The organism is Vibrio sp. 1F169 (assembly GCF_041439605.1).
Lineage (GTDB): Bacteria > Pseudomonadota > Gammaproteobacteria > Enterobacterales > Vibrionaceae > Vibrio > Vibrio tasmaniensis_A.
In genome coordinates, this window is the sequence record NZ_JBGOOI010000003.1 from 1 (window position 1) to 115,343 (window position 115,343).

102 protein-coding genes, 2 pseudogenes and 1 riboswitch (1 of these 105 running past the window's edge) are annotated in these 115,343 nt (G+C 43.5%); of the genes and pseudogenes, 63 read left to right on the plus strand and 41 right to left on the minus strand.

All coding sequences use genetic code 11. From position 1 onward, the window contains the following. Nucleotides 1-212: 212 nt before the first annotated feature. From ACED53_RS01750 to ACED53_RS01760, 3 genes are all read right to left on the minus strand, one after another. Nucleotides 213-1,373: a multidrug effflux MFS transporter gene (locus ACED53_RS01750; RefSeq protein ID WP_017099758.1), complete on the minus strand. Its 1,161-nt coding sequence runs from the start codon at nt 1,371-1,373 to the stop codon at nt 213-215. A 310-nt stretch (nt 1,374-1,683) separates the two neighbouring features. After that, the gene (locus ACED53_RS01755) at nt 1,684-2,064 is read right to left on the minus strand and encodes a hypothetical protein (protein WP_017088689.1); all 381 of its coding nucleotides are present in this window, start codon (nt 2,062-2,064) and stop codon (nt 1,684-1,686) included. A gap of 184 nt (nt 2,065-2,248) precedes the next feature. Next, on the minus strand, nt 2,249-3,961 hold the full coding sequence (locus ACED53_RS01760) for an RluA family pseudouridine synthase (protein WP_017099759.1): 1,713 nt from the start codon (nt 3,959-3,961) through the stop codon (nt 2,249-2,251). A 291-nt stretch (nt 3,962-4,252) separates the two neighbouring features. On the opposite strand from ACED53_RS01760, the gene ACED53_RS01765 reads away from it, so the two are divergent. Beyond that, nucleotides 4,253-4,705, plus strand: a complete 453-nt coding sequence (locus ACED53_RS01765; RefSeq protein ID WP_029225342.1) for an NUDIX pyrophosphatase — start codon at nt 4,253-4,255, stop codon at nt 4,703-4,705. A gap of 17 nt (nt 4,706-4,722) precedes the next feature. Here the strand turns inward: ACED53_RS01765 and ACED53_RS01770 are convergent, their stop codons facing one another. From ACED53_RS01770 to ACED53_RS01815, 10 genes are all read right to left on the minus strand, one after another. Continuing rightward, nucleotides 4,723-5,160, minus strand: coding sequence for a bifunctional diaminohydroxyphosphoribosylaminopyrimidine deaminase/5-amino-6-(5-phosphoribosylamino)uracil reductase RibD (locus ACED53_RS01770; RefSeq protein ID WP_017099760.1), 438 nt, complete (start codon nt 5,158-5,160; stop codon nt 4,723-4,725). Nucleotides 5,161-5,421: 261 nt separating this feature from the next. Further along, complete coding sequence (locus tag ACED53_RS01775; RefSeq protein ID WP_017099761.1) at nt 5,422-5,949, minus strand: DUF4823 domain-containing protein; 528 nt, start codon at nt 5,947-5,949, stop codon at nt 5,422-5,424. A 76-nt stretch (nt 5,950-6,025) separates the two neighbouring features. After that, on the minus strand, nt 6,026-6,613 hold the full coding sequence (locus ACED53_RS01780) for a nucleotidyltransferase family protein (protein ID WP_017099762.1): 588 nt from the start codon (nt 6,611-6,613) through the stop codon (nt 6,026-6,028). Beyond that, nucleotides 6,613-6,900 (minus strand): putative quinol monooxygenase, encoded by a 288-nt coding sequence (locus ACED53_RS01785; protein WP_017099763.1) that lies wholly within the window; start codon nt 6,898-6,900, stop codon nt 6,613-6,615. Before ACED53_RS01785 ends, ACED53_RS01780 begins: the two co-directional genes overlap by 1 nt. Nucleotides 6,901-7,838: 938 nt before the next feature. Next, complete coding sequence (locus ACED53_RS01790) at nt 7,839-8,696, minus strand: hypothetical protein (RefSeq protein WP_017099764.1); 858 nt, start codon at nt 8,694-8,696, stop codon at nt 7,839-7,841. Continuing rightward, the gene (locus ACED53_RS01795; protein ID WP_017099765.1) at nt 8,696-9,550 is read right to left on the minus strand and encodes an ABC transporter ATP-binding protein; all 855 of its coding nucleotides are present in this window, start codon (nt 9,548-9,550) and stop codon (nt 8,696-8,698) included. The genes ACED53_RS01790 and ACED53_RS01795 overlap by 1 nt, the downstream gene beginning before the upstream one ends. Then, the gene (locus ACED53_RS01800; RefSeq protein WP_012601023.1) at nt 9,547-9,918 is read right to left on the minus strand and encodes a GntR family transcriptional regulator; all 372 of its coding nucleotides are present in this window, start codon (nt 9,916-9,918) and stop codon (nt 9,547-9,549) included. Before ACED53_RS01800 ends, ACED53_RS01795 begins: the two co-directional genes overlap by 4 nt. A gap of 226 nt (nt 9,919-10,144) precedes the next feature. Continuing rightward, on the minus strand, nt 10,145-11,887 hold the full coding sequence (locus ACED53_RS01805; protein WP_012601022.1) for an EAL domain-containing protein: 1,743 nt from the start codon (nt 11,885-11,887) through the stop codon (nt 10,145-10,147). Between the two features lie 754 nt (nt 11,888-12,641). Further along, nucleotides 12,642-14,585: a bifunctional diguanylate cyclase/phosphodiesterase gene (locus ACED53_RS01810; protein WP_102579738.1), complete on the minus strand. Its 1,944-nt coding sequence runs from the start codon at nt 14,583-14,585 to the stop codon at nt 12,642-12,644. Nucleotides 14,586-14,747: 162 nt separating this feature from the next. Further along, entirely contained in the window at nt 14,748-15,305 is a 558-nt protein-coding gene (locus ACED53_RS01815; protein ID WP_017099767.1) for a hypothetical protein, read from the minus strand. Nucleotides 15,306-15,851: 546 nt separating this feature from the next. Between ACED53_RS01815 and ACED53_RS01820 the strand changes: the two genes are divergently transcribed. Both ACED53_RS01820 and ACED53_RS01825 read left to right on the plus strand, forming a co-directional pair. Beyond that, nucleotides 15,852-16,541: a response regulator transcription factor gene (locus tag ACED53_RS01820; RefSeq protein WP_029222829.1), complete on the plus strand. Its 690-nt coding sequence runs from the start codon at nt 15,852-15,854 to the stop codon at nt 16,539-16,541. Further along, nucleotides 16,534-17,883: a HAMP domain-containing sensor histidine kinase gene (locus ACED53_RS01825; RefSeq protein ID WP_017099768.1), complete on the plus strand. Its 1,350-nt coding sequence runs from the start codon at nt 16,534-16,536 to the stop codon at nt 17,881-17,883. Before ACED53_RS01820 ends, ACED53_RS01825 begins: the two co-directional genes overlap by 8 nt. 141 nt (nt 17,884-18,024) lie before the next feature. Here ACED53_RS01825 and ACED53_RS01830 read toward each other — a convergent pair whose 3' ends face one another. Beyond that, nucleotides 18,025-18,570, minus strand: a complete 546-nt coding sequence (locus ACED53_RS01830) for a GNAT family N-acetyltransferase (RefSeq protein WP_017099769.1) — start codon at nt 18,568-18,570, stop codon at nt 18,025-18,027. A 226-nt stretch (nt 18,571-18,796) separates the two neighbouring features. On the opposite strand from ACED53_RS01830, the gene ACED53_RS01835 reads away from it, so the two are divergent. Further along, complete coding sequence (locus tag ACED53_RS01835) at nt 18,797-20,062, plus strand: HD-GYP domain-containing protein (protein WP_017099770.1); 1,266 nt, start codon at nt 18,797-18,799, stop codon at nt 20,060-20,062. A gap of 149 nt (nt 20,063-20,211) precedes the next feature. Here ACED53_RS01835 and ACED53_RS01840 read toward each other — a convergent pair whose 3' ends face one another. From ACED53_RS01840 to ACED53_RS01860, 5 genes are all read right to left on the minus strand, one after another. Next, nucleotides 20,212-20,931 (minus strand): DsbA family protein, encoded by a 720-nt coding sequence (locus tag ACED53_RS01840; RefSeq protein WP_017099771.1) that lies wholly within the window; start codon nt 20,929-20,931, stop codon nt 20,212-20,214. Nucleotides 20,932-21,053: 122 nt separating this feature from the next. Then, nucleotides 21,054-21,578: a protein disulfide oxidoreductase gene (locus ACED53_RS01845; RefSeq protein WP_029225344.1), complete on the minus strand. Its 525-nt coding sequence runs from the start codon at nt 21,576-21,578 to the stop codon at nt 21,054-21,056. Between the two features lie 3 nt (nt 21,579-21,581). Then, nucleotides 21,582-23,645 (minus strand): protein-disulfide reductase DsbD, encoded by a 2,064-nt coding sequence (locus ACED53_RS01850; protein WP_032498994.1) that lies wholly within the window; start codon nt 23,643-23,645, stop codon nt 21,582-21,584. Between the two features lie 95 nt (nt 23,646-23,740). Further along, nucleotides 23,741-24,217, minus strand: a complete 477-nt coding sequence (locus ACED53_RS01855) for a hypothetical protein (protein WP_017099774.1) — start codon at nt 24,215-24,217, stop codon at nt 23,741-23,743. Between the two features lie 342 nt (nt 24,218-24,559). Continuing rightward, entirely contained in the window at nt 24,560-24,808 is a 249-nt protein-coding gene (locus ACED53_RS01860; RefSeq protein ID WP_009844760.1) for a hypothetical protein, read from the minus strand. Between the two features lie 252 nt (nt 24,809-25,060). Between ACED53_RS01860 and ACED53_RS01865 the strand changes: the two genes are divergently transcribed. Together ACED53_RS01865 and ACED53_RS01870 are read left to right on the plus strand one after the other, a co-directional pair. Continuing rightward, nucleotides 25,061-26,665, plus strand: coding sequence for a mechanosensitive ion channel family protein (locus ACED53_RS01865; RefSeq protein ID WP_017099775.1), 1,605 nt, complete (start codon nt 25,061-25,063; stop codon nt 26,663-26,665). A 180-nt stretch (nt 26,666-26,845) separates the two neighbouring features. Beyond that, the gene (locus tag ACED53_RS01870; protein ID WP_017099776.1) at nt 26,846-27,679 is read left to right on the plus strand and encodes a RecX family transcriptional regulator; all 834 of its coding nucleotides are present in this window, start codon (nt 26,846-26,848) and stop codon (nt 27,677-27,679) included. A gap of 94 nt (nt 27,680-27,773) precedes the next feature. On the opposite strand, the gene ACED53_RS01875 is transcribed toward ACED53_RS01870, so the two are convergent. Then, the gene (locus ACED53_RS01875; RefSeq protein WP_017099777.1) at nt 27,774-28,568 is read right to left on the minus strand and encodes a response regulator transcription factor; all 795 of its coding nucleotides are present in this window, start codon (nt 28,566-28,568) and stop codon (nt 27,774-27,776) included. A 304-nt stretch (nt 28,569-28,872) separates the two neighbouring features. Here ACED53_RS01875 and ACED53_RS01880 point away from each other — a divergent pair, with 304 nt between their 5' ends. The 3 genes from ACED53_RS01880 (at nt 28,873) to ACED53_RS01890 (ending at nt 31,449) form a co-directional block, all read left to right on the plus strand. Next, nucleotides 28,873-29,745 carry a DUF3187 family protein gene (locus tag ACED53_RS01880; RefSeq protein ID WP_017099778.1) on the plus strand — a complete coding sequence of 291 codons (873 nt, stop codon included), beginning with the start codon at nt 28,873-28,875 and terminating at the stop codon, nt 29,743-29,745. 155 nt (nt 29,746-29,900) lie between these two features. After that, a complete protein-coding gene (locus tag ACED53_RS01885) occupies nt 29,901-30,941 on the plus strand; it encodes a hypothetical protein (protein WP_009844765.1) in 1,041 nt (346 codons plus the stop codon). A gap of 196 nt (nt 30,942-31,137) precedes the next feature. Further along, nucleotides 31,138-31,449: a hypothetical protein gene (locus ACED53_RS01890; RefSeq protein ID WP_029222827.1), complete on the plus strand. Its 312-nt coding sequence runs from the start codon at nt 31,138-31,140 to the stop codon at nt 31,447-31,449. A 94-nt stretch (nt 31,450-31,543) separates the two neighbouring features. On the opposite strand, the gene ACED53_RS01895 is transcribed toward ACED53_RS01890, so the two are convergent. Further along, complete coding sequence (locus ACED53_RS01895; protein ID WP_017099779.1) at nt 31,544-33,391, minus strand: M3 family metallopeptidase; 1,848 nt, start codon at nt 33,389-33,391, stop codon at nt 31,544-31,546. Between the two features lie 221 nt (nt 33,392-33,612). Here ACED53_RS01895 and ACED53_RS01900 point away from each other — a divergent pair, with 221 nt between their 5' ends. From ACED53_RS01900 to dbpA, 3 genes are all read left to right on the plus strand, one after another. Continuing rightward, the gene (locus ACED53_RS01900; RefSeq protein ID WP_017099780.1) at nt 33,613-34,206 is read left to right on the plus strand and encodes a hypothetical protein; all 594 of its coding nucleotides are present in this window, start codon (nt 33,613-33,615) and stop codon (nt 34,204-34,206) included. A gap of 217 nt (nt 34,207-34,423) precedes the next feature. Then, nucleotides 34,424-35,332 (plus strand): aldo/keto reductase family oxidoreductase, encoded by a 909-nt coding sequence (locus ACED53_RS01905; protein ID WP_012601001.1) that lies wholly within the window; start codon nt 34,424-34,426, stop codon nt 35,330-35,332. 148 nt (nt 35,333-35,480) lie between these two features. Continuing rightward, nucleotides 35,481-36,860, plus strand: coding sequence for an ATP-dependent RNA helicase DbpA (gene dbpA, locus ACED53_RS01910; protein WP_009844770.1), 1,380 nt, complete (start codon nt 35,481-35,483; stop codon nt 36,858-36,860). Nucleotides 36,861-37,000: 140 nt separating this feature from the next. Here the strand turns inward: dbpA and ACED53_RS01915 are convergent, their stop codons facing one another. Then, nucleotides 37,001-37,174 carry a hypothetical protein gene (locus tag ACED53_RS01915; protein WP_009844771.1) on the minus strand — a complete coding sequence of 58 codons (174 nt, stop codon included), beginning with the start codon at nt 37,172-37,174 and terminating at the stop codon, nt 37,001-37,003. 261 nt (nt 37,175-37,435) lie between these two features. Here ACED53_RS01915 and ACED53_RS01920 point away from each other — a divergent pair, with 261 nt between their 5' ends. Next, on the plus strand, nt 37,436-38,272 hold the full coding sequence (locus ACED53_RS01920; RefSeq protein ID WP_017099781.1) for a DUF6279 family lipoprotein: 837 nt from the start codon (nt 37,436-37,438) through the stop codon (nt 38,270-38,272). A gap of 83 nt (nt 38,273-38,355) precedes the next feature. Here the strand turns inward: ACED53_RS01920 and ACED53_RS01925 are convergent, their stop codons facing one another. The 3 genes from ACED53_RS01925 to ACED53_RS01935 all read right to left on the minus strand — a co-directional run bounded on the left by ACED53_RS01925 (nt 38,356) and on the right by ACED53_RS01935 (nt 40,759). Then, nucleotides 38,356-38,979 (minus strand): PolC-type DNA polymerase III, encoded by a 624-nt coding sequence (locus tag ACED53_RS01925; protein ID WP_017098680.1) that lies wholly within the window; start codon nt 38,977-38,979, stop codon nt 38,356-38,358. A gap of 70 nt (nt 38,980-39,049) precedes the next feature. Next, the gene (locus ACED53_RS01930) at nt 39,050-39,451 is read right to left on the minus strand and encodes a PPC domain-containing DNA-binding protein (protein ID WP_017098681.1); all 402 of its coding nucleotides are present in this window, start codon (nt 39,449-39,451) and stop codon (nt 39,050-39,052) included. Between the two features lie 111 nt (nt 39,452-39,562). Further along, nucleotides 39,563-40,759: a DEAD/DEAH box helicase gene (locus ACED53_RS01935; RefSeq protein ID WP_010431064.1), complete on the minus strand. Its 1,197-nt coding sequence runs from the start codon at nt 40,757-40,759 to the stop codon at nt 39,563-39,565. 424 nt (nt 40,760-41,183) lie between these two features. Here ACED53_RS01935 and ACED53_RS01940 point away from each other — a divergent pair, with 424 nt between their 5' ends. The 7 genes from ACED53_RS01940 to ACED53_RS01970 all read left to right on the plus strand — a co-directional run bounded on the left by ACED53_RS01940 (nt 41,184) and on the right by ACED53_RS01970 (nt 49,605). Then, on the plus strand, nt 41,184-42,350 hold the full coding sequence (locus ACED53_RS01940) for an ABC transporter substrate-binding protein (RefSeq protein ID WP_029224023.1): 1,167 nt from the start codon (nt 41,184-41,186) through the stop codon (nt 42,348-42,350). A gap of 5 nt (nt 42,351-42,355) precedes the next feature. Next, nucleotides 42,356-44,056 (plus strand): ABC transporter permease, encoded by a 1,701-nt coding sequence (locus ACED53_RS01945; protein WP_017099428.1) that lies wholly within the window; start codon nt 42,356-42,358, stop codon nt 44,054-44,056. Next, nucleotides 44,022-44,672, plus strand: a complete 651-nt coding sequence (locus ACED53_RS01950) for an ATP-binding cassette domain-containing protein (RefSeq protein WP_012603669.1) — start codon at nt 44,022-44,024, stop codon at nt 44,670-44,672. The genes ACED53_RS01945 and ACED53_RS01950 overlap by 35 nt, the downstream gene beginning before the upstream one ends. Continuing rightward, the gene (locus tag ACED53_RS01955) at nt 44,662-45,279 is read left to right on the plus strand and encodes a CDP-alcohol phosphatidyltransferase family protein (protein WP_017099429.1); all 618 of its coding nucleotides are present in this window, start codon (nt 44,662-44,664) and stop codon (nt 45,277-45,279) included. The genes ACED53_RS01950 and ACED53_RS01955 overlap by 11 nt, the downstream gene beginning before the upstream one ends. Nucleotides 45,280-45,490: 211 nt before the next feature. Beyond that, nucleotides 45,491-46,147: a 5,6-dimethylbenzimidazole synthase gene (bluB, locus tag ACED53_RS01960; RefSeq protein ID WP_017099782.1), complete on the plus strand. Its 657-nt coding sequence runs from the start codon at nt 45,491-45,493 to the stop codon at nt 46,145-46,147. A gap of 139 nt (nt 46,148-46,286) precedes the next feature. Continuing rightward, nucleotides 46,287-47,942, plus strand: coding sequence for an ABC transporter substrate-binding protein (locus tag ACED53_RS01965; RefSeq protein WP_017099783.1), 1,656 nt, complete (start codon nt 46,287-46,289; stop codon nt 47,940-47,942). Nucleotides 47,943-48,138: 196 nt separating this feature from the next. Further along, on the plus strand, nt 48,139-49,605 hold the full coding sequence (locus ACED53_RS01970) for a hypothetical protein (protein WP_017099784.1): 1,467 nt from the start codon (nt 48,139-48,141) through the stop codon (nt 49,603-49,605). 119 nt (nt 49,606-49,724) lie between these two features. Here ACED53_RS01970 and ACED53_RS01975 read toward each other — a convergent pair whose 3' ends face one another. After that, nucleotides 49,725-51,356: an NAD(P)/FAD-dependent oxidoreductase gene (locus tag ACED53_RS01975; protein WP_017099785.1), complete on the minus strand. Its 1,632-nt coding sequence runs from the start codon at nt 51,354-51,356 to the stop codon at nt 49,725-49,727. Nucleotides 51,357-51,610: 254 nt separating this feature from the next. On the opposite strand from ACED53_RS01975, the gene fdxA reads away from it, so the two are divergent. Beyond that, nucleotides 51,611-51,934: a ferredoxin FdxA gene (gene fdxA / locus ACED53_RS01980; RefSeq protein ID WP_009844780.1), complete on the plus strand. Its 324-nt coding sequence runs from the start codon at nt 51,611-51,613 to the stop codon at nt 51,932-51,934. 97 nt (nt 51,935-52,031) lie between these two features. Here the strand turns inward: fdxA and ACED53_RS01985 are convergent, their stop codons facing one another. The 3 genes from ACED53_RS01985 to ACED53_RS01995 all read right to left on the minus strand — a co-directional run bounded on the left by ACED53_RS01985 (nt 52,032) and on the right by ACED53_RS01995 (nt 54,505). After that, nucleotides 52,032-52,766 carry an RNA methyltransferase gene (locus tag ACED53_RS01985; protein WP_017099786.1) on the minus strand — a complete coding sequence of 245 codons (735 nt, stop codon included), beginning with the start codon at nt 52,764-52,766 and terminating at the stop codon, nt 52,032-52,034. A 191-nt stretch (nt 52,767-52,957) separates the two neighbouring features. After that, nucleotides 52,958-54,010, minus strand: a complete 1,053-nt coding sequence (locus ACED53_RS01990) for an aldo/keto reductase (RefSeq protein WP_017099787.1) — start codon at nt 54,008-54,010, stop codon at nt 52,958-52,960. 348 nt (nt 54,011-54,358) lie between these two features. Continuing rightward, entirely contained in the window at nt 54,359-54,505 is a 147-nt protein-coding gene (locus ACED53_RS01995) for a hypothetical protein (protein ID WP_009844784.1), read from the minus strand. 349 nt (nt 54,506-54,854) lie between these two features. Between ACED53_RS01995 and pepT the strand changes: the two genes are divergently transcribed. From pepT to ACED53_RS02010, 3 genes are all read left to right on the plus strand, one after another. After that, on the plus strand, nt 54,855-56,087 hold the full coding sequence (pepT, locus tag ACED53_RS02000) for a peptidase T (RefSeq protein ID WP_017099788.1): 1,233 nt from the start codon (nt 54,855-54,857) through the stop codon (nt 56,085-56,087). A 76-nt stretch (nt 56,088-56,163) separates the two neighbouring features. After that, nucleotides 56,164-56,631 carry a DM13 domain-containing protein gene (locus ACED53_RS02005; protein WP_017099789.1) on the plus strand — a complete coding sequence of 156 codons (468 nt, stop codon included), beginning with the start codon at nt 56,164-56,166 and terminating at the stop codon, nt 56,629-56,631. A 211-nt stretch (nt 56,632-56,842) separates the two neighbouring features. Next, nucleotides 56,843-57,685 (plus strand): mechanosensitive ion channel family protein, encoded by an 843-nt coding sequence (locus tag ACED53_RS02010; protein ID WP_009844787.1) that lies wholly within the window; start codon nt 56,843-56,845, stop codon nt 57,683-57,685. Between the two features lie 116 nt (nt 57,686-57,801). Here ACED53_RS02010 and ACED53_RS02015 read toward each other — a convergent pair whose 3' ends face one another. After that, nucleotides 57,802-58,245 (minus strand): dCMP deaminase family protein, encoded by a 444-nt coding sequence (locus ACED53_RS02015; RefSeq protein ID WP_004731749.1) that lies wholly within the window; start codon nt 58,243-58,245, stop codon nt 57,802-57,804. A 259-nt stretch (nt 58,246-58,504) separates the two neighbouring features. Between ACED53_RS02015 and ACED53_RS02020 the strand changes: the two genes are divergently transcribed. The 3 genes from ACED53_RS02020 to ACED53_RS02030 all read left to right on the plus strand — a co-directional run bounded on the left by ACED53_RS02020 (nt 58,505) and on the right by ACED53_RS02030 (nt 63,824). Then, nucleotides 58,505-59,641, plus strand: a complete 1,137-nt coding sequence (locus ACED53_RS02020; RefSeq protein ID WP_029225346.1) for an efflux RND transporter periplasmic adaptor subunit — start codon at nt 58,505-58,507, stop codon at nt 59,639-59,641. 11 nt (nt 59,642-59,652) lie between these two features. Beyond that, the gene (locus tag ACED53_RS02025) at nt 59,653-62,805 is read left to right on the plus strand and encodes an efflux RND transporter permease subunit (RefSeq protein ID WP_017099791.1); all 3,153 of its coding nucleotides are present in this window, start codon (nt 59,653-59,655) and stop codon (nt 62,803-62,805) included. A 332-nt stretch (nt 62,806-63,137) separates the two neighbouring features. Beyond that, complete coding sequence (locus ACED53_RS02030) at nt 63,138-63,824, plus strand: MaoC family dehydratase (RefSeq protein WP_009844790.1); 687 nt, start codon at nt 63,138-63,140, stop codon at nt 63,822-63,824. A 175-nt stretch (nt 63,825-63,999) separates the two neighbouring features. Here the strand turns inward: ACED53_RS02030 and ACED53_RS02035 are convergent, their stop codons facing one another. Then, nucleotides 64,000-64,815, minus strand: coding sequence for a phosphate ABC transporter substrate-binding protein (locus ACED53_RS02035; protein ID WP_017099792.1), 816 nt, complete (start codon nt 64,813-64,815; stop codon nt 64,000-64,002). 253 nt (nt 64,816-65,068) lie between these two features. Between ACED53_RS02035 and ACED53_RS02040 the strand changes: the two genes are divergently transcribed. Further along, nucleotides 65,069-65,431: a DUF3024 domain-containing protein gene (locus tag ACED53_RS02040; RefSeq protein ID WP_012600988.1), complete on the plus strand. Its 363-nt coding sequence runs from the start codon at nt 65,069-65,071 to the stop codon at nt 65,429-65,431. A 258-nt stretch (nt 65,432-65,689) separates the two neighbouring features. Here ACED53_RS02040 and ACED53_RS02045 read toward each other — a convergent pair whose 3' ends face one another. Both ACED53_RS02045 and rnb read right to left on the minus strand, forming a co-directional pair. Then, nucleotides 65,690-66,496 carry a helix-turn-helix domain-containing protein gene (locus tag ACED53_RS02045; protein ID WP_371715234.1) on the minus strand — a complete coding sequence of 269 codons (807 nt, stop codon included), beginning with the start codon at nt 66,494-66,496 and terminating at the stop codon, nt 65,690-65,692. Nucleotides 66,497-66,610: 114 nt separating this feature from the next. Further along, nucleotides 66,611-68,617, minus strand: coding sequence for an exoribonuclease II (rnb, locus tag ACED53_RS02050; RefSeq protein WP_017099794.1), 2,007 nt, complete (start codon nt 68,615-68,617; stop codon nt 66,611-66,613). Between the two features lie 309 nt (nt 68,618-68,926). Between rnb and ACED53_RS02055 the strand changes: the two genes are divergently transcribed. The 9 genes from ACED53_RS02055 (at nt 68,927) to ACED53_RS02095 (ending at nt 82,434) form a co-directional block, all read left to right on the plus strand. Next, on the plus strand, nt 68,927-70,969 hold the full coding sequence (locus tag ACED53_RS02055; RefSeq protein WP_017099795.1) for a DEAD/DEAH box helicase: 2,043 nt from the start codon (nt 68,927-68,929) through the stop codon (nt 70,967-70,969). Nucleotides 70,970-71,701: 732 nt separating this feature from the next. Then, complete coding sequence (locus tag ACED53_RS02060) at nt 71,702-72,895, plus strand: acetate/propionate family kinase (RefSeq protein ID WP_009844798.1); 1,194 nt, start codon at nt 71,702-71,704, stop codon at nt 72,893-72,895. Between the two features lie 759 nt (nt 72,896-73,654). Next, nucleotides 73,655-75,691, plus strand: a complete 2,037-nt coding sequence (locus tag ACED53_RS02065; RefSeq protein ID WP_017099796.1) for a TonB-dependent siderophore receptor — start codon at nt 73,655-73,657, stop codon at nt 75,689-75,691. 225 nt (nt 75,692-75,916) lie between these two features. Next, entirely contained in the window at nt 75,917-78,040 is a 2,124-nt protein-coding gene (locus tag ACED53_RS02070) for a TonB-dependent siderophore receptor (protein ID WP_017099797.1), read from the plus strand. A gap of 87 nt (nt 78,041-78,127) precedes the next feature. Next, nucleotides 78,128-79,105 (plus strand): Fe(3+) dicitrate ABC transporter substrate-binding protein FecB, encoded by a 978-nt coding sequence (locus tag ACED53_RS02075; RefSeq protein ID WP_029225347.1) that lies wholly within the window; start codon nt 78,128-78,130, stop codon nt 79,103-79,105. Continuing rightward, entirely contained in the window at nt 79,102-80,157 is a 1,056-nt protein-coding gene (locus ACED53_RS02080; protein ID WP_029225348.1) for an iron ABC transporter permease, read from the plus strand. Before ACED53_RS02075 ends, ACED53_RS02080 begins: the two co-directional genes overlap by 4 nt. Next, entirely contained in the window at nt 80,157-81,128 is a 972-nt protein-coding gene (locus ACED53_RS02085) for an iron chelate uptake ABC transporter family permease subunit (RefSeq protein WP_029225349.1), read from the plus strand. The genes ACED53_RS02080 and ACED53_RS02085 overlap by 1 nt, the downstream gene beginning before the upstream one ends. 2 nt (nt 81,129-81,130) lie before the next feature. After that, nucleotides 81,131-81,895 (plus strand): Fe(3+) dicitrate ABC transporter ATP-binding protein FecE, encoded by a 765-nt coding sequence (gene fecE / locus ACED53_RS02090; protein ID WP_020477206.1) that lies wholly within the window; start codon nt 81,131-81,133, stop codon nt 81,893-81,895. A 152-nt stretch (nt 81,896-82,047) separates the two neighbouring features. Further along, nucleotides 82,048-82,434 carry a hypothetical protein gene (locus ACED53_RS02095; RefSeq protein ID WP_009844806.1) on the plus strand — a complete coding sequence of 129 codons (387 nt, stop codon included), beginning with the start codon at nt 82,048-82,050 and terminating at the stop codon, nt 82,432-82,434. Between the two features lie 106 nt (nt 82,435-82,540). Here ACED53_RS02095 and ACED53_RS02100 read toward each other — a convergent pair whose 3' ends face one another. Then, a complete protein-coding gene (locus ACED53_RS02100) occupies nt 82,541-83,473 on the minus strand; it encodes a LysR family transcriptional regulator (protein ID WP_017099800.1) in 933 nt (310 codons plus the stop codon). A gap of 206 nt (nt 83,474-83,679) precedes the next feature. Here ACED53_RS02100 and ACED53_RS02105 point away from each other — a divergent pair, with 206 nt between their 5' ends. Continuing rightward, on the plus strand, nt 83,680-84,705 hold the full coding sequence (locus tag ACED53_RS02105; protein WP_017099801.1) for a zinc-binding alcohol dehydrogenase family protein: 1,026 nt from the start codon (nt 83,680-83,682) through the stop codon (nt 84,703-84,705). Between the two features lie 151 nt (nt 84,706-84,856). On the opposite strand, the gene ACED53_RS02110 is transcribed toward ACED53_RS02105, so the two are convergent. Both ACED53_RS02110 and ACED53_RS02115 read right to left on the minus strand, forming a co-directional pair. Continuing rightward, nucleotides 84,857-85,477 (minus strand): CIA30 family protein, encoded by a 621-nt coding sequence (locus ACED53_RS02110; RefSeq protein ID WP_032498992.1) that lies wholly within the window; start codon nt 85,475-85,477, stop codon nt 84,857-84,859. A 30-nt stretch (nt 85,478-85,507) separates the two neighbouring features. Further along, nucleotides 85,508-85,774, minus strand: a complete 267-nt coding sequence (locus tag ACED53_RS02115) for a DUF3081 domain-containing protein (RefSeq protein ID WP_017099803.1) — start codon at nt 85,772-85,774, stop codon at nt 85,508-85,510. Between the two features lie 380 nt (nt 85,775-86,154). Between ACED53_RS02115 and ACED53_RS02120 the strand changes: the two genes are divergently transcribed. After that, nucleotides 86,155-86,571: a VOC family protein gene (locus ACED53_RS02120; RefSeq protein ID WP_009844811.1), complete on the plus strand. Its 417-nt coding sequence runs from the start codon at nt 86,155-86,157 to the stop codon at nt 86,569-86,571. Between the two features lie 174 nt (nt 86,572-86,745). On the opposite strand, the gene ACED53_RS02125 is transcribed toward ACED53_RS02120, so the two are convergent. Further along, nucleotides 86,746-87,645, minus strand: coding sequence for a DMT family transporter (locus ACED53_RS02125; RefSeq protein WP_017099805.1), 900 nt, complete (start codon nt 87,643-87,645; stop codon nt 86,746-86,748). Between the two features lie 42 nt (nt 87,646-87,687). Further along, complete coding sequence (locus tag ACED53_RS02130; RefSeq protein WP_017099806.1) at nt 87,688-88,662, minus strand: LysR family transcriptional regulator; 975 nt, start codon at nt 88,660-88,662, stop codon at nt 87,688-87,690. 100 nt (nt 88,663-88,762) lie between these two features. Here ACED53_RS02130 and ACED53_RS02135 point away from each other — a divergent pair, with 100 nt between their 5' ends. The 5 genes from ACED53_RS02135 to ACED53_RS02155 all read left to right on the plus strand — a co-directional run bounded on the left by ACED53_RS02135 (nt 88,763) and on the right by ACED53_RS02155 (nt 94,320). Beyond that, nucleotides 88,763-90,115: an MATE family efflux transporter gene (locus tag ACED53_RS02135; RefSeq protein ID WP_017099807.1), complete on the plus strand. Its 1,353-nt coding sequence runs from the start codon at nt 88,763-88,765 to the stop codon at nt 90,113-90,115. A gap of 235 nt (nt 90,116-90,350) precedes the next feature. Further along, the gene (locus tag ACED53_RS02140) at nt 90,351-90,596 is read left to right on the plus strand and encodes a hypothetical protein (protein ID WP_009844815.1); all 246 of its coding nucleotides are present in this window, start codon (nt 90,351-90,353) and stop codon (nt 90,594-90,596) included. A 381-nt stretch (nt 90,597-90,977) separates the two neighbouring features. Beyond that, the gene (locus ACED53_RS02145; protein ID WP_017099808.1) at nt 90,978-91,982 is read left to right on the plus strand and encodes a response regulator; all 1,005 of its coding nucleotides are present in this window, start codon (nt 90,978-90,980) and stop codon (nt 91,980-91,982) included. Nucleotide 91,983: 1 nt separating this feature from the next. Then, a complete protein-coding gene (locus ACED53_RS02150; RefSeq protein ID WP_009844817.1) occupies nt 91,984-92,421 on the plus strand; it encodes a PAS domain-containing protein in 438 nt (145 codons plus the stop codon). A gap of 855 nt (nt 92,422-93,276) precedes the next feature. Further along, entirely contained in the window at nt 93,277-94,320 is a 1,044-nt protein-coding gene (locus ACED53_RS02155; protein ID WP_009844818.1) for a GMP reductase, read from the plus strand. A gap of 113 nt (nt 94,321-94,433) precedes the next feature. On the opposite strand, the pseudogene ACED53_RS02160 reads toward ACED53_RS02155, so the two are convergent. Further along, nucleotides 94,434-94,520: pseudogene (locus ACED53_RS02160) on the minus strand (integrase); the annotation flags it as partial. Between the two features lie 35 nt (nt 94,521-94,555). On the opposite strand from ACED53_RS02160, the gene ACED53_RS02165 reads away from it, so the two are divergent. The 8 genes and pseudogenes from ACED53_RS02165 to ACED53_RS02200 all read left to right on the plus strand — a co-directional run bounded on the left by ACED53_RS02165 (nt 94,556) and on the right by ACED53_RS02200 (nt 102,273). Continuing rightward, a complete protein-coding gene (locus ACED53_RS02165) occupies nt 94,556-94,717 on the plus strand; it encodes a hypothetical protein (RefSeq protein ID WP_241816642.1) in 162 nt (53 codons plus the stop codon). 12 nt (nt 94,718-94,729) lie between these two features. After that, on the plus strand, nt 94,730-95,884 hold the full coding sequence (locus ACED53_RS02170) for a hypothetical protein (RefSeq protein ID WP_017100856.1): 1,155 nt from the start codon (nt 94,730-94,732) through the stop codon (nt 95,882-95,884). A gap of 157 nt (nt 95,885-96,041) precedes the next feature. Further along, a complete protein-coding gene (locus ACED53_RS02175) occupies nt 96,042-96,479 on the plus strand; it encodes a BspA family leucine-rich repeat surface protein (RefSeq protein WP_029225471.1) in 438 nt (145 codons plus the stop codon). 26 nt (nt 96,480-96,505) lie between these two features. Continuing rightward, nucleotides 96,506-97,552, plus strand: a complete 1,047-nt coding sequence (locus ACED53_RS02180) for a BspA family leucine-rich repeat surface protein (RefSeq protein ID WP_017100854.1) — start codon at nt 96,506-96,508, stop codon at nt 97,550-97,552. 210 nt (nt 97,553-97,762) lie between these two features. Continuing rightward, a pseudogene (locus tag ACED53_RS02185) lies at nt 97,763-98,020 on the plus strand (IMP dehydrogenase); the annotation flags it as partial. A gap of 535 nt (nt 98,021-98,555) precedes the next feature. Further along, nucleotides 98,556-99,779, plus strand: coding sequence for an ABC-three component system protein (locus tag ACED53_RS02190; RefSeq protein ID WP_017101505.1), 1,224 nt, complete (start codon nt 98,556-98,558; stop codon nt 99,777-99,779). Further along, complete coding sequence (locus tag ACED53_RS02195) at nt 99,779-100,285, plus strand: ABC-three component system middle component 4 (RefSeq protein ID WP_017101506.1); 507 nt, start codon at nt 99,779-99,781, stop codon at nt 100,283-100,285. Before ACED53_RS02190 ends, ACED53_RS02195 begins: the two co-directional genes overlap by 1 nt. Further along, the gene (locus ACED53_RS02200) at nt 100,285-102,273 is read left to right on the plus strand and encodes an exonuclease SbcC (RefSeq protein ID WP_102579841.1); all 1,989 of its coding nucleotides are present in this window, start codon (nt 100,285-100,287) and stop codon (nt 102,271-102,273) included. Before ACED53_RS02195 ends, ACED53_RS02200 begins: the two co-directional genes overlap by 1 nt. Before the next feature lie 99 nt (nt 102,274-102,372). Here the strand turns inward: ACED53_RS02200 and ACED53_RS02205 are convergent, their stop codons facing one another. Beyond that, nucleotides 102,373-103,047, minus strand: coding sequence for a glutathione S-transferase family protein (locus tag ACED53_RS02205; protein ID WP_017101508.1), 675 nt, complete (start codon nt 103,045-103,047; stop codon nt 102,373-102,375). A gap of 496 nt (nt 103,048-103,543) precedes the next feature. Here ACED53_RS02205 and ACED53_RS02210 point away from each other — a divergent pair, with 496 nt between their 5' ends. The 10 genes from ACED53_RS02210 (at nt 103,544) to thiM (ending at nt 112,400) form a co-directional block, all read left to right on the plus strand. Next, the gene (locus tag ACED53_RS02210) at nt 103,544-104,641 is read left to right on the plus strand and encodes a YdcF family protein (protein WP_017101509.1); all 1,098 of its coding nucleotides are present in this window, start codon (nt 103,544-103,546) and stop codon (nt 104,639-104,641) included. A 130-nt stretch (nt 104,642-104,771) separates the two neighbouring features. Beyond that, nucleotides 104,772-105,023 (plus strand): DUF2999 family protein, encoded by a 252-nt coding sequence (locus ACED53_RS02215; protein WP_004731647.1) that lies wholly within the window; start codon nt 104,772-104,774, stop codon nt 105,021-105,023. A gap of 247 nt (nt 105,024-105,270) precedes the next feature. Beyond that, on the plus strand, nt 105,271-105,999 hold the full coding sequence (locus ACED53_RS02220; RefSeq protein WP_029225550.1) for an AraC family transcriptional regulator: 729 nt from the start codon (nt 105,271-105,273) through the stop codon (nt 105,997-105,999). An 85-nt stretch (nt 106,000-106,084) separates the two neighbouring features. Continuing rightward, complete coding sequence (locus ACED53_RS02225; protein WP_017101511.1) at nt 106,085-107,002, plus strand: DMT family transporter; 918 nt, start codon at nt 106,085-106,087, stop codon at nt 107,000-107,002. A 98-nt stretch (nt 107,003-107,100) separates the two neighbouring features. Then, a riboswitch (TPP riboswitch) is annotated at nt 107,101-107,212 on the plus strand. 96 nt (nt 107,213-107,308) lie between these two features. Further along, nucleotides 107,309-108,217, plus strand: coding sequence for a bifunctional hydroxymethylpyrimidine kinase/phosphomethylpyrimidine kinase (gene thiD / locus ACED53_RS02230; protein WP_017101512.1), 909 nt, complete (start codon nt 107,309-107,311; stop codon nt 108,215-108,217). Then, nucleotides 108,207-108,986, plus strand: coding sequence for an ABC transporter ATP-binding protein (locus ACED53_RS02235; RefSeq protein WP_017101513.1), 780 nt, complete (start codon nt 108,207-108,209; stop codon nt 108,984-108,986). Before thiD ends, ACED53_RS02235 begins: the two co-directional genes overlap by 11 nt. Continuing rightward, nucleotides 108,979-109,794 carry an ABC transporter permease gene (locus tag ACED53_RS02240; RefSeq protein ID WP_017101514.1) on the plus strand — a complete coding sequence of 272 codons (816 nt, stop codon included), beginning with the start codon at nt 108,979-108,981 and terminating at the stop codon, nt 109,792-109,794. The genes ACED53_RS02235 and ACED53_RS02240 overlap by 8 nt, the downstream gene beginning before the upstream one ends. Before the next feature lie 116 nt (nt 109,795-109,910). Further along, a complete protein-coding gene (locus ACED53_RS02245; protein ID WP_017081987.1) occupies nt 109,911-110,867 on the plus strand; it encodes an ABC transporter substrate-binding protein in 957 nt (318 codons plus the stop codon). An 8-nt stretch (nt 110,868-110,875) separates the two neighbouring features. Next, on the plus strand, nt 110,876-111,544 hold the full coding sequence (tenA, locus tag ACED53_RS02250; protein WP_017101515.1) for a thiaminase II: 669 nt from the start codon (nt 110,876-110,878) through the stop codon (nt 111,542-111,544). 70 nt (nt 111,545-111,614) lie between these two features. Beyond that, complete coding sequence (gene thiM, locus ACED53_RS02255; RefSeq protein WP_029225551.1) at nt 111,615-112,400, plus strand: hydroxyethylthiazole kinase; 786 nt, start codon at nt 111,615-111,617, stop codon at nt 112,398-112,400. Between the two features lie 151 nt (nt 112,401-112,551). On the opposite strand, the gene ACED53_RS02260 is transcribed toward thiM, so the two are convergent. Beyond that, the gene (locus ACED53_RS02260; RefSeq protein ID WP_017101517.1) at nt 112,552-114,495 is read right to left on the minus strand and encodes a methyl-accepting chemotaxis protein; all 1,944 of its coding nucleotides are present in this window, start codon (nt 114,493-114,495) and stop codon (nt 112,552-112,554) included. A 259-nt stretch (nt 114,496-114,754) separates the two neighbouring features. Here ACED53_RS02260 and thiE point away from each other — a divergent pair, with 259 nt between their 5' ends. Beyond that, a protein-coding gene (thiE, locus tag ACED53_RS02265; protein ID WP_029225552.1) for a thiamine phosphate synthase crosses the window boundary here: on the plus strand, nt 114,755-115,343 show its 5' portion. Its footprint extends 29 nt past the window's final position; 589 of the gene's 618 nt are visible here — the first part of the coding sequence; it begins with the start codon at nt 114,755-114,757; its stop codon lies beyond the right edge, outside the window.

Below are 115,343 nucleotides of genomic sequence, written 5' to 3' on the forward strand. Positions count from 1 at the left end.
GACAGCTCGGAAGGATCCTTCAACCGATCACTTTGGCTTTAACTGATCGGCATTACTCCTTAATAGGAGCTTTTTTGTGCGTGAAACTCATGGCTTGAAAATTCAATGTACGTCTTCAAATACAAGAAAACCGCCTAAGTAGACGGTTTCTAATTTCGTTATAGCGTTTTTCAAGTTTATTGTAGTGTGAATGACAATTAGGCTTGAGAGCTTTAATTCAGCTTATTAGTCACGAACTCTTTGTTTCTGACCATCAGCCACATCAGGCCGCCTAGCGTACCGACGGATAATTGAATAAAGCCTAGGTTTTCAATCAGTGACTCTGGGCGTATTGAAACTAATACCATGCCAAGCGAACCACAAATCATGCTGAAGAACTGTATCAGTGCGACGGCAGAGCCCGTGTCATGATCTTGTTGATTCAACATCAAGTTGGTACCCGGTACTCGCATGATGATCGCCATTAATGTCGCTGGTGCAGCGATGAACATGAAGAACCAAGGGGACAGGTCGCCAATGGTTAGGGTGAAGATTCCCGCAAGCGCTAATAAAGCAAAACATCCTGAGATGACCTTTTGAACCGGCATTCGGTAGGACAACTTCATGTAAATTGTTGGACCAAATGAGGCGCACAGTGCATTGAATGCGAACGCGTAACTAAACTGTTGTTCGGTCAATCCAAAGTGATCGATGTAGATATAAGAACCCGCCGCAAGAAAGCCCATCAACGCCATCGGTATGATAGAGAAAATGACCAGCAGCTTGACGAACGAGCGGTTTTTCATGACCACGCCCATTCTTCCCCATGAGCGGAATATAGAACCTTGGTATTTGTTTTCGAGTGTTTCTCGGTAGCAGCAAGCTAATACTGACGCAAATGCACCAAAAATGGCGAGGGTGACAAACATCATTCGCCAAGACGTAATTTTCAGTAGAAAGGCACCAAATACAGGCGCAACCATTGGTGCGATGATCACCAGTGACATGATAGTCGCCATGATCTTTTCACGTTCTCGGCCGTCGTAAAGATCTTTTACAATGGCAGTCGCGATAACGGTGATGGCACTGCCCGCAAAGGCTTGGAATACACGAGCGCCAATTAACTGTTCGATGCTATTGGTCATCGCGCACAATATGCTCGCGACCATATAGCCCGCTAATCCAATTAATAGGATCGGCTTACGACCAAATTTTTCGCTGAGCGGCCCCCAGAATAAAAGGCCGATGGCGTAAGTAACGAAGTAGCTGCTTAGGGTTAGGTTGACCATTGATCGGTCGGTATTAAACACCTCGACCATCTGCGGAAGTGCAGGTAAGTAAAGGTCGATGGTCAATGGAGGGAAAGCACTTATTATGACGAGAAAAAATAGCATACCGGTCTTTCCCAGTACTGGTTGTGGTCTCTTCAAGGTGGCTCTCCGTTGTCCAAGATAGGTTTCTAATTGGTGTGATATTGATATACAGAAGGCTAAGGCACGTTAGACAAGAAGGATAGAGTCGTTCGAGAATATAGTGAAAGTATCGATGAGCTTATCTTTATGAGTTCGAATCTACGAAGTCGGTCTGCGCACTGAATTGTATTACAAAACATTATTACTTTCATAGCTAATGAGTTCAATCAGTTAGTAGCAGGGTAGCTTGTAATCGCCAACTGCACATTGTAATGATTATCGAGTTGGCTTGTTATCTTTTCTTTGGGCGCTTTTCGACTAAACCGTTACGCTCTAAACCGCGTCTAACACTGCTGCATAGCTTACCAAAACGGCGCAGTTCTTCGAAGTTGGGGCCTTGGCCAATGGAAATACTGTGCTCCCAGTACATCAACTCACTGTCGACCATTTCTAGTAGCTTTTTAGAGCAACCCGAACAGTTTCCTTTTGGCCCACAGATAAACGTCTCTGATTCGTAAAGTGGGAGTTCGTTTTTAACTTCTTCAATTAGGCTCAGCATTGCTGAATTTAGGTCTGGCTTTTTGTCTGTGAGTGGTTTCAAGCTTAGTGCTTGCGAAGTGATCACGGAAGACGTAGTTGTGTTGGGTTGTATATTCAAAGCAGCTGATGACATATCAAAGGCCTCAAGGAAAGAAGAAGAGGCGCATGCTACTCGTCACAAAAAAGTGGACCTTGATGTAGTGCAATAAGCGTGGAAAATTATCCGAAAGGGGTAGGAGAAAGAGGGAGGCAGAGTCACAAATGGCTTGTGACTCTGGTTTATCTCCTAGGCTCAACGCAGAAAATAGGCTTAACGCTTAGAATTCAGCGTCGAACTGGAATTCCATCCACTCTTTGGTGACTGGGTGGTGCAGTGCAAGTCTTTCTGCGTGTAGGTGCAGTCGGTCGGCTTTATTGCCATATAGGCCATCACCCACGATAGGCATGTTAAGCCCTTCTTGGTGTGAACAGTGAACACGTAACTGGTGTGTACGGCCTGTTTTAGGGTGCAGGTAAACCTTAGTGGTTTGCTCGTTTCGCTCAATCACTTCCCATTTGGTTTCTGCAGGCTTGCCGTGTTCGAAGCAAACAATCTGACGAGGGCGGTCATACAAGTCGCCACGCAATGGCAGTCGAATATAGCCTTCATCTTGGTCTAGCACACCTTCAATCATTGCGACATATCGCTTCTCAACTTCACGAGTAATGAACTGCTTCTGTAGGCTTTTGTTCGCACGTCGTGTTAAAGCAAATATCAGAATGCCCGAGGTCGCCATATCCAAACGGTGGATAACAAATGGCCCTTCAACATCTTGGTGCATTTCTTGAACACGAGTGTAAGCCGAATCTTTGATGGTTTTACCCGGCACGGATAGAAAACCTGCTGGTTTGTGTACCACAACGATGTGATCGTCTTGGAACAGGATATCGAGGTCTTTGCCTTCAGCTGGGTTTTCTAGCAATGGGTTGGGATCGACTTCTAAGCCTTTCATCATGTGACCTAAAATCGGTACACACTTACTTTGGCAAGAGGCGTAGTATTTCTTGTGCTTACGGATTTCCGATTTCGGTGAACGACCCCACCAAAATTCAGCCAATGCCAGCGGTGTGTAACCGTTCAAATACGCGTATTGCAGCAGCTTTGGAGCGGCACATTCGCCAGAACCCGCTGGTGGTATCTTGTTTGGGGTGTCTTCAAAGATCTGGTTCAGATCCTCAATGTTTCCTTCCGCATTTTGGAAAGCGTATTGTGAAAACAACTTGTGTTGAAGCTGATGAGAAAGGTGCGCTCTTTGCTCTTTTAGCTCAGCCAGTTGAGAGGTGAAAACATCACCTTTAGCCTGCAACACTTGCAGGGTCTGTTCCCAGTTGAGTTTTAGGTATTTCTGCTGGTTCTTGTCGGCAACACTGGCCTTGTTTAGCTCGTTATTTAGCTGTTCGAAAGCTTGCTCATCAAGGTTTTCTTTGCCTTGTTCACGTTGTTCTTTACGTGTTTTTCGGCCTTCTATAATTAATAAACGTTGCGCTTCAATCTCTTGTTCAGCTTGTGCTTTTTGTTGTGCCAGTTGCTCGCACAGTTCAAGGTAATCAGCGTTTGCTTGCAGCGCTTTAAATTTCGCATTCACAGCCATCATGTCGGCTGTGTCTTGATGGAAAAAGCTGTCGCTGCTCAACATGTCGAATACGGGTGGCACAAAATGGGGCAGTAGGTTTTGGTCTGCGATTTTTCCAGAGAAAGCAGAGAAGTAACCCAATTCACCTTCTGGGCTTTTCACCAGTAACACACCAAACATTTTGCCGCGACCAGCGTCAGAATCTAGTCCGAAGTCATGCTGCCAGTCGGTTTGTGTTTCTAGATATTGTTGAAGCTGATGAGAGGCTATTTCACACAGTGGGTGCGGTTCGTAGTAGAACGGGAATGTGAAACGCTCAGGCAACGAATATGACTCGATCGGCTGTTGAAAACGAGTGAAGCAATGCTCAGGAGTATGGCTGTTTTCTGAGTCGTGCGTTGGTTTTGATGAGTGCATAGTCGTATTAATACTTATATCGTGGTGATAAATGGTTGTGAGTCTACTGTGTATGTTTAAAGGCTTTAAACACAGTACAAGGCGGCGATTCTACTCTTTATCGAAATACGCCTCAAATAAGAAATGGTTCTATTACAGGATAGCTAAGCGAGATGGTTAACACTGAACCCATGAGTTATAGCTTGAACTTCATTAATTGATGAGTAACTTCTCGTTTCTAATCAGAGAAGGTAACTTAACCAGTGAAGGGTGGTAGCCTTGCCGCCCTCCTGTTCAACCTAAGGTAACGTTATGATTCCACTCAATACTTCGATTGTATCTGGTGTCGCTATTTCAGAGATCGACGGACAAATGAAAATGCTACTAATGAAACGTGTGAAGGGCGAGTTTTGGTGCCATGTCGCGGGCTCGATTGAAGCGGGTGAAACAGGCTGGCAGGCTATCGTGCGCGAGTTTGAAGAAGAGACCCAAATTAAAGTGGAAGCTTTGTATAACGCGCAGTTTCTGGAGCAGTTTTACGAGGCGTACGTGAATGTAATTCAGCTAATCCCGGTCTTTGCAGTGCTATGCCCGGCCAACCAAGCGATTGAACTGAATGACGAGCATACCGAGTATCGTTGGTGCAATTTAGAAGAGGCAAAAGCGTTGGCGCCATTCCCTAACCAACATGCCGTCTACGATCATATCTGGTCGTATTTTGTCGATAAGCCAGTCAATCCGCTTTACCGAGTGAAATTGAACTAATACTGGTTGTTTAAGATCTAGGACTTACCAAGGTAAGGGGTTAAAAAGGCGCTCACTTGTTCTTGGCATAGTCCTACATCCACTTTCACTCCGTGTGATTCAAGTATCGCCACACCACGACCATTATTGCGAGGGTCTGGGTCTAGCATCGCCACTACCACGTGTTTTACACCGGCTTTAACCAATGTATTGGCGCAAGCGGGTGTTCTGCCAACAAATGAACATGGCTCTAAAGTTACGTAAGCGGTAACGCCTTCCATTTCTCCGTCCGTTTCGCTGTCATAGCTATTCAGTGCTTCAACCTCGGCGTGGTTTCCACCGACCTTTTGCGTATATCCAACAGACACCACCTTATCGTTCTTCACCAAAATACAACCCACAGGCGGGTTTGGTTGGCAATCGGGTAGGGCTTGGCGCGAAGCTTCGAGTGCTTGCAGCATGTATTGTTGGTTCATGGTCGTTACTCAGTATGACGAGAGAGCGTAGCTGCTAGTCGCCACGCGCGGTTGATGAGTTGGTTAGTTACTAACTTACTAAGCTAATAAATTGATAAGCTAAGCAAGTGGGGGCATGTTCGATCTGATTGGGCTTTTAGTCAATGGTTTTACAGAGGCAAAGTTTGATTCGACATAGGTTAACCATGCTAACTACGGTGTCATAAGGTAGAGTTGATGTTGTCTACGCAATAGAGCTCAATTATTGAATCACCACGATAATTAATTTAATAGGCTAGCCATAAATTCGCTGACCGGCTCTGACAATAAATCTTGTGTGTGGTCACCGCCAAAGGTAGCTAGCCCGCTTTTTCCTTCGATTATGCCAGACTTAATAATTACTTTTGTTTTAACATCAACAACTGTAATTTTTACGCTTACTTTATCTGGCTTTGCTGACCATTCAGTCGCGCGATCTTCCCAGTGTAATATGGTAGGAAAAATTAAGTAGTCGAACTCATTGCTTTTCGCATATTCAAGGACAAAATTGTAGTCAGCTGCTTGGTTAGCGATTGCGACGTTGTTTAGTTTTGTGAATAACTCTGATTGAAGAGCTTTACTCACCATTAGTCCTGAGCCTGAATAATAGTGCTTCCCATACTCCCCATTCTTTGAGCGGCCGATTAAAACTGAATCACTTGTTTCAAATTTAGCTGTCGAGTTTACATCCGTAACCTGAAGTTTATGTGTATCAGCACACCCAATGATAACTAAGCTTATAAGTATCAGTAACGCACGTAAAATCGACATAATAGCTACCTTATATGGATGTGAGTTAATATTAACCATAGTTTATATTAAACATATTAATGTATAAAACTTGCGACTAATTAGTACGAGCGACAAAGGACCCTTTGAGACTCAAACAACCAATAGTTAACTTCGGCCAATGAGTTAACCAGTTTTTAGACTGAACTCGTTGATCAAACACGTCTCTGCTGCGATTGGGATTCGGTGTGATCTTTAAATCAAACAAACTCTCTAAACCAAAAGCCGAAATGCACTCGATTTCCCCTGTCGGGCTTTGCTTGACGGCGACTGCGGTTTCTTTCTCTGGCCAGTAACGCATCGCATCCAATGAGCTTTGATAGGGCTCATCCTCGTTTCGAGTATGCATGTTGGCTTGATTGCGAACTTGCCAATTTAATTCAGGCAACCGTTGTTGAAGTAGAGCCTCGTATCTAAGACCCGATTCGTAGAAGGTATCAATAGGATCAAAGTAGATCACATCAATATCATTAAGTGGAGTCGGGGAAGCATAACCATGTAGGTCGTCCCAAACTAGGTTTCTCACAAAGCCCGCAGCGACATAGCACTGCGGTAAATCCAGCTGAGCGACACAGTCTAAAACCTGCATTCGTAAGGGATCTTGTTTGATCAACGTGACGATGTGGTTGGCTAGCGGACGTATCATTATGATGTCGGAACGTCGGTGACTTGGTAATGACGTGTCACGTTCTTGGAGGTTTCACTCCATTCAGACGTTTTTACTCGCTGTTGGTGCGCTTCAAACGCCTCACGGCTAGTGAATTCTTCATACACTTCAAAACGATTAGGTTGAAGTGAGCTTTGACTGACTCGAAACACGATACAACCGGGTTCTGAGAGTGTGAGTTCCTTATGAACAACCAGCGCTTGTGTGACGGCTTCTAGGTCGTTGTCTGGCACAAGAATATGCCCTTGTAGAATGACTTTACTCATGATCACGTCCATTTAATTACGTCTATTTAATTTTGTCCGCTACGGCTTTTTACCCGTTACAAACATAATCCCATTTTGATGTTGTGACGTATAGGCTAATGTGGCGATTAATTGTTCACATTGAATATAGGATTGGTTACGCTGTAACCTTGCGAGTAAGGCGAGTAATAAAAGATAGGATGCTGGAACTAAATCCGCATTGGTCCGGTCTATTAAATTAGTATCATTGAACTGTATTGATACTGAAATGAATTTGTCATCTGAGAGAACTAACCTTAATTTTGAAGAGCGGCTCATAGGATTGAATTGAGCCATAGTTGATATATAGGTCATACTTTGATGTAAATGGTACTCAAAACTCTATAAATTTTGTGATTTGTATCATTGATCTGGCCATCAAACACCGTTAGATTCGAATGGTTGGCAATAAAAATAGCTCATGAAGAGCAGTTAAAGAAAAGGAAATATCCCTTATGAAAAAAATGAGAAGAGCACAGCTTCATCGCGTTCGCATCCAATACTGGAAAGACACAGCGAAAGAAGCCTCAAAGAAATAAGCTTTAAATCGTAAAGCTTTAAGAGAAAAAAGCTGAAAAGCTTAATCAAATGTAAAACGCAACAAATCGATTTCATTAGCACTCTCAAGGACCTTCATCTGGTCGGCGACTAAAGAAATCATTCTCCAAAGAGCTGACAGGCATTAACAACAATGCATTCAATGTCAGCTCATTAATACCTCCTCTTAGATTATCTTGTTGCTTCACTCTGTTACTCCTCACTAAAACCCCTTTGCACCTTTGTTCTTGTTACCCATCTCTGTCTTGGCAAAGTCGTGATCAAAAAAAGCTTCCGATTTCTCAGAAGCTTTGATTTAGATTTTGATATCTGGTGTGGTTACCTGCTCGGGAGAGATAACACCAACGTCAGGAGCGAATGCGTTAACGTTGGAAGAGCGTCTTCAAACTGACATCATCGGTTCGGTTCAGCTTTAGGCTCAGCAGATAGCCACCAACACCGATCAGTGCGTAAATACCTAGAGATAAAATCGGCGCTTCTGCAATCGCACTGAATGGGTTGCTTGCTATGAGCACATTCATTGGCAATGACGCGATGAGAGATAGGAAGTCATTGATGCCATAGAACCCAAACACGGCGACAGAGAGGAACTTAATCGCATAGCTTGAGATGAAAATGACAAGCAATGGAGAGTTTACCAGCTGCGAAATCGCTAGAGTGACGGTTGCCAGTGGCAATAAAACCAGTGCAACTAACATCATTCGTCCAAAAAACACGACCCAATTGCTCAGCACATAAAACAGTGATTGCTGCTCTACTATCAATGCCAATTGTTGTTCGCTTGAGACGTTCAATATCCAAAATAGGAAGTCAGCGAATAGAACTAATAGCGCGCAGATAGCCGGAATAACCACTAGACCGAAGCCTAGCTTCACGCCGTGAGTCATGGCATTGGATACTGGCATGCTTCTCCAAAACATCGAACTGCCTTCTTGGCGCTCTTTACGCAGTGTTTTAGGGATGTAAAGCGTCGAAAGTATGAGTGAAATAAGGCCAGCACCAAAGTAGATCACTGAGTTGAGGTCTTGTGCGAACTCTCTGTGTATGTCGCTTACGTCACCATTCACTTCCATTTGGAAGAAAAACTCATGCTGCGCTGCGCCATTGAAAAACAAACTAACGAACAGCAAGAAACCACATAACGCGATAAACAGAGGCAATCGAGTGTTAATTTTGTGCTCGATCAGTTCTTTTTCTAGCATATAAAAAGTTGGATGCATTATGCCTTCTCCGTCTGTGTTGCAAGGAATAGGTCTGCGAGACCAACGTTGTAGATGTTACCCAATGATTCAACTTGCGCTTTGTATTGACCTTCCAATAACCACTTAGTGGTTCCTAGCCCTGGCTGTGAGGTCAGTGGATTGAGTTTCTGAATTTCGCTTGAGTGGTTGTTTGCGACATCGATAATGAAATAGTCGTTCTCGATGTCTTCCATGCTCTTTTGCAGCACACAATGGCCTTGTTTTAGAATCAATACGTCCGTTAATAGGTGTTCAATCTCTGAAACCTCGTGGCTAGCGATGATCATCGCGCGTTCGCCGTCATGGAACCACTCTAGGAGGTGGCGATAAAAAGTATCGCGGTAGAGCAGATCTAGACCTAGCGTTGGCTCATCTAAGATCAACACTTGAGTGTCGGTCGCGATGATGATCGCAAGGTGAAGTTGTACCTTCATCCCTTTAGAAAGCTGTTTGATCGCTGAAGACAGCTTAACGTTGGTGCTACTTAACGTCTGTTCTGCTTTTTGCTTGTTGAAGCTTGGGTGCACGCCTTGGGTGTATCGAAGCAGTTGTTTAACGGTCATCCACTCGGGTAGCACATTAACATCTGAAATGTACGACAGGTGCAACATGAGTTCTGCATGCTGGTGGATAGGGTGATAGCCGTTAACTTCTATCTCACCTTGATAGCTGTGTCCGCCAAGCAGTGATTTGATCAGAGTCGATTTCCCTGCGCCATTGTGGCCTAGCAGACCAAGCACTTGCCCCGGTTTTAACTCAAAGCTGATGTTCTCGACACCCACTTGATTTGAATAGGTTTTGGTTACGTTTTTCACTGAAAGTAAAGTACTCATGACTTGTCCTTTATATGTTGTTCTAGCTGTTTCACGAGTTCTTCGACACTCATATCAATGATGCCTAGCGTCTCAGCGATGGCTGGGATCTGTGTGTTGATGAATGATTGATGTGCGGACTCTTTCAATTTTTGAAGTGCCCCTTCTGCGACATACATACCTTGGCCGCGTTTTTTCTCTACCAAGCCTTCATCCACCAGTAACTGGTAGCTTTTCATGACAGTAAGGTGGTTGATCTTGAGATCGGCGGCAACCGCACGCACTGAGGGCAATGCTTGTTGTTCTAACCAAACACCTTGAAGAATTTGGTCACTGATCTTTGCCGCTAGCTGCCTAAAGATCGGTTGGTCGTCTTTCCATTCGGTCATAATTAAAACTGCATGGTGATATACATGTGTATAACACTAAGCTTTTTATTCAGATTGGCAAGGTTTTTATAAAAATGAAGAGTATATTTTTATGTTTGAGAGAAATGTATTGGGTTATGAGAACGCTTGAAGCCTACTTCCTTGTGGGCTCTCAAGTCGTTGTATGATCAATGGCAATTAAACAAGAAAAGGGAGGTCATCAATATTTAAATGAGGTGGTAGATAATTACTCCTCCGAGTGACTAGGTCTACTGTACAGATAACCTTGATGTAGGTTGTAGCCTAACTGACATAAGATATATTGCTGCCTGCGCGTCTCGACACCTTCATAAATCATCGTGATGTTTGATAAGCGTCCAATCTCCGATATATTAAGCAATACTCCTTGATGATAATCTCCTGACTCAATGTCTTTAACAAAACAACGATCCAGTTTTAGGTAGGTCGGAGAGATAGCACTAATTATTTCAATGTTGTTGTTACCTGTACCAAAGTCGTCTAGCGCGATGGTGATTCCAAGATCTTTGATCATTTTGATGTTGTCGATGACCTCATAGCCATAGCCAATGTTTGAATACTCTGTTATTTCTACGACAAACTCATTCGCTTCCATCGTGACTAAATGCTCTTTGAGCTTTGTAAAGTTAGATCCCACCAACGCACTCGGGCACACATTGACACCGTAGATATCATGGCTATTGTCTAACTTCGCTTTTTTTACTGTTTCAATGATTAAAATAGTATGAAAGGTCAACAAATTAGTACGTCTCATGGTGTTGATGAAACTCAGAACGCCTACGTTACGCACTCTAGACAATAACTCGTAATATAAAACGCTATTGTCGTCAGTGTTGATTATGGGCTCTTCCTCGAAGGATATGTGTCGCCAACGAAGCAGGTAAATGCCAAAGCCAAGAATATATGAGCGATAAAGTAGCGTGGCGATCACCAGAGAAAAAATGACCCACAGAAGCACAATATCATCACTGTAGAAAGTGATGGTTGCACCGGTTGGAAGTGGGGCTTGATAAATAGGCTGACTGTTTTCGCCTAGGTTTAATATGTAGTGACCATTTTTTTGTATGGAAACTGAATCAACCAAAAGAGGGAGTAATGAGTTCTTATATCTAGCTTCAATAGACCATTTAGAAATACGCGCAATGAGTTCGATGTCCTCTTTGGGGTCTGAGAAGCGTGAATAAGCAAAATCTAGGCTATCGTCAAAATTTTCAATTTGGTCTAGTTCAACCATTTTTGATTGTGTTTTGGATATGTAGCATGAACCATATGGCGTTGTCATCAAAACAGAATCAAGGTTAAGTGAGTGCCTCAATGCGTACACTGCAACTTCGCTATCACAGCCATAGTTCATTACTTCCTCTACTATTTGCTTTGCGTTTTTACTGTATTCATCTGCAATTTTCGTTGTATAAAGGATTTGGAAGAAGTAGACAACGAACAAAAAAAATGAAGAAACGGTACAAACGGTTATAAAGCCTCTGATCAACTCTTTTTGGTAAGTGTTGAGCATCAGCTTCAACATCTCGATATGGCTGAGCTTGAATTGGTTGATGTTGTATTTTGGTGTTATACGGTTGGTTGTACTTTTATCTAGGTCGATAAAATAACCAACCTTATAAAGGTTCGAGATAAGTTCACTATTATTGTTAATTTTGGCTTTCTTACACAGATTCCTATACTTTTTTCTTATCGAAGCAATAATGTTCTTTAAAGCGTACAAGCTGAACTCTTCATCGAAGTGTAATTTAAATGACTTTTCAACATCTCTAGCAGATTGAGGGTTTGATATCGATGAATGCTCAATAAGATATTTGAAAACAAAACTTTCTTTACTATTAAGACTTTCCTCTGATATCTTATTACTGTTCCTTTTTATGTATATTTTTTCTTCATTATAAATTAATTGCAAGCTCTCATAGTTATTGTTTATATTGAAAGAACAATGCATAGCTTAACTCCTAAGCGATAGTTATTATATTTACGTGATTGATATGTGATGCTGAGATTTTCATTCAACCTAAGAGTCCTTTCTAAATAACATAACTAATGTCACTATTTCTCTCAAGATGTTGATACTAATCGCAGAATTTTGGGGTCAATAACAGGTTATAGAGATGTTCACCCAAAACTTGAATTTATAAATAAAAGTTGATGATTTACAAGGGGTAAAGTGGATTTATCCATTTATTTTGGCATTTATCCATTTCTAGGGGCTGGATTTTTACTTTTTGTCTTGTTCTGTAATTTTTGTCATTCCCTCTTTGGAAAGCTAATTTGGCTTTTGGTTTTATATGATTAAATTATTTATATGTCAGATCGCCCGGTTTTTTATGATTATCTCGATATGGTTTATTTATTGTTAATTTTGAGAATATAGTTTTATTTTCTATGTTAATTTGTATTGCACTTGTTTTTACTTCTGTAGTGGATTGTTTCTATAAGGATGGTTTGATTTTATTTTAATGTCATTTAAGTTTATGTAAATAAAGGAAATAAATTCAAGATTACCCGATCTATAAGAAAAGGTAATATCTAGCATTATTTTCCAGAGCATAGTATAAGTATAAATTATCTAGACTTGGGTATGACGTAAAAGTTACGTAAGCGGTATAGTTGATAGCATTTTCGCATCTACCACTTACATAATTATATTGTGCTTGGGGAATTTAATTGCTTTAGTAAGTAACCCCCTTAGAGTCGAGTTATCTACTAGACAAAAATCGCATTTCGACTTCATCGGGTGGGATAGGTTTGCTGAACAGAAATCCCTGTAAATATTGATATCCGCAACTGATTAAGAAAGCTTTTTGTGTTTCAGTTTCGAACCCTTCCGCAACCACCATAAGCCCCAATTTTTCACAGATAGCATAGGTGGCTTGGACAATCGCTTCGCTCCCTTTATAGGTGCCATGGACGAAGCTTTTATCTAGCTTAACGGTACTAATTGGCAAGTCATGCAACATAGAGAGAGAAGAGTAGCCAGTGCCGAAGTCGTCAAGGTGTAGCTCAACGCCTAACGCTGAAATATCGTCTAATGCTTGTCTGACTTCACCGTGTTTGAAGATCATTGAGGATTCAGTGATCTCAAGGGCGATACTTTTAGGTTGTATGTTGTAGAAGTTGAGCATTGCCGATAGTTGCTCTGCAAAAGTAGTGTGCATCTGAATACACGAGATATTGATGCTCATTACCAATTCATCATCAAATTTTCGGTGCCATATCGACAGTTGCTTAAGTGCAGAGTTAAGGACCCACTTTCCGAGTGGAACAATCTGTCCAGTTTCTTCCGCTAGGCTAATAAACTCATCAGGCTCGATGTTGCCCAGATCTTTATCCGACCATCTAAGTAGGGCTTCAAACCCTTTAACTTTATTGCTATTGGTGTCCATTATCGGTTGGTAATGAAGATTGAGGTCATCACCTTCTAGTGCCAGAGTTAACCTATGGCGTATCTCTACTTGCCGATGTAGAATCTGCGCTAAATTTGGAGTAAAAGTTTGGAAGCGGTTCCGACCATTGGCTTTGGCAACATGCATCGCCATTCCGGCCTGCTTTAACAATGATTCTTTATCCGTGGCATTATCTGGAAAATGAGCAGAACCTATGCTGCAACCTACAGATAAGGTGCCAATTCCTTTTATTTGGAAGCTTTTGTTCAAAGAATCGATAGTGCGAGAGCAGAGTAACGGGATATTTTGATTTTTTCGGGCGTGAGCAATCACGATGAACTCATCACCACCAAAGCGACCAATTGTGCATGTTTCGTCGAGGATCTGTTTAAGACGTTTGCCAACTTTTTTGAGTAGTTGGTCACCAACACTATGCCCATAAGTGTCATTCACCAACTTAAAGCCATCAAGGTCCACAAACATCAATTCAAAGGGCGAGCGACAGGCAATACTCGATTCGAGCCTTTTGGTGATCCCGCGGCGGTTGTAGAGCTCAGTGAGACAGTCGTGCTCTGCGTTATATCGAGCTTTAATCAAATTTTCTTTTTGTTTGGTGGTACAGGTTAGGTTTAATAGCAGTTCACTTTTGTCAAACAACCACTTTCCATGAACATCAAAGTGGTGGGTTTTATTTTCAATTTTACAGCTGACTTCCTCCAAAATGTCTCGACCTTTGCGAGCTGAAAATAACCATTGGTCTGCAACTTCTTCGCTTGAAACAAAATCGGATAGGCGACTAAACGGCGAGCCGTAGTTTTTAGAAAAAGCGGAGTTTGCACTCACTACGCTTCCCACTTTGTTGAATAAAAGAGAGAGGTTGGAACCATCAGAGTATGTGAGATCGCGTTTTAAGCTCTCTTCTTCTGCGATGACTTGCGCTAGCATCCCTGTTCGGCCATCGGGTAATGGGATTCCAGAGAAAAGACATAGTGCGCGTTTAGAAATGTATTTTGGGGTGAAGTTCCACCAAGTCTTTACACTTTGATTTCGCTGAAATTGTCTCTGATATTCTTCAAGCGTTGCTTCGATCGCTTTTGACATTTCAATACCAAAATCGCGTGAGGTCAGTTCAAATAGAGATTCAGACTCCCAAAGAGGGAGGGCACTGCTGTTTGCCCAGGTTATTCGCTTATTATCAATGTCATATATCCAGATAGGACACTTTAGATGTTCGAAAGGTTGGTAGCTGGTCATCATAATAAATTCGGGGAACTCATACTTTAATCGATTTATGCAGACAGGTGTCGTGCTTTGGCAGTGCATCTATCAAATTGAACTCTGACCTTTAACTGTCATGAAGAAGCTATGTGTTTAAGAAAAATCAGGAGTTAAAGAAGAATTTAGCGATAAAAATAGCGTTTAAAGATTCAGTGAACGGATAATTTTGGTTACTTTTCCTTCCGGGGTGCTTTCAATCGCATAGCCTTTATTGTCCCCAAAAATTTCCCCGTTGATGAAGTTCCAACCTATTGATGTCTTGACGATTTCTTTCGGGAAGCGATCGTCAAACATTGAATGATTTGTGTATACCGTCTCAATGGCTTCAAATAATAATTGGGCTTGATCTTGGTTAGTGACGATGAAGTCTTCTTTCAGGCACATTGTTAATTCTGGAAGGGGTTGAGTAGTGAAAGGTTCAGTCATCGCGCCGACTACCCCATTATGTGAATAAAAGCGATATGAACCAGAGCTGCTTTCGTTGCCATCTGGAGATTTAATGCTTGGGGTTGTTAGGTAGAAATTACAGTTGAAGACCATCTTTTGGATAATACTATTTTGTGGTGTGACTTGAATATCTATCCAAGAGCTTACTTGCGCTTTGATTTGATTCATCACCTCATGTTTATTAGGAGCAGCGGTGACTCGTGTTGCCAACAAAGCGGTTATGGTCAGTAACATTAAAAGCGATTTGTTCATCTTTAAGTGGCCTTGTGACAAAGTGACTTTTGTTTAATCAGTAAGTCACCGTTGTTTATTATTTGAGTTAATGATTAGCCGAATAAATGTTACTTGAAGAAGACTTTACTTGATAGAGGGGGAGAGAGCTTGATAATGGAACATGCTATTTGATTGGTTAAGTAATCGTTTTCTTCAATTTTTTAGAATACGATCGCGGTTTTAAAATCTGTCATTTTGTTGATTTGAAGTGTTACTAACTATTGTGTTATTAATGTTTAGCAAGTTTATTTGAATGAGTTTTGTAAATTCTTTTAATGTAAGTGTGCGTAAGAAGGTAAGCAAACGTAAGCATTTAAGCATTTAAGCGTTTAGATTTTCCGTTTTTGACGGGAAATTAATCAATAAATGAGCGATTTTGTTGCTGAACGATGGTTTGTAAACGTGTATGTACAAAAGTGATTAATATGTTTTGCGTACGGTAAGTTAGTGACTTCAATAACAATATTGATGATATATGAACAGTATATATACTGCCCTCGCTTTTAATAAATGCTGGTGATAGAAATGTCGAAAACCAAAGTGCTGATTGTCGAAGATGACCAGGCGATAGCGCGTTTAACTACGCTTTACCTCGAAGCTGAAGGCTACAATGTTAGCGTTGTCCATGAAGGGGATTTGGCCATTGAAGCGATCCGCAGTATTGAACCCGATCTCGTTCTGTTGGACTTGATGCTTCCAGGAATGAGCGGCGCACAGATTTGCCGACAGGCTCGCGAATTTTATAATGGGATTATCTTAGTATTGACTGCCTCTGCTGATGAAATGAGTGAGGTTAGTTTGTTTAAGTTTGGCGCGGATGACTACGTAGCAAAACCTATTCGTGGTCATGCATTATTGGCACGAATTGAAGCACTATTGCGTCGCGCAGCCCCTGTTGTTGCTGAGCCTGACACGACCGCTGAAACCCCAGGTGAAATTGTGATCAACAGTACAGCTCAAAGTGCCACTCTGTATGGACAGAACCTAAAGCTCACCTCTGCCGAGTTTGAAATTCTAAATCTTCTTGTTAATAACATTTGTCAGGTCGTTACTCGAGATCAATGTTGCCAGCTATTTAGAGGTATTGATTATGCCTTTAACGACCGCTCTATTGATATGCGCGTTTCAGGGTTGCGCCGGAAGCTGCGTATGCATGCAAAAGATAAGCAGTTGATCCGTACGGTTCGTAACAAGGGGTATATGCTGGTTGTATAAGTCTATCGCGGTGAAACTTCGATCTGTTTCTATGTTTACTCGTTTGTACCTTGGAATTGTGGCAGGGATGTCGGCAACGATATTTTTGTTTTGGAACCTTGGTGAAGGGCACATGCGGCGTACCCAGATCGAAATATTCCTTAATGATGGCATCTACTTTTCTGAGCAGTATGTTCGTCAACACAACCGAGAAAACTCGCTATATAAAGAACTCGACAGAACAGGCTACCAGCAATTTTATATTTTCAATTTACGCCTGTTGGAGAATTGGTCGGGAGAGGCTCCGTGTCAACGATGCGAGTTATTTACCACCTTGAATGGTGTACCGGTATACCTAAGTGAAAATAATCTCTATTCGGCAGTATTTCAGCTACCAAATTCTAGGTTTAGCTTTGCGTTCAGTGAGGTAGGCGATTTCTTCTCACCTGAAATTGAGTGGTATGAAGATTCAGAAAGAAACTTTCTTATCGGGCTTTTGTTGGCCGTTATCTTCGCTATTGGCGCAAGTGTTTACTTACCTGTTAGGCGTTTTCAAGAAAGAATAGAGTTACTTGTTGAGAAACAGAAGCAGTTTGGTAAGGGGAAGCTGAGTACTCGCTCTGACGTAGATGATATACACCCAGTGTCTGAGCTAGCCAAAAGTTTTAACTTCATGGCTGAGGAGATTGAGAGCAAAGTAAAACAAAGTCATATATTTGCTCAAGCGATTCCACATGAAGTCCGTACACCGCTAAGCCGTATTCAATTGGCGACGGATCTCTTAAGGCGGGAAGCTCCAGAGCATCATCAGGTTTTTTTCGATGATATTGATACCTACATCGGGGATATCAACGACCTCACGTCAGAAATTATCATGCTGTCGAAGTTGAATGTCATGGATAATTCTTTCTTCGAGCTTGTTAAAGTGAAAGCTGACCTTCGCGAGTATTGTTTAGATAGAATCCGTTACTCGGAGTTAGACAATGTTATTTTTGAGTCCAAAGTAAAGCTAGAGTGCAAAATTAAGTGTGATTGCTCGATGGCGCGTTTGGTTTTTGATAACGTGATTAAGAACGCTGGGAATTACACACAAGACAAAGTCTGGGTAACTCTGGACGAGAACTCAGAAAATTGGCTGGTTCTGATTGAAGACAATGGCTCTGGGATACCGGAGGACAGGCGTGAAGAAGTATTCCTTCCGTTTTCTCGCTTAGATTCTAGCAGAGCATCAGCAACTGGTGGGTTAGGGTTAGGTCTAGCGATCGCGATTTCAGCGGCTAAAAAGCTTTCTTGGGACATTCGGATCTGCGATAGCAATCGCGGTGGTGCTAAGTTCTGTATCTTAATCCCAAAGATCACGTAAATGATTTTAGTAAGAGACCAATTAGACTCTTAAAAATGAAAGCCACGGTTTAATATCGTGGCTTACTAATTTAATTAACTTACTAATTACCAATTATCATTCACTATCAATTGGCAAAATTTACCAAGTAGAAAATCAAGCTTAGATATTGTTGGCGCTTAAACGATGAAGGCCATAAATAGCATGATCTATGATACGGCCATTTAAGTTCTCGTTACGAGTTATGATACCTTCTAATGTGAAATGTAAGCGCTCACAAACCTTGCGACTACTCTGGTTGCCAGTTGCAGCTGATATCTCCACCTTTTCCATATCTAACTCATTGAAAGCAATATCAATGAGCTTCTCAACTACGCGTGTAACGATCCCGTTACCTTGGTAAGTCTCAGACAACCAATAGCCTATCGTGACTTTCTGTTTGCTGTGGTCAATGGTGTTAAAGCTACAGTTACCGACGATATTGTCTTTGTACACAATCGCACATGTCATGCTTTTGCCTTCCGCGTAATCATGTAGCGAGCGCTGGATGAAGATCCTAAAGTCCTGCTCTGTTTTGCAGTGCGGTGGCCATGCTAACCATTGGCTAAGATACTCATTTTGGTTTTGTGAAATTTCCGCGTAATGAAATGCGAAGTTCTCTTCAACCAGAGCGATGGATAACTCTTCATCGATAACTGTTTTAAACATGTTTTCCCTTTTCTTTTGGCTGATGATTTAAGTGTCTTTTGGTCGGCAGGTTATAATGTCACACAATTTTGAATATGCAACCACTTGTGGCACGAATTATTCGTGATACGCTAGATCTATCACGAAACACATTAAACCTTATAATAATTGCGGGTATGATCGTTAGTCATGTATTAGTATTAGCAGCCTAAATATATAAAAACTATAAAAATACTAGGCTTAAGTAATGATTCAACATTGCCAAGAGGTAACCGTAGACCTAAGAAAGGCTCTATTTGGTATTGCTAAGGCGCTTGATAACGTCGGTTTTGAAAGCAAAAACCATGGACAGAGGGTGGGTTACATCGCGTATCGATGTGCTCTGAGCGTGGGGTGGGAAGAGGAGCAGGCACAGCTCGCATTTTCGTTAGGGCTAATTCACGACTGCGGAGTGTCGCAAATAGACGAGCAACGTCGACTGAATTCGGGGTTTGTTCCCGACTCGACTTATTACCATTGTCAAAAGGGCTACCAAATTTTAAAGGAGTGCCCTGTTCTTTCTATATTTGCTAAGCCAGTTCTTTATCATCATACCCCTTGGTTAGATCTAAAGACTATGAATATCAGTGAATTAGAAAAGGAACTGGCTGCAGTTGTGATGCTTGCTGACAGAGTTGACTATCTATATGGCATAACAGCTTCTGATCGTTATGGGAACCTAACCCCAGACGGTAAAGCGAGCATTATTGGACGTTTGACTGAGCAAGCGGATGAGATGTTCGAAACCAATCTTGTACAGCACATGTGTGAGTTGGTCGATCTGGATGATTTTTGGTTCTCGATGGAGACCCCTTACATCGAGAATATGAGAGATAACTTTGAACCTGTGCCCTTTTTCTCTCAGCAAATGTCGCTGGATGAGACAGTCGCCTTTGCCGAGTTTATTGCTAATGTCGTTGATACGAAAAGCTCGTTCACTTTCAAGCACTCGTTGAAGGTAGGGCAACTTTCTGAATATCTAGCTAAACAACTTGGTTATTCACGCACAACGCAGAGAAAGCTCTATTTAGCTGGTTTAGTTCACGATATTGGCAAACTGCAAACCCCTGGTGACATTCTTCATAAGCCAGATTTGCTCACTGACGAAGAATACTGTTGTATTAAACGCCATGCGACAGATACTCGATTCGCGCTGCAGGAGCTATTTAGTTCGCCTCAGGTGTGTCAGTGGGCTTCCGATCACCATGAAAGGTTAGATGGTTCAGGCTATCCGATGGGTAAAACGGCTGAAGATTTAGATCAACCCAGTAGAATTGTTGCTGTAGTCGATGTATTCCAAGCATTAACCCAGTCTCGCCCCTATCGTAAAGGTATGACACTGGAAGAAACTCTAGCGATATTAACGGAACAAGTTGATAGTTATAAGTTGGATCGAGAAGTGTTTGAATGCCTTAGAAAGCACGCAGAGTACTGTTTTGAACTATCGACGGACAAAAGAATGTACGCGTTTTAACTTTGGTCGTTTTTAGGATTCAACTCACCTTTAAATTTAAGGTAAATGAAATATCTACTTTATTCAAACAATGAAAAAGCCGACTGTGGGTTGCGCGAGTCGGCTTTTATTCACTTCTCTTTCGAGTCTTTATCTCTATCTACGCACGATTACAAAGCGTCATCCACGATATCTTTAAGTCGGTCGTAAGGCACATATCCTGGTAAAACATCTCCGTTCATCATCATGGTTGGAGTGCCCGTTAAGCCGAGTGCACTGAAGGTTTGGTGGTTAGTGGTTAGAACCTGGTTTTGTTCTTGAGTTGTTTTTAGTTCCGCCTCTGTTCCCGTCTTCTTGGCAACGGCTTCTAGTGAGCTTTTCGAGTGAATACCACTTTTTGCCATCAGCAGTCTGTTGACTTCAGGGAAGGCTGCTGGGTTATCTTTCCATACTTTCATCGCGTATAGAGCCGCATTGGTATCAAGGCCATCTACTTGTTGCTGCTTAAATGACAAGTACACGTTGATCACTTTAATGTCGCTGTTTTCAGAGGCTAATTGAACCAAGCCTTTTTCCAAGCGCTTACAGTAAGGGCAGTTGTAGTCAGTAAAGTTAACGATTACTGATTTGCCATTCGGGTTGCCCGTGATTGGGTGAGCGTCATTGTTATATAACCAGTCGTGACTCTCAGCTTGATCTTTCTTTGCTTGCGCTTGGCCTGCGACATACTGCTCTAAACTGGTATGCAATCCTGAAATAGTAGAAGGATTCTCCTTCAGGAACTGGTTAATTTCTTCGAGTTGCTGGGTTTGTTCTGTGCTTAACTCTGCGAAGGCACTTGTGCTCATTAGTGAGCCTAAAATAAGTGTGCTAATCAGATGTTTTTTCATGTTGTTTTTCTCTAATTCTTGATAATCGTGAGCACGTTTTGGGTCGCGCTCACGGTATTATTGTTTGTTAAATTGGCTTTAATCGGTTCATTTGCTCTGCTCTGTTTTTCTTAGTGAGCGAGTTATGCAAAGTAGGTTCTTAACCACAGGCCGATAGGGGAAGTAACGCCGGTTGCGATGCTGCTGATCTTTCCATCTTTGATGATGACAATACTTGGCGTGACATTGACTCCCCAACTTCTGCTGATCGATCCAGAGAGATCATTGATAATAGGGAAGTCATACTCTTTGGCGTCTAAGAAGCGCTGAACACGTTCGTCAGGGCCAGATGAAAGTGCGACAGAAACTACTTGATGGGAGTCGCTGAAGCTATTAACCGTCGGGCTCACCAATTTGCACGCGCTACACCAAGTCGCCCAAAAATAGACAATAACGGGCTTACCGTTTTTGCTTAGCTCGATAACATCAATATCTTCCCCTTGGATCGACTGACCCACGATTGGAATCGCGTCTCCTTGAGGCATGCTTCTGCTGTGGTAAAAATCCATGGCAAACGAAACCACGCCAACGATCAGTATCATTGAAACGAGTTCCTTTCCCCACTTCTTAAGACGGCTTGGCTTTTGTTCGTTGTTGGGCGTCTTCATCAATTATCTCGCAGCGTCGATGGCTTGAACGACAGTGTCACTGTTGAGAATGACAGGCAGTGGAATACCGCTTTTATAGCTCGGACCGTAGACGATGTTAAATGGCACACCAAATCGCCCATTACTTTGTAAGTATTGAGTGACACTTTCACTTGGTGTTGTCCAATCGCCTTTCATCAAAACAATGTCTTCTTGTTGTAGGTGGCTGTAGACAGGATCTTGAAGAATGACGCTAATTTTGTTGGCTTTACAGGTGATACACCATTCAGCAGTCACGTCGACAAAGACTGTTTTTCCTTGCTCGACCAACTGAGGGATTTGTTTCGCATCCAGTTTCTGCCAATCAAGGTTATCGACAATTGGCGTTGCCCAGTTATCAGCAGTAACACTACCGACGATCAATGCAGCACCAAATACCAAGGTTGTGGTTGCCATGATAGGAATCAGTACCTTGCGTCCTAATTTCATGCCAATCCAAATTAACACTGAAACGACGATAAACAGTGACAACAAGATGGTTGGGAACTTGCCAACGAATGGGCTCAGCAGGCTTGTTAACCACAGACTGGTGATGAACATCATTAAGCCGAATACCAACTTAACTTTGAACATCCACGCGCCCGGTTTTGGTAGCAATTTAGTTAGGCTTGGGAATAACGCGAAGATCAACCAAGGTGCGCTCATACCAATACCGAGTGCGATAAAGATAGCCCACAACTCTTGGTAACTTGCGCCCAGAGCATAAGCCACTGCAGTTCCTAGGAATGGAGCACTGCAAGGCGTCGCCAGTAGTGTCGCAAACATGCCTTGGATGAAGTGACCGGAATGGGAATCATCGCCTTTGGTTGCCATCCAAGTGTTTAAGCCTGACGGAAGCCTGAATTCGAATAGACCGAGTAGGTTAACTGAGAACAGTAGGGTGATGATCAGCATGAACCCGATGAACCAAACATTTTGGAACTGGATTCCCCAACCAATCGCATTGCCACCCATTTTTAGAACGGTCATGCCTAGAGCTAGTAGCGCAAACGAAGTGATAACCCCCGCAGCAGACGCTAGGAATGAGAGTCGGATGTGGCGGTTTGAAGCACCTTGGTTCTGAATGATGCTGTTTAGCTTCATCCCTAACACGGGTAGAACACACGGCATGATGTTGAGGATCAAACCGCCCACTAACGCAAAGCCGAGCATGACTAGAAAGCTGTTGTTGCTTGTTTGGTAAGCTATCGGGTCTGACCCAACTTGCGCGGTCATCTCTTCTGCAAAGTTAGTATCTGAAACGGTAATACTCACTGTGCGATCCGTTAAGTCGACCTCGCCGATCCAGTTACTCACATCGAATACTGCGGTCATTGTATTGTCTGTGATGTGGACGGTTGGTGGAGAGAAGAAGTCATCAAGCACTTCTTGTCCATCAATCAATACCATCGGTTTATCCCAGCCTTCCTTACTTGTTAGCTGAGTCACCAGTTGTTGTTTGCTTTGATCCCAGAACAGGCCGTTCACTGAAGTACGGTTAGCTTCTCGTGGAGATTGGCTCATGCCTTGATTGAACAAGAACATCGCTTCTTCATCGAGCTCTAATGTTTGCGGATCAATCGGCAGCTCGATGTCGTAATCGGTTAACACACAGATATTGGTACACGACGGAAAGGTGAACGACGCCTTGAACAGTGCTGGCTTTGTGTTGTCTTTCAGTGTCAACGTAACGGGAAAGCTGACGTGTTTTTTGTAGCCTAACGTCATCACGTCGAGTTGTTCGTAGTACTTAGGGATCGGCCAATGCCACTCTACCGACTCTATGTTTGTTGAACCAGACCAGTCCCAACTTGGCGGGATACCACCTTCGCCGGGGCTACGCCAATAGGTTTTCCAATCGCCATCGAGAACGACATCAAGCACCGTTTGAATCTTAGAACCGTCGTCCGATTGTTCACCCGTCGACATCATTCGCATCTTGACTGGTGGATGTTCAGGCACGCTGAGCCAGCCCGTCGTCTGTGCCAAAGCAGTAAATGACGTCATAACCAAAAGGGCAGTGACTAGCGCTTTCGCGCATGTACGCATGCAGAATGCCAACGAATCGACAAACTTAGTTAGTAGTGTGTTGTACACAAATGTATCTCCAAAAAATAAATAAAAGGGTGTAGTAGCCCGGTTATTTACTCTCTAAATATACAGTGCTTTAGATGTAAGCGGTGTTTTGTAGGTCGAGAAGAGCGATGGTTATCTCTAGACAATCTCGATATGTGTGGTGATAGGCTGTACGCAACCGCAATAAACAGGATAAAAGGAATCAGCCAACCTGTTTTAGGTGTTGCGAAGGTGAGCATTTTGGAGCTTAGGCTGCACGCGCTAGAGTTTGGCGCTGACAGAGTTTTAGAAGCTTCTGAACCAAAAACGCTGGCATAGAGCTCAGACATTTTATCGAAAGATGCGCCGATTGCTTGTGGGTGGCTGGTTTCTGCGCCGACAAGTATTGATTGTCCAATTAGGGAAGCTGAAGTGGTTACTTTGTTTGCAGACAGCGTACTCGCCAGACAAGTTACGATAACCAGTCCGGTAAGGAACAGCGCCCAAAGCGAATGCTTTTGTCGGCGGTTCTGTGTGGATAAGATAAGTAGCGATGTGTTCAGCAAATCAGTCAGTAATCTAATCAGTTAATAGTTAATAGTTAATAGTTAATAGTTAAAGCGAGCTCATTGAATTACGGTTAGCTTAAATAAGATCTCTTCGAGTCACAAGTCATGAAATTGTTAAAGTGAAACGATGCATAAACGCGATATACCGTAGATACACGATGCATAAACAACAACTCACGCGAATACGACATTGAGTTCTAGATAAAGTTCACAACAACTGGAAGTTATCGCTAATTTATCCTGTATAGAATGCTCTATTCATCATGAGGAGATACAAAAAAGCCCAACAGATCGCAGATGGACATATTGGGCTTTAACCATTGGTGCTATTGGAAAGATTTAGTGAGAACGGCGAGGACCGTTGCGCACAAGGTCTTTACCATTTTCAAAGATTTCTTTAGTGATCCAGCGAGCGAGTAAAACCTTGTGACTGCTGTTGAATACTGCAACGAAATGACGACCATCAGAATTATTGGTGGCCATACCTACGCCTTCAACGTCTTCAAGACCTAAGCCCCCTGCTTCTACTGAAATTAGGAATTGCTCTAGCTCTTCTAGAGACTCAATAACATCAAGTTCGTTGTTCATTTTTATGCTCTTTTGCTGTGAGCCAACATAGGATTTAAGGCGATTTAGTACATGCACCTAAATGACGATATTGGCTGTTGTTCTTTGTTGGTTGCGTACTCTACAGGTCATAAGAGGGGATTGGAACTCTCAAATATTAGATACAGGCTGATAATTTGCAAAGTTTTAACACAACATACGTTTAAATGCTTGTTATCCATCTTCTTTTTACTACTATTTATAGGGTCAATTTAGACAATAATAGGAATTAGTATGATGAAGGTTTGGCGTTGTCTATTGTTAATGTTGGCGTTTGTCGCATTTGGAAGTTTTGCGCAAAGCGTCGATAAAATAGCAGAAGTACAAGACCAGCTAATGCTGGACCTAGCCACATTAGAAACAGCGCACGATGCTGAAAAGCCGTTTCTAGAAGACATATTGCGAAGAAAGAACCAAGCACTACGCAAAGAGATATCCTCCCAATTATCATCTGATAAGAAGCAAGGCTTAGACGCTGTTCTTGCCCAGCAAGTAGAGCTTTTACAGCATTTACTGTCATTGAACGAAGTTAAAATTGTCTCTATGAGCAAAGACAACCGTTCGGCTGAAGGGGATGCAAAAAAGCGTCTTGAATTGTTGATTCAAAAACGTATCGGAATGATGGATGACTACTATCAGCAACTTTCTAAGACCTTAAGTTGGTCAAAAGATCGAGGCGTTGATGTATCGGCTGCGGAAAGTCAGTTAAAAACCGCACTAGTTTCTCGTTCGCAATATCTGACAAATGCGATTCTCTACACAGACACGCAGCGTCAAGATTTAGAGCGCCGTTTGTCTTTTGTGAGTGAAGAAGAAAAGGCGACGATAAAAACTGAATTAATACGTTTCAGAGAACGAACCAGCGTTATGGTTGCCAGCTTAGAGAAAAGTATCTCCATGATGGTGCCATTTGGTGTGGATGTCACCTCGTACAAGCGTATTCTATTAGCGACCACCGGCGACATTAACGCTGATGTATTGGATGTTGATGTTGCACTGGAGTTGTTGGATGGTTGGCTTCGTTCATTCAGTTCATGGGCTTTTGAAAATACCCCTTCATTTATCGTTAAACTCGCGCTTTTCCTCGGTATTTTGTATGTAACTCGCCTTATTGCTAATGTGGCTCGTAAAACCGTTCGTAAGAGTGTTTCGCACTCTAAAATGGACTTCAGTGTATTGATGCAGGACTTCTTTGTATCAATTGCATCTAAAGCGGTCGTGTTTGTTGGTTTGCTGATCGCCCTGTCTCAAATAGGGATTGAGCTAGCACCACTATTAACGGGTTTCGGTGTTGCGGGTGTCATCATTGGTTTTGCATTGCAAGATACGCTGTCTAACTTTGCATCGGGCTTGATGATCTTGATCTACCGTCCGTACGATGTTGGCGACATGGTCAAAGTCGCTGGTGTTCAAGGCACTGTAAAAGACATGAGCTTAGTATCGACAACCGTTCAAACCATCGATAACCAACGCTTGGTGATCCCAAACAACAAGATCTGGGGTGACGTGATCAACAACATCACAGCAGAGCGTGTGAGACGTGTTGATATGGTTTTTGGTATCGGTTACTCAGATGATATCGATAAAGCAAAATCGGTATTGAACGACATCATTCTTGCTCACCCTCTAGTGTTGAAAAAACCAGAGCATATGATCAAGCTTCACACCTTGAATACGTCTTCAGTTGATTTTGTTGTAAGACCTTGGGTTAAGACAGATGACTACTGGGAAGTGTATTGGGATGTGACGGAAACCGTGAAGAAACGCTTCGATGAAGAGGGCATCACGATTCCATTCCCTCAACGTGATGTACATGTTTACAATCACGAAGAGAGCTAATCCAAAAAAACTAAGTACGGCTTAAGGTCGATTTCTACTTAATGTGATATCAAATGGACGCTGAATAAGCGTCCATTTTTATTGGCTGCCGCTTATGTTGATCTTCATTCTTTTATGTCACTCAACCGCCTTAGAATTAAGTTATGATGAGGTAGGCTTAGTTTGGACAGTTGAAAGCGAATGAATGATTCACAGCAAAAAACGAATAGTAGAAATACAACGGTAAGAAAAGCGACGCGAATTGAAAGTGTTATGAACTCTGCGATGTGGCATTTAACTCAGAGGGATATGACGGAAAGTGAGTTGGTAGCGAAGCTGAAAGTGAAAACCGACAATCAAGAATGGATCGATGAAACGTTGAATACTTTGAAGGGCTTTGGGTATCTCAAGTCTGACCAAGTGTTTGCTGAACAATTCGTAGAACAAGCGTTCTCAGGTGAATTTGGTTCTCGGTATATTGTTGAAAAATTGAAAAAGAAAGGCCTGATGGATTCAGTGATTTCTGATGCTATCCATAAGGTGTCTTTCGAAAAGTCTATTGATGAACAAACTATCTTGATAGACAGAATCAACCATTACTACACAAGCTTTACCATGAGCCGTGAAAAGCTGGTTGCGACGCTGCAAAAGCGTGGTTTTAGCTATCAACAAGTTAAGGTAGCGATTGACCAGCACCCACAAGCGCATGAACTGAAGAGCAATATTCAAATTAAGGCAGAGAAAGCCGATTTGGAAAAAGAAGTGCTTAAGTATGCTCGTAAAGGCAAAGGCTTGACTGCTATTCAGCAAGAGCTTAGACAGCGACAAATAGACACGAGCGAACTGTCATCGTTAGTCGATCGGTTAATTAACGAAGAGCAACTGGATTTTTACTCTTCGTGTTTAGAACAACTACAAAAGAAATCTTATGACCTCAACGATCACAAAGAGCGCTCAAAAGCTTACGCTATGCTAAGTCGAAAAGGCTTTTCGTCGGATGAAATTAAATTTGCTCTGAGTGAAGGTAACGAGTAACCAGTGTCCTTAAACTCAAGAAATACAGAACCTTGAGATATAAAGAGCTGAAGGTCATCGAACACAGAATGATTTACAGGGTCAACAGATTGCTTTAACGCGTTGTGTGCAGGTTTTCTGTAATACCTAACCCATTACGCAACGCGAACTGAAGAAGGTCATTGTGGTTGTTCAAATCGAGTAATCCAAGCATTCTGTACTTATGCGATTCTATAGTTCGAGAGCTTAGATGGAGCTGTTCCGCACACTCTTTTGCACTTAGGCCTTGAGCAATAAGGGCCAACACTTTGGTCTGCTTCTTGGTGAGTAAGAGTAATTTGTCACTGTCATCTTCTAGCCGATTCTCATTTTGCTTTAATGTTCTGGCTAGTGTTGAGTGCTGCCAATAACAGAGCCAAAGCTCACAGACTAATTTTAAGCGCTGGATGTCTTCGAGATCGAAAGTGGTATCGTTGTCGTGAAAGTTAGTAAAAGACAGTGCTCCCCAGCGTTGGTTAAAGAGTTGCAAAGGAATGATGCAGTGCCATCGCCCCCCTTCTTTGTATAACTGCTTTAATACGTAATTCTGAGTGTTCTCGAGGTCGTCTTTCGAAAACGCGAGATAAGTTTTTTTGGTCTTTAGCAGCTTTAAATAATCAAGATAGTTGCCACCAATGAGATTCTGTTTATTGACCGGGGGTATGTTCGCTTTCGATACTGAACAAGTCTTTCCGTCTTCCAGTAAGACCATTGAGTTAGGGTAGAGTGTTAAACGATCCATCCCAAACCAATCGAGTACGTCAAAGCTCGCTTCTGACCAAGTAGCTTGAAAACACTGAGGATCGCTATTGATGAGAGTCGTCGATTGCTTCATCAACAATTGTTCAAAATTTAGGTTAGTAGCCGACATACCTTTCCTCTATCAATATATTCATCAGGTTAATATACCGAAGACTATGCGTTCGTAAAGCACAGTGCAAGATAAGATGTTTACATTTTCGAGAGGTTCTAATTTTCGTTTTTTTATAACTCTTTAATCTAAATGTTAGGATGATAAGCGGTAGATCTACTGCATTAATTGAACGGTGTTTTTTAATAAAATCGGGCATTTATACAACCGAGTAAACACTGTGATAAGTTTAAGGGCGTTACTGAGTATTTCAGTCTCGATACTGACTTTTTTTCATCCTACTGCAAGCGCGAACGCATCCCCAATGTTTGTCTATGCGCAGTCACCTATTCATTCAAATGTGCTTTCAACACAACTTCGTTCTGCTCAGCCCAAAAGGGTGGGGACTATTGAGTTCAAGTCCTCTTATACCCAAGCCAGTATATGGGCACACACGAGTGCGTATTCGCTCGACTATTATCAAAACCAGTCAAATATTGCGATTGAGTGGCAAGCATCTCCAATTTGGAAAACCGAGCTGGATTATCGAGTTGTGACTGCAAAAGATAATGGTTTAGCCAGTTTTGTGATGGGTTTTCACGATCTGTTTGGTATTGGACAAAATGGCCGTGATGAAGTGGCTGAAGATCAGTTCACCATGGATTTTAATCATGCAGGGGTTCATGTGTCTGATTTTGAGGGGGATGATTTAACCAATGCGCTGACTTTTTACAATGAGCTTCTGTTGCATTCTAGAGGGCCGATGTCGCTCTCTGCTGGTGGCTCTTTATTTTACAACAACGTAAAAAGTGGCCGGTTTGCCAGAACTAGCTTCGAACAAGGCGTCCAATTTAACTACAGCTTTATCACCTTAAGGCATAACTTTTTTTCAACGGTAGGTTTGGTTCACCGTAACGGTGATGACTACTTAGTTAGTTTAGAGGGGTTCAGCGCAAGTTGGGCATTAGGGTATGAGTATATGTTTAATGCTCGGCACAGTTTGTTAGTTGAGTCTTTAAATTATCAAGGGTGGGCAACGGATGAACCAGATTTTTCAGAGCCGTCTAATGAAGTGGTGCTCGGTTATAGGTACCGATTCAATAGGTTTAGTTTAGAAGCCTTGATGACAGAGAATATTCGCAATATGGATAACAGCACTGATATTGGGTTTACGATTGGGTTGCGCTTCTCAATATAAAAGTAATATCAACATATCATTATGTAATTAAATTCATCGCAACGATAAAATTCCAGTAGTTTTACGGTATATCCACAACACAAATTTTTGAACAATAGCGCTACTCCAAAAGGCCGGACTAACAAGGCCGAATCAATATATAGGTAGTGGTTATTATGAAAAAGACATTAGTAGCACTTGCGATTGCAAGCATTTCAAGTTCAGCTTTCGCGGTAAATACAAGCAGCCAAAACAGCCAGAATGAAGACATGTTCGCATTTGATTCAATGCATAAAGATCAATTCTCAGTATCTGGTGCTATGGGTGTTGGCGGTTACTACGACACTGGTTCTAAAGCATTCTACGATGACTGGGCTACAGGCCTAACACTTGCAGTAAACTACCGTAACAACCGTATTGTTGGTTACTTCGAAACAGACTTGATGGTGAACTACACAACAGACAATAACGTTTCAGCGAATGATTCAGTTAACTACAAGTGGACAAATGGCATCGATACTGGCCCTGCTGCTGATGTAGACAAAGCTTGGCTTGGTTTTGACACTGGTTTCGGTATCGCTTCATTCGGTTGGGAAAATGATACAGCACTAGATAAAGTTGACGGTGCTGGTGATAACACTTACGAGTTTGGCGCTTCTGCTGGTGATGCTTCTGACGGCTTCAATGTTGTTAAGTTCCAGGGTGCAACAAGCGGTATCGCTTACGGTATCTCTTACTTCGAAACGAAAGATTCTCGTAACAATGATAAGTTCGACAAAGGTGTGAACGGCTACATCGGTCTAGAGCAAGAAGTATTCAACCTATACGCAGGTTACGAAAATCGTGATTACGAAGCTAATTACGAAGTTTACACGGTAACTGGTAACGTAAAAATTGGTGACCTAACACTAGGTATGAACTCTTGGATTGATGACGCAGATTCTGAGAAAGACACGGGTTACTACGTTTCAGGTGGTTACGCGGTTTCTGAAGACCTAACAATTGCAGCTGGTTACGCCTCTAACAGCAATGAACTTGATGGCCAAGCGGACGTAGATGCTTCTTACATCAACATCGCGGCAATGTACCGTATTGCAGACAACGCTGACATGGGTATTGATATCAAACAAGATATTGATGGTGCACGCATGGGTTCAACTAGCGCACAGTACGACGAAGAAACACACGTATTCGCAGCAGCTTACTACTACTTCTAAGCTCTTAATAGCTTAATAGCTTAATAGCTTAATAGCTTAATAGCTTTGAGAGCTTAAGAACTTTAAATCTGATTGCTATGGTGTGTCGCATGCCCGGTCGTTACACCATGTTCTCTTCGTTTTGCCGTTTAAGTATCCAACCGATATGTGGTTTGGCACTCAGTGTTATGAGTGGAATGATAATCTGGAGAATGTAATGGTTAAGAGCATTACTGCCAAGGGTGTTATTTACGGAAATGACACTCTGTTTACATGTAAACCGAATCGAAATGGATTATTTGAATTGGCGCGTAAACATGGAAGAGTTGCAGGTACTCGCCCGCAAGATCTCAAGAACAAGGTTTATGCTGAATCTCTTGATGAAGCTTGGAATTTACTCAAAACAGAAAAGTTTTATATTGTTTTGACAGGGCAGATATGTGGTATTCATAGGAAATCACTAAGAAGCCTTGATTCTGTCGACATTATTTTTGATGTTCAATCTCGTTTAAATTGTGTCACTGTGTAGGGTCGATGCTGTAAATAAAAAGGACGATTAAATATCGTCCTTTTTTTCGTTTGAGTTTTTTGGTTCAACCTTGCTTACAGATGCTCAGCACCCGCTATCGGCCGTATTGCCCAACGATAAAGTGTTCAAACTCATCACACATTTGAGAATTTGATTTGTCGTTATTCGCTAATTCAGTTGCTCCATCGACGATCGATATCTTCGCATTCAAATCAGCGACTGGTGCTCGCTCTCTTGTCGACAGCTGTTTGATTTTTTGATCTTCAATAGCCCAAGCTTCTTCTGGCGATAAGTTGCACTCGTCAGCGAGGTACTTGGCATTAAAACCTTCCCCAGTCAGGCTTTCGATTGTCCCATTATGATTCACACTATTGCCTTGGTGCCAATAGTGCTTAGCTAACAAAGGGCCGATCTCTGGGTTATCCGTTAAGTAGCCAAACTTATCGGTGAAATAAGCACGTGTTTGATACACCGCCATGTGTGCCAATAGGTAGCCCTGGTAAGCGCATGAGGCTTCATCCGACAGTAGATGTGGAATCGCCATCAATGGGCGAGGGCTACAAGCCAATCCCAGAATCGTTTTCTCGCTGCTACGAGCAAGATCAGTGATCTTTTCAGGGGTTAGATCTTCATCCGCCAATTCGTAAAGTGCTCGTTCGAAATAGGGAACAACAAGAATGCTTCGTTCTTGGTAGGCTCTGAACGGTTGTTTGTTATCGATGATGGCTTTGATTAGCTCATCAGCTACTGCTTGGCCTTCTGAATCCAGGGCATACTGTTTTAGCCAATCGGCGTCATTCAATAAGCTGTCACAGAACATGGATTGAGTTTCGGCATAAGCCATCGATGTTGGTGCAAATTCTTGAGAGAAACAAGGCGCGTTCATTTTAACATTAGCGAAATGCGCAGCGTGGCCGCCCTCGTGAAACAGCGTATTGATACCATCATAGCCGCTGCCGATTTGGTCGGGCTTGGCGTTGCTCGTGAAGTTAACTTGAGCGGCTACCCAAGTATCTTGGTCGTAGAAAGAAGGTATTGGCCCATGACAGAAACCGTTTGGATACTTTCCTTTACGATCAAGCAAATCTAATTTCAATGTTGCTTGTGAGTATTCGATATTAAGACGACCAAAAGACTCAACCCAGCGTCTCAGTGATTTTGAAAAGGGTACATAAGGGTCGAGATCATTCATAACGTCACCAGCAAAAGAGTAGGTGAAATTATGGGCTTCTAGAGCACTCTGACCTTTTTTCTGAGTTAAGCTCTCTAGGCTTTGTTGATGGTTATCTCGCGTGCGAACTTCAAAGTCATCCAGAATTGTAAACAGTTGCTCAGTTGTCATCTGCTCGGTTTTAACGACGGAATAATCAAAGAAGGTTTTAAACCCCAGTGATTGAGCAAATTGGTTACGTTTTTTGATGAGTTCAATGAAGCCGTTAGCCAGCAGCCACTGCTCTAAACCTAATAGTGTTTGGTGAGCTGAAAGCCTAACTTTTTCATTACTATTGGTTCTTATTGTTGAACCTAGAACCGGTAATGACCCTTCTGTGTGTTCGCCCGCTTCATTCACGTAAGTCATTACATGATTCTGTTTTTTCTCAAACAGTTCAGCCTCAAACTTTATGAGTTCGGCTTTAAGCTTCTGTGACTGCTCAGACTCAATAGCGTGAGATCTAAAGGTCGCTAACCAACCATTCAAGCCTGTTAGCGTGCTCTCTTTTTCTTGAGGGTCTTGAATTTCTTCGATAGTAGCGAGTTGCGTTTCGATAGCAGCAATTTGCTCGGCAGAGCTAAGAAATTCAGTCCACTGGGTCTGCGCGAGTGTCGAGCCATCATGGTCGTCACTGATCCCCATATAAGTATCCCAAAAGAAGTCTTCTTTCGCTTTATGAGTCGCAAGATACTTTTGGTTCAATTGGTTGAGATAGTTCGTTGCAGTCATGGACGTTCCTTGTAAATTATTCATTAATTTCAACATTATGACACATTCATGGGGTGTATTGTGTGACGACAGATATAACAGAGTGCAACTCTTCTTAGTATCAAGTTTGTTAATCTTATCTTTGAGCAATATTTTTAGTTTTATAGATGTAAATCGAGCAGTTGTTTGTTGATTGGTCACGTATAATGCACGCTCCATACCGCGTGAAATAAGCACAAATAATGAGAACTCTTCCTAGCTTAATCCTACCTTTGTTATTGACTCTGAATACCCTTTCATTTTCTGCGCAAGGGAGTGAAAGCTGGTGGTTACGGACGGTATTCAATAGCAACCCAACTCAACCGAGTTCTCAAAACTATATTAACGATATCGATCTTATGGATTGTGGCGAAGTTGAAGGCACTCTGTTGTGCAGTGACTTAACCCAATATTACGATTTGGATGTTTATGTTGAACTGGAGTTGGGTGACTCAAGCGTCGAAGTGGTTCGCCTTAATCTGCCATATTCGAACCTAAGTTACACAAAGCTTCAGGCATATCTTCGTCAAGATGGCTTTGCTCTCAGTTCAATTCGCATTGGAGAGGATGATTTTGATGTCGTCGCTCAACTCGAACAAGCGAAACGTGAGGGAGTTGGTTACGACAAGGTAGATAAACAACTCGTAGAATTCATCAACTCACCACATCATTCCTCTGAGCAAATGAGTGTATGGAATGTGCCTAGCTCTTCCTCATCTTCTTCTAGTTCTTCAGCCCCTTGGATTCAGTTACATAGTGATGGTGACAACTTAACGGTTGAACTAAATCGCTTTTAATTGCTCAAATTTATAGATGGTTTCGTCATTCATCAGAGTAAACAAGCCTTTCAGGAGAACGGCTCACGGGCAGACAGCAAGTTATAATTCATTTAAGTGTTCGTTTTTCTGTGGCTCTCACATTTTTAGTAAGCGTTTACCTTTGCCATTTGTTATACGTTGAGCCTTCGGTAAAACGAGCTTAGGATACGTTCAGTATTGATAAAGGAGACAACCCATGGTTGCAAAAGTAACGGTAGCGCCACAAGGCCCAGAACTTTCTGAGCTGGTGCAAGGATACTGGCGTACAGCTGAGTGGGGTATGACCCCGCAACAACGTCTGACTTTCCTAAAGCAGCACATTGATCTTGGCATCACAACGGTTGATCACGCGGACATTTACGGTAACTACCAATGTGAAAAGTTGTTTGGTGAAGCATTAGCGCTTGAGCCGAGCCTTCGAGATGATATTCAAATCGTCACCAAGTGCGACATCAACTTGTGTGGTGACCACACTCCAGATCGCAAGATCAATCACTATGACACCAGCGCGCACCATATTTACCAATCAGTAAATAACTCTCTAGAGCGTTTGGGTGTAACCGAACTTGATGTATTACTGATTCATCGCCCTGACGTATTGATGGACGCGGATGAAGTAGCAGAAGCGTTCGCTGAACTACATAAGGTAGGTAAAGTTAAGCACTTCGGTGTCTCTAACTTTTCACCGCGTCAGTTCGACTTACTGCAATCTCGACTAGGTAAGCCACTAGTGACTAACCAAGTTGAAATCAACCCATTGAACTTCGAAGTAGCTCATGATGGCACGCTAGATCAACTGCAGATGAACCGTATTCGTCCAATGGCGTGGTCTTGTCTCGGTGGTGGTAGCATCTTTAGTGGCGATTCAGCACAAGCGATTCGTGTTCGTAATGAACTAGAAGCCATTCGCCAAGAAGTGGGTGCAGATAGTATTGACCAAGTAATTTACGCTTGGGTTCGTCGATTACCCTCTAATCCGATTACTATTATTGGTTCCGGTAAGATTGAGCGTGTGAAAACGGCCGTTGATGCACTGAAAATCGAACTGACGCGCGAGCAATGGTATCGCGTTTGGGTTGCCTCAAAAGGTCACGGTGTGCCATAAGAAGTAATTCGAAAATGACGATAAGCCAGCCAACAAAGCTGGCTTTTTTGTGTTCGCCTAACCTATTTCTTCAAAACTGTGATTAAGGTGGAATAATTTTCAAAAACACTCATAATGCACTCTGTTTTTCACCAGTTGGATATTTCCATTGAGCACTTCAAAATTCTCTTCAATCGCCCTTAAGCCAGAGCTTCTAAATACGTTAGATTCTCTTGGTTATACTGAAATGACGCCTATTCAAGCGTTAAGTCTTCCTACTATTCTGGATGGCAAGGATGTTATCGGTCAGGGTAAAACGGGTTCAGGTAAAACAGCTGCTTTTGGTTTAGGCGTGCTGCAAAACCTACGCGTTAAGCGTTTCCGTGTTCAGTCTTTAGTGTTATGTCCGACTCGTGAGCTTGCAGACCAAGTAGCAAAAGAGATCCGTACTCTTGCTCGTGGTATTCACAATATTAAAGTGCTGACACTATGTGGCGGTATGCCAATGGGCCCACAAATTGGTTCATTAGAGCATGGCGCACACATTCTTGTGGGCACTCCTGGTCGTATCCTGGACCACCTAGAGAGAGACCGTATTGACTTGTCTGAGTTGAACACACTTGTGTTAGATGAAGCCGATCGCATGCTGGAAATGGGTTTCCAAGATGCACTAGATGCTGTTATTGAAGCTGCACCAAAAGATCGTCAAACGTTATTGTTCAGTGCAACTTTCCCTAAACAGATTAAATCTGTTGCAGACCGCATCATGAATAACCCTGAAATGGTGAAGGTTGAATCAACACACGATCACTCAAGCATCCAGCAACACTTTTATAAGGTTGAAGGTACTGAAGCTCGTGATGACGCACTAGAGCTAATGCTTCTTCATCATCAACCAGAGTCAGCGGTTGTGTTCTGTAATACTAAGAAAGAAGTACAGAACGTAAACGACGAGCTAAGCCACCGTGGCTTCAGTGTTATTGAGCTTCATGGCGACATGGAACAGCGTGAACGTGACCAAGCTTTGGTTCAGTTCTCAAATAAAACCATCTCTATCTTGGTTGCAACAGATGTTGCTGCTCGTGGTCTTGATGTTGATAACCTAGATGCTGTGTTCAACTTTGAGTTGTCTCGCGATCCTGAAGTTCACGTACACCGCATCGGTCGTACTGGACGTGCAGGAAGCAAAGGCGTCGCTATCAGCTTCTTTAGCGAAAAAGAGATGCACCGTGTTGCTCAAATTGATGAGTACATGGATATGCCAATCGAACCGTCTCAGTTACCAGCTAAACCAATTGCTAAGCCGTACTACTCAAACATGGTAACGATCCAGATTGATGGTGGTAAGAAAGCGAAACTTCGCGCAGGTGATATCCTTGGTGCGTTGACAGGCCAAGGCGGTATTGATGGTAAATCAGTAGGTAAGATCAACTTGTTCGCGATGCGCGCTTACGTTGCTGTAGAAAGATCAATGGCTAAGAAAGCACTAGGCAAAATCGAATCAGGTAAGATGAAGGGTCGTCAATTCCGCGCCCGAATTCTGAAATAATTCGAGACTGAATCCCTTTGCTGCGATATGTCTAATTAACGAGATTGCTTCTTAATGACATTGCAGTAAAGGGTGTTCCACAAAATGCCACTCAAGTTTACTCTCTTAGGTTTATCGACCTAGTTCTCTTTACCAAAGCATTATTCATCGGGTCTTATCGAATAAAGATCGTTGATATGTTTTCCCTCGCTAAGATACCAAGTCATCGCTTCCTTTCGATTGTGAACCAATATCGTGATTGTGGTTATTGAACCATCGTCAAAATAACAAAGCTCATATTCTAAATCGCTTGGATGATCAGGAATAGCGGCCATAGCTCCCCTCCCAAATATCAATCATTTGAAATACGCCAACCCAACTCATTTATAGGGTTCGTATTGCGTCAAATGAGCAATAAAAATCAAGTTACATCACTGCCATTAATTATTTTTAGTTTAATCATTTGCCGAAATAGTTAGATTAGCAAGTCTGAGTCTCAATTTATCCGAAAGTTTTTACGAGAACCCGATTTTGTAGCTAATGTTATAAGATCGTCTTGAGGTTCGTTGTTGAGTAAAATGTTGTGAGAGGGTGTAATGAGAAAGTGTCGTTGGTTAGTCTTATTAAGCTGTTTTCTTTTCTCTGGCTGCGGGACTAAATTTGCCTATAACAATATAAGCTGGTTTGTCGTTAGCTATATTGAAGACTTTGTAACTCTTTCCAATAGTCAGGAATCAGAGCTCGAAGAGCGCCTCGACTTATTACAGCAATGGCATAAAGAAACTCAACTGCCGTTATATATTTCGCAACTGCAAGTGATCCAAAACACAGATCGTTCTGATATGAATTCTGCTTTTATCTCTGAACAAAGTGACAAAATTAAAGACCATATTCGTTCAATCGCTAATAAGTTCTCTCCTGATATTTATGCATTAAGTATGCAGCTTACCCCTGAGCAAGATAAGGAATTCTTAAAGAACTTTAGAGAAAAGCAACACGAGTATTACGAAGAAAGATTATCATTGGATGATGAAGATTCGAGAGAGCGATATCGGAGTCGAATAGAAGATAGGCTAGAGCGATGGTTAGGGACGGTATCGAAAGAGCAAAAAAAGATTATTCTTGCTTGGTCCCAAAAGTGGGTAAATACCAACGATAACTGGCGCCAATATCAAAATAATACCTACCAAGATTTATCGACACTGATGGAAAAAAAAAGCGACTTAGATATAGCTCAGCCGATTATTATGAACTTACTTTTGAACAATGAAGCTTATTATCCTAAAGAACTGGAGTCTAAGCTTGATAAGAATATGCAGACATCAGCCAATTTTTTAGTCGATATCGTAGAAAGCAGCACTAATAAGCAGTGGGCTTATTTCATGGGTGAATTAGCAAGCCTTAAAGGAACATTTGAATCACTGCAGGAGTAGAGTCTTCTTTCGTTCCAAAAGGCTAGTAGTTATCCATGTGACTAGCCTGTCAATCAAACTTGAAGGGGAGAGAGTTTAGATATTTAATTTCTGTTGCTCATCAGCAGCTTTGGAATAGAGCCTTTAGCGGTCTTAGATATTTTCTGCATCAGTTGAAAACTCGGCTGTTGAATGCCGTGGTCACTTTGAAGCTCATCAATCATCAATAACCACAACCGTGCTGTCATTTCTGAATCGGCTAACGCTCTGTGGAAAGTACCGTCGTTGTCGATATTCTTAAAGCGCACAAGGTCGCCTAGCTTATGAGTCGGCGCATCTTGGATTAGGCGGCGAGCAATCAACATTGAGCAAGCGAACTTGCCTGTGTAGTCTCGGCCAATAAAGTCTAATTCCGCATCGAGAAAGCGCTTATCAAACGATGCATTGTGAGCAACAAGTTGGCTGCCTTGGATAAAGTCTGCAAACTCATCCATCACTTCACTGCAACTGGCCGCTGTGCTTAACATACGGTTACTGATTCCGGTATAGCTTTCAATGAATCCACTAACACGAAACCCTGGGTTCATGAGTTGCTGAAAGGTGTCGACGACTTCGCCGTTAACTAATTTAACCGCACCGATTTCAATCGCTCGGTCACCCATGTTTGGTGATAAGCCTGTGGTTTCGAAATCGAGAACGATAACGGAGTCTGCGGAGTTTGGAGCCATCGTGTTTCCTAATTACTATTGGGTGGTATCGCTTTATATGAGGCGTTTGGTGCTGCTATCAGTGAAGCTATTATGTGTTACTGCTGATAGTGAGCTCAGTGTAACCCGTCGTATCATCATGCTCTCTGTTGAAGGTCAAAGTATCGTAACGGTGCACAATTAATTCAGCGGTGGTGGCGATAATCGTTCCCTCAAGCAGATGCCCACCAATCACATTGCCATTTTCATCAGCAACGGATAGGTGAACATGCTGGTGGTTCGGGGTTAGCGTCGCCATAAGTGACACAATTTCGAACGGAGCTATAATTAGCTTGGTGTTGTTTGCATTAGCCAGACGAATATTGAGTTGAGAAACACACCCGACACAAGACGCGACAGAGCCCGCTGAGATATTGTGCGCTGTCACTAGCTTTTGGATCTCAAGCTTTAGGTCTTGGCCTCGGGTTAATCTCGTTGCGATAGGAGTGATCATCTTATTGCCTCAATTTTATTTGTATTTCTAAGAGCAAAACGAAGCCACATGGGCTTCGTTTTATTTTCATTTTGGCTAATGCGACTTTTTCATTTCTATAGCTGAAATTACTTAGTCTTGTTGCTGCTCTCTTTTCTTCTTAGGAACGAAGTTCAATACAGAGATTGGCACTTCTTTGCGTGGTTCAAAACCTTCAACAACACGACGTTCAATCAAGTGACCAAGACGTTTTTCGATAATGCACAGGTTCTTGAAGTTGTCTTTCGATAGGAAAGAGATCGCTTCACCAGATGCATCAGCACGGCCAGTACGACCAATACGGTGAACATAATCATCTGCTGGGAATGGGATGTCGTAGTTTACTACGCGGCTTAGATTATCGATATCGATACCACGAGCAGCAACACCTGTCGCAACTAGATATTTTAGACGACCTTTCTTAAAGTCAGCCAGAATCTTTTCACGAATCGCTTGGCTACGTCCACTGTGGAAAGCTTCAGCTTGGATGCCACGTTTTTCAAGTTGGGCAACTAGCTTAGCCGCGCCGTGTTTGGTCTCGATAAAGATAAGCGCTTGGTCCCATTCACCGTCAGTGATCATGTGACTTAATAGCGCAGATTTGCGGTCTTTATCGACGGTTACCAACCATTGCTCAATGTTCGCTTTAGAAGCGTCAGTTTTGGCAATTGAAATCTCTTCCGCTTCACTGATTGCGCTTTTCGCTAGCGCACGAACTGGCGTTGATAGCGTTGCTGAGAACAACAGGTTTTGAATGTTTTGTGGCAAACGCGCGATAATCTTGTTGATGTCTTCGATGAAACCCATGTCTAGCATGCGGTCTGCTTCATCAAGAACCAGTACTTCAACTTCATCAAAATGAACGGCACGTTGTCCGTACATATCGATCAAACGACCTGGAGTTGCCACAAGAATATCGACACCTTCGATCAAGCGGTCTTTCTGGTGTTGGTAAGATACGCCACCGTACATCGCTAGTGATGTTAGGTTTAGGAACTTCGCGTACTTAGTAATGTTCTGCTCAACCTGAATCGCAAGCTCACGAGTTGGTGTCAGAATAACAGCGCGAATACGTTTTTTACGTTGTGTTTCACCTTTACTTAGCATTTCTAAGATAGGGAGAACAAAGCTCGCAGTTTTACCTGTACCTGTTTGTGCAGCAGCAATTAGGTTCTTACCAGAAAGCACAATCGGAATTGCTTTTTCTTGAATAGAGGTTGGCTTTTCATAGCCTTGTTTTGCAACGGCTTTAACAATAGGTGAGCTTAATCCAAGCTTGGAAAATGGCATAAGTTTCTCGGTATGATTTGGCTAAATAGCGATGGAAAGGTTCAACAATCTTATACAAGGATAAGATTAATGGCGGCATTCTACCATGTTGCTTGTGTACTACTAGGGCATGTTGACCTTTCGAGCTGATTTTTGCAGCGAGTTGTTGGGTATTTATACAAGGCAGAGGCTTTGATGTGTAGCTAGCCTACATGAGAAGCCGATAACGTAGTAGAAATGACCAGCAAACGCTGCCCGAAGGGTTCGGCTAAAAGCGTTTTACTCTTTGTTGAGGGAGATTTGCTTAGAGTGACTAGGCTACTTCCCCCTCGCCGCGATTATAACGCTTTTATCTCGAACAAAATTTAACCACGAAAGGTCAACACGCCCTAGGGAGTTTGAAAATACAATGCTCTTGCCCGTTCACTACCAAATGGAAAAGTTTATGAACAAGATAGTAAGTACGTTAGGAATCATGGCAACCGTTGCATACAGCGCAGCCATTTACGCTGATGAAGCAACATCAACCAATAGCTGGAACCAAATAGAACAGCAGGCAGAGGGACAAACTGTCTACTTTCACGCTTGGGGCGGAAGCCAAGAAATTAATCGTTACCTACAATGGGCAGGCAAGGAGTTACAAAGTGACTACGGTGTGACCTTAAAGCATGTAAAAGTAACCGACATTGCTGAAACGACTACTCGACTACTTGCAGAAAAAGCCGCAGGCAAGAACAGCGAAGGCAGTGTCGATATCGTTTGGATTAATGGTGAGAACTTCCGCTCGATGAAAGACAATGCGCTGTTATTTGGACCATTCACAGAATCACTTCCAAACTGGAAGTACGTTGATAAATCTTTACCAATTGATGTCGATTTCTCGGAGCCAACCGAAGGCTTAGAAGCACCTTGGGGCGTCGGACAACTTGTGTTCATCCACGACCAAGAGACACTAAACAATCCGCCACAATCGTTTTCAGAGATGTTGAGCTACGCTCAAGCTTTCCCTAACCGCTTAAGCTACCCTCGCCCACCTGAATTTCATGGCACCAGCTTCATCAAGTCTCTACTGATTGAGCTAACAGACAACAACCCTGCACTGGCTCAACCTGTTTCGGAAGACAACTTCCAAGAAGTTACTGCACCACTTTGGGCTTACTTAGATAAATTCCATAAAGTGGCATGGCGCGGTGGTAAACAATTCCCAGCGGGCACATCGGAAAGTATCCAACTTCTGGATGATGGTCAGCTCGATTTAGCGATTACCTTTAACCCAAATTCTGTCTATTCAGCACAATCAAGTGGCCGCCTAGCTGAAACTACCAAGGCCTATGCTCTAGAAAGCGGTGCTCTGTCTAACATTCACTTCCTTGCGATTCCTTGGAATGCTAATGCAAGTGCTGGCGCTCAGGTAACCATCAACTTCTTGTTGAGCCCAGAAGCACAATCGCGCAAAGGCGACCTCAATGTTTGGGGTGATCCTTCTGTATTAAGCAGCAAGTACCTGACTGGTAGCGCTAAGAATACTCAACAATTTAAATCGATTGATGAACCACACCCAAGCTGGCAAAACGCGCTCGAGAAAGAGTGGCTTAAGCGATACGGTAACTAAAATTCATGCTACGCGCTCTATATTATGTTGTTATAGCTGTGTGCATTATCCCTACGATTCCTGGGGTAGCGGGAGTAGTGGCCTCGTCACTGAGTTTCATCCCGCCCCTAGGTTTAGAGGAACCAACACTCAACGGTTTTAACCAAGTATTTCAATGGGAAGGGGCTTGGCACTCTATTGGTTTGAGCCTAGGTTCAGCGGTCGCCAGCAGCTACATTGCCTGCTTCCTGACCTTTTGTATTCTTCAGGCTTCTTGGGGAAGCAAGTTTTGGAGAAAGATTGAGCTAACGCTATCGCCAATGCTTGCCATTCCGCATGTGGCTTTCGCTATCGGCTTTGCTTTTCTGTTTAGCCCAACAGGGCTTGGCGCAAGAGCCGTGCATCACTTACTTGGTGAATCGGCTACAAGCTCTGAATTGGCTTTGCTGATAAAAGATCCTTACGCGTTTGGCCTAATCATTATGCTCGCACTCAAAGAAGTGCCCTTCTTATTGCTGATGAGCATTTCGATACTTCAACAAATCGATGTTGAACGCATCACTAAGGTCAGTGCCTCTCTGGGTTATAGCCGTGCTCAGATCTGGTGGAAGTGTATTTTCCCACAATGGTTTACCAAGCTTCGCTTCCCTATGTTGGCGGTGCTTGCTTACAGCGTATCGGTTGTCGACATCGCTCTGATCATTGGCCCAACCAATCCGCCGACCTTTGCCGTTTTGGTATGGCAATGGTTTAACGACCCAGACCTTAATCTATTGCCACGAGCTGCCGCTGGCGCCATCGTTTTATTCGGTTTAGCTTCGTTGATCATCGCCCTAGCGCGTCTAATCGAATGGGCAATTCTCAAGTACTTTAGAACTTGGCAATATTCAGGCAGAACAGGTATTAACCTTCCAGGAAAAACGATCTTCGCAGTGCTTGCTGCATTGTCACTACTGATCATTCCACTAATGGGGATTTGGAGTGTTGCCCAACGTTGGCGTTTCCCTGATTTACTTCCAAGTCGCTACAGCATGCGTTTCTGGGAGTTTGAGTGGGATGGCATCATGAGCACCGTCGGGCAAAGCTTGTGGATTGGCCTTATTGCCGCTTCCGTTGCTTTATTACTCGCGCTGGTAGCTCATGAGTACCGAATCAAATACAAGTGGCAAGTTCCGGGCTTTATTATCGCGATTCCCATGTTGATACCTCAACTCTCGGTATTGTTCGGCATGCAAGTGACCACGCTTTATATCGGCAGCAGCGCCTATGAATTTTGGGTAATTTGGGCGCATGTTTTCTTTGCTTTCCCGTTTGTGTATCTGTCTTTGGATGGCCCTTGGAAAAGCTTCAATGACGGCCTGATAAAAGCCTCGTTGAGCTTGGGTAAATCGCCATTTCAAAGCTGGTACTCCATCAAGCTGCCTATCTTGTTACCCGCTATTGCCTTTGCTTGGGCGGTCGGGATCAGCGTAAGTTTGGCTCAGTACTTACCCACCTTGATGCTCGGCGCGGGCCGTATTAGCACAATCACCACAGAAGCCGTTGCCCTTACCAGTGGTTTCGACCGCAGAGTGACAGCTATCTATGCCATTTGGCAGGCCCTATTGCCTCTGTTCTTTTTCTCTTTAGCGATATTAGTCAGCCGACTTCAACTCAGATATCGCCGTCTTACTTTTAAAGGTTTTCTAACGAATGAGTCTGCACCTCAACGACCTCGCCATCCGTAAAAACGATGGTGTATCGCTGTTTTCAGCGCTAAACGTAACATTAGAATCAGGCCAAGTATTGGCTTTGATGGGGCCGAGCGGCTGCGGAAAATCGACCTTGTTGGACGCCGTAGCTGGGCACTTAAATGATGAGTTTTCGTATTCTGGCACCGTTATTTTGAACGACATTCAGCTGGATGACCTTCCATCACATCAGCGTGAAGTCGGTATTCTTTTTCAAGATGACTTGTTGTTCCCTCACCTCAAGGTATGGGAAAACTTGGCGTTCTCTCTGCCTAATTCAATTAAGGGCTCCGCTCGTCAACAGCAAGCTATGGCTGCACTAAAAGACATAGAGCTAACTCACTTGGCAGAGTCTTTCCCGGATCAAATATCTGGCGGTCAACGTGCAAGAATCAGCTTAACTCGTATGTTATTAGCGAAGCCGAAGCTCGCCCTACTCGACGAACCGTTTAGTAAGTTAGACCAAGAGTTAAGAGCACAATTTCGCGATTGGGTCTTCGAACAGCTGACGAAAGCAAATATCCCAACATTAATGGTCACGCACGACGAAGCTGACGTACCTCAAGGGGCGCAAGTGCTGTCTTGGCCATGGAGAAGTCATCATGCTGGATAAGTACTCCATCAAGGTCATTAAGTGGCCATTAAACCAATCAGCTAAGTTGCTGAGTCAATTCGGTATCACGGCAAATCAAACCACCTTATTTGGCTTTCTGGTCGGGTGTTTAGCGTTTCCGGCGTTGGCATTTCAACAATACGAATGGGCGCTAGGCTTCATTGTGTTCAACCGAGTATGTGATGGGCTTGATGGGGCTTTGGCTCGAATCCAAGGCATCAGCGATGCGGGCGGTTTTCTCGACATCAGTCTCGATTTCCTTTTCTATTCGTTAATTCCTTTTGGCTTTGTTATTGCGAACCCAGAACACAACGCCATTGCCGGTGCGTTTTTGATCTTCTCTTTTATCGGTACTGGCAGCAGCTTTTTGGCGTTTGCCGTGATGGCAGGCAAACGAGGCATCGAAAACCCAGTCTATAAGCATAAGTCTCTGTACTACATGTCAGGGCTAACCGAAGGCACTGAAACCATCGCTTGTTTCATCGCGTTCTGTATTTGGCCTCAACACTTTGCTGTTATCGCCTACACCTTTGGCACCGCGTGCTGGCTAACTACATTCATGCGAATTTACTTTGGATTCCAGACACTCAAGGATCAAACTAGCTAGGGCGTGTTGATCTTTCGAGCTGATTTTTGCAGCGTTTTACTCTTTGTTGAGGGAGATTTGCTTAGAATGACTAGGCTACATATCCCTCGCCGCGATTAAAACGCTTTTATCTCGAACAAAATTTAACCACGAAAGGTCAGCACGCCCTAGCAACATAGACACTTTAGTTGGATAATACTGGCTCAATAAGACGACGATAAGACAGGGATGTATGGAAATTACGCCGAATGAACGCGATGCAGTATATAAAACGATTTTTTCTCGCCGAGATGTTCGTGGTCAGTTTCTTCCTGATGAGATCCCAGAAGACGTTTTGATGCGTGTGCTAACCGCAGCGCACCATGCTCCCAGTGTTGGCTTTATGCAGCCTTGGGATTTTGTCGTTGTCCGTGATATCGAAACCAAGCAACAAATCAAAGCCGGTTTTAATCAGGCTCATGCGGAATCCGCGGAAATGTTCACCGATGAAAAGCAGGCAATGTATAAGCGTCTAAAGTTGGAAGGCATCGTCGAATCACCGATCGGTGTCTGCGTGACTTGCGATCGCAACCGAACCGGAAAGGTCGTGTTAGGTAGAACCATCAAACAAGAGATGGATCTGTACAGCACCGTGTGTGCGGTTCAAAACCTATGGCTGGCAGCTAGAGCCGAAAACCTAGGCTTAGGGTGGGTGAGTATCCTGCATGACTCAACACTGCGAGACGCATTAGATATACCAGAAAACATCGATATTGTGGCGTACCTGTGCATTGGTTACGTTGACCACTTCAAAGATAAGCCAGAACTTGAAACCATGGGTTGGTTACCAAGAAGAGACGTGAATTCAGCGATTCATGAAGGTAAGTGGAGCCCTAGTAAAACGGAGTGATTAAAGGCTTTTTTATCTAATTTATTGATATTTAAAGCCAAAACTTGTTATAGATATTTCAGTGTAAAGTTGAATTTATAAATTCATACTGATATTAATGACATTTGACATTTGACATACAGCTCTAGTCTGGAATTCAATGAACGACGCTAACTTACGTAGACTTCAACAACTTATTGCAAAGTATGAAATAGGTGAAGAGTATCATCTAACGATCGATGATCTCGAACACTCGCTATCGACTTCTCGCAGAAACACTTCGATCATTCTTAAATGCTTATCGGAATATCGCTGGATTTGTTGGATTCCGTCTAAAGGGAGAGGGAAGCTTAGCCAATTTAGAATTTTGGTCAGCTTTCCCGAAGCATTAGAACAAGTGTTAGCGCTTCAGTTAGAACAGGGGGGCTTTAATGTTATTCCCCGTCTTCTAGAAAGCTATGGTGATGCGGCAATAAAGGCACTGACGCTAGCGACTGAAAAACATAGTCTGTTCAATCAACAACATGACCATTTACTGATCACTCAATATCCGTGGGTCGATAACCTTGAGCCAGCCAAAACATACCGAACTGGTGAACATCACATCTTAAGAAGCCTCTACAATACGCTACTCGTCCAAGATCATGATGGAAATCCCCAAGCGAGCCTCGCGCACCATTGGAAGATGGAAGGGCGCTTTCTGCATTTTTGGTTGAGACCGAATGTGTTATTCCATGACGGTGAAACTTTAACGGCCAAAGATGTTGCTCAATGTTTGTTGCAGCTAAAAAATATTGAAGGTCCGGTACAGTCTTTATTTGATCAGGTCAGTGATGTTCAAGTGGTGGGTGATAAACAACTGACTATTGAGCTGACATACGCAAACCCAATGTTTCTCCATGCTTTGACTAGTCCACACGCGTCTATTTATCGTCGTAAGCGTACCTATTTTTCGAGTGGCCGCAGTGCCTATATCGGAACAGGACCTTTCTCATTGGATGATTGGAACGAAGAGCGCTTGGTTCTTAAACGTCACCGAGGTTACTTTGCTCAAAATGCCTTGTTAGAACAAATAACGCTTACCGACATAGAAGGTTTAAATGACCACACTCTGAGTTTTAATCAATCTGGCGTCGCTGAAGAAACCACCATCAATGCACTTTCGTATCTTGCGGTTAATCGTAGAGAAAAATCAGGTATAACCCCTGAAGAACTCGACAGGCTGGTATCGTTTATTAAGTCCAGTAGTAAAGAGTTCGATGCTGATATGGTGGCCGATGACTTGTCTTTCTCGCTTAGCGAACTAGCGTCCAGTAATCCAATTCCTAATTTGACGGGCACTGTTGTCCTAACACGACCTAGAATGACGATTCCTTTACTTCAAGAGATGGCTGATTGGCTACAACAAACTATTGTAAAGACAGGTGTTGCTATTGAAGTTGTTGAGCTTCCCAACATCAGTGACTCTAGCTCCATGAGTGAGTCGGCAGACTTGTTATTCATTGAAGAAGTTATCGAACAGCCAGCCGATTATGGCCTTTACGATTGGCTACTTGCTTCATCTGGGCTTAGATTCATTTTCAACAGTTCTGAGATGAAGGCGCATTGCGAGAGAGTTAGAGCCGCTGTGAGTGGCGAGAACCTAATGAGCGACTTGAAAGAGATTGAAGATTCGCTTTATCAACAGAAGTTACTTTGTCCGTTATTTCACGGTAAAGAGAAGGTTTTTAATAGTGTTGAGGTTCATGGCGTAGAGGTTAACCAAACCGGTTATAGTGATTTTTATAAGCTTTGGATAACTTCGAGCGAGAAGTAGTTAGTCCATTTTTACTCCATTTACCCATTTTTTAGTTTCTGTTCAAAATGAAAACATGCACGAATCGGCTAGCACTCTTTCATGTTTCTTTTGAATACCAATCGTTATTATGGCTGGTCATGACTATCACAGTCATTCTCGGTCATCCCCCAATGGCAACCCTACTTATTAATGTATTTTATTAGGATCTCATCGAATGAAACTTAAGCTTATTTCTATCGCACTTATAGCTGGTGGTCTTGCTGCTTGTGGCGGGGGGGGAGGCGGTGGTAGCAGCAGTACAAGTGCTCCCGCTCCTCAAACAAAAACCTTACAAGGTGTTGCCATTGACGGGTATATTTCCGGTGCAACCGCGTTTCTAGACATCAATTATAATGGTGTATTGGATGAGGGAGAGCCAAGTAGTATCACGGACGATGAAGGCAGTTATCAATTGTCTTTAACTGGTTCTAACTCTGACTGTATGGACTATGCCCCAATTGTAGTGAATGTTCCGGTTGGTGCTATTGATGCGGATAGCCCTAACTCGCCGATTACTGAACCTTATCAATTGGTCTTCCCACCAGTAATGACAGTGAGTTCTGACCAAGAAATTAAATCTACTACGCCACTTACTACCGTTTTATGGAATCAGATCCAAGCCGACCTATATAAAGGTGGTTTAAACAGTTGTTCCGCTTTGAAGCAAGCTGTAAACACTCAAAATAGCATTATCCAAAATGTGAAGGAACATGATTTCCGAATTGCGAATCGATATAACATTGCAGTGAAAGACTTGTATGGCGACTTCGTCAAAGCCCAAAACACTGAGCTTTATGAATTAGCGCAGAAAATGATGCCAGCCATTAAAAAGTCGTATCAAGAGACTAAAGATATTCAAAAAGAAAACCCCAAAGCTCAGCAAGCCTATGTTGATTATTATTGGGAGCATTGGGACTATTCTAAAAAGAACGAAATTAATAAGTGGTATAAAGTTAAAACAGTGATGACCGCTGACAAGCTGATTGTTATTGAACATGAAGTGTCAGCTGATCTACAAACAGAACTAGAATTAAATAAGCACATTGAGCGTAATAGCCAGAAGAAAAATGGTTTGGAATATGACAAGGAAGCTTGGTTTTCATTGAGCAGTGATGGAACGCAGCACTCGTGTTCAGTTCAGGAAACAATTAAACAACAGGTGCAACCCAATTCACTAACCACCTTTGGTGTAAAGAATAGTGGTTGGTCTCAACAGCCTGATTGGGAAAGCTGTTCCACTCAAAGTGTGGGTAATGGATTTAGCCAAACTTTAACGTCAGATGTTGTTGGTGATTATAAAGACCAGTTTACTCAAACTCAGGTGAAGTACCATTATGGTTCAAATGCTCCTTACCCTGAGTGGGTCAATTTAGGTGATACTTTATCTAATATCTCACGAAGCGACTTTGATGTATTAAACTATCTATCAGTTGATTTCAATGAGAACACTGCACACGGTTCAGATAGTTGGACTCGTCATAAATATGCGCACATTGAAAATACACCTTTTGATTATACTCAGACGATAACGTCTAAAGATTCTCAAGGTAACTGGACTAGAGGTTATTATTACCAGAATGGGACAAGTCTGTTTGAGTGTTCAAATGATGGTGTGAACTGGTCAAAAAACACTTGTAAGTAAAGCCCGTCGATACCGAGTAAATCTAGATAATCCGTATGCAATAAAAAATCCAGTGTCTACAAGACACTGGATTTTTAGTTTTGGTTAATCGCAATTTAGCTTTGCTTTATCGAAAGTGCCTAAGCGATCTCAATTTTCTCAGCTTGGTTTTGTTCTACCATTGACAGTGCCAGCGCTTCCGCCGCTTTAATACCATCGATACCAGCAGATAGGATACCACCCGCGTAGCCTGCGCCTTCACCAGCAGGGAAGAAGCCCTTAAGGTTGATGCTTTGGTAGTCTTTACCACGCTTGATACATACAGGAGAAGACGTACGAGTCTCAACACCGGTTAGTAGGCCATCTGGCGTAGAGAAACCTTTGATCTTCTTCTCGAACGCTGGGATTGCTTCACGAATCGCTTCGATAGCAAAATCAGGCAGCGCTTTTGAAATGTCTGTTAGGTGGATACCCGGTGTGAATGATGGTTTTACTTCACCGATTTCACTTGGATCGCGACCTTTTAGGAAGTCACCGATTTTCTGTGCAGGGGCGTCGTAGTTCTCGCCACCTAGAACATAAGCGGCACTTTCTAATTCACGTTGTAAACGGATACCTGCTAGTGCATCACCTGGGTAATCTCGCTCTGGGTCGATCCCCACAACGATAGCACTGTTTGCGTTACGTTCTGCACGAGAGTATTGGCTCATGCCGTTGGTGACTACGCGGCCTTCTTCAGAAGTCGCGGCAACCACAGTACCACCCGGGCACATACAGAAGCTGTATACAGTGCGGCCATTTTTACAGTGGTGAACGAGTTTGTAGTCTGCAGCACCTAGGATAGGGTTGCCTGCGTTCTTACCGAAGCGAGCTTCATCGATCATCGCTTGCTTATGTTCGATACGGAAACCAACAGAGAAAGGCTTAGCTTCCATGTAAACGCCACGTTCGTGCAGCATTTCAAACGTATCACGAGCACTATGGCCAACAGCCAGTACAACGTGGCGAGATTTGATCTCTTCCCCGTTAGAAAGCGTCAAGCCAGTGATTTGACCGTCTTCCATGTGAACGTTATCAACGCGAGTGCTGAAGCGAATTTCGCCACCTAGCTCAATGATAGAAGCACGCATCTTCTCGATCATGGTAACCAGTTTAAAGGTACCGATGTGTGGCTTACTTACGTATAGGATTTCTTCAGGCGCACCTGCAGCAACGAATTCTTCGATTACTTTACGGCCGTAGTGCTTTGGATCTTTAACTTGGCTGTAAAGCTTACCGTCTGAGAATGTACCTGCGCCGCCTTCACCAAACTGTACGTTTGATTCAGTGTTCAGTGTACGCTTACGCCAGAAACCAAAGGTATCTTTCGTACGTTCACGAACTTCTTTACCACGCTCAACGATGATTGGATTGAAGCCCATTTGAGCAAGCACTAGGCCTGCGAACAAACCACAAGGGCCAAAACCGATAACGACAGGGCGCTCAGTTTGGTTCTCAACCGCTTTAGCCACGAATTTGTACTCCATGTCAGGAGTCACTTTTACATGCGGGTCGCTAATGAATTGCTCTAACAACTCAGCTTCGTTTTCAACGAGAACATCAAGCGTGTAGATAAGTAAGATTTTTGATTTCTTACGAGCATCGTAGCCACGTTTAAAGATATTAAAAGAAAGTACCTGATCAGAATTAATGCCAAGCTTCGCTTCAATAGCGTCTTGAATGGCTGATTCTTCGTGGTCTAGAGGGAGTTTAATTTCGGTTAAACGTATCATTTCGATGTCTCGTCTTTATAGGTGTCTTAGCTAGACCGCTTCTAAACGCAGAGTTTGATGAAAACGCTGATGTTGAAAGAAGCGATAAGCTCACAATGGCGCGCATTTTACGAGAAATTGATTTATCTGTCATACTAATTTGGAAACATGGAGCAAATAGACACGATATTAGAGCCGTATGATGTTGAATTTTGCCTTGGGATGAGTATTATCCTCCATTCTTCAATTTTGACTAACTTATAGAGCAGAGCATCATGGCATTTGTCGTAGGCGATAACTGTATTCAATGTAAATACACAGACTGTGTGGCGGTATGCCCCGCAGATGCGTTCCATGAAGGCCCGAATTTCATGGTAATCAACCCAATCGAATGCATTGATTGTGGTTTATGTGTACCTGAATGCGATGCTCAAGCGATCTTCCAAGAAGATGATCTGCCAGAAGATCAAAAGATCTTTATTGAAGTGAATGCCGAGCTTGCCGAAATCTGGCCGGTACAAACTGAAGTTAAAGCACCGATGGATGAAGCTGAAAAGTGGAATGGTGTCGCTGATAAGTTGGCAATGCTAGAAAAGTAATTGTTGAAAAGAACTCAAATAAAAAGGCGTACTGATTTAATCAATACGCCTTTTTTAATATCTGAGCAGTGTCGACTGGCTCGTTAGCTTATGAAATTTAGCTATGCTGACGACGCATGTTGTCGAGAATAATACCTGTCGCCATTGCTACGTTCAGAGACTCTGCGCCACCGAATGCAGGAATCGTAATCTTATCCGTTACGTATTTAGCCGCATGTTCGCGAATGCCGTGAGACTCACTACCCATCAGTAAAATACCGTTGGCAGTAAATTCCGTCTTATGAACACTTTCACCTTCTAAGAACGCTCCGTAAACAGGTAGGTTCGCTTGCTCTAAGTATTCAGGTAAGTCTGTTTGGCTTACGTGTACTCGGCCAAAGCTGCCCATGGTCGCGCTGATCGTTTTCGGGTTGTATGGATCTGCACAATCGCTGCTCGCAACGATATGCTTAATGCCATACCAGTCAGCTACGCGAATAATCGTACCTAGGTTGCCCGGATCAGATACACCATCCAGTGCAATCATTAACCCAGTAGCTTTTGGTAATTCAAACGTTGGGATCTCAACAACAGCAATCGCTGCATTGTTACTCACCAAAGTACTCGCTTTGGTCAGGTCATCCAGTGAAGCTTCAACACAATCAAACTCAAACAGTGACGCGTGATTTTCAGATAAGAAATCAGCCGTAGCAAAGACGTTCTTTACGACTAAGTCACTATTGAATAGCTCAAGTACGTTTTTTTCACCTTGAACTAGAAACAGGCCGTGGGCTTTACGTTGTTTCTTTTGGCCCAAAGCACGAAGGAGTTTTAATTGGTTTTTTGAGATCATGTTTTTATCCTAGATATAAGCCCGCGCATTATAGAGCAAAGGTTGGATAACCAAAAGCGTGATAACTCAATGCGATCCACTAAAAAGCAAAAGCAACCCACTTAAAAAAGAAAAGCGCACTAAATAGCGCGCTCTTATCTGATTTAATCATCTAACATTAAGCTGAACCCAAGATTAGCTGACCTGTATGATTAATATGGGGCAGGGTAGCGCTTAAACACGGTGTTGATATCGGTAAGGATCTCTTCTGACAACGGTTTGCTGAACGCTGCTACGTTCTCTTTCAGTTGTTCCATGGTGGTTGCGCCAATAATAGTGGAGGTGACACCATCAACTTGATTACACCACGCTAAAGCTAGTTGGCTCGGTGTAAATCCGTGAGCGTTCGCAACTTCGACATATCCTTTTACGGCTTCATTGGCAGACTCAGTGTCGCGGAAAATGCCTTTACGCTGCATGTAAGTCCAACGGCTTCCTTCTGGTCTCGCACCATCAATGTATTTGCCACTCAGCATGCCCGCTGCTAACGGTGACCATGGTAGGTAGGCGACGTCTTCGTGCACACAGTTTTCAATCAAATAAGGCCAGTCTTTCGCGTGCAGCAGGCTAAATTCATTCTGAATAGAGACCATTCGCGGTAAATCATGCTTCTCACTGAGTTTAAGGTAAGTGTTAATGCCCCAAGTGGTGTCATCAGACAAACCAACATGACGGATTTTTCCGGCTTTAATGCAGCTCGCTAGTGCTTGGAGGATCTCTAGCATCTCCGCTTCATGCTGCTTTCGGTCGATATCACTGAATCGAATATGATTCGGGAAATGCTTGCCAAAGTGAGGCGTCGTTCGGTTTGGCCAATGCAGTTGGTAAAGGTCGATATAGTCCGTTTGTAAACGCGCTAGTGAAGCGTCAACCGCTGCAATTACAGCTTCCCCCGTGATTGGCCCGCCATCTCGAACCCAAGGCAATCCCGGACCTGCAATTTTGCTGGCGATGATGACTTCTTGGCGGCGCTGCGGATTGCGAGCTAACCAGTTACCTATGATTGCTTCCGTTTTACCGTAGGTGTCTGGAGACGGTGGTACTGCGTACATCTCTGCGGTATCGATAAAGTTAATACCTTGGCTTAGCGAGTATTCGATTTGTTGGTCAGCTTGTTGTTGCGTATTTTGCAGCCCCCAAGTCATGCTGCCAAGGCAGATTCGGGAAACGGGAATTTGACTACTTCCTAGTTTTGAGTATTCCATTAAATTCGGGGTTCCTGTAGTGAGGCTCGTTAGTGCTCGCAGTGTGGATATTGAAAAAGGGCGAGTGAGGAATGAAAACGAATATAAATTATTAGCACAAAATGGCAACACAGGGTATGGCTTGGGCAAGTTTAATGAGTCATTTCTCATTGCAACAAATGAGTCTGCTTGATGATTGAGAAGCAACATACAAAAGACGCGATAGATAACAAGGTGTTAATAGATCAGGCGCCTGAATGAAGCTGCATTGGGATAAGAGAAAGGTTCAGAGACAAAAGAGCTCTACATCAACGAGAAGTAGAACTCTTTTTTAGGGGTTCTATAAACAAGTTCTGAGTATTGATTAAGTTACGAGGTCGCGTTGGTGTCAAAACCACCTTGAGATTGCGCCTGTCTTAGAGCTTCCTGCCTTTGAACTTCTTTCTCAGTTAATACTGGTTGAAGCGTTTCCTCAGAGGCTTGAGGAGAGAAAATGAAATATTTATTAATCGTCATAACTGTGTCTCCGTGTAACGTATGACAGATTCTGCATCAGGGATAAATTGTGATCATCATCCACTTTGTACTTTTTTTAGGCTGAGATCGGAGGGCGTAGAATGCGTACAAAGCGATCGCTTATCATCCGTATGCAATGTTGAACTGACGAAACCCTCTGTTTTCAAGTATAGGAAGCGCATCTAATTTCGCACAACAATGATTTAGAGCAATTACATACATGGTCAGGGGCGTAAGATGAAAAGCCTCGCGACTGACTCTGCGTACGTATTTGTCTAAAAATACATCGCTTATCTATCTTAATAATTAGGTCAGTAAATCAATTACTTAATCCATGGTGAGATGAATTATGGAAAAGCTTGTAGAACGTTTCCTGAATTACGTTACTTTTGATACTAAATCCGATCCTTCTAATCAGCAATGCCCAAGTTCACCGGGTCAAATTACTTTTGCTGAAGCCTTAAAGTTAGAATTGGTTGCATTAGAGTTAGTTGATGTGTCTTTAGACGAAAATGGCTATTTGATGGCGAAACTGCCGTCGAATGTCGATTATCCAGTGCCTGCGATTGGCTTTGTGGCGCATATGGATACCGCTCCTGATGCTTCAGGAGCAAATGTGAAACCACAAGTGATTAAAGATTACCAAGGTGGAACGATTGAATTAGGTGAAAGTGGCGAGAGTTTGAACCCAAGCCAATACCCAGACCTTGATTCTTTACATGGTCACGACCTTATTACGACTGACGGCACAACTCTGCTTGGTGCCGATAACAAAGCGGGCATCGCTGAAATCATCAGTGCGATTGCTTACCTGAAAGCGAATCCAGACATCAAACATGGCGACATCTGCATTGGTTTCACACCGGATGAAGAGATTGGCCGCGGTGCGAACCTGTTTGACGTTGAAAAATTTGGCGCCGAGTGGGCGTACACCATCGATGGTGGGCCAGTAGGGGAGTTGGAATTTGAGAACTTTAATGCCACGAGCGCTGATGTTATCTGTCATGGCGTGAACGTTCACCCAGGTACCGCCAAAGGTAAAATGGTGAACTCAATGAACATTGCAGCGCAATTCCAACTGATGATGCCTGCGCAAGAAACACCAGAGTGCACAGAAGGTTATGAAGGTTTTTACCACCTGAAGTCGGCTGAAATGGGGGTGGCTCGCTCTGAACTGGGATACATCATCCGTGATTTTGAACGTGAGGGTGTAGAAGCGCGTAAGGCATTCATGCAACAGAAAGTGGATGAGCTGAACGAGCGCCTAGAGAAAGGCCGTGTTGAGCTGGTGCTAACCGATAGCTACTTCAATATGAAAGAGATGGTTGAACCGCATCAACATATTATTGAATTAGCGAAGCAAGCGATGATTGAGTGCGATGTTGAGCCAATGATCAAGCCTATCCGAGGTGGTACAGACGGTGCTCGCTTATCTTTCATGGGGCTACCGTGTCCGAATATCTTTACTGGTGGCTACAACTTCCACGGTATTCACGAGTTCATTACCATTCAAGGCATGGAACAAGCGGTAGAAGTGATCGTGAAACTCTCTCAACGTACCGCTATTCACTATCAAAAATAGCCGCCTAAAACGCGATATCTCTTTGTATTTTTGAGAGTATTCATTAATACTCTCTTTAAGCATAAGGGAGTACGCGATGAAAAAGTTAGTTTTACTTTGCACCCACTTAGCCGTGGGTGCTTTTGGTTTTGGGCTTGGTGTCTACGCACTACCTATCTTGATTGAGCCTGATTCTCCTTCCTCAAGTTCTGTTGAAGCGATCAGTCAGCAGGCGATCTATACAGGTGAGTTCACCAAAGACCGACAAGACAGTGACTTTTTGCATTGGGGAGAGGGCATGGTCTCTGTCTCTGAAAGTGCGATAGCTTTTGAAGGTGAATTGGCGCCGGGGCCGGATTATAAGGTTTACCTATCACCTAAGTTTATTGAAACCGAACAGGCATTCAATGACAGCAAGAGTGAGTTACTGAGAGTCGGAGATGTAAAAACATTCGATCGATTTATGGTTAACCTCCCAGAAGGTACTGATCTTAATCGATTTAATACGGTTGTGATTTGGTGTGAAACTTTTGGCCAATTTATTACTTCTGCCAAGATAAAATGATAGCCTTACTAGGGCGTGTTGATCTTTCGAACAAAATTTAACCGCGAAAGGTCAACACGGCCTAATAGCTGATAAAAGCATGAAAAGGAGCGCTCTATTTTTGAGTGCTTTTTTATAATGCGTTTATTGGATTGAGTCAGTCGCTGTAAAGCTCATCGCTTTAATGATCGTCGTTATAAAGCTTAATTGTTGTAATACAAAGGAATAAATAATGGAAAAGATGTGGCAAGTAATAGATTTCTTACTCGCTAATAAGTTTATTTTTAGTGTGCTGATCATCTGCATTATATTAATAATCCGACGAATCACTTTGTCTCGAATCCGTGGTGATGTCGCTTTTCTTAGTGAAGACCAACGTAACTGGATGTCACGTACCAAAAACGGCACATTCGCGATTATTGTTGTGACGTTATTCGTGCTGTGGAAATCCGAAATCAGCGAATTTGCGCTGTCTGTTACCGCTATTGCGGTTGCGATAGTCGTGGCTTCAAAAGAGATCATTCTCTGTTTTACTGGCTCTATTCAGCGTGCGAGTTCTCGCTCATTTCGAATTGGTGATTGGATTGAAGTGGGCAAAATCAGCGGTGAGGTGATTGAGCACAACTTGATGGCGACTGTGATTCAAGAAATCGATTTGTATCATGGGCAATATCACTTCACTGGCAAGACTGCCACGCTGCCTAATAGCATGTTCTTCACTTATCCGGTAAAGAACCTCAACTTCATGAAGCGCTATGTTTATCATAACTTTTTTGTGACGGTGAAAGACTTTGTAAACCTATACCCTATGGTGCCGGGTCTTATCGTGAAAATTGAAGAGCATTGTGAAGAGTTTATCGATGTTGCCCGTCGTTACAATGGTGTGATTGAGAAGCACGCTGGGGTTGACCTTCCTGGCTCTGAACCGCACATTCATATCACGAGCAGCTCAACGGGTGAGCAAGAAGTCCACTTTATGATCTTCTGCCCGACAGAGAAAGCGATTCACCTTGAACAGGATATCCGTAAAGATTTCATGGAAGCTTACGCGTTGGCATTTCCCTCAAGTGACTAATACGATGCTGGAAGCTAACAAGTCCGAATAAAAAGAAAGCCGAGAGCGATAATATCGACTCTCGGCTTTTTTGTATTTGATATCTAGACTTAGACCTTGAGACCTAGCGTTAGAGATTAATCTAGGTCAGCGAGTGGCAACCAGTCTACTTCTACACCAGCTTGCTCAAACATATCTTGGCTTATCTTGATCTTATCTCCCCAACGAGAAAGGAAATCTTCACTTTGCTCTGGGCAATGTACCGCTGAAATTCCAGTTTGGATGATTTTTGCTGCACAGTTTGGACAAGGGAAGTGAGTGACCCAAACTTCACAACTGTCTAAATCACGTTTAGCAAACAAGATTGCATTTTCTTCAGCGTGAAGTGTCTTGAGGTATTTCATCTCGCGATCGTCAGTATCCGCACTATCAGACACGCCATGCGGGTAGCCATTAAAACCAACGGAAACAATACGGTTGTGCTTAGTGATTACGGCGCCGACTTGAGTTGAAGGATCTTTACTCCAAGAACCGACCAATTCCGCCATTTGATAGAAACGTTTAGCCCATTTTGAAATCATGAGAATTCCTTAACAATTAAATGTGAATGCTTATCTGTCTGACAATACATGATGTTAGACAATATCCATAGAGAACAAAAGCTGAGAGGTTGATTTACTTAGAAATTGTAACGCGTTTGTAATTACTTTATAAGCACTTAGTTTCAATTAACATATTGATACACTTTGGTTCGTTATAATTGATATTCCTCGGACAATAGTAACGGGTGTGTTACGTAAATTTTATACTGTTCAAATACTAACAAGTGACGGTATAACCATGCGTAAAAAGTTGATCCTTACGGCTCTTGCAAGCTCTCTTATTCTTGCTGGATGTGGGCAAGATGCTCAAAATGCCAAGCAAGCGCCTCTACCTCTCGTAGCAGTACAGGATGTTAGCGTTGTTTCTCACCAGCAAAGTAAGTCGTACATCGGTCGTATTGAAGCCGTTGAAGACACGGCTATCACAGCGCAGGTTTCTGGCTATCTACAAAGCCGTCATTTCAATGAAGGTCAAATGGTCGAAAAGGGCCAATTACTGTACTCCATTGAACCCTCTTCATTTGAAGCTGAAGTAGCAAGCGCAAAAGCGTCTGTTGCTCAAGCGAACGCGAACCTTAAAAAAGCCGAGCTTGATTTTAACCGAGGTAAGAACCTTCTCCCTAAGGGGAGTATTTCTCAATCGGAATTTGATGCATTGACAGCAAACTTATTGGGTTCTCAGGCACAGCTTGAAGCAAGTCAAGCACAACTCAATGCAGCCAATGTTCAGCTTTCTCATACCAAAATTATTGCGCCTTTCTCTGGACGAATCAGTGACACCAAAGTGAGCACGGGTGACTTGGTTTCACCGTCGTCAGGTGTATTAACTACGTTGGTTAGCCTAGATCCAATCCATGCATCGTTCAGCATCAGTGAGCGTGAGCGTATTGAGCTGGGTATGGATCGCATCGAAGGAGATGGCAGTAGCGATTCTGCAGGTGTTGAAGTTCAGATCATGCTTGAGAATGGTGAAGCGTTCGAACATCTAGGTCAGCTTGATTTCTTGGGTAACCGTATCAACCTCAATACTGGTACGATCGCGATGCGCGCAATTGCTGATAACCCGAACCAGCAATTACTTCCAGGCCAACACGTTCGCGTTGATCTACGTGAAAAGCAATCTATTGATGTTGTGACTATTCCGCATCGTGCGGTTCAAACCGACCTAGAAGGTGACTTTGTGATGGTATTGGTTGAAGGTGAAGCCGCACCCGTTGCTGAGCGCAGAAACATTGAGATGGGGCGACAAGTTGAAGGTGGTGTGATCGTTCATTCTGGTCTAGAGAAGAACGACGCAGTGATCACTCAAGGCCTACAGCGTGTACGTAATGGTATGTCTGTTCGTATTCAAGCTTCTGCTGAACAAGCTGAGTAAGGGGGCTATTTATGTTAAGTCGTTTCTTTATTCAAAGGCCTAAGTTTGCCCTTGTCATATCCATAATATTAACGCTGGCGGGTGCGATCTCTCTCGCTATCTTACCAGTGGCCGAATATCCAAAAATTAGCCCACCATCGGTCAGTGTGTCGGCATTCTACACGGGTGCCAGTGCTGAAGTGGTGGAACAGGCGATAGCCGACCCCATAGAAACGTCGGTTAACGGCGTTGAAGATATGATCTACATGTCTTCTAAGAGTGCTAATGATGGTTCATATAACCTTAACGTGACCTTTGATGTTGGTACTGATGCTGATATGGCTCAGGTCAACGTTCAGAACCGAGTTGCTCAAATCGAATCAAAGCTTCCTCAAGAAGTTAGAATGGTGGGCGTCACTGTTAAAAAGCGTTCACCTGACCTTTTGATGGTATTGAACTTCTATTCGCCAAACGGTGAGTACGACGATCAATTCCTGATCAACTACGTGAACTTAAACATTAAAGACCAATTGGCTCGTGTAAAGGGCATTAGTGAAGTTAATGTGTTGGGTGGTGGTGAATACGCGATGCGTGTTTGGTTAGATCCTGAGAAAATGGCTAACCTGAATATAACCACCTCTGACGTGAATCGCGCGTTGGCGGAGCAGAACGTTCAAGTCGCTGCAGGCCGTATTGGAGCTGCTCCTTATAACGACGCGCAAGAAGTGCAGTTCAACTTGGTAACAAAAGGCCGACTAGAAACGGCTGATGAGTTTGAAAATGTTGTGCTTCGTGCAAATCAAGACGGTTCAACGGTTTACCTAAAAGACATTGCACGTGTTGAGCTGGGTAAAAAGTTCTACGATGGTAATGGTAAATACCGTGGTCAAGATGCTTCGATCGTAACGCTGTCACTTCAGTCAGACGCTAACGCGCTGGAAAGTGGTAAAGCGGTAATGGCGATGCTAGACAATCTAAGCAAAAACTTCCCTGATGGCGTTGCTTATGAAGCGAGTTATGACACCACACTCTTCGTTGCTGAGTCGATTAAGGGCGTAGTCAAAACACTTATCGAAGCAATTTTGCTGGTTATCGCAGTAACGTACTTGTTCTTGGGCAGTGCCCGTGCAACCTTGATTCCTGTGGTTGCGATTCCGGTATCTTTGATTGGTACTTTTGCGATCATGCAGATGACCGGCTTTACCATTAATACAGTAACCCTGTTTGGTTTGATTTTGGCGATTGGTATCGTAGTAGATGATGCGATCTTGGTTATCGAGAACGTAGATACTACGATGGCCAAAGATCCTACCATTTCACCGCGAAAAGCAACGCTTATCGCAATGAAAGAAGTAACGGGGCCAATTGTTACCTCAACCTTGGTTCTGTTAGCGGTATTCATCCCAGTAGCGATGCTGCCAGGTATTACCGGCATCATGTATCGTCAGTTCGCTCTGACTATCTGTATCGCGGTTGTTATCTCGTCAATTAACGCACTGACCTTGTCTCCTGCATTGTGTTCATTGGTTCTTAAACAGGGTGGTGGTAACACAGCACGTTGGTACCAAGCGTTTAACCGTGGTCTTGAATCAGTAACCAACAAATACGGTCAAATTGCAGGCTTCCTTGTGAAAAAGGGGGTTCTACTGTTTACCTTCTTTGTTGTGGCACTAGCGGCGGTAACTTACTTCGCGAAAACTACATCTACGGCATTTGTACCTCAAGAAGATAAAGGCATCTTGCTGGTTAACGTGCAGCTTCCTGACGCGGCATCACTGTCTCGTACAGAAGATGTGACTGAGCAATTGCTAGAGATGGTTGAGCAAGAGCCGGGTGTTGATGGTGTAACACTGGTTAACGGCTATGCATTCATGACGGGCGCTTCTGCTTCGAATGGTGCCTCGTTATTTATCAAACTGCATGATTGGGATATGCGTAACGCACTGGACGGTCAACATTCAGCGCAAGCTATCTCACAACGTATTAACGGTCGAGCAGCAACAGAATTGCCTCAAGCGATTGTATTTGCAATGGGACCTCCTGCGGTTCCGGGCATGGGTGCTGCGTCTGGTTTTGAGTTTGTTCTCGAAGATACATTAGGTCGTAGCCGCACGGATCTAGCGATGGTCATGAATGACGTGATTGCTGAGGCAAACAAACAGCCTGAGATTTCACATACCTTCAGTACCTTTCGCGCTAATGTACCTCACTACTATGTCGATATTGATCGTGAGAAAGCGCAACAACTTGGTATTCCGCTGTCGGAAATATTCCAAACGCTACAAGGCAATCTTGGATCAATGTACGTGAATGACTTTACCATGTTTGGTAAGAATTTCCGTGTCACCATGCAAGCAGACAGTGAACACCGTAGCAGCATGGATGACCTACAACGATTCCACGTACGTTCGTCTAATGGCGAGATGATCCCGTTAAGCACATTGGTGACTTACGACCAGATCTTCGAGCCGGACGTAGCATGGCGTTACAACATGTACCGCAGTGCGGTGATTCAAGGGCAACCAGCACCGGGTTACTCAAGCGGTGATGCGATTGCTGCAATGGAACGTGTTGCGGCTGATGTACTGCCGCAGGGTTATCAGTACGAATGGACAGGCATGGCTTACCAAGAAGTACTAGCCGGTAACCAAGCGATCTTTGCTTTTGCACTGGCTCTGATCTTCATCTATCTGTTCATGGTGGCGCAGTACGAGAGTTGGACAATCCCTATAGCGATTATCTTAGTGGTACCGGTTGCAACCTTAGGTTCTTTCTTGGCGCTGAACCTGACAGGCACACCGCTGAATCTCTATGCACAAATTGGTTTGGTTCTCTTGATAGCTTTGGCCGCGAAGAACGCAATCTTGATTGTGGAATTCGCAAAGGTTGAGCGTGAAGAGAAAGACGCACCGATTGAAGATGCGGCGGTGAAGGGCGGTACGCTGCGTTTTCGTGCTGTGAACATGACGTCTTGGTCATTCATTTTAGGTATATTCCCGCTTATCTTCGCTGCGGGTGCTGGTCACGTGAGTCAAAACTCATTGGGTATTTCTCTGATTGGTGGCCTGCTATGTGTGTTGTTAGCGGGTACGTTCCTAATCCCTGGCTTCTATGCATTCGTGCAACGTAAGCGTGAGAAGGCACACGGTGGCAATACCAAGTTGATTCCACTGGACGATGAATAGGGAAGTTAGTGTCTTGTAGGATGAGCCCTTTACAAGGTTTCTCCTTGGTAATTAATTTCTTGTAAAAACGAAGGCTTAGCATTGTGCTAAGCCTTTTTTATTCCACTTGTGAATAAAGAATCTGTTTATATAATGAAATGTTTATTATAAGGTAGAGTTAATACTCCAATTAAAGCTCTCCAATAAAATGGTGTTTTATTCTTAAGTTGTTGTTTTTGTTGGATATATAAGTGTTCAGCTAACACTTGTATGCTCGAAAGTATTTGCACAATAGTGTGAAGTGTTTCAAAATTACCAAGTTATATTGAAATATTTTGTGCATTGAGGTTCTTATGAAAGTCATTGATTTATTTAAACACCGAGGCGACAGCGTGTCTTCGCAACACTCAGAGTTTATGCAATGGATGTCTCCAGCTCTTAGAGATTACTGGGGAGACTTTCTGAATCGCACGCAAAATAGTCATTTCTTTGCGTGGGTTCGTGATCACCACAAACCTGCTGTCAATGAAGATGCGCCAGAGATGCCTGTTGAACCACAGATCGTACTTAAGCCAGAAGCACAACTTGTATTTGATGAGCTTGAACAGCAGATCGGTGAAGTGATCCATACTGGTGATTGGATCAATGTAAGCCAAGACAGAATCAACCAGTTTGGCCTCGTTACTGAAGATATGCAGTGGATTCATACAGAGCCTTCTAAGGCTGAAACAGATTCTCCGTTCAAAACAACCATTGCACATGGTTTTCTGACTTTGTCTCTGCTTCCTCGACTGACAGACAGTGTTGATCCTGACAAATCTCAATTCCCAACGGCGAAGATGGTTGTAAACATTGGTCTTAACCAAGTACGTTTCCCATACCCTGTAAAATCGGGCAGTAACGTTCGCGCTAAAAGTACGCTAACAAAAGTAACGCCAATTAAGAAAGGCCTAGAGATTGAACGCGAAATCCGCGTAGAGATCGAAGGCATCCGTCGTCCTGGTGCTGTGATTGTTTCGGTGATTCAACTTCACTTCTAGAGCTTTTTTATAAGTAGAATTGCTTTTAGCGAAGATTATAGATTCAAAAAAAGAGAGAGCTTAAGGCTCTCTCTTTTTGTTTTTGTCTATCAAGGCGATATCATCAGCATCCTAACAACATCACAAAAGTCGTTATCTTACTTGATACGCGTGTAGTTACTTAATGCGTTTATAGTTACTTGATGCGCGTGTAGCCGTACTCTTCGATAAGATCTTGCCCTTGTTTTGACTTCACGAACTTAATGAAATCTTTGCTCTCGTCAGAAACTGATTCAGTTTTGTGCAGCAATAAGAATGGGCGAGCCAATTCATAACTGTGGTTGGCGATGTTCTTAGATGTCGGCTCAACGCCTTCAAATGTGATTGCTTTGATCGAACGGTCGATAGAGCCAACAGAGATGAATCCAATCGCATGTGGGTTATGGTTAACAATCGTTTTTACCATGCTGTTGCTGTTTACAACCAAGTTATTTGGGTTGATGTCAGACACTAGACGGTCGTTAATGATTTTTGTCAAACCAAGTAAGCTCTCGAAGCTGTAACGTGAACCAGAAGAAGCTTCACGAGTTACAACTGCGATAGGTTGATCCGCACCACCTATGGCTTTCCAGTTTGTGATTTTTCCTTTGTAGATATCGAATAGCTGTTCACGTGTAACGTTGCTTACACCGTTTGAACGGTTAGTCACGACGGCTAGGCCGTCAAAGGCAATTGGAAATACCTTCAATTTTTCGCCCTGTTCGTGGTCAGTTAAGTAACGTGAGCTCATACCAATATCAGCGACACCTTTATTGACCATGGTAATACCCGCTGTAGAACCGATGCCCTGAACCGCAATATAGTTATCAGGGTGAGTCTTGTTGTACTCCTCAGCCAATACATCCATCACACGTGATACCGAAGTGGAGCCCGAAATATTGGTTTCTTGTGCAAAAGCAGCGTGAGAAGACAGGGCTAAGGATAAAAGAGAGGCAAGCGCGACTCGTAACATAAACAACTCCTAATTAATAACATTTGCCGGCTATGATAGGTCGGTTATATGACAATTTTGTGAAATTCTATCCGCTCAATGTGTCGCTATTAGCTTGATGAGTGAAAGCTAGTTGGGTTTACAAAAGCAGGATTCGTTTCTGGGAGCAGGACGGGTATTTTGTTTGCACTAGTTCGCTAAAATGTTGGTTGAGTCCTAAGCTAAACAAAGGAATTCACTACTTAGAAGTTTCTATGAAGTTACAAGGGGTGTTATGTCCGTCATTCATATCGAACTGAATCGTCTTTTAATTGGAGCTGAGAAGCTCTGTACATCTAGAAATCGCAGTTTACCTGTCGAGCTAGGCAAATCCCTTTATGAAGAGTGTGAGGGTGGTGTGCTGTTTTCTCAGGCTCATTATCTGCTCGACTCATCTCATAGCGATTACACAAATGAGATCGCCTGCGTTAGTTTTGATGAGTCACTGTCATGTTGGTTGGTAATGGTGCCGCTAGAAGGTGATGTAGAAACCGATTCAGTAAATTGGGGGCCTTATCCTTACTTACCTCAATCGAAGGATCTTGATGCTATTTTGTCTGAAATAGAAAAAGACCCTAAATCGTACTTCTGGTCGTGATTATTCTGTTGAGATGTTTGCGAGGGGCTTGATACCTAAAACGAACAACTTTTTTTTAACTCACCACATTACAACCTATCTGAGTCACTAAAAACAGTCTACGTTAATAAAGCTTATCTGCGTCAGTAAAACGATCTATGTTACTAAAACTATCTGCATCACTATAAATGATGGATGTCACTTCAAATTATGCCAATAAGATTGCGTAGTTATACCAATCACAGTGAGTAAGTGATCAGTGATTTACTACGATTGGTATTAATAAGATTGTGAAACCAAAGACCGGAAATCTTTTGGTGTTTTGCCGTGATAGGTTTTAAAGGCGGTACTAAAATGCGCCGCACTTTTAAATCCGGATTCATAAGCAATTTGAGTAATCGATTTGTTCGATGTTCTGAGCTGTGTGGCTGCGTGGGCGATTCGCTTTATCTTCAAGAGGTTTGAAAACGAAAGGTCTTCCGCCGATAAACGGCGTTTAAGTGTGGCTGGTGACATCCCCATATAGCTGGCTAGGGTATCGAGTGAGATATTATTTTCTATATTCTGTTCAATGTAATGGATGACCTTTTGTGTCACCGTCAATCTAGAGATCCGGCTAATAATCGCTAATAGTTCCGGATACTGCTCAACCATTAAAGACAGCAAACCTAAGCCTAGTTGGGTGAGTGCGTAATCATTCTGAGTCGATGAATTGGCCAGAGACATGATGAGCTCTTTCAATTGGCATATTTCGGTATCCGTTTGATTGAGCTTAATGTACTTATCTGGAGTTTGAGTGGATTCTAAATCACTGAACTGATTTATGAACTTTTGGAAAATTGCCAAATCAAAATCTAAGCAAATCGCACTAAACTCACCATTTTCAGTGTCGACCGTGATGTCTTTAATCTGACCAGAATTGTAAAGCGTGAAATCTCCAGCTTTTAACGAGGCTTGAGTGCCATTGGGCAGCATAAAAGATATGCTTCCTTTCGATACCATAAAAATACCGTTTTTAGAGGCGGGGTAGCGTTCGCGTTTCCTGGGAATAAAGTTTCTGAATTGAGTGACCGTGATTGATGGCATAGTGAGCTTCTTTGGCGTTGTAGATTAATTGCTTTTTTTAGTATTGTTTGAGCATGAGACATTTACAAAAAAGGCGCTAATAACTAGCGCCTTTAGAAGTAAACCTATCAGAAATTAGGCTTCGGTTTCATTTGTTGTTTCAGGCTCGCTAGGCAAGTCCGCAAAAACTTGTGTAGGTTTTGCTACCAAGTTACGGTTTTCCTGATTAACTTCTGAGAGAACTACTTCTAAAACGTCTCCCAGTTTGTATACCATTTCTTTATCGATAGATACAGTACCCATATCACCGTTGCACTCTATTCTCTCTTTATTATCAAGAATGAGAGAGCCAGGGATAAACGCCGCTGCACCATTATCAAGTAGACGTACCCGCATACCTGCGCGGTTAATATCGAAAATCTCGGCTTGGAAACGAGTTTCTTCTGCTGGAGCATTCGCTAGAGTGCGAGCATACAGCCAATCACCTACATTACGCTCAGCCATACCGTGGTGACGGCGGTGCAGGGCAAGTTCATCACCAATGGTTTCGTCTGGTGTTTGAATCGGCGCTTTACCTAATATGTGTGCTTTAAGCATACGGTGGTTAATCATGTCACCGTATTTACGAATTGGAGAAGTCCAAGTTGCGTAAATGTCTAATCCCATTGCGTAGTGCGGCGCAGGTTCATTGCTGATCTCGCTGTATGCTTGGAATTTACGAATACGGTTGTCGTAGTAGCTGTTGTCTAAAGAACCTAACCAACGACGCAGAGTAGCAAAACCTTCCAGAGAAACGATCTGCTCTTCTGTAAACGGCGTTTCTGCTTCTGGGTTAACTAGCTCCAGAACGTCTGTTAATTTCTCAGCTTTAAAACCAGAGTGACAGTTAAAGACACCTTGGTTAAAGCTCTCTTTTAATACTCGACCCGCACAGATGTTCGCGCTGATCATAGATTCTTCAACCAACTTGTTCGCACTGCGACGCATGTCCGCGTGGATAGCAACAACATCGTTATCTTCGCTTAGTTCAAAGCGGTAATCAGGGCGATCTGGGAACACAACCGCATTTGCAGAACGCCACGCTGAACGTGCTTGAGCAAATTGGTGAAGGTCAGAAACAATCGCAGCAATCTCTTCTGACGGTTGCCATTTCTCTGATGCACCTGTTTCTAGCCAGTCTGATACGTGGTCGTAAGCAAGACGAGCGTGAGATTTGATGTTTGCAGCGAAGAAGTTAATGTCATCACCGATAACACCATCTTTAGATACCGTTACTGTGCAGCAAAGTGCCGGGCGAACTTCGTTCTCTATGAGTGAACATAAGTTGTCAGCTAGATCGCGAGGCAACATTGGGATGTTACGACCAGGCAGGTAAATAGTGAAACCACGCTCGCGAGCCACTTTATCCATTGCATCATCTGGAGAGATGTAAGCGGTAGGATCAGCAATTGCGATAGTCAGTTCAAAATCACCGTTCTCTTTCTTCTTAGCGTAAAGCGCATCGTCCATATCTTTTGTGCTTTCGCCATCGATAGTCACAAAAGGGACGTGAGTCATGTCTACACGTTCAAGATCAGCGTCGTCTTTGATCTGCCAGTCGTCGATGCCTTCAGGTTCGCTGTTTGGTAGGTCATTTTGCGCTAGCGTTACCCACCAAGGCGCGATTTTGTCGTCAGCGTCTGTGATTTTCTCAGAGATTTGAGCCAAGAAGCCGTTGTCACCTTTTAACGGGTGTTGAACGATATGAGCAACAACCCAGTCGCCTTCTTTAAGCGTTTCAGGGTTCAAGCCCTTCTTTGCTTTCGCTTTAAGCTGCAGTTTTTTCAGTTGCGGGTGATCTGGAACAACGTTCAATCGACCTTTGAAAAGCTTAACTCGTGCAATAAAGCGAGTAAGACCCTGTTCAATCAACTCCTCTGGCTCTGCAACTTCGCGCTCTTTCTCTGTGCGAATGATGGCAATCACCTTGTCACCGTGCACACATTTTTTCATGTACGGCGGTGGGATGAAGAAGCTAGTTTTGCTATCGACTTCGAGAAAACCAAACCCTTTTTCAGTGGCTTTGATCGTACCTTCCTTTTTAGGGAGGGTTTCTTGGATTTGCTGTTTGAGTTGAGCGAGTAGAGGATTATCTTGAAACATTTTGACTTTTATCTATCGAGGACAATTGAGCACACTATAATCATTGCGAGGCTTGATTACTACTTAAAGGCGAAGTGAGCGTTAATTAATTGCCCTCTTATTTAACTAGGTCAATTTGCTAGAAGTTTGGTGCTGTGACGAGATATTCATCAAGTTTTGACGATATGATAGCCAGTGTTGATGTGAAACCGAAAAATATGTGATGTATTTCAATTTTTTCTGGCTTTTTTTATGCATTTAAGGAATAATCCGCCTCCCTTAGACGTCCCTAATGGCTTGAAGTGTTTTATTACTGCTTCGTAACTCTGAATGGAATCAGTATCTGATTGGATCAGTATTGGAATTGATAGAGCTCCCGGGACCTTTTGTTTACTTATATATAGTGGGATCCCAATGTCCGAATCTGTAATTCAATTTAATGAATTAGCCCTAAACGAAAACATTCTTTCAGCTCTTGATAGCATGGGTTTCGTTTCTCCGACTCCAATCCAAGCAGCAGCTATTCCTCTTCTTCTTGAAGGCCGTGACGCACTAGGTAAAGCACAGACTGGTACTGGTAAAACAGCAGCATTCTCTCTGCCTTTACTTAACAAAATCAACCTGAACCAACATAAACCACAAGCAATCATCATGGCTCCTACTCGTGAGCTAGCGATTCAAGTTGCTGCGGAAATCAAAAACCTAGGCCGTGATATCAAAGGTCTTAAAGTTCTTGAAATCTACGGTGGCGCTTCAATTGTTGACCAAATGCGCGCTCTAAGCCGCGGTGCTCACATTGTTGTTGGTACTCCAGGTCGTGTTAAAGACTTACTAACTCGTGACCGTCTACACCTAGATGAAGCACATACATTTGTTCTTGATGAAGCAGATGAAATGCTAAAAATGGGCTTCGTAGATGACGTTACTTGGATCCTAGAGCAAGCTCCAGAATCTGCACAACGTGTACTTTTCTCTGCGACTATGCCTCCAATGGTTAAGACTATTGTTGACCGTTACCTACGTAACCCGGCTAAAGTTGACGTTGCTGGTACTAACCACACAGTTGACAAAGTAGCGCAGAACTACTGGGTTGTTAAAGGCGTAGAAAAAGACGAAGCAATGTCTCGTCTTCTTGAAACTGAAGAAACTGACGCGTCAATCGTATTCGTACGTACTCGTCAAGACACTGAGCGTCTAGCTGATTGGCTATCTGCACGTGGCTTCAAAGCTGCTGCACTGCACGGTGATATTCCTCAGTCTCTACGTGAGCGCACTGTTGATCACATCAAACAAGGTGTTATCGATATCCTAGTTGCAACTGACGTTGTAGCACGTGGTCTTGATGTTCCACGTATCACTCACGTATTTAACTACGACATCCCATTCGATGTTGAATCTTACATCCACCGTATTGGCCGTACTGGTCGTGCTGGACGTAAAGGTAAAGCGATCCTACTAGTTCGCACTAACCAAATCCGTATGCTTCGCACAATCGAGCGTGTAACTAAGTCTCAAATGGAAGAAATCCAACTTCCACAACGTGACGAAGTTGCTGCTGCACGTGTTGCTAAGCTTGGTGCTGAGCTTGAAACTGAGAAAGAGAGCAAAGCTCTAGAAAACTTCGCAGGTTTAATCTCTACTCTGCAAGAATCTCTAGAAGTTGATGCTGCTACTCTAGCTGCAATGCTTCTTAAGCGTCAGCAAGGTAAGAGCCCTCTATTCTACGTTGGCGAAGACCCAATGATCGCTGCTATTGAGCGTGATAAGAACCGTCGAAAAGAGCGTCGTGAAGATCGTGACAATGGCCGTGACGGTGGTGGACGTAACTTCAATACTCAAGATTGGGATACGTACCAACTACAAGTTGGCCGTGAGCAAGGTGTTCAGGTTAAAGACATCGTTGGCGCACTAGCAAACGAACTAGGCCTAACTAAAGGTTCTATCGGTGCTATCAAACTAGACCAAGGTTCTACTTACGTTCAACTGCCAAAAGCAATGAACTCTGAAACTGCTGGTAAGCTAAGCAAACTTCGTATTCGTCAAAAAGAAGCTGGCGCTGTAGTTGTTGATTTCAACGACTTCCGTGAGCCTCGTCGTGGCGGCGGTGGTCGTGATGGCAACCGTGGTGGCGGTCGTGGCGGTCGTGATGGTGGCGGCTACCGTGGTAACCGTGAAGGCGGTCGTGGTGGATACCGTGGCAACCGTGATGGTGCTCGCGATGGTAACTCTGCTGGCGGACGTGACGGCGAGCGTCGTTTCGACCGTAACCGTGGTGGCGATCACCGTGGTAACCACCGTGGCGAACGTGGCCATGGCAACGCAGCAGGCAATGGCGGCAACCGCGGTCGTCGTCCAGAGCGCAACGAAGGTTAATCAACCTTTAGTTTAAGTGAAACTTACAAGCCAAGTTCTTATAGGTGAATAGCTTAAATAGTGAATTTAAAAGCCGAGCTTAATGCTCGGCTTTTTTGTGCCTGCTATTTGAACTTTAGCTTTGGTTGGTTCTATATATGTGGCAGCTTACTTCAACTAAACTTCGTCCCTATATTAAATGTTAGCGCTTAAACTTAGCTGTATCGCGTTCTAAGTCTATATTGAAATAACGTGCTACAAAGATACTAAAACAATGAGTGAAGGCTATCTAAGCGACGTTACAGTTCATTTATTCGTAGAGTTGTACTCGAATGCAATTAAAAGAAGATCGGATTTTGTCGTTCACTATTCCCAACTCTTGTGATCTTTTTGATGCAAACATTGAGCAATTGAGAAATCGAGCAAAAAGTAATCGGTAATGATAAGCAGACAAAAGGGAAGGGGCTAGGCGGATTACGTGCATTGGTGCGATTCACTCTAGTTAACTTAATCGAGTGAAAAACTAGTGTGAGCAGTCCTTTACTTCGTTTATTGACCAACTGTCATATTCAACTATTTTTTAATTTCGCTCTCGAAATAAATAAACTAATGACTCAGATCAACTTAATTGTGTTCATTTGGTGCTTTTTGCAAAACAAAAGTTGAAAGATTCAAAAATTATTGAATAATGGGCTTAACTAAAATTGAAGTAAACACTTCATCCAATTCATACTGAAACAGGATCCATATCCAATGTCTAATTCGTTTGTTCTGGTTATTAACTCGGGTAGTTCATCCCTAAAATTTGCTGTTATTGATTCTGTTTCTGGTGAAGCCGTATTGAGTGGCTTAGGGGAGTGTTTTGGTCTTGAAGATGCTCGTATGAGCTGGAAGTATCAAGGTCAGAAAACTGAAATTGCCATTCAAGGTGAAGATAACCACCACAAAATTGCCATTGGCAAACTGGTTGGGTTGATGGAAGATCTAGGCTTCACTGCTGATATAGTGGCTATTGGTCACCGTATCGTTCACGGTGGCGAGAAGTTCACTCAAACGGTTCGAATTACTGAAGAAGTAACGAGTGAGATTGAGAGCCTATCTGACCTAGCTCCACTTCATAACCCTGCAGGTGCTATCGGCATCCGCGCTGCGATTGAAGCTTTCCCTTCTTTACCTCAATTTGCTGTATTTGATACGGCTTTCCACCAAACAATGCCACAACGTGCATTTACTGGTGCAATCGCAAAAGAACTATACACAGACTTCGGTGTTCGTCGTTACGGTTTCCACGGTACGAGCCACTACTTCGTTAGCCGTGAAGCTGCGAAAATGGTCAACAAGCCAGTTGAACAAGCTAGCTTCATCTCTGTTCACCTAGGTAACGGTGCATCTGTATGTGCTATCAAAGACGGTAACAGTGTTGATACGTCAATGGGCTTCACACCGCTTTCTGGCCTTATGATGGGCACACGTTGTGGTGATTTAGATCCAGGTATCATCGAATACCTACTTAAAAAAGGTTGGTCACAAGAGCAAGTCTTTAATTCTCTAAACAAGGAGTCTGGCTTCCTTGGCGTGTCTGGTCTTACGAGCGATGCTCGTGGCATCTTAGAAGCGATGGAAGAGGGCCACGAAGGCGCTAAGCTTGCTTTCGAGGTGTTTACTTACCGCGTTGCTAAATACGTTGCTTCTTACCTTGCAACGCTAGACTCTTTAGACGGCATCATCTTCACTGGTGGTATCGGTGAGAACTCTCTACCAATTCGTCGTGAGATCCTAAGCAACCTTAAGATTCTTGGTTTTGTTGAAGACGTAGCAGGCAATGAAGCCGCTCGCTTTGGTGCAGAAGGCATCATCGCTAAGTCTGAAATGTTAGACGCGGTAGCAATGGTTATTCCAACCAATGAAGAATTCGTAATTGCTCAACAGTCGGTAGAACTTCTGTAATCCAAGCAGCCGCTTAATAAAATATAGACAATGTGAAAGCGAGCCCTAGTGGCTCGCTTTTTTTATTTTCTTGTTCGGGATGAGTTGTAGTAGATCTGCTTGTTACCTGTCTCCTCTATTCGTTATCGAAGGAGAAAAAAGGCTACGAATGTAGCCTTAGAGTCATCTTGTATCGAAGCCCGCACCACTCGAGGGTGATACGCGCTATGACGATGTCGTAAGTTATGTCGTTTTGAGGGGAATGCTCGTTAGTTGAATTCCCCGTTTCTGCGAGAACGCTAAAAGACGAGAATATGGCATGCCTTCTTTGCTAATCATGTTTGTCAGTCAACATAGGCTACTGAGCTTGGTTCTTTGTAGATACAATCAACTCCAGTCACATTTCCGTTGTTGTCTTGAATTATTGAACATTATTTTGAGGTGTGACCAGTTAATAGGCACGCCGTACTAAAGGGTATTAATCCCATCCGTTACCTGGCTCAAACCTTTCTTTATTTGCTTTCTTTCTCCTTATCGAAAAGTCTTTTTTCTGAGTATTCCCAACCGTCGAACCTCGTTTTTACCTACTTTTATACGACATTATCCAATGTCTTAAGAGGCTTGTTCTTTTTATGATTTTGTTTTTATTGATTATTTTGTAAATAGCAATGTTGCATATCGTGCTGGAGGGGTAGGCAGCAAAATATATATTGCAAATATAAATGATATTTGTTCTTATTCGCGTCCATTGTGATTTATAAACTAAACCGGAATTAGAATATGAACGTTAGATTGGCTTTCACCCCTCTCGCCTTGGCAATTGGAGGTGCATTAACCACAGTGGCTACCGTGTCGAATGCAATGGCTTCAGAAGAAGTAACGGTGGATGAAACCGTGCAAGTTATTGGTCATCAGTACGAAGGCTACGCGGAGCACATGCCGCAATCGGGTACCAAAACGGATGTCGAATGGCTCGATGTCCCACAAGCCGTATCAGTGGTTACTAAAACAGAGATGGAAGACCGTGGTGCGGTCCGTTTAGTGGATGCTCTTGATGGTGTTGCTGGTGTCAATAATACCTTAGGTGAAGGCAGTCGAGATCAGTTCGTTATTCGTGGTTTTGATGCGCTGAATGACATGTATCGCGATGGCATGCGTGATGATGGAACTTTACAGTCGTATCGAAGCCTATCCAATATTGAGCGTGTTGAAGTGGTAAAAGGCCCAGCAGGAGCTCTGTATGGTAGAGGCTCTGCCGGCGGTATCATTAACTTAGTCACCAAGCGAGCGAATGGTGACACATTTACCAATGTGAACGGCAGTGTTGGCAGTAACAGCCAATTTGTAGGGCAGGTGGATAGCTCAATGGCGTTTTCAGATAAAGTCAATGGACGTATTAACCTGGAACACCGACAGGCTGATTCGTATGTTAACCATGTCGATTCGAATGATTTCTTTATCGCACCAACTATTCGAGTGCTGCCAGCTGAAGGGCATACCGTTGACTTAGATGTCGAATATGCACACCAAGAGCTGGTGCCATATCGTGGTGTTCCATCCAAAAATGGCAAACCTGTCGATGTCTCTGAGAGTTCTTTCTACGGTGGCACTAACGATTATCAAGAGTCCGATAGCCTGCGTGTTGGCATTAATTATGAGTGGAGCTTGAATAGCGAGTGGGTATGGACAAACCGAGCTGCATACAATCATATCGAACTTGAGCAAAAGGGCACGCGTCAAGGTACTGTGGCGGGAGATAAAGTTTCTCAAACCGTGAACAATTTCGGTTATGACCCTCGAACCACAACGACGATGCAATCCGAATTAGTGTGGGAAACCGATTCTAACCAAATGATGATTGGTGCGGATTATAACCAGATCAATATCGATTTAACGCTAGCAAGCGATAAAACCTTACCTCCGAAACACATCTATAATCCCGTCGTAGGAGCAACGCCTGATCCGGGTTTCAAGCCTTTCCGTGATAACACAACGACGACGACGGGTATCTACCTTCAAGACGTTTACACCTTGGGTGATCTATCGGTGATAGGTAACGTGCGCTATGACTCTATGGAACTTGAGCAGCAAAAAGCCGGGAAAGCCCAAGAGAAGCTAGATGATAACAAAGTGAGCTACCGTGGTGGCTTGGTCTATCGTATCAACAACGATATGTCGGTATACGCAAGCTTAGCTCGTTCGTGGCAATTGCCTTACTCCGGTATTTATATCAACCCTAAACTGGCTGAATTCTTCCATACCGATCTAAAAGAAGTGGGTGCGAAAGCTTACTTACTCGATAACGCTTTGATGCTCAATGCCGCTATTTTCCAAATTGATCAAGAACAACCACAAACCAATATTAATGGCGACGTTATCAATAAGATTGAAGCACGTCACCAAGGTATTGAACTGGAAGCTCGCGGTCAGATTACAGAGTTGTGGGATATTTCAGTTGGTTATAGCTACTTAGATGCAGAAGATAAAGATACAGGTAAAAAGCCGAATGATGTATCCGATCATCTGTTCTCACTCTGGAGTACTTACCAATTATACGAAAACTGGCGTTTGGGCGGTGGTGTGAAATACGTAGGGGACCGCTACGCAGGTAACAATGAAGCCGTCGCATTAGGTGATTACACCACTGTTGATTTGATGGCAGCGTACACCACGGGTCGTCACAAAGTTCAAGCGAACGCTTATAACGTACTTGGCGAGAAATACATTCTCGGGGCAACCAGTGGTAAGTCGGGTACTAACCAGATTGGTTACGGAGCGCCAGCTGAATTCATGCTCAGCTACGGCTATCAGTTCTAAAAGCGAGTTCTGCTCGAAGATTTAGTTTATTTCTAAGCGTTATTACGTTTCTAAGAGCTAGTACGTGATTAAAAGCTATTTCAACAGAAAAAACTATTGATTTGTTCGCTACGAGTGAGTGAACAGTTGGCCTCATTTTGAGGTCGTTTAGCCCAATGGGTCAAAGCGTTGGCATAACTTAAAAGCACAGCCTTTGACCCTAATTTGCCTACTTAGGAGATTTTCATGCCTTACCAGAATTTGGATGGTAAACCCCACGCGCAACATAAACTGCGCTTGACCGTACTTGCAACAACCATCGCTTCAGTGACTTCCATGAGTGCATTCGCTGCGTCTGATCCGCAAACGACGACCATGGAAACGGTTGTCGTGACGGGCAGCTTGATCGGTAATTCAGAATTAGAAGATGTGAAAGAGTATCCGGGAGCGCGTACCGTTCTAACTAACGAACAAATTAAAAAGACTGGCGCACTCTCTATTGATTCAGCATTTCAAAGTGTACCGGGCATTAAGGTTCAAGACGAAACGGGCACGGGTGTATTGCCTAACATCTCGGTGCGCGGCTTGAAAGCGAGCCGCAGTGGTCATGCTCAATTTCTAATGGATGGTGTACCACTGACTCTTGCGCCTTATGGTCATACCGGACAATCTATTTTCCCAGCAACGCTATCTATGCTTGACCGAATTGATATCGTACGTGGTGGCGCTGCTGTGCAGTACGGGCCAAACAACGTGGGTGGTGTGATCAACTTGGTGACTAAGCCTATTCCACACCAATGGCAAACGGAAATCAGTAATCGCTTTACGGTATTTGAAGATGGTAATACACCACTGAATGATTTTTACCTACGTACCGGTGGTTGGTTAACCGATACGCTGGCACTTCAAGTGGAAGGTAACTTCCTAAAAGGTGAAAGCTTCCGTGATCATTCAGATACGGATGTAAAAAACTTCCAAGCGAAGTTGCAATGGTTACTCAGCGATACCCAGGAGCTACAAGCATTCGTTCAGCGTTACGATGCCGACACCCAAATGCCGGGCGCTTTATCGCCAAAAGATTACCAGAAAGATCGTACTCAATCGAAGCGACCATATGACGAATACAAAGGCACATCAACACGTTGGAGCCTGAAGTATTTGCATGATTTGAATATTGCAGATGGCGCAGAGTTAGAGGTTCTGACATTCGGTCACCACTCTGAGCGTTTCTTCCAATGGGGCTTTAATAGCGCAGGCGGTCACTGGGCTGATCCAGCATTACCATCAACAGATATTCGCACCTCACCACGTGAATTCGCGGTTTATGGTGTGGAACCTAAGTTAGCGATGTACTTTGACGGTAATACGGTGACGCAAAACTTGATTGTGGGTGCTCGCTATGTAAATGAAGATATCGATTACAAGCTAACGCAAACGCCAATTACTGGCGGAGTAACAAAAGTGCCACGTGATTGGAACTTGAATACCGATGCTTTCGCAGGTTACATCAGCAATGAAGTTGGCCTGTTTAACGACGTGCTAAAGGTTACTCCGGGTATTCGTTACGAATCGATTGATATGACCTTTAATGATTTAGGTAAAGCACAGAGTACAGACAACAAAGTGACCGAGTGGTTACCGGGCTTAACCGTGGCATACCATTTAACTGAGCAATGGGTTGGGTACACCAATGCGCAGAAATCTTTGCGCGCACCACAAATCGCTTACATCCGAGGTAAGGGTGAAGAGGGCAGTGAGCTAGCATGGAACTACGAGTTGGGTGCTCGTTACAATCAAGATTCAACTAGCTTTAATGTCGCGCTCTACCGCATTGATTTTGAAGACCAACTCCAATGGCAAAGCGGAACGCAGACCTTTGACAATATTGGTAAAACGCTTCATCAAGGTATTGAGCTTTCAGGTCGTTATGTTCCGCAGGCTATGCAAGCTCTGAGTTTAGGCGCGGGTTATAACTATTTGGATGCGACGATAGAGGCAGAAGGTGCAAACAAAGGTAAGCAACTTCCTTACACATCGGAGCATCAACTTAGCTGGGATGCGACTTACGCCTTTAGCAAGGTAGATACGACCTTATCTGGTTACTATTTCAGTGAGTCTTATTCTGACAATGCCAATACCAGTGCTGAAGATGCAACGGGTGCGAAAGGCAAAGTACCTGCTTACATGGTATGGAACTTAAACCTAGGCTCAGACTTGTATAAAGATGAAAACAGTAAGTTACGCATGAATGTTGCAGTGAACAATTTGTTTGCTGAGGACTACTACTTCCGCGGTATTGATACCAGTCCGGTTGGCCGCTATCCAGCGCCAGGGCGTTCATACACTTTGGATCTGAACTATCAGTTCTAATCGGTAATTGATTAAAAATAATAACGAATATAAGTCGCCAATATTACTGGCGACTTTCACGGTTCTAGTGTTTAAGGAAAAGTAAATATGGAAAACAGTTCTCGACTTTTATTTTCGAATCAATGGCTGCTGCCGAACGGACTGCTGTCATTCAAAAGGCATTTTTTATTCAGCAGGATAGCGATAACCTTAGCTTTGTTGGCTTTAAGCTTGTTCTCATTCTCCAGTTCAGCAAAAACGAGGATCATTCAAGATGAGCAAGGTCAGTTTGAGATAGCGACTACCCCGCAACGCGTTGTGGTGTTGGAGTTCTCATTTGTCGATGCGTTAGCTGCGGTAGGCGTGTCTCCGGTTGGTGTTGCCGATGACAATGATACTTCGCGAGTGATTCCGGCGGTGCGTGAATTAGTGCAACCATGGGAATCGGTTGGGATGCGTTCGCAGCCTAGTCTAGAAGCCATTGCGGTATTAAAGCCCGACCTGATCATTGCCGATGCAGAGCGTCATCGTACGGTTTATGAAGATCTACAGCGAATCGCACCAACTCTGCTGCTCAAAAGCCGTGGAGAGACTTATCAAGAGAACTTGGAATCTGCGCTTAAGGTTGGTATCGCCCTCGATAAGCAATCGGCAATGGAACAAAGAATTCACCAACATCAACAAGCCATGGTGGAATTTAAGAGTCATTTCTCGCTTAAACAAACTGTCCAATTTGCAGTTGTGTCGGAAAAAGGAATGTGGCTACATAGCCCTGCTTCGTATGCCGGAGGTGTACTCACCACATTAGGTATTGCTAGCCCAATAGTGGAGCCGACAAACAAGGCGTACTTACCAACCAGCTTTGAGTTGTTGTTGAAAACGAATCCAGATTGGTTGCTCCTTGGTGCTTACTCAGATCCAAATATCGTTGATGATTGGCAGAAAAACCCACTGTTTAATGTATTAACATCCGCGAAGAATCAACAAGTGGTAGAAGTGTCACCAGCACTATGGTCATTGAATCGAGGCATGTTGGCCGCAGAACAAATGGCGAAAAATCTAGAGCAGATCTTGGATCATTCATGAGTTCGATGTTGCTCTCTAGAGGTAAGCGACGTTCGCTTATAGTGTCGTGGCTTACGGTATTAGTGTCGTGGCGAGTCACGTTATTTACGGCTTTAGTGTCGTGTTTGGCGATGTCTGGTTACGTGGCCTCGATGCTAGGTTGGTCGAATTTCTCCCTAACATTGAGTGACTTAGTTCACTATTGGTTTGCGTTTGATGAGAGCAATATGACTCATCAAATATTGGCGACACTTAGAGCTCCAAGGGCTCACGCTGGGTTATTGATTGGTGCAAGCTTAGCCGTCGCCGGACTGTTGATGCAGGGATTAACACGTAACCCACTTGCGTCTCCATCAATTTTAGGTATTAACGCTGGCGCAGCCTGTTTTATGGCTTTAGCTGCGATAGGCATACCTGTGGTGAGTGATTTAAACCCGATCCTTAATGCTGTTCTTGGTGCATTGCTAGGCGGTGGTGCTGTGATGCTCCTCGGTGGCTTCTTCTCCGAACGTTCTCATCCGTTACGTTTGGTTTTAGCGGGTATCGCCATTACTGCTTTATTGATTGGGTTAACTCGAGCAGCGTTGATTCTAGCTGATGATATGGCTTATAGCGTGCTGCATTGGCTTACCGGTTCATTGTCTAGCGTGGATGAGGGACAGTGGCAACAGCTTTGGCCGCCAGCAGTGATTGGTTTGGTGTTGGCTGTTAGCCTTGCTCGTAACCTCAACTTATTGGCGCTTGGTGAAGAAGTGGCTGTGGGGTTGGGCAGTAATATCCGGCTTACTCGCCTCATGAGTGGATTGGCTATCGTGTTGCTTGCGGGTGCCAGTGTCGCTATCGCTGGTCCCATTGGCTTTGTAGGATTGTTGGTTCCTCATTTGGTTCGGCCCATGGTTGGGCACAATTACCATCTACTGATTCCTATCTCCGCAATGGCAGGTGCAGCATTAGTGTCTTGGTCAGATGCGTTGTCACGATCGATTGCTTTCCCGACTGAAACGCCCGTTGGTGTTATTACAGCCCTACTTGGGACACCTTGTTTTATTTTGATTGCGACGAGGAGATCTTAATGCACCATCACACTAAGATAGTTTTGTTATCAGGGATTCTCATATTAGTGGCATCTGCGGGCTTGTTTGTCGGTGCTGCGTCACTTTCTATTCCTCAAGTCATCGAACATTTGGTCGCCTTTTCCAGTGACGACTTTGTTATCCATCAGTATCGGCTACCACGTATGTTACTCGCGATAAGCGTGGGCGCAGGGTTGGGGCTATCCGGCGTATTAGTGCAAGGTGTGATACGTAACCCGTTAGCATCGCCTGATCTTATGGGCATTAGCGCCGGGGCAGGGCTTGCTGCGACTGCGAGTTTAGTGTGGTTCCCTAATGCGGCAGTTAGCGTACTGCCTGTGGTGGCGATGTTCGGTGGGGTATTGGCTGCTGGGCTGATTGCGCTATTGGCATGGTGGTCAAGGCCAACACCCGCCAAGTTGGCCTTGATTGGTATTGCAGTGAGTGCGTTTCTGGCGAGTTGTATCGACTTCTTGCTTGTCACTAACCCCATCGAGATCAACACTGCGATGGTATGGCTAACTGGCAGCCTCTGGGGACGAAATTGGCAGCAAGTTCCCTTTATTTGGGGAGCATTGCTCTTGTTGTTGCCAATGGCATTTTGGCTTGCTTGGCGATTGGATGTGATGGGGCTTGGTGAGGAAAGTGCCACCACATTGGGTACTAAGCCAAAACAGATACAAGCTCTTGCACTATTGGCCGCAGTGTTGCTTGCCAGCGTCAGCGTTTCAGTGGCTGGAACGATCAGTTTTGTGGGTTTATTAGCACCTCACTTAGCGCGCTTGTTGTTTGGGCATAATCATAAGTTGTTAATCCCGGCGTCTGCTCTGGTGGGTGCGATTCTGGTTACTTGTGCCGACGGCTTGGCAAGAGGTCTACAACCACCGATTGAATTACCTGCAGGGGTACTTACTTCTGTCATTGGCGCGCCTTATTTCATCTTTCTTCTCTATCGCTATCGAGGTTGGTAACCATGCTAAAAACGCAAAATCTTTCCGTCGCGTACGGCAAACAAACGATCATACCGAACCTTTCGGTGTCCATCCCAAAGGGAAAAATCACAGCCTTAATTGGACCCAATGGATGTGGTAAATCTACCTTGTTAAAGACGTTAGTCAGGATCAATAAGCCGGTGACAGGAGAGGTGTTATTTGAAGACAAACCGTTGTCGAGCTATGGCGATAAAGTGCTCGCGCGTTCGTTGTCGCTTCTGCCGCAAATATTGGTCAGCCCTGAAGGCATTTCGGTCAGAAAACTGGTTGAATATGGCCGTTCTCCTTATGTGTCCCATTGGGGAAGGTTAGGGCAAGAAGACCAAGCTATTGTCGAACAAGCAATGCGTGATACCGGCGTACTTGAGTTTGCTGATAAACCGATTGAGTCACTGTCGGGTGGGCAGCGTCAAAGAGCATGGATAGCGATGATAATAGCGCAAGACACAGATGTCGTGATGTTGGATGAACCGACCACTTATCTTGATATGTCTCACCAAGTTGAATTAATGAACTTGATGCAGCAGATGAATGACAAGGGAAAAACGGTGGTGGTTGTGCTCCATGATCTGAACCAAGCGAGCCGTTACTGCGATCATTTGATCGTTTTAGAAAGAGGTGGTTTAGTGGCTGAAGGCACCCCCGATGAGGTGATGACCGAGACATTGCTGAATGATGTTTTTGATCTCAAAGCGAGCGTATTTCGTGACCCTATATCCAATACGCCGATGTGTGTGGCGATTTAAGCAAATAGCCGATGATTAAAGTTGTCAGTATGGCTTGCTGTGCATCCGGTTAAAATAATCAGAGCGAATCAATTTTTGGTGTTGATTGAGATAGTATTTTGCTATAAAACGCGCATAATCTCGCTATACAACACTTAAAGAAGAAATTATCTATGACGACCTTTCAATACTACTTTCACCAACTGCCTTGCTTCGACTGTAAAAAAACGACAGTAAGTACTGATCTTGGTTGGTTAACGCCTGCGATGAAAGATACTGCTCTAGAGCAAGTGACAAAGACACTTGCGGAAGGTGAAGTTACGCCTGATCTTTCAGCAAATGTGGTTTGTACCAAAGACGAAGCTCGCGAGTATCTATTACTGAATTTCTTCGGTTATTCAGAAGAAGAGTTAGCGAGCGGAATTGAAGCTGATGATGAGCAAGAAGTCGCGGATGAAATTGCAGAACTTCTAGAAGAAGGCCAAGATACAATCACCTTCGAACATGAAATTGCTCTTCAGTGCTGTGCTGATTGCGATGTTGAAGAAGAGTCAAACTAAGCACTCGTATTAAAGTACATTTATCCATTAATACGGTGTGATGTTCAAATGAAGAAAGGCGTTAGTGGCTTAAAAGTTCACTAACGCCTTTTTTATCTCTAGATCGCTAAGACTTTTGAGTATCTATAATGCTTTGTTTGCTCAGTTGAGAAAGGATCTCTGCGGTTTTCTCGCGGAATAAATCTCTTAATAAGCGAACCGTTGGCGTGATGGATTGACGACTAGGGCACACTAACCACAACTCGGTTGGTGTTGGTTTAAATTCAGGCATAACTTTAACCACTTCGCCCGAAAGCAAATGCTTCGACATATCTAAACAAGACTTTATCGCCACGCCTTTACCGGCAACACACCAACGTCTAACAAGGTCAGCATCGTTCGATGCACGATTCCCTTTCAGCTTCACTTTGTGATCCTGCTTACCATCGTTAAACACCCATTCGTCTTGCAACATATCATGCAGCTGATAAAGCAAACCATTATGTTGAGCTAAGTCACTCGGGTGTTTTGGTGTTCCCATTTCAGCCAAATATTCAGGAGCCGCACACAATATTCTCGGCACATCGCAGATCTTGAAACCATACATGTTGGCGTCAGTAGGGGAGCCATAGCGAAGCGCCATATCAACGGAGTCACGGTAAAAATCGATATTACTGTCACTGATGCTCGTTCTAAGTGATGCTTTAGGGTATTCAAGCAAGAACACGTCTAACCAAGGTGTGATGAGGTTGCGGCCTAGATCCGATGAAAGCGCAATGCGGATTTCTCCATCGAGAATACCAAGCTCTTCGCGCATGCTGAGCTTGGCTTGCTCTAATATTTTCAAGGCCTGTTCACACTCAGGTAAATAGCGTTCGCCTGCTGAAGAGAGCCTTAAATGGCGAGTGGTTCTTACAAACAGTTCAGCGCCTAGTGCGGCTTCAACTCGTTTGACGGCAGCACTCGCGGTAGCAGTACGCATGTCTAGGTTGGTGGCTGCTGCGGTGATGCTGCGAAACTCCGCCACTTTTAAAATGACCTGTAAGTCTTCAAGAAGCATCTTATCTACCTGTGTTTGATAATGTTCTAAACATTGTATTGAAATCTTTGCTAATCACAAAGCGGGTTAACCCTTATTTACCTCTTCTAAGCTAACTTTATACGCTTAATTATCAAAATATATTTGAAAATTATTCAAATGTTAGACGGTTTATCTAGAGTGAGAATTGACTAAGATTAACTCGTCTAATTCAAGGAGAAAGCACAATGTCAGTACCATCAAAAATGAAAGCTATCGGATTTACTCAATCACTTGCGATTACAGAACAAGACAGTTTGTTTGAGTTTGAAACGAGCCTGCCAGAACTAAAAAATAATGACTTGCTGGTAAAGGTGAGCGCGACTTCTATCAACCCTGCTGACGCAAAAATTCGTATTCGTAATGCTAAGGATAAAACACTCGAACAACCTAAAGTGCTAGGCTATGACGCAGTTGGTGAAGTTGTTGGCAAAGGTGCTGACGTTGAAGGTTTCGAACTCGGTGACCGTGTGTATTATGCAGGTGATGTAACACGTATGGGTGCCAACGCAGAATACCAAGCTGTGGACTACCATATTACGGCTAAAGCACCTAAGAGCCTTTCTGATGAAGCTGCTGCTGTTATGCCACTAGCAACACTTACCGCTTGGGAAGCGTTGTTTGACCGCCTGCGTGTTCGCCCTGAAGAGAAAAAGTCTATCCTGATCATTGGTGGAGCAGGCGGTGTAGGTTCAATTACGATTCAACTGGCTAAGCAACTGACCAACCTAAATGTTATCGCTACAGCTTCAAGACCAGAAACCGAACAGTGGGTTAGGGATATGGGTGCAGACCATGTGGTGAATCACCGTAACTTGGTTGAGTCTGTACGAGAGCAAGGCATCCAGCATGTCGATTACATTTTTAATGTTGCGGATACTAAAGGGCACTGGGAATCGATGGTGGAGCTGATTGCACCACAAGGCATGATCAGTTCGATTGTGGAGTTCGATGGTGGAATTGATCTGTCGGCGCTTCAAGGTAAGTCTGTAGGTTTTGTGTGGGAGCTGATGTTTACCCGTTCACTGTTCAACACAGACGATATCCAGAAGCAACAGGACATCTTATTCCAAGCTGCGAACTTGATTGATGCAGGCCGCATTAAATCGACACTAACGACGACGTTGAATGGTTTTAGTGTTGAGACTCTGAAAGATGCGCACCAACGTATTGAAAGCAGCGCTTCGATTGGTAAAACAGCCATCAAATATTAACAGTTAATGATCTAGATCTTTGACGGTTTGAAGCATTGATCTTTTGAACACTTGAATAGAAAGCCCCTGATATCTATCGCGAATCGGTAAGATATCAGGGGCTCTTGTTCGTCTGTGGTTTATTCAGGCTTTACCTTATTCCAACAAAGCGTTACTCCGTTTCTTGCGAGGTTTTGAATTGAATCTGAAGTAAGTTTAGCTTGAAGGGCAGAGGCTGTTTGTCCGCAATCAAAAAGCCGATCTGTTTAATGTCTTGAGCTTTAAGCGCCGGAGCTCCGTTGAGTAACCGACCTCTAAACACCGCTTGAAAGTCCTTTAGTCGGAAGGCTTTCTTGAGTTGTTCACCTTTAATTGTCTCAAAGTTGTGCTTGTAGTTGGTCCTGTTTCCATCTATCCACGTTGTGAACCTTAATTGGTAAGTACGACCATCACCCACAAACGTCAAATCTAAGCTGTCCGTTTCAGAGCTTAGTGTTTTAACAGAGCGATTGATTGAACTGAAGCCACCATTGTTCTCTAGCGATAGTTCGCCCTTAAATTGACTCGTCTCGCCATCATGAATAAGACCGCCTGTTGAGATGCCGCCCATCACATTGTCGTTGGTCGCTGTCCAATTCTTCTGTTCGTTCGCTTGTGTAAAATCAATCATATCTATTCCTGCTACAGATACTTGAGACCATAAAAAAGAAAGGCTGAGTATTGCCCACAAAGAAGCGATTCGTTTGCGCAGTAAGTGCGTTTTAAAGTCAGTTTCGTGCATGATTTTATCCATTAGTTGCTAGGGCGTGTTGACCTTTCGTACTTACGGAGAAGGCTCTGTAGCAAGCATAGCTAGACAATGGTTGATGAAGTCTTCATAGTTCGACGCTTGGTCGTATTCGATTTTTAATGAACCGTGGAACATCAGGGTTACCGTAACGTCTCTGTAGCTTAGCCAACAGGTGTAACCGTCGTAATCGTGCCAAGCAAACATCTCATCTAATTGATATTTATTGTCCAGCTGTTCGCCCGTTGAACGAAGGTAATCGAACACTCTGAGAAATTCTTTGATGGTAATTCTGCTGTCCATGTATCACTCCCGCTACGCAGTCGACTAAAAAATGCTAAGTGCTTGTATTTCAATTAACTACGGTTTGGCTCTGCATTGCGATCACTGAGGGGAGGCCTGTATACAACATCCATTTCATCGGTTCACTTTGTGGGAGGTGTGGTTTGGAGAGAACACCTCCCATAAAGTCACTGTCATTAAGTACAAAGAACATAATACGAGGCAAGAGAGTTACATTGGATTAGGTCGTCTAAACTTACAGTTTGTATGTAGTCAAAACAGAACAACTTGGACTCTAAAGACGTTCTCGAAAATAAACGTAAATTAGTTCTTTACCTCAACTTAACTTGAGGTATTAGGATATGCAACGTTGCTTAAGAGAATACTTTAAGGAGAGAAGAATGATCCAACTTGAACATGTAAATTTAGTGGTTAAAGATATCCCAGAGATGCTGACTTTCTATAAAGCAGCTTTCCCTCATTGGTATGTTCGTGATGAAGGGCAAGGCGAATGGTCTGGCAAGCCACGTAACTGGCTACATTTTGGTGATGAATACCAATACATTGCGTTGAGCGATCACGGTGAAGGAGAAAACAGAGATTTGGCTGGGCATTCTGTCGGTCTCGCGCATTTTGCTTATGTAACCAACAATATCGAGAGCGTGATTGAGCGCCTTATTGATGCGGGTTTCCCTATTGCCAAACCTGGAGCTGAAGAACCTTATCGCAAAAACGTTTACTTTGTTGATCCTGCGGGCTTTGAAATCGAGTTTGTAGAGTACTTGAGTGATGATCCCAAGCTGCGTAATGCCACGTAGTAGAACTCGTAATCGAGTTGGTGTACTAGAGCAAGATTGTTCGAAATAAAACGTCTAAGAAAGGGTGCTAGGAAGACTCACAGAAAAGGGCATTGTGGAATATTCCGCAATGCCCTTTTTATATCTATTAGCTGATTGGCTAGCTGATATTTACTCTGCTAGTCGCTTAGTCGCTTACTTAGCTTTAAACGGTACTAACAGTTGTTTGCCAAACACATTGATCAAGGCTCCTGTTACGATCAGGCCACCACCTAGGTAAGTCCAAACTGATGGAATCTCATTGAAGATCCACACGCCTAACAGCGCTGAGAATACGATTTGAACGTATGAGTAAGCCGAAGCTTTACCGGCAGCTTGAGTTTGCATCGCTTTGGTTAAACCGTATTGGCCTATCTGAGTGAAAATCCCGACCAGAACCAACATAACGGTTAAGAATAAGCTCGGCCATACAAAGTCGTTCCAGATCAGGGCTGTTGAGATTGGAAGAGCAACCAGCGGGAAATAGAAGATGATCACCGAGCTATCTTCAGTTTGGCTAAGCTTTCTCACAATTACATAAGCAATTGAGCTACCAAACGCGCCAAATAACGCCACCATAATGCTGAACATGGGTAACTCGCTGTTTACGCCGCTGTTCATGCTCGGTTGTACCATCACTAGTAATCCCGCGAGGCAGAATGCAATGCAGATCATGGTCGACTTTTGCACGCGCTCTTTTAAGAACAACACGCCAAGCAACGCAGTAAACACGGGATGTACGTATTGTAGAATGGTTGCTTCTGCTAATGGCAAGGTGGTGACAGCGTAGTAAACACACATCAACGCCGCAGTACCGACAGCACCACGCACGAACAAGAGTGGTTTGTTATTACCCCAGATCGAAATGCCTTTTCGTTTTACGTCGATGTAGCTGATGATCAAAGAGACCAAAGCCCTTGCTGCAACGATTTCAAAGACAGGTATCCCGTAGTTGCTGATGTATTTCACACAAGCAGACATCAGTGCGAACCCAAAAGCGGAGAGAATCATGAACCTAACCCCAACAGGGATCATTGAAACAGAGAAAGAAGGCATAAAAATATCAATCGGGTGAGGGAAGGGGAATCATAGCTTAATTTAAGAGAGTCGACCAAAGCCTTTGTCTTGCTCAATTACACCAAACCATTGATATTGCTGTGCGAGTGATTTCAGCAACTCAATCTCTTTGGCTGTCTCTTCCCTCAGCCATTCAATAAGGTCATTGATGATAGGCGTGTGTGTACGCTGGTGCATGAAGTAAGTCCAAGCACTGTGTTGAATCTTTGCATCCTTAGGGCAGTACAAGAAGCCCCGTTGTAGATCCTGTAAAACCAACAGTAAATCCGTCACCGTGACGCCTTCACCTGACAAGCAAGCACTGAGTGCCATATCCAAAGACAAGAAGCTGGTATTTCTAACGGGCTTTTTCGGTGGGAACTCGACATCAGCCAGCCACACTTTCCAGTCGTGATGATCTAAGGTCGGGTGGAGTCTTGGTAAGGTTAAGAGCGAATCGAGGTCAGTATCTTTGTTCGTTAAACTAGTCGAACAGACCGGCGCCATAAACTCTTCACGTAAGAAGGTGATGTTAGGTGCCTTGTCATAGCGTTTTTTGAAGCGCGTGTGAAAGATCAGCAGGTCATATTCGCTGCTGTTGATCGATTCGTCTTCCTCAATCACAGGCACAATGACGATTTCATAATCTTGATAACGCTCGTTTAATTCCCGTACTTTAGAGATCAATACGCGCGTCGCGAAACTCAAAGTCGCTTTGATCACAATACGTTTCTGCTTTGGCTCGCCCCAAGAAGCAATAACCGTTTCGACATTGGCATAGCTTTCACGTAAAGCCACATACAAATCGTGACCTTGTTCTGTTAGTTCAATCGCTCGATGCTTACGAATAACCAATGATGCGTTTAACTCATCTTCAAGCTGTTTAATCTGACGGCTGATCGCACTTTGTGTCACATGCAGTTCATCGGCGGCCAACGTAAAGCTCATCAGCCTTGCAGCAGCTTCGAAGGCTTTTAAGCCATTATGGGATGATGGCAAGCTAGGATATGGGGTCATAATTCGTTCGCATGAGTTTATAGAATGTTAGAGTCGCAAATTTATCAATTGAACGCCAGCTTCATCGATCGTATTTTGGGCGAAATTACCTGAGGCGCTCATGAAAAAAATACTCACTCTTGCATTCCCTTTGATCATTTCACAGCTGATCTCTATGGCGTTAGTCCTTACTGATGTTTGGATGATGTCGCGTATCAGTGTGTCAGCCCTTGCGGCTGGTGGCTTAGGCGCCTCTATCTACTTTTTCATCTTTATTATTGCGAGCAGCACCGTGGGGTGTGTCGCGAACTTGATTGCGATCGCTTACGGTCAGCGCGTAGCTCGCCCTGAGTTTGGTAATACACAAATCAGATTGGCGGTGAAAGGCGCAACTATGTTGGTATTCGTGCTCAGCGTGACCTTAATGGCCAGCTTCTGGTTTGCTCCGTTGGTATTAGAAGCAGCCAAACAGCCACCAGAAGTGATCACTTTAGCAATGGAATATGTGCATGCCTTGAAATGGGTGATGCTGCCTTCGCTTATTTTGTTGGTACTTCGTGGCTTAACCAGTGCGTTTGGCAATGTGCGTTCTATTCTTGTGATGTCTATTATCACCGTAATTCTGAATGCGCCAGTGAGCTATTTCTTAACTTTCCAATTAGACATGGGTTTAACTGGTTTAGGGTTAGGTACGGCTATCGCGGCCTTTATCGTGATGGTTGGATACACGGTTTGGGTATTCAAGCGTGACGAATTCAAGCAGTTCGCCCCTTGGTTAAACACAGAAGAGTATTCAATCAAATTAATGAGCCCTTTATTGATGATGGGTTTGCCTATTGGGCTCGCTGCATTACTTGAACATGGCTTAATCTACGGTGGCACCTTAATGGCGGGCACGATCAGTATTGCTTCGTTAGCTCTTCACCAAATCCTGCTGCAATGCTTAAGCTTTACTTGGAACTTCAATTTCGGCTTCTCACAAGCTGCCGCTATTTTGGTTGGGCGTGACTACGGTGCGGGCAACTACGAAGGCATCAAAAGAACCTCGATTCTAAGCTTTATCTTGGTGTCGGTGCTGAGCGTGGCGCTGTCTGCCGTGTTTATCATATGGCCTGAAATGATCGCGTCTATCTTCAAGTTAGACGATGGTACGGGCGCAATGACTTCGCTATTGGCCTCTGTTATTTGGGTTGTCGCGTTGTGCTTCATCGTTGATGCTTGGCAGTTACTGGCAATTAACCTTCTGAGAGGCATGAAGATTGTTTCAATGCCAACCGTGATGACAGCCATTGGTTACTGGGTATTTGGCCTACCTGCTGCTTGGTATTTGATGCATAAGTTCCAGCTTGCAGGGATTTGGGGCGGAATCGGCGTTGGTTTAGGTGTAACGGGTATTCTGCTGCTTATCCAGCTGATGCGTGTCATTCAAAAGAACAGTAAGTCTCCGGATCTCTCGACTCATGCTTATTCGTGATCTGCTTGTGATGCTCGCTTTTACCACGGAACCTTGAACGATAAACTTTGTAATGCTGACCAAGAACTATCAATTACCAGTTACCAGTTTCTAATTACCAACAATGGGCTATAAGCTAAAAGCTAAAAGCCCTGAATTGCGTACTTCGTAATTTAGACCTTGGTCTTACAGAAACCGTAAGCAAAGGTGGCTAGAATGATTTAAGTCGCTCATCGTTTTATCAAGGAAAATGCAAATGGAAGTTGGATTGTTTTGGGCTGAGAAAGGAATGCTAGTACTTGGCGCTCTGTTTGTTTTGACGAGCATGATGCAGTACGGAAGACGCAGTAGTGATTGGAAAGGCGTGATTACTATGTTTTATAAGCGTATCCCAATGAATATTGCGGAATACAAATGGTACCGTCTGGGCATCGCTTTACTGGTGTTTGCTGTGGTTATTCGTTTCGCATTACTGATTCTATGGCCTACATATCAGTTTTAGCTCCCTTGTACTCATTATGTAAAACGGATAAAAACGTCAACCTGATAAACGCGTAGTAGGCGATCAGCACGTATAGACGTTCAACATGTATGGCCGTTGCGTGAATCGGCAAGTCGAGCCTTAATAGGCTACTTATTAAGGCTGTTATTCTATAAATCATCGCAGTCATTTCATAAAATAGTGCAATTACTTTATAAAATGGCTTGTTACTATCTCTGTAGCATATTGTTTTTCATAAAGAATAATCAGAGATAATCGAATATCCGCTTTTCCCATCAATCTGACTAATAATCTACATATAAATTCATTCACCCCGTACCTGATACGATAATGATCTGTTACACTCCTCGAAATTAGCTTTAATTTGTCGGTGGTGCATTTATGTCGTTCCCAGTTCTTATATGTGATGATTCTGCATTAGCAAGGAAGCAGATGGCTCGATCACTGCCTAGTTCTCTAAATGCAGATATAACTTTTGCTGTTCATGGGCTTAATGCACTTGAAGAGTTAGCTCAAAACCAGTTTAAACTGATGTTCCTCGACTTGACCATGCCTGAGCTAGATGGCTATGGCACATTGGAAGAGATGCAACGCTTAGGTGATAACACACCTGTTGTCGTTGTTTCCGGTGACATCCAGCCAAAAGCGCAGCAGAGGGTCATGGACCTTGGTGCTAAAGCGTTTTTACAAAAACCGATCGATAAAGAAGCGTTAAAAGGCATTTTACGTGAACTTGTTGAGCCGCCAACGCAGCCTCAGGTGGTTACCCCTAACGCTTTAGATCTTCCAATACTACGCAGACGCGATATCTACATGGAAGTGGCGAACGTAGCAATCGGCCGCGCCGCCGATGCACTGGCGCGCCATTTTGATGTATTTGTCCATTTACCACTACCGAACGTGAATATTTTGGAAGTGAGTGAATTGCACATGGCACTTCGCGACTTAGCAGACAACGACCAAGTGTCGGGTGTTTGCCAAGGCTTTAGTGGAGAAGGTATTGCAGGTGAAGCGTTAGTCTTGCTGAGTGATTCCAGTGTGAGCGATCTTAAAAAGCTCATGAAGGTGCCAACAGAAAGCGAACAGTTAGAAGAACTAGAGCTGTTGATGGATGTATCTAATATCCTTGTGGGTTCATTCCTGAATGGGTTAGGTGAGCAGTCAGAAGTTCGTTTCTTCCAGAGCTCTCCGGTGTTGCTTGGTCAACACATCTCAATCGATTCCGTTATTGAAAATACCGGCGGCTCATTCAAGAAAACGATGACTTTCGAAGTCAGCTATAACATAGACGGCACTTCAATCCGTTGTGACCTTCTATTCATGTTTGTTGATGAATCTTTGCCACTTCTAGATAATAAATTGGCCTACCTAATGGAGGAGTTTTAATATGTTGAATCTTCCTGCTGAATTTGAACAGTTCCACTGGATGGTGGACATGGTTCAGAACGTCGACATGGGGCTGGTGGTTATTAATCGCGATTTTGAGGTGCAAGTTTGGAATGGCTTCATGACTCACCATAGCGGTAAGCAATCACATGATGCTATCGGTAAGTCGATCTTTGAGTTATTCCCTGAAATCCCAGAAGAGTGGTTTAGGCTGAAAACCAAGCCAGTCTATGATTTAGGTTGTCGCAGCTTTATTACATGGCCACAAAGACCTTACTTGTTCAAGTGCCGCAATGTTCGCCCTGTCACTCAACAAGCTGATTTCATGTACCAGAACGTGACGCTAAACCCGATGCGTTCGCCTACTGGACAAATCACGTCATTGTTCTTGTCGATTCAAGATGCGACTGCAGAAGCGTTAAGCGCTCAAAAGAATTAGCACCTGTCTTAATTCGATACTCATAGCTTGTAAAGAACAATTCAAAACATCGAATAAAAATGGCTAAGGTTAATTACCTTAGCCATTTTTTTGTTTTTTATCTTCAAACCTAATCTTCCCCCTAGCTTTTCACGTTAGCCAATTCTCTTTTTCCATGCGCTTTACTGAATGTTTTAGGTTAAATCAACGAAAGGGCAGCCACGAAATGTGCTTTCGGCGCGGCAATGCTACGGGTGAATAGAAAGTGGATTTATAAAGTTTGAGTTTGAAAGCTTCATTTAATGGAGTGCGAGGGCTGAATTATCAAACCCAAGTGAGTATTGGCCTCTAGATTGAGTCGTTTTCACTCTATTTTTCCAAGTGACCGCAAAACAGAAACGTCACCAGACTGCCCAATTTGGTCAAAAACCGATAAAAATTAGAAAAAATCGAATTTATTTAAGAAAAAAGGCATTTTTTTGTTGGAGAAAAGTGTGGTTTTTATGTGATTTCGAGGCACTTTCTTCACATATTTGCTTTGTGAGGGGGATATTACGTAAAAAAGGGAGGAAAACGATTGCGCAATAAACCGACAGCGTTTGCGTAATTGGTTCGCTAAGTTATTAATTAGTAAGAATTTAGTGGGGAAGTGTTACTTGGGAGCTTTTACCAGATATGGAATCTTCGAGAGGATAGCACAAAAAAAAATGAAATATCAGACTTGCTGTTACTAAATCACGACCTATAATGCTGAAAACCGGAGCGTCTGCCAACGCTCCGGTTTTTTTGTGTCCGAAGAAAAGTAAACTCGTCTGCCAACGGTTTTACTACGCATTTCGCGAGAGACACATAATTTTATGAATCAAGGAAAACACCATGCGTATCGAACAAGAACTTAAGTTAGGTTTCAAAGATGTACTCTTCCGTCCGAAGCGTTCTACCCTTAAAAGCCGTTCTCAAGTTGAATTAACCCGCGATTTTACATTCAAGCATAGCGGTCGTCAATGGTCTGGTACTCCAGTAATTGCAGCTAACATGGATTCGGTAGCAAGCTTTGAAATGGCAGCTGCTCTAGCAGAGCACGGTGTTATGACTGCAGTACACAAGCACTACACAGTAGAGCAGTGGGCTGAGTTTGCTAAAACAGCAGACAAGAAAACTCTGAACAACGTTTTTGTATCAACAGGTACATCTGAAGCTGAGTTCGAGAAAGTTAAGAAGATCATGGCTCTTAGCGAAGAGTTTGTATTTATCTGTATTGATATCGCTAACGGCTACTCAGAGCACCTTGTTGAGTTCGTACAGAAAGTACGTGCTGAATTCCCGACTAAAGTTATCTCTGCGGGTAACGTTGTAACGGGTGACATGGTTGAAGAGCTAATCCTAGCGGGCGCAGACATCGTTAAGGTTGGTATCGGCCCTGGTTCTGTTTGTACTACTCGTGTTAAAACAGGCGTAGGTTACCCTCAACTTTCTGCAATCATCGAGTGTGGCGACGCGGCACACGGCCTTGGCGGCATGATCATCGGTGACGGTGGCTGTTCATGTGCGGGTGACGTATCTAAAGCGTTCGGCGGCGGTGCTGATTTCGTAATGCTAGGCGGCATGCTAGCTGGTCACTCTGAGTCAGGCGGCGAAGTAGTAGAGCAAGACGGTAAGCAATACATGAAATTTTATGGAATGTCGTCTCAGTCGGCTATGGACAAGCACTCAGGTGGTGTTGCTAAGTACCGTGCTGCGGAAGGTAAAACTGTTTTACTTCCATACCGTGGTTCAGTTCACAACACAATTTCAGATATCCTTGGTGGTGTACGTTCAACTTGTACATACGTAGGCGCAGCAAAGCTTAAAGAGCTAACTAAGCGTACGACTTTCATCCGTGTACAAGAGCAAGAGAACAACGTATTCGGTAAAGAGTAACGTTTAAAACACTTGTTTAAAATTTTAAGAATTGAGCCACTTTAGAGTGGCTCTTTTTTTACCTGAAATTTGGCAAGTGGCGACAGCCGAGCAAAAAAACTTGTGGCGACAGGTTACAAGTTAGAAAGAGGGTTATGGATAATTGCTTCAGATAGGTGATCAGGTGCGAAGTGGGCATAGCGCATCGTCATGCTGACGTTGGGCGGTCAGCTTTGAGCATCCAACCGCAGAGCAGGTGTTCGACACCCTTTCAGGTTTAACAGGGCTTGAGTTCAGCTTGCCTGATGCGGATTACATCAAAACCACCATTCCAAACTTTGTTAGCCAGGGAACGGGCTATCAATGTTTAGAACAAGTCGCCAAGGCGTTCTCAATTCCTGATTGTGTTTGGTTTTAACATACTGATCAGATGGTTTACTTCGGTTCGCATCAAGATAGTCACTTCCACAATAAACCGATGGCACTACCGGAAGAGTTCACCAGTCGTCAAAGTGGTAACAGTGTCACTTTTATACCATTCCCAATGCTTAGGCCGGGTAGAGCCATGAACGATAAGCGCGTAAATCGAGTTGATTTAATTCAAGACGAAATGACCGCTTATTGGAATACTGAGCAATCCGAAGTACCACCCAAGAAACGTGAAACGCTGCAGAACTTTCCGGAGTTGGCGGCGGGGTTTCATTTGCCGAAGTTTGGCCGTGTTGAGGCGGTAAGAGACACCGCAACAGCGGGGCAGGTCACAGACCTATTTCGTCCAAGGTATGCGGTAGATGTGCAGGTGCTCGATGAAGACTTAAATCCAGATAGTAATGTGCCTGTCTATCGTTCGATCCCATTGCCCGTTCACATGAGTGGGCATGAATCTGGATTGCTGTCTTACCCTCTAGAGGGAACATTGGTTGAAATCGCTTTCGCCTATGGCCGGAATGACAGACCTATCATTCGTGGTGTTTATGGCCGTGAATATGCATTGCCATCAATAGAGCCAGGGGAACAACTGCAGCAGCAACGTGAAGAGGTTAGCCACCGAATTGATGCTGCAGGAAACACCACCCAGCAAACCGATCAAACGCAAAGTCAAAAAGCATTCGAAATGCTCGACCAAGTCGAACGCTATCGTGGTGAATTTGGTCAGCACCATATTTTGGTTGATGAGCACAGCATTGAAGAAGTGATCGGCAAAAAGCTTATTGAAGCACTAGGCGCCATTAATCTAATTGCAGGTGATGACATCGTTCTCGGCAGCTTGGGTAACATGCAGACCGCGACCGCGGGCGAATTGGTGGAGACGATTGGAAAAGTACGCCGAAGCATTGCTGCAGAACACCAATGGTTACAAGCACCCAAAACATGGATTGGTTCAAAAGAAGAGAACGTGCTGATTTTGCTGTCTGAACTTATGCAGGTAGTGAAAGAATTAGCGGACACATTGGCCAGCCACACGCATAGCGGTGTTGTAGCTGGGTCATCAACAACCCAAGCCCCAGTGCAAGAAAGTGGCATTCGTGGTCATGGATCGGATAGCTCCAAACTTAACGTGCGATTAATCCCATTGATTCTTTAATCTGATTGATAACTTAATTGTTATTAATTGGGGTTATTTTCTAGGGGAGGGACTCAATTTATATATTTAAGGGGATTCTCCATCTGAAAAAGTGAAAAGAACCAGCGATCTTTCTGTATTATTTCGAACTTATTTTAATTAAATCATGATTTTAACTATGAATTTACGTTCGATTATTACCGCCTGTGCGCTGCTGAGTTGTAGCCACACCTTTGCTAGTGAGCCTGAAACGGTGACTTGCGAATCAAATAAACCAGGAACCGTCATGGTTCAAGAAGATGAGTTGTTTGTGGTCGTCAATGACGCACTCATCCGCAATTCAGACTACTGGCAAAACTTTCTGGATGGCAACATTCAGCTCTGCACCACTCACGTAACAGACATGAGTGACCTGTTTTCTAAAGACCAATACTTCAATCAGGACATCAGCCGCTGGGATACCTCCCGTGTTACCAATATGGATCGCATGTTCTCCGGCGCTAAGCGCTTTGACCAAGATTTGACCTACTGGGACGTCAAGCGCGTCTCACGCCATATCGACTTCGCAAAAGACAGTGGTCTTTCTAAAGATAGTCTTCCAATTTTTACGCAATAACGTCTATTCAATCCTAGGAAAATACAATGAAAAGAACCATAACCTCACTTCTAGTAGGCGCCACCGCGCTTGCTAGCCAAGCCGCTTTTGCTGCTGATATCTCAGTAAAGTGCCCTGACCAACCTGTTAACTCCGTGATGCTTGAAAATGGTCAAGTTTATGTGGTGGTCGATAATGCACTTATTCGAGATAAGACTATGTTGGATTATCTTGAGAGAGGACAAATTCGGTTTTGCACCACACAGGTGACGGATATGACGTACGTATTTCTGGAGCGTAAATCGTTTAATGCAGATATCGGTTCTTGGGATGTTTCGAGTGTGACCAATATGAGTGGCATGTTTTCTGGTGCAAGTGAATTCAACCAAGACATCGGTTCTTGGGATGTTTCGAGTGTGACTGACATGAGTAGTATGTTTAGAAGGGCAAACGAGTTTAACAAGGATATTGGTAATTGGGATACGGCAAGTGTGACTCGTATGAGTGAAATGTTTTTTGCCGCAGATGCTTTTAATCAAGACATAGGCTATTGGGATACATCAAATGTGATTAGTATGCATCAGATGTTCGCTTTGTCATCTTTCAATCAAGATATAGGTTATTGGGATACTTCCAAAGTGAAGGATATGTCATGGATGTTCTATCGTACAAAAAACTTTAATCAAAAGATAGGTTATTGGGATACCTCGAATGTAACCACTATGAGCGCAATGTTTGGGAAGAACATGTACTTTGAACAAGATATTGGTCGCTGGGATACATCTAGTGTGACCGATATGTCTAGGATGTTCGAAGAGAACTTGGCATTTAAACGAGATATCGGTGATTGGGATGTGTCAAATGTAATCAATATGGATCAAATGTTTGCTTTCCGGTTTAGATCTTATGGATTCAATCAAGACATAAGTAAGTGGGACGTATCGAAAGTCGTTGGGATGGAGCGCATGTTTGACAGAAATGTTAGCTTTAGTGCGGACTTAAGCAACTGGAATGTAAGCAATGTTACAAGGCATGGTGCTTTTGCTCGAGATAGTGGCTTGACTGAAGAACAACTGCCATATTTTGTAGACTAATTATCTATCGGTCTAGCTAAACAAAGGCCAGTGTTGATGGATTCAACGCTGGCTTTTTTGTTGGTTGAGTCATTTTCAAAAAGTGGCGGCAAAAATGGCGACATTCATTGTAAAACAGCGTTATTTAGGGGTATAAATTGCTACTTACTACTGTTTTTACACACACAGTGTCTGGGTTAAGTTATTGATTTTATTATAATGTCACTTGTTTTTGTTAAGTTCTACGGCATGTCTTCACAGTCGGCTATGGACAAGCACTCAGGTGGTGTTGCTAAGTACCGTGCTGCGGAAGGTAAAACTGTTTTACTTCCATACCGTGGTTCAGTTCATTACACGATTTCTGACATCCTTGGTGGTGTACGTTCAACTTGTACATACGTAGGTGCAGCAAAGCTTAAAGAGCTAACTAAGCGTACGACTTTCATCCGTGTGCAAGAGCAAGAGAACAACGTATTCGGTAAAGAGTAATCTGAACTGATTCGAATAGTTTGAAAATCAAGAGCCGCTTTTTAGCGGCTCTTTTTGTTTGGGACTTATAAAACCTTTTTGTAATTAATCGAAGTCGAGTAGGTGAGATAAAAGTACCGCTATTTAATGGGGACGTATCATGGCCGAAATTTGTACATTGTATTATTTGATGGGCAGCCCAAACCATCCCATCAAAACCTTTGTTCAAGATAGGCCAAATAAGGCGTAAGAGTAGTTTCAATGTTAGATGTTCAACCAACGCATTATTACCAAAATGAGTTATGCCTCCAAATCACACGATGATGTTCAATCAACTTTGATGTGCAAAAAGTAATGAGAGACAAAAGGAAAGACTTGCTCCATGAGTTTTATATAAGCCGAGCGTAAAGGATCTGAAGACAGATTAATTAGGTAGAGTAATGTGCGGAAAGTAAGGTTTTTAGAACCATAATCAACTAGATGCTTTTATGCCTCCTAACTAATTGATATATTGCCACTACTTTGTTTGTCATATTGCCAGTAGGAGTACAAGCGGATGGCTCAAGATTTTGATTTTTACCAGAAAAGAGAAGGGTGTCGCAATCTTGTGTTGTTCGTACACGGGTTTACAGGAGATTCAAAGAAAACTTGGACAAATGCAAATGGTGTTGTGTTTCCGGAGCTTTTGTTAGCTGATGAAACGATTTCAGATAACTTCGATGTCGCTTCATATAATTACTTCACCGAGCTACTAAATCTTTTTGCTGACACAAAAGAAAAAGCAAGGCGCATTCGAGATTTGATTAGGCGAAAGACCCACAAAAAAGAAAGAAACCTTGATATAGAAGAGCTTTCCAAAAATCTATCTAGCCATTTGAGGTTCTCTCTAGAGCAGTACGATAATATTTATGTTGTTGCACATAGTATGGGAGGGTTGATTACTAAAAGCTTGATTAAAAACGATCTCAACCTTAGCAGTCACACTAAGGTAAAACTTTTCGTTTCATTGGCTGTTCCCCATCAAGGCGCTTCGAGTGCAGTTTTGGGAAATATTATTAGTAGCAACTTACAAATTTCAAATCTAAACCCCGTAGAACAGTTTATTACCGAACTCAACCAAAGCTGGGTATATCTAGATTCCAAGCCTACAACAAAGTACTTCTACGGAGGCTACGATAGTATCGTTACTAAGTATAGTGCCGTTGCTATCGACAAAATTGAAAAAGACATTGTTTCCGTTGCTGAAGATCACACTACAATTTGTAAACCTGAAAACAGTCAGGCTATTGTATATATCAGTGTACTTCAATTCATCAAAGAGCAATTTAAGAACGAAGAGTTGACTGACATAGGGTTTCAAAGGCTAAATGATTCAGAAGGTTCAGATTTGGATAAAGAGCTTTTTGTCTTAAAGTTAATTGTCGCTGATATAGAGGAAGATACTCAAGATAATGCTAAAGAGCTATATTATAATGCAGAGTTCGTAAGGAAATTATTTAACTCAAGGCATGATAAGAAAAAGTTAGCTGATTTATTTACTAATATTAGACAATTATATAAAGATAGTTACGGTAAATATCTTGCAGATAATAGTGTTAATTCTGGAATATTACTTTCTGAAGTACATACGAAGATAACCGAACAGGATTCACTTTTGCTCAAATCGTTGATCCCTTCAATTCAGAACTTTCATAAAAAAGGAATGCTACACCAAATGGCTAATGATAGTACATGTGATATTTGGTGGTGCAAAGATAAGTCGATAGACAAGGTAAAATGATGAAGCTACCATTCGTTGAGCCAGATGATGATATTTATCTAAATATAAGTGTAGTTCTTATCATTATATATTACTTAAGCTCCACTAAACGTGGAGTATTGAAGATGAACAATGAACGAATTCATTTATATGATTATTTAGTTAGGAACCCACAGAAACTTAGTTATGTTTTACGTCAACTAGGTAAAGGCAATTTAATTATAAATAGAGATGACTACTCTGTATCTTCAATATCATATAATTTAGACCCATTGTTTGACAGGGATAGGATGAAGTATATTCTGACAATGTTGTCCCAGAAAAAACTTGTATGTGTTAGTTATAAAAGTAAAGAGGGGTTTATGTATTCATTAACCGACTCTGGGATGAAAATGGTTGAGGAACTGGAAGGGGAGTACTTTTCGGAAATTAAATTGTACGCTCAACAACTAGTGTCGACGCTTAGTATAAATGTCTCTCAGCTTAATTCTAGCTTAAATCAAATAATTACAATAGGTGTTGTTTAATGGCAAGTAGTATTTTAATTAATGAGCTAATTGTTGTTGGTCATGAGAAAAACTATAGAGTTAATTTTTTTAAAGGCGTAAATATTATCTATGGAGATTCTGCAACCGGTAAGTCTAGTATACTTAACCTGATTGATTATCTGCTTGGTTCCAAGAAGTTTGATCTTTACCCTGAAATTGAAGCTGCGGGTAAATATGCTGCTTTAGACGTAGAGCTAAATGGTAATAGATTTACAATTAAAAGAGATATATTCAAGCCTAACCAACCAATTGAAGTCTATCCATGTAACTTTGATTCTGTAGATAATCACGCTTGTAAGAAGTATCTTCCTAGCTTTGCTAAGAGCTCCGCTCATGGTGATCTCGATTTTTATTCCGATTTTTATTCCGATTTTTTGTTAGATTCGTTAGATCTTCCGAAAATTAAGCTAAAGGAATCACCAACAAAAGATGACTCAAAACTTGTTAGACTTAGCTTTAGAGATATTTTTAAATTTTGTTATGTAGATCAAGACACTCTGGGTAATAAATCATTTATAAAACCAGATAACTATGTGTTACAAATTAAAAATAAAGAAGTATTTAAATATATTTTTAATGCGCTTGATAACAATCTGAGTACTTTGGAAGGTATCCTTTCCGATCGGGTTAGGGAACGAAAGGCTATCGAGAACAAATTCAATATGGTAGCAGAGTTTCTTAGAGAGTCAGAATTTGAAACGCTTAGTAGCCTAGATGATGGTGTTACCAAAATTGATCAAAAAATTATAGAAGTTGAGAAGATTTTAACAGAGCTAAATAATTCAAATGTAAGCGATAATGAAATATACAAAGTTATTAAGTCTGAGTTGGAAAATATATCTTTGGAGAGAAAGTCCCTTTTTCATAAAGCACAAGATATAAAATTAAAAATTGAAAAGTTCACTCGACTTAAAAACGATTACGTTAACGATGTAAATAAGTTCAAAGCTTCTATTTCAGCTAGGACCACAATTGGGGTGATTAGTGAAGAAGTAGAATTATGTCCCATCTGCGATAGTACATTGGATGTAAGTATTGCCAAAGAACGGTTCACGATTGATGAGAAAGATAAAATTTCTCACGAGATAAACCTGTTAAAGCGGAGAATCAGGGACACTGAGTCTATTGTTTCGCAGGCTAGGCACGACTGGGATAAAACTAACTCTGAACTAAAGAAACTTGATTATGTTGAAAATGAGGCATTGAAACTACAAGAAAAGAACACAAAGGAGCTAACAAGTCCATATTTGGCTGAGAGAGATATGTATACTCTACAGCTAGGTGAGCTGAAGCAAAAACGAAAGGATATAGTCAACAGACTTAAAGTTAGAAATCAGCACAAGCACCTTTCAACAAACATTAAGTCTTTAGAAATTAGAATTGTTAAATTACAGGAAGAAATTGATAACTTGAAGAAAACAGCACCTTCTATGGTTGAGGTGCTGAGTGATCTTGGCGACTATCTCGATAGTTATCTAAAATTTGTAAAAATCAAATCACCACGTGATATTTCTTTCGACCCAGTTAGTTTTTCCGCAAAGGTGAGAGGTATCGAATATTCAAATCTCACTTCGGGTGGCTTAAGGACTATCGTAAGTATAGGGTATTTGTGTTCACTATTAGAGGCGTCTTTGGAGTCGAGTATAAACTATCCTTCTTTTCTGATGATAGATACTGTAGGTAAATACCTCGGTAAAACGAAGGATCAGAATTATGAAGTCAGCTCTGTTGAGAAAGTGGAAGATGAGATAGAAGCAGTGTCTGATCCAATGAAGTACAAAAATATCTATGAATTCATCATTGGTCTAACTGAGAAGTTTGAGAACAGAGATCAAGTTAGTCAAGTTATTCTGGTAGATAATGATGTGCCCGACCATATAGTGAGGGATCTGTCAGGCTTTATCGTTGCACACTATAGTTCAGAAAGAGCAAATGGCCTGCCAGTCGGTTTTATTGACAATATATAAAAACAACTAGAGCCGCCAACCACTTTTAGTTTGGTTAGCGGCTCTTTATGTTTAGGGTTTAAACCGTCAATTCGGAAAGTGTTAATTCTCTTATCTCTTCTACTTCGCATAATTCGAAGGAAACAGCGCTCGTTTCGCTTCTTCATCACGTTCGGTTTTAAATTCAACGTCTTTGCCGGTCTCGCGGGCGCGCAGTGCGGCTGGGCGAGTGTTGATGGCGTTAAACCAACGCTTCAAGTTCGGGTAAGGTTCTAAGCCTTCTTCACCAAGTACGACAGGTGCTTTATCTATCCAACCCCATGCAGCGACATCGACAATGGTGTACTCATTTCCGACGATAAATTCACGACCTTCCATATGCTTTTCTAACACTTCGTAATGACGTTGTGCTTCACGTAGGTAACGGTTCACAGCGTAGTCTAGGCCTGCTGGCGCTGCATGACGGAAGTGTACCGATTGGCCAGAGTATGGGCCGAGGCCGCTCGCGATAAACATCATCCAAGATAATAGTTCAGCTCTGTCTTCTGGCTGACCAGCTAGCTTGCCTGTTTTCTCAGATAGGTACAGCAGGATAGCGTTAGAGTCGAATACACGTTGTCCATCATCTTCAATCGCGGGCGTTTTGCCGTTTGGATTGATCAAACGATATTCCGGTGTGTGTTGCTCGCCTTTTAAGGTATCGACAGGAACAAGTTCAAAATCTAGGCCTGTCTCTTCTAGAAACAGAGCGATCTTCATTGGGTTGGGTGTTTGGTGAAAATAGAACTTAAGCATGGGGTAACTCCTTGTATTGGTCATTCATTAAAGCACCGCTTGAACGATCGTTCAATGATTGATTTTAATTTATTTGAAAATCGGTTGATGCGTGTTTTAAATCTATGTGCTTAAAACTTAGTTAGTAGAGCGAGAATGGAATCGAGCGATTCAGTGTGTTGAATTTCAAGTTGTTGAAAGAATGAGCTTAAAGTTGCTGTTTGGGCGTGTTGTTTTCTACGGAGTTCGGGTTTGTGAAGGGTGGTTTTCGGCGAAATAGGGCGTATGAAATCCTCAGTTAGATATGCCAAAATGATCGGTGAATTCCCCTTTAAACCAAAATTATCTGGATACACAGGCTTATTGGTAAGTTCAAAATCGTGATCTGTTGCCACATCTTATGCAACAAATGAATATTAACCTTGGAGAGTAAGGTTTGGTTCACGGTTTTTTAATTTTGGGGGCTTACATTGGGGAGCAAATCTGATGTGAACACTTAACGACACAGGATCTTTCCATGAAAAAGAACATTATCGCCCTCGCTCTTGGTGGCATGCTCGCTTTTGGCGTAACACCTTACTCTTTTGCTGCTAACGATGGCGCAGTACAGGCTTCAGCGGATTACGCGCAGTTGGTGACTAAGCGACAAGTTGTCGACCAATTACTTCTTGATGCGTTGCAGGCGTTTAAGTCTCCGGCAAGAATTTCTCACGCGGGCTTCACGGCTAAAATGCCAAGCAACATGGAAATTGTGACTAACCGATTGTTAGAAGCTTACCAGCTAGAACCTTACCGTACTGATTTGCTTATCTCGGCTGCGAACGCTCAGATCTACAACAAGAACGCAGAGCGCGCTATTGAGTTGTTTGAACAAGCACTGACGGTTGCGCCAGACGATGTCGACTTGCACGCATATCTTGCGGTTTGGCAAAGATTTGAAGGCAACGACAGTGAATCGAATAAGCACATGGAGAAGCTGGAAAGCCTGAATAAAGGCAAGGCAGAAGACATTAAACGTATTTTTGCAACGGTTGACCGCGTGTTAGAAACACCTCTTAAAGAGTCTGCAGATAAGGGGCTGTTGAGCGACCACGGTGCCATCGTTACTTTGGGCTATGCGCTTAATCCAGATGGTTCTATGCATGGAATCTTGATTGAACGTCTTGAAACGACATTAGCAATGTCGAAAGCGAACCCAGACGCGATGATCGTGTTAACCGGCGGCGTGCCTAAGAACCATAAGACAGAAGGCAAGTTAATGGCGGATTGGCTTATCTCAAAAGGGGTAAGCAAAGACCGCATCATTGAAGAGAACTACGCGACCAGCACGGTAGGCAATGCCTTGTTCAGTAGCTATGCGCTTGCTCGTCATGATATTAAACATGCGACCATTATCAGCTCGGCAAGCCATGTTCGTCGTGGTCAAACTCTGTTTGAAATTGCTAGCTGGCAAACTGGCCCTCAGGGCATTACCTTCGATACGGTTTCTTATCCAGATAAGCCGCTAGAAGATCTTAAGAAAGCGAGCAGTGGTGAGCTTCTAGGCATCTACCGTGACGCTCTAAGAACGTATGGTATGTGGAGCTACCGCTCTTACCCATTGGAATCTCGTTAAGCCCAAGCATTATTTGCGTTTGGGAAAAGCACAGTTCGTGTTAAACCAAAGCGTCACTTGCTAGTACAATCGAGCACAGCTAGATGGTATGCTGTGCTCCTACTTAATTTAGTGTTTCAAAGGCAAAAAAATGAACCCGATTTTAGCAATGTTGAAAGAGAACAATATTAGCGACGAGCAGATCAGCGAGCTATTCAAGACGTTGACCGAGAACCCTCTTGCAGCAATGGCGACAATCAGCCAACTTGGTTTACCACAAGATAAGCTTCAAATGCTGATGGGTCAGGTAATGCAAAACCCTGCGCTAATCAAAGAAGCAGTTGAAGAGCTTGGCCTAGATTTTTCTAAGGTTGAAGCCGCTAAAGAGCAACTTCAAAAATAGTAGAGTGTGAATGAGCGATTTTCTTAGGGAGTGATAGCCGATTCGGTTAACTGTTCTTGAGATCGCGAATTAGACTCCAATAAAAAGCCGTTTGAGTATCAATACTTAAACGGCTTTTTTGATCCGACTCAGAACAGGCTCGACAGGGGAGACGACAAAAACACTAGACCGATGTGACTCCCTCGCTTAAATCATGTAATTTCGTTTTAACACTCATGTTTCAATAAACTGTACTCCGGCGTTGCTCATGAAATCTAGCTTAAGCATTCGATCTTACACCAAGCAATTTAATACCCATGCTCATGATGACCATCATCAATTGGTATTGCCGATCCAAGGCAGTATTAATATCGAAATGGTGGGGTATGTTGGCAAAGTGGCCGTGGGCGAATGTGTGGTGATTCCGGTAACCACAGCGCATGCGTTTAAGGCGGATGAAGCCGCGCGGTTTATTGTCGCGGATATGGCGGAGTTGCCGCAGCACTTGTTAGAGCATGAGCTCTCGGTTTTCACGATAACACCACCTTTGATGAGCTTCTTGCTGTTTGTTGAGAAGCAGCTGGAATATCAGGTCGATAGTGGCATTGAGTCATCAGTTTTGGATGTGTTTTCACTGCTGTTAGAGCAACAACAAGTGAGCAAGAGCATCGACCCAAGAATTCGTGCGGTACAAAGGTTGATAACGGATAATTACGCCCAACCTCTCTCTATTTCACAACTTGCAGAAACGGCCTGTTTGAGCCCTACTCAATTCAAAAAACGCTTCAAAGAGTGCTTGGGTATCAGTGCGCTTAAATACATCACTCGCTATCGTATGGAGAAAGCCCAAGCCTTGCTAACCCACACCGATTTACCCGTTCAATTGATTGCTGAAAATGTGGGCTATAGTGATGTGTCTGCTTTCAGTCGTCGCTTCTCTCAGCACTTTGGCATGTCTCCAAGGGCGTTTCTAGGCTCAATGAAAGACAGTCTTTAGAAACAACAATAGCGTCCTTTCGGCAAACTAACTTTTATCAATCTTCACTATTATCTATTTCAGAACTGAAAATTGGGTAATAGAAATGAATCTTGCCATCAATCGCGTTAACGAATTCCTAACGGGCACTTTAGCCATCTTGTTTGCTTCTATTTTATGGGGCACGACAGGCACTGCTGCAAGTTTTGCTCCTGATCTAAGCCCATTAGCGATTGGTGCTTTCTCTATGGGCGTCGGCGGTCTAATACAAGCGGGCTTGGCGTATCGAAAAATCCTATTCGCTTTCGACAAACTTTTGCAGAACAAGAAGCTGTTGGCAGTGAGCGCTTTGGCTTTGGCGGTCTACCCGTTAGCTTTCTATTCTTCAATGAAATTATCAGGTGTGGCGATTGGTACCGTGGTTTCGATTGCGACCGCACCTTTCTTTTCGGCACTGTTAGAGTGTCTGATTAGCAAAAAGAATAATATCAACAAACGTTGGCTTACTAGCTTTGCGATTGGTGTGGTAGGTATTGGGCTGTTGGTGTTTTCAGAATCTTCATCGGCGAATGAATCCGGTGATGATCTCAAGCTGTTAGGTATTGGCTTAGGTCTGGTCGCTGGGTTGTGTTACGCCATTTATTCTTGGGCGACCAAAGCACTGATCGATAAAGGGATTAAGTCACAAGCAGCGATGGGCAGTATTTTTGGCCTTGGTGCGATGCTGTTGCTGCCAACACTCTGGTTTACGGGTGATAACCTGTTTTCCTCGCAGATTAACGTATTAGTCATCAGTTATCTGACGTTAATCCCACAATGCTTGGGCTATATCGCGTTCAGTTTTGGTTTACGCCATGTGACCGCGAGTAGCGCCAATCTACTTACTTTGTTTGAACCAGTAGTTGCAGCGGTGCTTGCCGTCTGCGTTGTCGGTGAGCTGATTCCTTTTATAGGTTGGTTAGGTATGTTTCTGATTGTGCTGTGCTTGTTGATACAGTCGAAGCCATCTAAAGGAACGCTATAAGTATTTGTTTTGTTGTGCCTAATTGAAATTTATTCATGCGTAATTCTTATAATTGAATAAAATCAGTATCTCAGTTGTGAGAGTGCTGTTACTATCGCTATCAATAGTCGGGGGGCATATACCTTATTTGGTGTTTGCTGAGATCGTTAATCGAGACCCGTTGAACCTGATTCAGTTAACACTGGCGTAGGGAACTATAAGCACTCGATCTACGTCTGCACCCATGAATACTTTCATGAGCCTAATGCGACTTCTCCTTCGATCAGTGTTCGTTCTCCTACGTCTTGTAAGATAGTAGGAGCGACAATGACACACAGTTCTATTTCAAAAGATTTAACGCCAAAAGCCTCAACTCCAAAATCCTCAACACAGCAGCACTCTGCTGAAGATACGATTCGCACGAATACTCCGATTGTTTTAACCATCGCAGGTTCTGACAGTGGCGGCGGTGCAGGTATCCAAGCTGATATTAAAGCTATGTCTGCTACAGGTAGTTTTGCTTGTTCGGTAATTACCGCGATCACTTCTCAGAACACCCAAGGCGTTTCCGCCATTTTCCCTATTCCACTCGACCATGTTGCCAGTCAGTTAGATGCGGTTTTCACTGATCTCAATATCGTGGCCGTAAAAGTCGGCATGTTGGCCGATTCGCAAATCATCAAAGTCGTTGCAGACAAAATTAAGCAGTACCAACCTAAGCATCTTGTGATTGACCCTGTCATGGTCGCGACAAGTGGTGATCTTCTTCTAGAAAACTCAGCTATCACGACGCTGAAACAAGAATTGATTCCGCTGGCAGACATTATCACCCCTAACTTGCCAGAAGGCGCGGCGTTAACAGGCAAGCCGGTACCTGAAAGCGAAGCTGAAATGCAGGGCATGATTGAAGACTTACGCGCACTAGGTGCTAAAGCTGTCCTGTTAAAAGGCGGTCACTTAGAGAAAGATGAGAACAGTAACGACTTACTGATTCTGCCAACTACATCTGCTTTGATTAGCGCTAAACGTTTTCCTACTAAAAACACCCATGGTACGGGCTGTACGCTCTCTTCTGCTATCGCTTCTTTCTTGGCTCAAGGCAACTCGCTGTCAGACGCTGTTGACCTAGGTAAACAATACATTTCACGCGCGATTGCTCATGCCGACGAACTTCAAGTTGGTCAAGGCCATGGCCCTGTAAATCACTTCTTCGCTGGGCACGGTAATGTCCGTTAATACGATTGGCGTTCAACTCAGCAATGCCTCTTTACGTTATAACGACAGTGAGCACGCGACCTTGTCTGGGTTGTCGCTTAGCTTAAACGCAGGTAAGTGGACGGTATTGTTGGGTAGAAGTGGCTGCGGGAAAACCACGGTATTGCGTTATCTGGCGGGCTTGTTGGACGACAAGGTGGAGTGGCAGGGCACATTGGCAACGTCTGATGAATTGCCTTTAACGGATCGCATCGCTTACATGGCGCAGCAGGATTTGTTATTGCCGTGGCTATCGGTCATCGACAATGTTTGCCTGAGTCATCGTTTTCAAAATCCCGCAGACAAGCATCAAAGCCGAGCATCCCATAAACAAGCTCAAACCAACCAAGCACTAGAGTTGTTAGCTGCGGTTGGTTTGGCTGATCACGCGTCTACTATGCCAGATCAATTGTCTGGAGGTATGCGTCAACGTGTTGCTTTGGCTCGCACCTTAATGCAAGACAAGCCAGTCGTGTTGATGGACGAGCCTTTCTCTGCGCTGGATGCGGTAACAAGACACAAGTTACAGAGCTTAGCGTGTGAACTGTTAAGAGATAAAACCGTTGTGTTGATTACTCATGACCCACAAGAAGCGGTGCGTTTGTCGGATAACCTGTATGTGTTGCAAGGCACGCCTGCGAGTGCTCACTCTTTATCTGTGCCTCACACGTCAACACCGCGAGTGCTAGATGGTGAATGTGCTGAGTTACAACAAGCGATCTTAGATCAGTTGGAGCGTGATTATGAATGATCTAACGCGAAGCGAAGCTGTGGCTCGTTCAACTAACACACAGATCACGACTAAGCGCCCTCGTCAGATGAATCCCGTTATGCGTTTGCTGATCAGTAGCGCCGTGATTCTCGGTTTATGGCAACTGGTGGTGGTTATCTTCGAGATGCCTAGCTTCATTCTGCCAGCGCCTGCAGAAGTCTTCATCAAGCTAATTGAACGCTACGATGTGTTACTCAAACACACTTGGGTGACTGCGCAGGAGATCTTACTTGGTCTGCTACTCGGTTTGTCGATGGGGCTGTTTTTTGCTCTGCAGATGTTGATGTTCGAACCACTGAAACGCTGGTTGTTGCCTATCTTAATTGCTAGCCAAGCAATCCCTGTGTTTGCGATCGCACCAGTGTTGATGTTGTGGCTGGGTTATGGCATCGCGTCAAAAGTGGTGATGGCGGCGATCATTATCTTCTTCCCTGTAACCACTTGTTGTTACGACGGCCTACGTAATACACCGACAGGTTACCTTGATCTTGCCAAGACGATGGGTGCATCGAAGTGGCAATTGCTCCGTTATATCCAACTGCCTGCTGCGCTGCCAACACTGGCGTCTGGCATTCGTGTCGCTGTGGTGATTGCCCCAATTGGTGCGGTTGTCGGCGAGTGGGTGGGTTCGAGTGAAGGGCTGGGTTACCTAATGCTACAGGCCAACGCACGCATGATCATTGATGAGATGTTTGCTGCCTTGTTCATCTTGGCGGTGCTGTCTATTTCGCTCTACTTCGTTACAGATAAATTACTCAAAAAAGCTATCCCTTGGGAAAACCAGTGATGGTTCGCTCAATAACACTTGTTTAATAAAGCTTCGCTCACGCTATTTATCTAAACAAAACTTCGTTAAAAATTAGCTCGATACACAATAATAATATTCAAAAGGAAAGGTTAACTATGAAAAACACCAAATTGGTAGGTGCCGTGGCACTGCTTGCTTCGCTAGTTTCAGGTCATGCATTGGCGGATTCTGAACAAAAAAAACTGACATTGATGTTGGATTGGTTTGTGAACCCGAACCATGGCCCGATTGTTATTGCTCAAGAGCGTGGCTACTTTGCTGACCAAGGCTTAGAGGTTGAAATTCAAGAGCCAGCTGACCCCAGCACGCCAGCAAAATTGGTCGCAGCAGGTAAGGTCGATTTAGCGGTAACTTACCAACCAAGTTTAACCATGGATGTAGCGGCAGGTTTACCTCTCGTTCGTGCATCTACTCTTATCGCAACGCCACTGAATACGTTGATGGTTTTGGATAATGGCAAGAACGATTCGTTAGCGGATCTGAAAGGCAAAAAGATCGGTATTGCGATCGCAGGAAACGAAGAAGCGACTATCGGCACCATGCTAGCGCAAGAAAATGTTGCGTTTACCGATGTGCAAACCATCAATGTCGGTTGGGCACTTTCATCTTCATTGGCATCAGGCAAGGTAGATGCAATCTGGGGTGGTCTACGTAACTTCGAAACCAACCAGTTAGCCCTTGAAGGCTTTAAAGCAAAAGCGTTCTTCCCAGAAGAGCACGGTGTGCCCGCTTACGACGAGCTTATTTTTGTTGCGAACGCAAAGCAGCACGACGATGAAGCGATCAAAGCGTTCAACAAAGCATTGGAACAAGCAACAACTTACATCGTGAACCACCCACAAGAGTCATGGAGCGAGTTTGTTGCGTATTCACCAGATACGTTGAACAACGAGCTTAACCAACGCGCATGGAACGACACGCTAACTCGTTTTGCACTTCGCCCTTCTGCTGTCGATCTGAAACGTTACGACGATTACGCACAGTTCATGTTCGACAAAGGCATCATCAAATCACTACCAAAAGCTGCTGACTACGTACCGACTTTTGACTAAGGAATCTCATGAAATACCAAGACTTAATCCAAGCCTGTCAACAAGATTGGCAAGACTACACAGAGCATGATTTTGTTAAAACGCTGGCAGACGGCACTCTTGCTCAGCCGTGTTTTCTGCATTACTTGAAACAAGATTTTCTGTTCTTGAAACAGTATGCCCGTGCTTATGCATTGGCGATTTATAAGGCAAAAACACTGGCTGATATGCGCCGTGCTCTGCCAAGTGTTCATGCTCTATTGGATTCTGAAATCTCTCACCACGTGACTTACTGTGGTCAGTGGGGTTTAACCGAGTCTGACTTGGAAAACGAGCCGGAAGATTTCGGTACAGTTGCTTACACGCGCTACGTTCTGGATGCAGGCATGACAGGTGATCTTGTCGATCTTTATGCGGCACTGGCTCCGTGTTCCATTGGTTACGCCGTGATTGGTAAAGCACTGTTAGAAAGCAGTGAAACCGTTTTAGAAGGCAACCCATACGCGAGCTGGCTGCAACTGTATGGCGGTGAAGAGTTCCAATCTGGCGTGGCAACGGGCGCGGAGTACTTCAATCAACTGCTTGCTGAAATTGATATCAACAGCGAGCGCGGTCAGAACATCGTTCATATCTTCAAAACCGCAACGCGTATGGAAGTGGCTTTTTGGCAGCAAGGGCTGAACGCTCTTAATGACTAATCACGGCTAAACCTTGTCGCTAGCCAACCTGCAGCGGCTTAAAACGACTTTCACGAATAAGGATTTACCCATGCTAACTGAACAAATCATCCAATCGTTGCGCGCAGTACGAGAGCAAAAACCACTGGTTGTGAACATTACCAACTACGTCGTGATGAACAATACGGCCAATGCGTTATTGGCGATTGGCGCTTCACCTATCATGGCGCACTCACAACAAGAACTGGCTGAGATGATGTCTTTCTCTGGCGCGCTTGTGATTAACATTGGCACGCTCGACAGTGTTTGGACGCCAAGAATGCGTTTCGCGGTTGAACAAGCGAATGCCAATAGCAAGGTTGTGGTTCTTGACCCGGTGGGTTGTGGCGCAAGTACGCTGCGTACCGAGACTTCTCGTGAAATTGCACGCTTAGCGGATAAGTTGATCATTCGTGGCAACGCGTCTGAGGTTATCGCGTTAGCGGGCGAGCAAGCACAGAGCAAAGGCGTTGATGCGCTAGATAGCAGTGATGCTGCATTAGGCGCAGCGCAATGCTTAGTCGCTGAATACGGTGCGAATGTGGTGATTTCTGGTGAGACAGATTACGTTGTCACCAAAGACAGCGTGGTGACGTTAAACAACGGTCATCCAATGATGCCGTATGTAACCGGCATGGGTTGTACTTTAACGGCATTGACGGGAGCTTTTGCTGCTGTTGGTGATGAAAGTGGTTTGGCTGCTGCGGCGGTATTGGGTGTGGTTGGTGAAATCGCAGCCGAGAACTCACGCGGCCCAGGTAGCTTGCAAATGAACTTACTTGATGAGTTATATCAATTGGATGAAGAGACTCTGATTCAACGTTTGAAGATTCAGTAGATTCAATCTGGCTATAAGCATTTAGCTCACTAAAAAGCCCCCAACACGAATGTGCTGGGGGCTTTCTTATTATATAAACCGTGTTCGCTATGTTTTCAATAAGCGAGGCTCTAAATAACAGAGACTTTGAATAACAGAGACAGAAAGTTAGCTAGGTTCTAAATCGATTCACTTGGTTTTCTAAGTGATGAGCAACTTCGGTTAAGTCGCTCGCTGCGCCAGAAATGCTGCTTACAGACTCTTGGTTGCTCTGCGCGATGGTATTGGCACCTTGCGCGTTTTCACCCAACGACTTGGTTAAGCAATCTTGCTCGTCAACAGATACTGCAATTTGGCTGTTGGCCTGATTCAAATCTTGGATGTGTTGGTTAATCACATGTAAGTTTTGAGAAGCTTGTTGTGCCTGAGTCGAAGCATCTGAAACAGTGCTGTGGCTCTCTTTGATCGACTCTAACGCATCTTTAGCGCCGCGTTGTAGCGATGTGATGAGTTCATCAATTTGGCTAGCTGAATCTTGGGTACGCTTAGCGAGCGTTCTTACTTCATCGGCTACGACAGCAAACCCACGACCTTGTTCACCTGCGCGCGCAGCTTCGATAGCCGCGTTCAATGCCAGTAGGTTGGTTTGCTCAGAAACGCCTTTGATTACTTCAAGAATGGCGCCAATATTCATCGACTCTTTGTGTAGGTCAGTCACTTTTTGGCTGCTCACCTGCATGCTTTCATCGGCGCTGCCAATTTCATGCAGTGTTTTGTCTACTTCTTTGAGTCCCATCGCCACATTCTCGGTTGCTTGGTTGGCAACTTGAGACGCGTGGTTAGCACTTGCAGCAATTTCTGATGTGCTTGAAGCCAATTGATCAACGGCAGAAGAGATGTTGATCATTTCACTGTTCAATTGTGTTGCATTGGTCGAGCTGTTGTTTGTCACTTGATTGAGTGACTCCGACATCTCACCAATACGCACGCTAGAGCGGTTCACTTGGCCAACAATATCGCGCAGAGATTCAATGGTGATCTCCATATTAGTCAGCAGTTCACCAATCTCATTTTTGCTCTCAATGTTCACTTCAACATTTAAGTTACCTTGAGAAAGCTCGTTGGTGATCTGTTTAACCTGCGCGATGCCTTTGGTAATAGAACGAGTCACCAACACAGCGCTTGTCATGCCAATCACCAAAGCCACACCTGTTAGCAAGAAGATGATTTGAACTGAACGTTTTTCACTGGCTTGCAGTTCTGGCGTTAATGCTTGTTTCTGTTGCTCTAGAATACTTTGAGCATCCGCGACCGCAATAGCCAAGCTGTCACCAATCGAGGCAAGAGTCGCAGTTCTTTGCGTGTTCTCAATCATCTGCTGATGAACTTGTTCAAAGCCTTTTGCATACGCTTCGCGCTGGTTAGAGAAATCTTCAATCAACTCGCTTTGGTAAGGGGATGATTTAAGAGACTCAATGTCGCCTTCAATACCCGGTAACGCGTATTCAAAGATATCTTTACCCGCTTCATAGGTTTTTAGGTCGTTGTTGTTTGAGTAACTCAGTACAGTGATCTTGGCTGCGAGGAAGTTCTCCATCAACATACCCGCGTATAAGCTCGCGTTTGGATCATTGTTGTTGTACGACTCATACAACAAGCTTTGCGCGGCTTTGAGGGCGTTGGTTTCTCGTTTGACCATCTCGACATTCACCAATTGGTCGATGAGCAGCTGGCTCTGTTTCATTGATCCATAAGCCGTGTCAAATGCCGCCACGCTGTCTTGCACTAATTGCAGGCTAGCTAGGCTATCGGTTTTGGTGGTGGTTTGGATTAAGTTGTTGAGCAGTTCATCAATCGCGAGTTTGCTTGATTGATAATTCGTTTCGTATTGCTCATCCAATGACTCTAAGTAACGTTCAGAGGCTAAGCGCATCTGCAGAAAATGCACTTGAATGTTGCCTGACAGTGTCGCTTTCTGGCTAAGTACACTGTATTGGCTAAAGCCGTTCGACAAGGTTTGGATACCTTTGTAACTCACAAAGCCTGAAATGACGAAAAAGAGCAAGCAGATGGCATAACCTAGCTTGATCTTAAATGCTATAGAAAGGTGGCGCATAACTATCCCTATATTTACCTGATTCCTTCACTGCGAAGTATTCCATAAAACAGTGTTCTGGGCAGGCTTAAGTGAATAGTTTGTGTAATAAGTAACGCTTTCGTTAAAAAATCCGGTTTTTTAGTATCGTTTCAATGGGTTGCATATTTGTTGGAGCATGCTTAATTGAGCTAATTGTTTATTAACTTCCATGCACATGATGCAAATTGTCGGTAAAATAGTAGAAACGCAATTTAGACTCCGACTCCAAAGGCACGATATGAACCCTTATAAGCTCTACTTGGTTACTGATGACCAGCAAGATCTTGAAACGCTTAAGTTTGTCGTTGAACAAGCAATCGCTGGTGGTGTCACTATGGTTCAAGTAAGAGAGAAGCATGGAGATGTCAGAGCTTTTATTGAACGTGCGCAGGCCGTTAAGTCGATTTTGGCTGGCTCTGGTGTCCCGATGATCATTAACGATCGGGTAGACGTTACGTTGGCTGTGGATGCTGACGGCTTACATTTAGGACAGTCTGATATGCCTGCTGAGTTAGCACGTCAGTTGATTGGCCCAGACAAGATTCTTGGTTTGTCGATTGAAACTGAACAACAGCTTCGAGAAGCCGATAGTTTGCCTATTGATTACATTGGCCTCAGTGCGCTTTTTGCCACACTGACCAAGACGAATCTTAAGAAACATTGGGGTTATGACGGCATTAAAATGGCGTTGGAGACAACGAAGTTACCGATTGTCGGTATTGGTGGAATTAACGAATCGAACATCCCGCAGTTAGTTGAGAGCGGCATTCATGGGTTAGCACTGGTATCTGCGATATGTCACGCTGAAGATCCAAAACAAGCGACGC

Coding starts and splice junctions, on each gene's coding strand:
- ACED53_RS01750 (WP_017099758.1), bottom strand. CDS start 1,373: ATGCTATTTTTTCTCGTCATAATAAGTGCTTTCCCTCCATTGACCATC.
- ACED53_RS01755 (WP_017088689.1), bottom strand. CDS start 2,064: ATGTCATCAGCTGCTTTGAATATACAACCCAACACAACTACGTCTTCC.
- ACED53_RS01760 (WP_017099759.1), bottom strand. CDS start 3,961: ATGCACTCATCAAAACCAACGCACGACTCAGAAAACAGCCATACTCCT.
- ACED53_RS01765 (WP_029225342.1), top strand. CDS start 4,253: ATGATTCCACTCAATACTTCGATTGTATCTGGTGTCGCTATTTCAGAG.
- ACED53_RS01770 (WP_017099760.1), bottom strand. CDS start 5,160: ATGAACCAACAATACATGCTGCAAGCACTCGAAGCTTCGCGCCAAGCC.
- ACED53_RS01775 (WP_017099761.1), bottom strand. CDS start 5,949: ATGTCGATTTTACGTGCGTTACTGATACTTATAAGCTTAGTTATCATT.
- ACED53_RS01780 (WP_017099762.1), bottom strand. CDS start 6,613: ATGATACGTCCGCTAGCCAACCACATCGTCACGTTGATCAAACAAGAT.
- ACED53_RS01785 (WP_017099763.1), bottom strand. CDS start 6,900: ATGAGTAAAGTCATTCTACAAGGGCATATTCTTGTGCCAGACAACGAC.
- ACED53_RS01790 (WP_017099764.1), bottom strand. CDS start 8,696: ATGCATCCAACTTTTTATATGCTAGAAAAAGAACTGATCGAGCACAAA.
- ACED53_RS01795 (WP_017099765.1), bottom strand. CDS start 9,550: ATGAGTACTTTACTTTCAGTGAAAAACGTAACCAAAACCTATTCAAAT.
- ACED53_RS01800 (WP_012601023.1), bottom strand. CDS start 9,918: ATGACCGAATGGAAAGACGACCAACCGATCTTTAGGCAGCTAGCGGCA.
- ACED53_RS01805 (WP_012601022.1), bottom strand. CDS start 11,887: ATGCATTGTTCTTTCAATATAAACAATAACTATGAGAGCTTGCAATTA.
- ACED53_RS01810 (WP_102579738.1), bottom strand. CDS start 14,585: ATGATGACCAGCTACCAACCTTTCGAACATCTAAAGTGTCCTATCTGG.
- ACED53_RS01815 (WP_017099767.1), bottom strand. CDS start 15,305: ATGAACAAATCGCTTTTAATGTTACTGACCATAACCGCTTTGTTGGCA.
- ACED53_RS01820 (WP_029222829.1), top strand. CDS start 15,852: ATGTCGAAAACCAAAGTGCTGATTGTCGAAGATGACCAGGCGATAGCG.
- ACED53_RS01830 (WP_017099769.1), bottom strand. CDS start 18,570: ATGTTTAAAACAGTTATCGATGAAGAGTTATCCATCGCTCTGGTTGAA.
- ACED53_RS01835 (WP_017099770.1), top strand. CDS start 18,797: ATGATTCAACATTGCCAAGAGGTAACCGTAGACCTAAGAAAGGCTCTA.
- ACED53_RS01840 (WP_017099771.1), bottom strand. CDS start 20,931: ATGAAAAAACATCTGATTAGCACACTTATTTTAGGCTCACTAATGAGC.
- ACED53_RS01845 (WP_029225344.1), bottom strand. CDS start 21,578: ATGAAGACGCCCAACAACGAACAAAAGCCAAGCCGTCTTAAGAAGTGG.
- ACED53_RS01850 (WP_032498994.1), bottom strand. CDS start 23,645: ATGCGTACATGCGCGAAAGCGCTAGTCACTGCCCTTTTGGTTATGACG.
- ACED53_RS01860 (WP_009844760.1), bottom strand. CDS start 24,808: ATGAACAACGAACTTGATGTTATTGAGTCTCTAGAAGAGCTAGAGCAA.
- ACED53_RS01865 (WP_017099775.1), top strand. CDS start 25,061: ATGATGAAGGTTTGGCGTTGTCTATTGTTAATGTTGGCGTTTGTCGCA.
- ACED53_RS01870 (WP_017099776.1), top strand. CDS start 26,846: ATGAATGATTCACAGCAAAAAACGAATAGTAGAAATACAACGGTAAGA.
- ACED53_RS01875 (WP_017099777.1), bottom strand. CDS start 28,568: ATGTCGGCTACTAACCTAAATTTTGAACAATTGTTGATGAAGCAATCG.
- ACED53_RS01880 (WP_017099778.1), top strand. CDS start 28,873: ATGTTTGTCTATGCGCAGTCACCTATTCATTCAAATGTGCTTTCAACA.
- ACED53_RS01885 (WP_009844765.1), top strand. CDS start 29,901: ATGAAAAAGACATTAGTAGCACTTGCGATTGCAAGCATTTCAAGTTCA.
- ACED53_RS01890 (WP_029222827.1), top strand. CDS start 31,138: ATGGTTAAGAGCATTACTGCCAAGGGTGTTATTTACGGAAATGACACT.
- ACED53_RS01895 (WP_017099779.1), bottom strand. CDS start 33,391: ATGACTGCAACGAACTATCTCAACCAATTGAACCAAAAGTATCTTGCG.
- ACED53_RS01900 (WP_017099780.1), top strand. CDS start 33,613: ATGAGAACTCTTCCTAGCTTAATCCTACCTTTGTTATTGACTCTGAAT.
- ACED53_RS01905 (WP_012601001.1), top strand. CDS start 34,424: ATGGTTGCAAAAGTAACGGTAGCGCCACAAGGCCCAGAACTTTCTGAG.
- ACED53_RS01915 (WP_009844771.1), bottom strand. CDS start 37,174: ATGGCCGCTATTCCTGATCATCCAAGCGATTTAGAATATGAGCTTTGT.
- ACED53_RS01920 (WP_017099781.1), top strand. CDS start 37,436: ATGAGAAAGTGTCGTTGGTTAGTCTTATTAAGCTGTTTTCTTTTCTCT.
- ACED53_RS01925 (WP_017098680.1), bottom strand. CDS start 38,979: ATGGCTCCAAACTCCGCAGACTCCGTTATCGTTCTCGATTTCGAAACC.
- ACED53_RS01930 (WP_017098681.1), bottom strand. CDS start 39,451: ATGATCACTCCTATCGCAACGAGATTAACCCGAGGCCAAGACCTAAAG.
- ACED53_RS01935 (WP_010431064.1), bottom strand. CDS start 40,759: ATGCCATTTTCCAAGCTTGGATTAAGCTCACCTATTGTTAAAGCCGTT.
- ACED53_RS01940 (WP_029224023.1), top strand. CDS start 41,184: ATGAACAAGATAGTAAGTACGTTAGGAATCATGGCAACCGTTGCATAC.
- ACED53_RS01945 (WP_017099428.1), top strand. CDS start 42,356: ATGCTACGCGCTCTATATTATGTTGTTATAGCTGTGTGCATTATCCCT.
- ACED53_RS01950 (WP_012603669.1), top strand. CDS start 44,022: ATGAGTCTGCACCTCAACGACCTCGCCATCCGTAAAAACGATGGTGTA.
- ACED53_RS01955 (WP_017099429.1), top strand. CDS start 44,662: ATGCTGGATAAGTACTCCATCAAGGTCATTAAGTGGCCATTAAACCAA.
- bluB (WP_017099782.1), top strand. CDS start 45,491: ATGGAAATTACGCCGAATGAACGCGATGCAGTATATAAAACGATTTTT.
- ACED53_RS01965 (WP_017099783.1), top strand. CDS start 46,287: ATGAACGACGCTAACTTACGTAGACTTCAACAACTTATTGCAAAGTAT.
- ACED53_RS01970 (WP_017099784.1), top strand. CDS start 48,139: ATGAAACTTAAGCTTATTTCTATCGCACTTATAGCTGGTGGTCTTGCT.
- ACED53_RS01975 (WP_017099785.1), bottom strand. CDS start 51,356: ATGATACGTTTAACCGAAATTAAACTCCCTCTAGACCACGAAGAATCA.
- fdxA (WP_009844780.1), top strand. CDS start 51,611: ATGGCATTTGTCGTAGGCGATAACTGTATTCAATGTAAATACACAGAC.
- ACED53_RS01985 (WP_017099786.1), bottom strand. CDS start 52,766: ATGATCTCAAAAAACCAATTAAAACTCCTTCGTGCTTTGGGCCAAAAG.
- ACED53_RS01990 (WP_017099787.1), bottom strand. CDS start 54,010: ATGGAATACTCAAAACTAGGAAGTAGTCAAATTCCCGTTTCCCGAATC.
- ACED53_RS01995 (WP_009844784.1), bottom strand. CDS start 54,505: ATGACGATTAATAAATATTTCATTTTCTCTCCTCAAGCCTCTGAGGAA.
- pepT (WP_017099788.1), top strand. CDS start 54,855: ATGGAAAAGCTTGTAGAACGTTTCCTGAATTACGTTACTTTTGATACT.
- ACED53_RS02005 (WP_017099789.1), top strand. CDS start 56,164: ATGAAAAAGTTAGTTTTACTTTGCACCCACTTAGCCGTGGGTGCTTTT.
- ACED53_RS02010 (WP_009844787.1), top strand. CDS start 56,843: ATGGAAAAGATGTGGCAAGTAATAGATTTCTTACTCGCTAATAAGTTT.
- ACED53_RS02015 (WP_004731749.1), bottom strand. CDS start 58,245: ATGATTTCAAAATGGGCTAAACGTTTCTATCAAATGGCGGAATTGGTC.
- ACED53_RS02020 (WP_029225346.1), top strand. CDS start 58,505: ATGCGTAAAAAGTTGATCCTTACGGCTCTTGCAAGCTCTCTTATTCTT.
- ACED53_RS02025 (WP_017099791.1), top strand. CDS start 59,653: ATGTTAAGTCGTTTCTTTATTCAAAGGCCTAAGTTTGCCCTTGTCATA.
- ACED53_RS02030 (WP_009844790.1), top strand. CDS start 63,138: ATGAAAGTCATTGATTTATTTAAACACCGAGGCGACAGCGTGTCTTCG.
- ACED53_RS02035 (WP_017099792.1), bottom strand. CDS start 64,815: ATGTTACGAGTCGCGCTTGCCTCTCTTTTATCCTTAGCCCTGTCTTCT.
- ACED53_RS02040 (WP_012600988.1), top strand. CDS start 65,069: ATGTCCGTCATTCATATCGAACTGAATCGTCTTTTAATTGGAGCTGAG.
- ACED53_RS02045 (WP_371715234.1), bottom strand. CDS start 66,496: ATGCCATCAATCACGGTCACTCAATTCAGAAACTTTATTCCCAGGAAA.
- rnb (WP_017099794.1), bottom strand. CDS start 68,617: ATGTTTCAAGATAATCCTCTACTCGCTCAACTCAAACAGCAAATCCAA.
- ACED53_RS02055 (WP_017099795.1), top strand. CDS start 68,927: ATGGAATCAGTATCTGATTGGATCAGTATTGGAATTGATAGAGCTCCC.
- ACED53_RS02060 (WP_009844798.1), top strand. CDS start 71,702: ATGTCTAATTCGTTTGTTCTGGTTATTAACTCGGGTAGTTCATCCCTA.
- ACED53_RS02065 (WP_017099796.1), top strand. CDS start 73,655: ATGAACGTTAGATTGGCTTTCACCCCTCTCGCCTTGGCAATTGGAGGT.
- ACED53_RS02070 (WP_017099797.1), top strand. CDS start 75,917: ATGCCTTACCAGAATTTGGATGGTAAACCCCACGCGCAACATAAACTG.
- ACED53_RS02075 (WP_029225347.1), top strand. CDS start 78,128: ATGGAAAACAGTTCTCGACTTTTATTTTCGAATCAATGGCTGCTGCCG.
- ACED53_RS02080 (WP_029225348.1), top strand. CDS start 79,102: ATGAGTTCGATGTTGCTCTCTAGAGGTAAGCGACGTTCGCTTATAGTG.
- ACED53_RS02085 (WP_029225349.1), top strand. CDS start 80,157: ATGCACCATCACACTAAGATAGTTTTGTTATCAGGGATTCTCATATTA.
- fecE (WP_020477206.1), top strand. CDS start 81,131: ATGCTAAAAACGCAAAATCTTTCCGTCGCGTACGGCAAACAAACGATC.
- ACED53_RS02095 (WP_009844806.1), top strand. CDS start 82,048: ATGACGACCTTTCAATACTACTTTCACCAACTGCCTTGCTTCGACTGT.
- ACED53_RS02100 (WP_017099800.1), bottom strand. CDS start 83,473: ATGCTTCTTGAAGACTTACAGGTCATTTTAAAAGTGGCGGAGTTTCGC.
- ACED53_RS02105 (WP_017099801.1), top strand. CDS start 83,680: ATGTCAGTACCATCAAAAATGAAAGCTATCGGATTTACTCAATCACTT.
- ACED53_RS02110 (WP_032498992.1), bottom strand. CDS start 85,477: ATGGATAAAATCATGCACGAAACTGACTTTAAAACGCACTTACTGCGC.
- ACED53_RS02115 (WP_017099803.1), bottom strand. CDS start 85,774: ATGGACAGCAGAATTACCATCAAAGAATTTCTCAGAGTGTTCGATTAC.
- ACED53_RS02120 (WP_009844811.1), top strand. CDS start 86,155: ATGATCCAACTTGAACATGTAAATTTAGTGGTTAAAGATATCCCAGAG.
- ACED53_RS02125 (WP_017099805.1), bottom strand. CDS start 87,645: ATGCCTTCTTTCTCTGTTTCAATGATCCCTGTTGGGGTTAGGTTCATG.
- ACED53_RS02130 (WP_017099806.1), bottom strand. CDS start 88,662: ATGACCCCATATCCTAGCTTGCCATCATCCCATAATGGCTTAAAAGCC.
- ACED53_RS02135 (WP_017099807.1), top strand. CDS start 88,763: ATGAAAAAAATACTCACTCTTGCATTCCCTTTGATCATTTCACAGCTG.
- ACED53_RS02140 (WP_009844815.1), top strand. CDS start 90,351: ATGGAAGTTGGATTGTTTTGGGCTGAGAAAGGAATGCTAGTACTTGGC.
- ACED53_RS02145 (WP_017099808.1), top strand. CDS start 90,978: ATGTCGTTCCCAGTTCTTATATGTGATGATTCTGCATTAGCAAGGAAG.
- ACED53_RS02150 (WP_009844817.1), top strand. CDS start 91,984: ATGTTGAATCTTCCTGCTGAATTTGAACAGTTCCACTGGATGGTGGAC.
- ACED53_RS02155 (WP_009844818.1), top strand. CDS start 93,277: ATGCGTATCGAACAAGAACTTAAGTTAGGTTTCAAAGATGTACTCTTC.
- ACED53_RS02170 (WP_017100856.1), top strand. CDS start 94,730: ATGGTTTACTTCGGTTCGCATCAAGATAGTCACTTCCACAATAAACCG.
- ACED53_RS02175 (WP_029225471.1), top strand. CDS start 96,042: ATGAATTTACGTTCGATTATTACCGCCTGTGCGCTGCTGAGTTGTAGC.
- ACED53_RS02180 (WP_017100854.1), top strand. CDS start 96,506: ATGAAAAGAACCATAACCTCACTTCTAGTAGGCGCCACCGCGCTTGCT.
- ACED53_RS02190 (WP_017101505.1), top strand. CDS start 98,556: ATGGCTCAAGATTTTGATTTTTACCAGAAAAGAGAAGGGTGTCGCAAT.
- ACED53_RS02195 (WP_017101506.1), top strand. CDS start 99,779: ATGAAGCTACCATTCGTTGAGCCAGATGATGATATTTATCTAAATATA.
- ACED53_RS02200 (WP_102579841.1), top strand. CDS start 100,285: ATGGCAAGTAGTATTTTAATTAATGAGCTAATTGTTGTTGGTCATGAG.
- ACED53_RS02205 (WP_017101508.1), bottom strand. CDS start 103,047: ATGCTTAAGTTCTATTTTCACCAAACACCCAACCCAATGAAGATCGCT.
- ACED53_RS02210 (WP_017101509.1), top strand. CDS start 103,544: ATGAAAAAGAACATTATCGCCCTCGCTCTTGGTGGCATGCTCGCTTTT.
- ACED53_RS02215 (WP_004731647.1), top strand. CDS start 104,772: ATGAACCCGATTTTAGCAATGTTGAAAGAGAACAATATTAGCGACGAG.
- ACED53_RS02220 (WP_029225550.1), top strand. CDS start 105,271: ATGAAATCTAGCTTAAGCATTCGATCTTACACCAAGCAATTTAATACC.
- ACED53_RS02225 (WP_017101511.1), top strand. CDS start 106,085: ATGAATCTTGCCATCAATCGCGTTAACGAATTCCTAACGGGCACTTTA.
- thiD (WP_017101512.1), top strand. CDS start 107,309: ATGACACACAGTTCTATTTCAAAAGATTTAACGCCAAAAGCCTCAACT.
- ACED53_RS02235 (WP_017101513.1), top strand. CDS start 108,207: ATGTCCGTTAATACGATTGGCGTTCAACTCAGCAATGCCTCTTTACGT.
- ACED53_RS02240 (WP_017101514.1), top strand. CDS start 108,979: ATGAATGATCTAACGCGAAGCGAAGCTGTGGCTCGTTCAACTAACACA.
- ACED53_RS02245 (WP_017081987.1), top strand. CDS start 109,911: ATGAAAAACACCAAATTGGTAGGTGCCGTGGCACTGCTTGCTTCGCTA.
- tenA (WP_017101515.1), top strand. CDS start 110,876: ATGAAATACCAAGACTTAATCCAAGCCTGTCAACAAGATTGGCAAGAC.
- thiM (WP_029225551.1), top strand. CDS start 111,615: ATGCTAACTGAACAAATCATCCAATCGTTGCGCGCAGTACGAGAGCAA.
- ACED53_RS02260 (WP_017101517.1), bottom strand. CDS start 114,495: ATGCGCCACCTTTCTATAGCATTTAAGATCAAGCTAGGTTATGCCATC.